Genomic DNA, 82,145 nt, shown 5'->3' with positions numbered 1-82,145 from the left:
CCCCCGCCCCCGCCCCACCGCGAACCGCTCGACGACCCCCGCCTCCGACCGCTTCCGCGACTTCATCGCGTCCGGCTGGGCCGAGCGGGAGGAGCCGCTGCCTGCTCCGCGCGAGCAGGCGTCCTTCGCCGCCTCCCGCCGCGAGCGCCTCTCCGCGCTGCACACCGGCGTGCGCATCGTCATCCCGGCGGGCCGCCTCAAGCAGCGCGCGAACGACACCGACTACCCGTTCCGTGCGCACTCGGCCTTCACCTGGCTCACCGGCTGGGGCTCCGACTCCGAGCCCGGCGCGGTGCTCGTCCTCGAGCCCGCCGGGTCCGGCCACAGCGCGACGCTCTACTTCCGCGAGCGCGCGGGCCGCGACTCCGACGAGTTCTACGCCAACCCCGAGATCGGCGAGTTCTGGATCGGGCCGCGTCCGTCGCTCGCGCAGGTCGCGAGCGATCTCGGCCTCGCCACCCGCGGGATCGCCGAGCTCGACGCGGTCCTCGACGCGCACGACGGCGTCCCCCTCGCCGTGCTCCGCGAGGCCGACCCGGCGGTGACCGGCCGTCTCGACGCGGTCGAGGCCGACGAGCGGGCGGACCGCGACGCGGCGCTCGAGCGCGACATCGCCGAGCTCCGCCTGGTCAAGGACGCCTACGAGATCGCCGAGCTGCGCGCCGCCGTCGACGCGACGGGCCGCGGCTTCGAGGACGTCCTCTCCGACCTGCCGCGCATCATCGCCCACGAGAAGGGCGAGCGCCTGATCGAGGGCGTCTTCAACGGACGCGCGCGCGCCGACGGCAACGCGGTCGGCTACGACACCATCGCCGCGGCGGGCCCCCACGCCTGCATCCTGCACTGGACGCGCAACGACGGGCCGGTGCGCCCCGGCCAGCTGGTGCTGCTGGACGCCGGCGTCGAGCAGGACAGCTACTACACCGCCGACATCACCCGCACCTTCCCGGTGGACGGCCGCTACACGGACGCCCAGCGCCGGGTGCACGAGACGGTGCGGGAGGCGGCCGACGCCGCGTTCGCGATCGTCCGCCCCGGCATCCGCTTCCGCGAGGTTCACGCCGCGGCGATGGCCGTCATCGCGCGGCGCACCGCCGAGTGGGGCCTGCTGCCGGTCAGCGCCGAGGAGGCGCTCGAGGCCGACAACCAGCAGCACCGCCGCTACATGGTCCACGGCACCAGCCACCACCTCGGACTCGACGTGCACGACTGCGCCCGCGCACGGCGCGAGATGTACCTCGACGGACTGGTCGAGGAGGGCATGGTCTTCACCATCGAGCCCGGCCTCTACTTCCAGCCCGACGACCTCACGGTCCCGGAGGAGCTGCGCGGCATCGGCGTCCGGATCGAGGACGACGTGCTCGTCACCTCCGACGGCGCCGAGAACCTCTCGGCCGGCATCCCGCGCTCGGCCGACGACATCGAGGCGTGGATGGCCCGACTGGCCCGCTGAGGCCGGTCGCCCGCGGGGAGCCCCGGCCGCTCAGGCGGCGACGGGCAGCGCGAACTCCCCGCGGGCGGCGGCGAGCGCCAGCCCGTCGAGCAGCGTCGCCAGCTGACCGGCGGGAGCGTCCGGGTCCTCGGGATGCCACTGCACACCCACGAGGGGGGCCGCGACGTGCTCGACGGCCTCGATCACGCCGTCCTCCGCCCGGGCGACGACTCGCAGCCCCGGAGCGAGCAGGTCGACCGCCTGGTGGTGCGCGCTCTGCACCGCGAGCGCCTCGGATCCGAAGAGCCCGCCGAGCACGGAGCCCGCCGCGAGCCCGACCTCGTGCCGGTGCATGCGCTGGTGAGCGGGAGCCGCCGCGTTGACGTGCTCCGCCTCCGGACCCAGGTCCTGCACCAGCGTGCCGCCGAGCGCGACGTTGACGATCTGCAGGCCGCGGCAGATGCCCAGCAGCGGGGTCCGGCGGGCCAGTGCCCGGTGCACCAGCGCGATCTGGGCGGCGTCGGCGCGCTCCGCGTGGGGACCCTCGGCAGGGTAGCCGCGGTCGGCGCCGTACTGCTCGGGAGCGATGTCCTCGCCGCCCGCGAGGACGAGGGCATCCGCCCCCGCCGTGCGCGCCAGCAGCTCCTCCGTGCCCAGCTCCTCGGCGGCGAAGCGCTCCGCCCGCCAGCCGCGCTCGTGCGCGAGGGCGAGGATGCGGCCGTTCAGGATCTGCACGTAGGCGTGGTACTCCTCGCGGCCCGGTCGCACGCGGGCGACCTCGACGATGGCGAGCGAGCGGGTCATGACTCCATCCTGGGCACGCCGCCGCCGCTGGTCGAACCGCCGTGTCACGCGGTGTCACACTCCGGCCGTACGATCACGGAGTGACCTCGCCGAGCCCGTCCCTCCCGGAGCGCGTGCAGCAGGCGCGCTCCGAGGTCTCCGTCCTCGCCGGGACCACTCCCGAGCGCCGGGTCCGACCGCTGCGCGAGGCCGTCGAGCACGTCGCCGCCGGCGGCTCCCCCGATCCCGGCGCCCTGCTCGACGCGGTCGACTCGCTGGTCGGGCTCGTGACCCGCGCCGAGGTGCAGCTGAGCGGCGTCGAGCGCTCCGTGCGGGACGACCTGGAGCGGGCCGCCACCCTCTCGGACCTGCGCACCTCGGCGCAGCTCGCCTCCGCCGCCGACGTGGCCGTCGCGTGCGCCGCGGCACGGTCGCTCCTCCTCGACGCCGACGACGCCCGGTCGGCCGGCGCCCGCCACGATCCGGCCGCGCTGCTGGTCCTGCTGCTCGACGCCGACTCCGCTCTGGACGCCGTCGTCTCCGGGTACCGCGAGCCGCGAGCCCAGGCCGAGCGCCAGCTCCTCCTGTTCGAGGCGGCGCGCACCGCGGCCCGGCTCGGTGCCGAGTCGGTGCTGCTCCTGGCCGCCGTGCACGGCGAGCGCATCACCGCGGCACCCCGGATCCTCGCGGAGGAGACACTCGGGCAGCTGGACACCGCGGTGCGCCGTGCGGCAGGCGATCCGGCCGGCGCTCTGGACGAGGCCCGCGCCGCCGCCGACCGCGCCCGCTCCGCGCTCGACGAGGCCCTGGTCGACCTCGACGGCGCACCCCCGTCGCTCCGCCCAGCAGCCGTCCCCGGAGGCCTGCCCGCGGCCTGAGCACGCAGGCACCCGGCACCGGCGCGCGTGCCATAGTGAGGGACATGGCCTCCTTCCTCGTCGTCCCCCAGTGGCAGGGCTCGGCGTCGACGCGCGCGATGCGCCTCGTCGACGGAGCCGAGGCGATCCGGGGCGATCTGCCCTCCTCCGCCACCACGACCCTCGACATCCCCGCCGAGGCGGGCGACGCCCAGGACACAGGCATCCGCCGCTACGCCTCGGTCGCCACCGTCGCCGAGCGGGTGCGCGAGGCCCTCTCGGGCCGCACCGATCCCGTGATCACGATCGGCGGCGACTGCGGCGTCGAGTTCGCGGCGATCGGGCACGCCGTACGCTCGGCACCGGGTCCGGTCGCGCTGGTCTGGCTCGACGCCCACCCGGACGCGCACTCTCCCGAGTCCTCCCCCAGCGGCGCCTTCTGCGGCATGGTCCTCTCGGCCGCGCTGGGCCGCGGCGTCGGCCTCCTGAGCGCGGGCGCCGAGGAGCGGGTGGCCGACGAGCGCGTCGTCCTCGCCGGTGTCCGCTCCGCCGACGACGGCGAGCTCGAGCCGCTGGTCGAGCGGGGGGCCGCGGTGCTGACCGCGGACGCCCTCGACCCGGAGTCGCTCGTCGCGGCGGTCGAGGCGACCGGTGCCGCCTCCGTCTACGTGCACCTCGACCTGGACGTGCTCGACCCCGCCGACCTCGCCGGGCTGTTCGACCCCGTGCCCTTCGGCGTGCCCGCCTCGCGCCTCGTCGCGAGCCTCGACGCCCTCCGGTCCCGCTTCCCGCTCGCGGGCGCCGGCGTCACCTCGTTCGCCCCGTCGTCGCCGACGGCGGCCGAGGACGACCTGCCCACGATCCTCCGCCTCCTCGGCGCTCTGTCCCGCGGGGCCTGAGAGAGCCCTGCCATCGGCGCGCAAGCCCGAGCGCGTGTCGGCGGCACCCGGCAAGATGGTCGGACGCGACCGAGCGGAGGAACGATGAGCGACGAGAGACCGCGCGTGCGCACCGAGCGGCGCGGGACCGTGCTCGCGATCGTGCTGGACCGGCCCGAGAAGCGCAACGCCGCCGATCTGCGGCTGCTCGCGGAGCTGGCGTCCGCGTACGGCGAGCTCGACCGCGACCCGGAGCTGCGCGCCGGCGTCGTCCTCGCCGAGGGCGGGCACTTCACGGCCGGGCTCGACCTCGCCGACATCGGGCCCCGCCTGGGCTCCGACGGCCTCGACTTCGTGCCCGAGGGCGGTCTCGACCCCTGGGGCCTGCGCACCCGCCCCGTGAGCAAGCCGGTGGTCATCGGCCTCCAGGGCACCTGCCTCACGCTCGGCGTCGAGCTCGCGCTCGCGAGCGACGTCGTCCTCGCCGAGCGGTCCACCCGCTTCGGCCAGATCGAGGTCGCCCGCGGCATCCTGCCCTTCGGCGGAGCGACGCTGCGCTTCCCCCGCGCCGTCGGCTGGGGCGACGCGATGCGCTGGATCCTCACCGGCGACCTCTTCGACGCCGAGGAGGCCCACCGCATCGGCCTCGTGCAGCAGGTCGTCCCCGACGGGACGGTCGCCGAGGCGGCCTGGGGTCTGGCCGCCCGGATCGCCGCGCAGGCGCCGCTCGCCGTGCAGGCCGCCCTGGCCAGTGCCCGGCTCGCGGTCGCCGCGTCCGACGCCGAGGCCGCGGCCGCGCTCCCCGGGGCGCTCGCGCGTCTCGCGGCGTCCGAGGACGCGCGCATCGGCACCGAGGCCTTCCTCCAGCGCACGACGGCGGAGTTCACCGGACGATGAGCGACGAGAGCACCACCGTCACGGCGCCCGGCGGCTCCTCCCTCGAGGCGCAGCAGGAGCGGGCCGCGCAGCAGCTCGAGATCCGGCTCCGCTACGGCGACCAGGTGTGGGAGCTGCGCGAGGTCGACCACTTCGCCGTCTTCTCCCGCCGCAGCACCGCACGGCGCGCCGGGCGCGTCCTCGTGGCCTCCGGCTTCCAGATCGCGATCTCGCGGCTGAGGCTGAGGCAGGTCCTCGTCGCGAGCCACCACGCCGCGGTCGACGCGGAGTCGACCACCGCGTTCCTCCGCCAGGTGATCGAGGCGGTCGAGAGCCACGGCGGCCGCTACGACGGCTGGCGGGCCGAGATCGTGCCGGCGCATTGAGCGCCGGACACCCACACACGACGGGGCTCGACGCCTCCGAGAACCCCAGGGAGACAGCATGAGCAGCACGACGGACGAGTTCGACGTCATCGTCATCGGAGCAGGGCCGGTGGGCGAGAACCTCGCGGACCGCGCGGTCCAGGGCGGCCTCACCGCGGCCGTCGTCGAGAGCGAGCTCGTCGGGGGCGAGTGCTCCTACTGGGCGTGCATGCCCTCGAAGGCGCTGCTGCGGCCGCCGATGGCGCTCCGCGCCGCCCGTGATCTCCCCGGCGCGGCGCAGGCGGTGAGCGGAGGAGTCGACGTGCCCGCGCTCCTGGCCCGCCGCGACTCCTTCACCAGCCACTTCGACGACCACGGCCAGGTGCAGTGGCTCGAGGGCGCCGGCATCGAGCTCGTCCGCGGGCACGGCCGCCTGAGCGGCGAGCGCGAGGTGACCGTGACCGGACCCGACGGCGAGGTGCGCGTGCTCCGCGCCCGCTCCGCCGTCGCCGTCGCGACCGGCACCACCGCCGTCGTCCCCGACATCCCGGGCCTGCGCGCGGCATCCCCCTGGACGAGCCGCGAGGCCACCTCGGCCGAGGAGGTGCCGCCGCGCCTCGTCGTCATCGGCGGCGGAGTCGTCGCGACCGAGATGGCGACCGCCTACGCCGGCATGGGCTCCTCCGTCACGCTCGTCGCCCGCAGCGGACTCCTCGCGCCGTTCGAGCCCTTCGCCGGCGAGCTCGTCGGCTCGGCGCTCCAGGAGCTCGGCGTCGACCTGCGCCTCGGCGACTCGCCCGTCTCGGTCGAGCGCCGGTCCGACGGCACCGTGGCGGTGACGCTCGAGGGCGGCGACGTCATCGAGGCCGACCAGGTGCTCGCCGCGACCGGCCGCGCCCCGCACACCCGCGACGTCGGCCTCGAGACGGTGGGCCTCGAGCCCGGCTCCTCGCTGACGGTCGACGACACGATGCTCGTGCTGGGCGGCGACGGTGCTCCCCTCGGCGGCGGGCGTCCGTGGCTCTACGGGGTCGGCGACGTGAACCACCGCGCACTGCTCACGCACCAGGGCAAGTACCAGGCCCGTGCGGCCGGCGACGTGATCGTCGCGCGCGCCACCGGTGCCGAGGTCCACGACGCCCCCTGGGGAGCGCACGTCGCGACCGCGGACCACGAGGCCGTGCCGCAGGTCGTCTTCACCGACCCCGAGGTCGCGTCGGTCGGCCTGACCGCCGCGGCCGCCGAGAAGGCCGGCTACCGCACCCGCGTCGTCGACTACGAGATCGGCTCGGTCGCCGGCGCCGCCCTCGCCGCCGACGGCTACACGGGCACCGCGCGGATGGTCGTGGACGAGGACCGGAAGGTCGTCCTCGGCGTCTCCTTCGTCGGCAAGGAGGTCGGAGAGCTGATCCACTCCGCGACGATCGCCGTCGTCGGCGAGGTGCCGCTCTCGCGCCTCTGGCACGCGGTCCCCTCCTATCCGACGATCAGCGAGGTCTGGCTGCGGCTGCTCGAGACCTACGGACGCGACAGCGCGTGAGCGCGCTCCGTCGAGCCGTCGCGACGGTGGCCCTGGATCCGGCGATCACCCGGCCGGGCTACCTCTTCGCGTGCGCGGTCGGCCTCGCCTGGGGCGCGCTGTGGAGCACGGGCCCGATCCGGCGCAGCCACGGCCTCGTCGTCTTCACCGGTCTGCCCTCCTGGGCGTTCGGCCGCGGGGGGTCCTGCGTCGGCACGAGCTACCTCACGGGCACCAACGTCTCCGACAGCGTCCTCGACCACGAGGCCGTGCACAAGGAGCAGTGGCGGCTCTACGGGATGTGGTTCCCGTTCGCGTACACGGTGGCGGGTCGCGATCCGCTGCGCAATCGATTCGAGATCGAAGCCGGTCTCGAGAAGGGCGGATATCTCCGTGGTCACTGACATGACGGGGCGCGTCGTCGTCCTCACCGGAGCGAGCTCCGGCATCGGCCGGGTCGCGGCCGGAGCGCTGGCGTCCGCCGGTGCCCACGTGGCCGTGGTCGGGCGGAACCCCGAGCGCACCCGCGCGGTCGCCGCCGACGTGGGAGGGGACGCGTTCCTGGCCGACTTCGACCGGCTCGACGACGTCCGCGCCCTGGCCGACGGCCTCCTCGAGCGCTACGAGCGGATCGACGTGCTGGCGAACAACGCGGGCGGGCTCGTCTCCCACCGCGCCGAGACGGTCGACGGCCACGAGCGGACGATCCAGAGCAACCATCTCGCGCCGTTCCTGCTCACGCGGCTCCTGCTCCCGCGGATGATCGAGACCTCGAGGGAGCGGGCCGGCGTCCGCGTCGTCTCCACTGCGAGCCTCGCGAACCGCTTCGGTCGCCTGAGGCTCGACGACCTCGACAACCGCCGGGGTCCGTGGCTCGGCGGCTGGCGGGCGTACGGCACGTCGAAGCTGGTGACGATCCTCTTCATCCGCGAGCTGGCGGAGCGGCTGCTGACGACGTCGGTCGACGCGTACTCGTTCCACCCGGGCGTCGTCTCGACGAGCTTCGGTGCCGACAGCACGATGATGAAGCTGATGACGAGCCTCTCGGTCGGCTCCTTCGGCATCTCCGCCGAGGCGGGTGCGGTGCCGCTGATCACCCTCGCCTCCGAGCCCGACGTCGGCGCCGCCAGCGGCACCTACTTCGACCAGCTGACGCCGCACGGCTCCCTGAACCCCCAGGCCCGCGACCGCGCTCTCGCCCACGACCTCTGGACCCTCTCCAGCCGCCTCGTGGGCGTCTCCCCCACCCTGTAGCCGCTGCCGCTCCCCGCCGCCGCCGACTCGGCGCGGGGCGGCGCGGAGCACCCGGCGCGCTCGCCGGGAGGATCTCGACACACCCTCTCCGAGGGCTGCCCGATCAGCAGGTCTGTGCGCGGTCGCCCGACTCGGTGTGTGCCCGCGAGCTTCTCGATCAGCCGCGAGATCGGTCGGGGTGGATCTCGATACTCCCTCTCCGAGGGCTGCTCGATCAGCATGTCCGGGCGCGATCGCCCGACTCGCCGGGCACCCGAGGACCGCTCGATCACGCGCGAAATCCGTCGGAGTGGATCTCGAGATGCCCTCTGCGAGATCCACTCGATCAGCATCGTCCTCCGCGGTCGCACCTCCAGCCCGCCGTCCCCCGCGGTCGCGCCCCCGGCGCGCCGCATCCTCTGCGGTCGCGCCCCTGGCGCGCCGTCCCCCTTGCGGTCGCGCCTCCGGCGCGCCGTCCCCCGCGGTCGCGCCTCCGGCGCGCCGACCCTCTACGAGCAGTGCCCGGAGCGTCGCAGGGCGTCGTTCTGCAAGGCGGAGGAGGAAGCGATACCGGCGGTATCGCGCCCGACGACAACACCGCAGAACGTCGCCCTGCGGCGCTCCGGGTCAGTTGGACTCTTGGCGGCCGAGGCGCCAGTACCCCATGAACGCCACCCGCTTCCGGTCGAGTCCGAGCTCGGTGACGAGGCAGCGGCGGATCAGCTTCACGGCGCCGGCTTCTCCGGCGATCCAGGCGTAGAGGCCGGGGTCGGTGCTCTCGTCGGGGACCTCCCAGAGCATCTCGTGGTCGACGTCGATGTCGCTGACGTCGACGCCGCGGTGGTGGGCGGTGAGGAAGCGGGTGGCCCAGGCGCGGACCGCGTCGCCGAGGGCCGCTCCGGGGGCTGCCGCGTCGGCGCGGACGATCCAGGTGACGTGGACGCCGGCGGGGTGGCGGAGCGGGAGGCGGTCGTGGGCGGTGGGGACCTCGAGGAACGCGGCTCCGGTGGCGTCGTCGTCGAGGCTCTCGAGGATCGCGGCGATGGCGGGGACGGCCGTCTCGTCGCCGGCGAGGAGGAGGGAGGTGGCGGCGCCGGGGTGGAACTCGACTCCGCCGCCGGGGAGGTCGGAGCGCGTGTCGGGCGCGATGATGACGATCTGGTCGCCGGCGCGGGCGCTCTCGACCCAGGCGGAGGCCGGTCCGGTGTCGCCGTGGGCGGCGAAGTCGATGTCGACCTCGGCGTCCTCGGGGCGGACGGCGCGGATGGTGTAGGTGCGGAGCGGGTTCCGGAGCTCGTCGGGGAGCTGTCGCCAGCGGCCGTACCAGTCGGGGTCGAGTCCGTCGGGTCCGTCGGGGTCCGAGACGGAGGCGAGGAAGGCGGGGGCGTCGGAGGCGGCGGTGGGGACGACGAGCTTGATGCGCTGGTCGGGGCCGGTGCAGCCGACGTGGTCGAGGCCGGTGCCGGTGAGGGTCACGCGGATGAAGTGCGGGGCGATCCGGGTCGCTGCGGCGACGGTCGCGAGGTACGGCCGGTAGGCCGGTCGGGCGGGGGCGGCGGTCGTCGGAGGCATCGCCTCAGTCTCGCACAGAAGGTAAGCCTTGCCTAACACTCAGCCGGGACGCCCGGCGGAGGGTCAGCGCGCGGCGTGCTCGGCGGAGGTGCGCAGGCGCGCCTCGACGTCGGCGGCGAGCTCGGCGACGACGGGGCCGGCCCCGCCGATCCAGGCGCAGAAGTCGTGGCGGCCGTCGGCCCACGGGTAGTCGCCGTCGACGACCGACATCTCGCCGACCCAGGCCCGGACCGCGCGGTCGAGTGCGACTCCGCGGGAGCATCGCTCACCGGTGCCGGGGGCGCCCGAGCGCTCGGAGCGGCCGAGCCAGGTGACGCAGACCCGTCCGGGGGCGGCGAGCGGCGGCAGTCCGCGCGCGTCGTCGACCTCGACGAAGACCTGGCCGCGGGCGTTCGCGGGGAGGGCGTCGAGGATGCTCTGGATCCACGGCACGACGGTCTCGTCGCCCGCGATCAGGAACTGCTTCACGTCGACCGGCGCGGAGCCGTCGCGGTCCTCGAACATGCACATCGTGTTCGAGTATAGGCAAGGCTTACCTCAGTGACCAGAGCCGGACCCTGACCATCCGCCGTGCGGCCGCGCCCGGACCCGTCACCACTGCAGCCTCCCCCGTCACCACTGCGGCGGGTGCCGCCTCTGCCAGCGCGCCCGCCGCTCGAGCTGCGCGCCGATCGCCAGCAGTGTCGCCTCGCCGCCGGGTCGCCCGATCAGCTGGACTCCCATCGGCAGGCCCTCCTCCGTGGTGCTCAGCGGAAGGGTGATCGCGGGGAGGCCGCTCACGTTCACGAAGGACGTGTACGGCGTGTAGAGGCACTGCTGCTCGAAATTGCGCTCGGGATCATCGAGGTCGTACCAGCCGACGGGACGCGGCGTCATCGCCAGCGACGGCGTCAGGACCGCGTCGACGCCGGAGAACGCCGCGATCACCGCGCGCTCGTAGCCCGAGAGCCAGGACGCCGCCTCGACGATCTCGCGGGCGGAGCGCCGGCGTCCCTCCTCCACCAGCCAGCGGGTCAGCGGCTCCAGCAGATCGAGGTCCGCGCCCTCGACGGGCAGGGTCGCCGCGCCGCTCTGCCACAGCGTCCGGAACGCGGCGGGGTACGGGGCGCTCGGGGGCAGCGACGCCTCCTCGAGCCCGTGGCCGAGGGCGGCCAGCGCGGCGATCCCCTCGTCCAGCGCGGCGCGCGCCTCCGGAGCGAGAGCGATCTCGTACTCCTCGTCCCAGGGCGAGTCCGTCAGCACGCCGATCTGGAAGCGCCCCTCTCCGCGCACCGCGGCGCCGAGGAACGAGCCGTCGCCGTCGCCGGGCGCGCCGAGCGACCAGCGCTGCGGGAGGCGGCCGTTCGTCCGCTCCAGCATGCCCTCGAGCAGGAGGCCCGCGTCGGCGACCGAGCGGGTGATCGGCCCGGCGACCGTCAGGCCGCCGACCCCGCCGATGCCGGAGAGCGCGGCGACGCGTCCGCGGGAGGGCTTCAGTCCTACCAGGCCGCAGGCCGCGGCGGGGATGCGGATGGACCCGCCGCCGTCCGAGGCGGGGGCGAACGGCAGCAGTCCCGCGGCGACGGCGACCGCTGCTCCTCCGCTGGATCCGCCGGCCCCGAGGCGGGTGTCCCAGGGCGTGACGGCGGGCGGGCTGATCCGAGTCTCGGTGTAGGAGGGCATCCCGAACTCGGGCGCCGCGGTCTTGCCGAGGCTGACCGCTCCCGCCGCGTCGAGCACCTCGACGATCTCGTCGGAGGCGGTGGGCACGTGGTGCTCGCGCAGCCGGGATCCGAATGCGGTCCGCACGCCCGCGCGCCGCCAGAGGTCCTTGTCGCCGCTCGGCAGGCCCCAGAGCGGAGCGGTGCCGGGCCCGGTGCCGAGCGATGATGCCCGCTCCCGCGCCCGATCGGCGGTCACCGTGGCGAAGGCGCCCAGCTCCCCGTTCCAGCGCTCGATCCGGGCGAGGTAGTGCTCGGCGAGCTCGAGAGGCGTGACCTCTCCGCGCTGCAGCCAGTCCCACTGCTCCTGGGCGCTGAGGTGGTGGAGTTCGAACATGGAACGACCCTATTCCGCCGCTCCGGGGAGCCGGCGGAACAGGGTCGTGGGGGTCAGGCCGCGCGGCGGCCGCTCTCGCTCGCCTCGTCGATGCCCTTCCGGGCGCCGTCGGGCACCACGGTGTCGCGGTCGATGCGGGCGCCGGTCGCGATCACGGCCGAGCGTCCGATGCGGGAGTAGCTCCCGATCCGCGCCCCCGGTCCGATGATCGCCTCGGGCCCGACGTGCACGTTCGCGCCGATGAAGGCGCTGTGCCCGATCATGGCGTCGCGGTCGACCCAGCTGCCCGCGCCGATCCAGGCGCGCTCGCCCACGGTCGCGCCGGGCTCCACGTAGGCGCCGGTCTCCACGTACGCGGTCGCCGAGACGCGCGATCCGGGAGCGACCATGCCGCGTCCGTTCGCGTGGCGGCGGTAGACGATCTCGTCGTCACTGCCGCGCGCCCCTCGACCCTTGTTCATCCCTGTTCCTGCCATCTGCCTCTGGCTCCTCCGAGCTGTCCGGTGGGCGGGGCGCCGAGCCCCGTCCCGTCATCGGTAGACAACAGCGGCGAGCGCCCGCGCATTCCCCGTTCGGGGGGCGCTGGCGCGGGGTGGAGGCGGGGCGGCGGGCGGAGCGGAGAGCGGGCGTCGGAGCGGACCCGCGCGGGCGTCCCCGGAGGATCACTCCACCGCGTCGGCGACCGCGGTCACGACCACACGGAACCGGTCCGGCGCCTCGCGGATCCGTCGCCGGAGGAGGACCCCGGCGAGCGCCGACGAGGCGGGTGCGGCGACCAGCTCGCACTCGACCCGGGCCCCCTCCTCGTCCGCCAGGACCCGCCACTGCTCGACGCCGAGCACGGGGAGCCGGCGCTCGAGCCCGCTCCCCCGCCGCTCGTAGGCGCCGTCGGCGGCGAGGACGTCCGCGAGGGCGGCGAGCACAGGGGCGGGGTCGGCGTGGAGGACGGAGGCGAGGGCGAGGATGCTGCGCACGGCGGCAGTCTCGCACGCCCCCGCGTCAGGAGCGGGCGTCGAGGACGCGCCGGAGCCAGTCGAACGACGCCTTGGGCACGCGGTCCCGGCTGCGCGTGTCGACGGCCACGAGCCCGTGCGGGCGGCTGTAGCCGTGCTGCCACTCGAACGCGTCGACCAGGGTCCAGAGCTGCACGGCCTCCACCGGCAGTCCGTCGTGGACGGCCTCGGCGAGAGCGGCCAGGTGCGCCCCGAGCCAGCGGATCCGCTCCGTGTCGACGATCGCACCCTCGCGATCGGGCTCGTCGGGGTAGCTCGCGCCGAGCGCGGTCACCACCAGCGGCGGCAGGGCGTCGCCGTAGCGCTCCACGAGGGACCGCAGCACCGAGACCACAGCCCAGGGTGCGACCGGCGAGCCGTCGCCCGTGCGGTCCAGCTCCGGCCAGGGCGCCGTGTGGAAGGGGAGCGCGGGAGGAGCGCCCACCCCGGTCGGCAGCGCCGGGTCGCGGCCCGACACGATCCGCAGCGGCGGCAGCGGCGCGACCGCGTAGAAGTCGAGCGGAGCCGAGATGCGCGCGAGGTCGATCGGATCCGCCTGCGCGAGGGCGCCGAGGAACGGCGGCAGCTCCTCCGGTCCGACCGGGTAGGACCCGGTCAGCACGGCGTCGGCCACCAGGCGGTTCCGCAGGATGTCCGCCAGGGAGGCGAAGGCGCGGTCCCGGTCGTCGTCGGAGGCGGGCTCGACCGGCGCGAGCGCGTCGACGAGGCCGATCCTCCCGGTCACCTCCGCCGCTCGCAGCGCCTCCAGCGCCACGCCGTGCCCGAGGAGCTGGTGGTGCAGCGCCGGCAGGGCGCTGAACAGCCGGCCGGCGCCCGGCGCCTGCCGCGCGAGCGCGTAGCCCTCGAGCATCACCGTCGACGGCTGGTCGAGGGTGATCCAGTCGGCGACCCGGTCGCCGAACCGCCCGCCGAGCTCGAAGGCGAGATCACCGAAGCGGAACGCGGTGTCGCGGTTCATCCAGCCGCCGCTGAGCGCCGACGGGGTGTCGCGGTGGTGCAGGGTCAGCGCGACCCGGATCCCCGTCTCGGCGAGCCCGTCGAGCAGGCGGTCGTAGAAGCCGAGCCCTCCGCGGTCGATCGGCCCGCGGCCGTCGGGCTGCAGCCGGGGCCACGAGACCGAGAGCCGGAGCTCGTCGACGCCGAGATCGACCAGCAGCGCGAGGTCCTCGCGCCAGCGCAGGAGGAAGTCCGTCGCGATCTCGGGAGTGGCCTCCTCGGCGATCGTCCCCCGTCGCAGCGCGAAGTCGTCCCACACCGACCGGCCCCGGCCGCCCGTCTCGAGGGAGCCCTCCGTCTGGAAGGCGCTCTGCGCCAGTCCGATGCGCAGGCCCGGCGGCAGGAGCCCGCCCAGCTCGCGCGGATCGTCGAAGCGCGCGGCCTCGACGCGCACCTCCCGCCGATCGCGCCCGCGGGCCTCGTCTTCGCGCATTCCACTGTCCTCCGGATCTGATCGACGGGTATATTCTCGCGGAAGCGCTCTCCCGGATCTCCCCGACTCCCCCGACCGGCTGAGACGCCTCCTCCGGATGGTGTACATCCGGGAACAGTGGTGCGGCGTGCTTGACAGCTCCCCCCTGCCCCCGTGCAATGGACGCATCGTGAAATCGGGCGTCGACGTGGCAGTACCGGGGGGTTCACCGGTCGTGCCGGTGCCCCGACTCCGCCGATCCCCGCGGCGCACGGCCGCCCTGCTGCTGGTGCTCCTCGCGGCCGTCGCCTCCGTCTCCGGGCTGGCCGCTCCGGCCGCGCAGGCCGCCGCTCTCGCGATCACCGCTCCCTCCTCCGGCGCGGTCCTCAGCACGGGAGCGACGACGGTCACCGGCACGGCGACGGCCGGGGACCAGGTGCAGATCGGGCTCCGCGGCGGCGGCGACCCCCTCTGCATCACCACCGCGGGCCCCGACGGCGGCTGGAGCTGCGCCGTCTCCCTCGACGACGGGCCAGCGACCCTGGTCGCGGTGGAGCTCCTCGCCGGCGGCGGGACCACCTCGGCCGCTGTCCCGATCGCCGTCCTCAGCGCCCCCGTCATCGAGTCGGTCGACGGCTCGGCGACCTCCGCGGGCTCGGTCCGCGGCACGGCCTACCCCGGCGCGAGCGTCGCCGCGGTCTCGAACGGCGGCGCCGCGTGCCTGGCCACCGCCGACTCCGGCGGCGCATGGTTCTGCCAGCTCGCCCCCACTCCGGCGCCGGGCAGCTACCGCGTCACCGCGACGCAGACCGCCTCCTTCGCCGGCAGCGCCGCCTCGCCGGCCAGCGCGCCGGTGACCCTCGTGGTCGACACCGCTGCTCCTGCCGCCCCCGCCCTCACCTCGCCGTCGAACGGCGCCGCCCTGCCGCTCAGCGGCGCGTCCTACTCCGGGACGGGCGTGGACGGCACTCGCGCCTACGTGTACGTGGACCGGGTCAACACCTGCGACGCGGCGGTCAGCGGAGGCGCCTGGAGCTGCACCGGCGGCACGATCACGGCGGGCGCGCATCGGGTCTCCGCCATCGCCGGCGACAGCGCCGGCAACTACAGCCCGCCGAGCCCCTGGATCGACGTGACCTTCGCGGCGGCGACGACCGCTCCCACCGGCACGCCCAGCGCGACGACGCCGGCCGCCCCCGGAGCCGCGCCCAGTGCGCCCGGGGCCGCCGCGTCTCCCGCTCCGAGCAGCGCGGCGCCGACCGCGTCCCCGTCGCCCGTCCGCCCCGGAGAGGCCGCGCCCGCGCCCGAGGACGAGCCGACCGCCGAGCCCACCGCAGCACCGGTCCCGGCTCCCGACCAGGACGGCGGTGACGTGCCGCCGCAGCCCGCCCCCGACGCCGGATCGGAGCCGGGCGGCTGGAGCGCGGCGACCGGGATGACCACCGCGCTGTCCGCCGGATCGCCCGTCGTCTCGATGGCCGACTGGATGCGCTCCCTCGCCCTCGCTCTGCTCTCGCTCGCCCTGGTCGTCGTGCCGGCCCGCCTCGCCGCGGCCGGGCGCGCGCCCCGCGCCGAGCGCAGCTGGCACCTCACGGGCCGCAACCGCGCCGCCGTCGAGTACGACGACAAGCCGGACACCGGTCCCGCCTCGCCGCGCCTGATGGTCGTCGGGATGATCGGCTGCGCAGCCGGCCTCGTCCTGCTCTCGGGACGCGTCGACGGCCAGCCCGCCTACCTGCGCCTGCTGATCGCCGTCATCGTGGCCGTCGCCGTGGTCAACGCGGTCGCCGCCGCCGTCCCCGCGCTGGTCGGCCGACGGATCGGCGTCAGCGGGATCGGCGTCGTCGCCGCTCCGCGCGCGCTGCTCCTGGTCGCGGCGGCCGCTCTCGTCTCGCGCTTCGCGGGACTGGACCCGGCGCTCCTCTTCGGCGTGGTGATCGGCCTCGTCCTCCCCGAGGGCGCGTCCGCCGTCGACCGCGCGAAGCTCTCCACCGTCCGCGTCGTCTCGCTGCTGGGTCTCGCCGGACTCGCCTGGGGCGCCTCCGCCGTGGTCCCGCCCGACGGCTCGTTCGGCTCCGTGCTCGCCGCGGAGGTGCTCAGCGCGACCACGCTGATCTCGGTCGGCTCGAGCGTGGTGCTGCTGTTCCCGGTCGGGCGCCCCGCCGGCCGCAGCATCCTGCGCTGGTCCCCGCTGCTCTGGCTCGGGCTCACGCTCCTCGCGACGACCGTGCTGTTCGTGCTGCTCACCCCGACCATCGCGTCCTGGTCGACCGACGGCGGAGCGGGTCCGGTGCTCTTCGCCGTCGTCGCCTTCAGCGCGGTGTGCACGTCGATCTGGGCCTGGCGGCGCTTCGTCGAGTCGGAGTAGCCGGCCTCGGCCGCCCGCTCAGCCGATCGAGACGGGCCGGTCGAGGTCGTCGCCCGGCAGCACGTCGGCCACGGCGCCGACGGTCAGCTCGCGCAGCGTCGCGATGCCGCCGTAGACGCCGAGGAACGCGGTGTCGGCCGCGTCGCGTCCCGTCGCGATCCGCACGAGGCTCGACCGAGGAGCGAGCGTCGTCGCGTCGACCGCCCGCCACTCCCCCTCGATCCAGGCCTCCGCGACCGCGTGGAAGTCCATCGGCTGCAGTCCCGGCGCGTACACGGCCGCCAGTCGAGCGGGCACGTCCAGCGCCCGGAGGAGGGCGACGACGAGGTGCGCGAAGTCGCGGCAGACGCCGCGGCGGGCGAGCAGCGTCCGCTCGGCCCCGTCCGTCGGAAGGCTCGAGCCGGGGACGTACGCCAGCCGCGTGCCGACCCAGGAGCTCACCGCGTGCAGGAGGTCCGCCCCGGACAGGCCGGCGAACTCGGCCCGGGCCGTCGCCCACAGCACGTCCGACTCGGCGTAGCGGCTCGGCCGCAGGTACCGCAGCCGGTCCACCTCGTCGCCCTCGAGCGGAGCGAGGCGTCCCAGGACGCGCGCGGAGTAGTCCACGACGAGGTGCCCGACCGGCGCGTCGAGCACGTGCAGCCGGGTGCCGTGCTGGTCGATCACCTCGCGAGCGGCGAGCGGGCGGCCGTCGACGGTGAGCGTCAGCGACTCCTCCGCCCCGTACGCGTCGGCCACCGCGATCGACAGGACGAGGGCGGCCGGAGCCGCGACGTCGAGGGTCAGGTGGGCCGAGACGTCGCGCTGCATGGGGCTCTTCTCCGGGGCGTGGCGGGTGGGGGTCAGGCGCCCTGCTCGCCCTTCGGCGGCGGGGTGGGGGCGGCGTCCGGCTCCTGCACGAGCTGCAGCCCGCCGGACGAGTTCGCCGAGACGGTCAGCAGGTCGATCCAGGTGCGGTTGATCGAGGGGACCCGTCCGCCGAAGTACTTGAAGTAGAGGGGCACGGAGGGGTCGAGCCAGATGCTCGAGCGGCCGTCACCGACCGCGGGGTCGTCCCGCCAGGAGAAGAAGAAGCTCTCGCGGCGGCGCAGCTTGTTGGCGATGACGATCTGGACGTGCGTGAGCGTGCGGTCGTCGAACTCGATCTCGACTCCCGAGGCTCCGTAGAGCAGCTTCCCCATGGGGGCCTCCCGGCCGCCCGTCGCCGGGCGGTGCATGACGGTGCCCGCGGGCACGAGAAGCGGGACCGTTCCGGCGCCCGCCGTGGACCGGGCGGCTCGCATCCGGACGCGGGCGCCCGGGCTCGGAACCGCCCGGTGACGACTCTAGGCGAGGCGGCGCGGGCGCGCGGGATCCTCGTCCGATTCCCGAACACCGGGCTCCTCCGGCCGGAAGGACGACCGGTCCGGAGGCGCGCCCGGCGCCCTGCCGGATCCGGGCGAGACGCGCCGGGGCACTGCCGCGCGCATGTCGGAGGTCGGACGTACGGTACCCGCATGATCGAATGCGCACTCTGCGGAACCGACGCCGTCGTCCTCGACCGCTCCGGCGGCCGCGACACCGAGGAGGAGCTCGTCGTGCTCTGCGCCGACTGCACCCCGGGCGAGATCACCCAGGCCCTCGAGGCCGGGCTGCTCGAGCCCGCTCGACGCAGCGCGCACGCCCGCGCCGCCTAGAGAGCGGCACGTCGGACGGAGTGCCCCCACTGGGACTCGAACCCAGACTGAGACGATTTTAAGTCGTCTGCCTCTGCCGATTGGGCTATGGGGGCGACCACCGGGAGGAGCGACCCTCCCGGCGGCGGTGTCAGGACTTGGCGGGCTCGCCGCCGACCGGGACCGGAGCACCGGCCTGGCCGGGGATCTGCGCCGGGGCCTGCGCGGCCGGAGCCTCGGCGGCAGGGGCCGCCGGACGCGGACGCGACGCGTAGGTCTCGAAGGAGCCGCGGGGGTACTCGCGGGCCTCGATCGAGGCGATGTCGCGGCCGAGCCAGAGGTTGTTCCACCAGCCCCAGACCACGCGGAACTTGCGCTCCCACGAGGGCATGGCGAGACCGTGGTAGCCGCGGTGCATCACCCAGGCGGGGAAGCCCTTCACGGCGATCTTGCCGGACTGGAACACGCCGATGCCGATGCCCAGGCCCGCGACCGCGCCGAGGTTCTTGTGCACGTAGTCGACCGGCTCCTCGCCGCGGAGCACCGCGGTGATGTTCTTGGCCATGAGCTTGCCCTGGCGGACGGCGTGCTGGGCGTTCGGCACGCAGAAGCCGCCGACGCCGCCGCCGGTGAGGTCGGGGACGGCCGTCGCGTCGCCGGCGCCCCAGGCGCCCTCGACGAGCACGTCGTCGTGGCCGACGCGGAGGTCGGCGCGCACGCGCAGGCGGCCGCGCTCCTCGATGGGCAGGTCGGAGTTCTTGATCGACGGGTTCGCCATGACGCCCGCGGTCCAGATGATGAGGTCCGACTCGAAGCTCTCGCCCGTCGACAGCTGGATGACGCCGTTCTCGGCCGACTTGAGCTGCGTGTCGAGGTGCACGGTGGCGCCGCGCTGGTCGAGGTTCTTCAGCACCCAGTGGCTCGTCTCGAGGGCGACCTCGGGCATGATCCGGCCCATCGCCTCGATGAGGTGGAACTGCGTCTCCTCGAAGTCGATCTCGGGGTAGCGCTTGAGCAGCGCGCTCGCGAAGGAGCGCAGCTCGGCGAAGACCTCGATGCCCGCGAACCCGCCGCCGACGACCGTGACGGTCAGCAGGCGCGAGCGCTCGGGGCCGGCGGGCAGCGACGCGGCCTTGTCGAAGTTCGTGAGCATGCGGTCGCGGATCGCGGTCGCCTCCTCGATCGTCTTCAGGCCGATCGCGTTGTCGGCGACGCCCGGGATCGGGAAGGTGCGCGAGACGGAGCCGGCGGTGACGACGATCTGGTCGTACTCGAACTCGTAGGGCTCGCCCACGGTCGGGGTGATCGTCGCGGTGCGGTTCGCGTGGTCGATCTTCGTCACCTTGGCGGCGAGGATCGCGGTCTTCGTGAGGTGGCGGCGGAGCGAGACGATCGCGTGGCGCGGCTCGATCGACCCCGCGGCGACCTCGGGGAGGAAGGGCAGGTACGCCATGTAGGGCAGCGGGTCGACGATCGTGACCTCTGCCTCGTGCGGGCGGAGCTGCTTCTCGAGCTTCCACGCGGTGTAGAAGCCGGCGTAGCCGCCTCCGACGATCAGGATTCTGGGCACGGTTGACTCTCCAAGAGGGATGGACAATGCGAACACCCTCACGCAATGCGAAGTGCCCGCTCTCGATGCGGTGGGCAGCACTGACCCCGACTGGGAATCAGCTTAGCGAAGAGCGCGCCGGTGGTGGCGCCTCCGTGGCTCCGGTAGGAGCGGCTACGCGTCGAGCGGCCTGCAGGCGCAGCGCTCGGGAGACCAGTCGGCGCGGGCCAGGGCCAGATCGCCGATCGGATTGACGCCGGGGCCCGCCGCGAGGGCGTGCGCGGCGAGGGCGTGGAGGCACTTCACCCGCGAGGGCATGCCCCCGGAGGAGATGCCCGCGATCTCGGGGACGGAGCCGACGCTCTCGCGGTCGGCCAGGAACGCCCGGTGCGCAGCGGCGTACGCCTCGCGCAGCTCCTCGTCCTCGGCGAGCATCGCGTTGTACTCGACCATGACCTGGGTGGCCTCGAGCTGCGAGATCGCGGCCGTCGCGGCGGGGTGGGTCAGGTAGTAGAAGGTGGGGAACGGCGTGCCGTCGGACAGGCGGGGGCTCGTGGAGACCACCGTCGGGTCGCCGCAGACGCAGCGGGCGCTGATCCCGACGACGTCCCGGGCGGGACGGCCCAGCTGGGCGGAGACGACCGCGATGTCGCGCTCGGACGGCGGATCGAAGGGGGGCGTGGTCACGGGGGCTCCAGAGGACGGACGGCCGGGAGGACGCTCCAGTGTACGCGGGGCCGGGCGGGACCGACGGGGTCGGGCGGGAGCTACGGAGTCGGTGTCAGCTCATCGGCGGTCGGCTCGCCGAGGCCCGAGACCGCGATCGAGGACAGCAGGGATCCGGCCCAGTCGCTCGGGGTCTCCTGCACCGTGTCGCTCGCGGGCTGCTGCGCCTGCTGGGCGAGCGTCACGTCGTCGAGCACGAGGTAGCTCACCTCGCCGGGTATCACGAAGTACAGCCGCTCGCGGGCCTGCGCGCGGATGAACGCCGGGTCGGACCAGCGGGTGCGCTGCTCGTCGAGGTTCTGCGCCTGGGTCTTGGCCGCGTCGACCGAGCGCTGCAGCTCGGCGATCTCGGCGCGCTGCTCGACGAAGTTCTTGATGCTCGGGGCGAGCACGACCACCGCGAGGATCATGATCCCCATCACCAGCAGCGTGAAGCCGGAGCCGCGGACGCCGGCGATCCACGCGGACGAGGGCGGGGCGGACGGGCCATGGGCGGGTGCCTCCTCGATCGCGGCGGGGGAAGTGGAGCGGCCCCGGCGCCCGCACCGAGGTGCTGGGCTCCGGGGCCGCTCCGGCGTGCCGAGACTACGCGGAGAAGCGCGGGAAGGCGGAGCGACCCGCGTAGGTCGCCGCACCTCCCAGGATCTCCTCGATGCGCAGCAGCTGGTTGTACTTCGCGACGCGGTCCGAGCGGGCCGGGGCGCCGGTCTTGATCTGGCCGCCGTCCACCGCGACCGCGAGGTCGGCGATGGTGGTGTCCTCGGTCTCGCCGGAGCGGTGCGAGAGGATCGCGGTCATGCCGTTGCGCTGGGCCAGGGCCACGGCGTCGAGCGTCTCGGTGAGCGTGCCGATCTGGTTCACCTTGACCAGGATCGAGTTGCCGGCCTTCTCGGCGATGCCGCGGGCGAGGCGCACCGGGTTGGTGACGTACAGGTCGTCTCCGACGAGCTGCACCTTGTCGCCGATGGCCGCGGTGAGGTGGGTCCAGCCGGCCCAGTCGTCCTCGTCCAGCGGGTCCTCGATCGAGACCAGCGGGTAGTTGGCGACGAGGTCGGCGTAGTAGGAGGAGAGCTCCTCGGCCGAGAGCTTCTTGCCCTCGAACGTGTAGGCGCCGTCCTCGTAGAACTCCGAGGAGGCGACGTCGAGCGCGAGCCCGATGTCCTTGCCGGGGGTGAAGCCGGCGGCCTCGACGGCCTTGAGGATGAAGTCGAGCGCCTCGCGGTTGGTGGGCAGGTCGGGGGCGAAGCCGCCCTCGTCGCCGAGGCCGGTGGCGAAGCCGGCCTTCTTCAGCTGCGCCTTGAGCGCGTGGTAGATCTCGACGCCCCAGCGCAGGCCCTCGGAGAAGGACTCGGCGCCCAGCGGGACGGCCATGAACTCCTGGATGTCGACGCCGGTGTCGGCGTGCGCGCCTCCGTTGATGATGTTCATCAGCGGCACGGGCAGGGTGTGCGCGTTCGGGCCGCCGACGTAGCGGAACAGGTCGAGGTCCGACGACTGCGCGGCGGCCTTGGCCACGGCGAGGCTGACGCCGAGGATCGCGTTCGCGCCCAGGCGGGACTTGTTCTCGGTGCCGTCGAGCTCGATCAGCTCGGCGTCGACGAGGCGCTGGTCGGTGGCGTCGAAGCCCTCGATGGCCGGGCCGATCTCGTCGATGACGGCGTCGACGGCCTTCTGCACGCCCTTGCCGAGGTAGCGGTCGGAGTCGCCGTCGCGGAGCTCGTACGCCTCGAACGCGCCCGTGGAGGCGCCGGACGGGACGGCCGCTCGCGAGGACGCGCCGTCCTCGAGCAGGACCTCGACCTCGACCGTGGGGTTGCCACGGGAGTCCAGAATTTCTCGGGCGACGACTGCCTCGATAAGGGCCACAACTATCTCCTCTTGACGGGTGGGCTCCCGGAGACGGGAGCGGTCGGGAAGGAGTCTACTGACCGCCTCCGAAGCGCAGGAGACCGCGGCCGGTCGTAGACTCCCAGGGCCCGATCGCCGGACGGCCCGGGCGCACCCGCCGACCCGGAGGTTCCCCGTGACCACGACCGCCGCCGACCACGTCGACCGTCTCACCGCCGTCGTCCCGGACTTCCCGAGCCCGGGCATCCTGTTCCGCGACCTCACGCCGGTCTTCGGCGACGGCGAGGCCCTGCGGGCGGTGGCCGACGCGCTGATCGAGCCCTACCGCGGCCGGATCGACGCGATCGCGGGCGTGGAGGCGCGCGGCTTCCTGCTCGCCGCAGCGGCCGCCTACTCGGCGGGTCTCGGCGTCGTCACCATCCGCAAGCCCGGCAAGCTCCCGCGGGCCGTGCTGCGCGAGCAGGCGACCCTCGAGTACGGCGAGACGATGCTGGAGGTGCACGAGGACGCGGCGCCCCGCGGCTCGCGGCTGCTGCTGGTCGACGACGTGCTGGCGACCGGGGGCACGCTCGACGCGAGCCGCCGCCTGATCGAGCGCGCAGGGTGGAGCCTCGAGGGGATCGCGGTGGTCATGGAGCTCGACGGGCTCGGCGGCCGCGAGGTGCTGGCCGGCCACCGCGTCGACGCGATCGTCACCGTCTGACCGGGCCCCGTCGCTCCGCTCCCCCTGCCCTCCCCTTCCCGCGAGACGCCACCCGGGTATGCGACCCACCGGGCGAGCCGCACTCGAGTGGCGTCCCGCGGAAGGGGGAAAGCGACGGGGTCAGGTGAGGGAGAGGGACATCCGGGAGAGGACGAAGGTCTCGAGCACCTGCACGAGCATGTAGAGCACGAGCGAGACGCCGGTCACGAGCACGACCGCCGACCAGACGTCCGCGAACCGGGCCTGGGCGGACCATGCGTTGATCGCCCCGCCGATGCCCGCACCGGTGGAGAGCCACTCCGCGAGCAGCGCGCCCGTGATCGCTCCGGGCACCGAGATGCGGATCGCGGCGAAGAGCGAGGGCAGCGAGCCGGGGATGGCCACCTTGCGGATCGCGGTGAGAGTGCTGCCGCCGTAGACCGCGACCACGTCGAGCATCTGCGGGGAGGCGTTGTTGAGGCCGAAGGCGATCGTCACCAGCGCGGGGAAGAGGACGACGATCCCGCCGATGACCGCGACCGAGGCGATCGAGCCGGTCCCGAAGACCAGGATGATCAGCGGTGCCATCGCGATCAGCGGCACCGAGCGCAGCAGCATCGCGAACGGCATCAGCGCGTGCTCGATGCCCTTCGACAGGCGGAACAGGATCGCGCCGAGGATCGCCACGACCAGGCCGGCCGCGAAGCCGATCAGCGCGTCGCCCATGGTCACGGCGAAGAGCCCGCCCAGCTCGGCGCGGTGCTCCGCGGCCTTCGCGTCGGTCACCAGGTGTTGCCAGACGTCCCACGGGCCCTTGACCACGTAGGGCGAGACCCCGCTGAAGAGGACCACGCCGATCCAGATCGCCAGCACGATCACGATCGTCGACAGGGCGACGAGCAGGCTCTTGCGCAGGCTCTTGAGGGTCGCGCCGAGGGCGGCCGTGCGCAGCTGGCGCCGCAGCTCGTCGACCGCGAGGATCGATGTGGCCGTGGACTGCTCCGTGCGGTCGGGAACGGTGGTCGTCATGGTCATGCCCGCTTTCCGGAGGACCAGGGCGCGATGAGGCGGCCGATCAGTCCGACGATGCCGTAGCCGAGGAGCGCGACGCCCGCGCAGAGGAGGAAGAGCGCCCAGACGCGGGGCGAGTTCAGGGAGACCTGCGCCGCGACCAGGATCGGGCCCACGCCCGTCTCGATCTTGCCGAAGTACTCGCCGAGGATCGCGCCGAGGAAGGCCGCGGGCACCGCGATCTGCAGCGCCGACAGGATGTTGGGCAGCGCCGCGATCAGACGGACCTTGCGCAGCTGGGTGAACCGCGAGCCCCCGTAGACCGTGACGACGTCGAGCGCCGCCTTGTCGGCCGCCTTCAGCCCGAGCAGGCTGCCGACGACCGTGGTGAAGAACACCGAGAGGCCGGCCAGGAAGATCGCCGTCGCGCTCGCCTTCCCGGGAGCGTCCGCACCGCCGAGGATCAGCAGCACGATCGCTCCGATGGCGACGATCGGCACGCAGTAGGTGATGACCGCGAGCTGCGAGACGACCCCCTCCAGCCAGGGCAGGACCAGCACGAGCGCCGAGAGCACGAGCGCGAGGAGGTTGCCCCAGAAGTAGCCGACGGCCGCCTCGCCGATCGTGACGGAGAAGTTGCGCCAGTAGAAGCCGGCGCCGTCCTCCATCGCGGTCTGCACGACCTGCACGGGAGTGGGGACGGGCGCGTAGGTCGCGGCGCCGGTGGGCGCGGTGACGAGCGCCACGATCCACCAGACGGCGACGATCGCGGCGACGCCGATCAGCCCGGTGAGCCACGGAGGCAGGGACAGGGCGCGGCGCGGGGCCGCGGGGAGCGTGGTGGCCACGGTGCCTCCTAGACGCGGTCGTCCGAGGCCGCGCCGCCGTCGCCGAACAGCAGCTCGGAGGCCTGGTCGACGTAGGCGTGGAACTCGGGGGTGCGCTGCATCTCGGGGGTGCGCGGGCGGGGGAGGTCGATGTCGATGATCTCCTTCACCCGTCCCGGGCGCGGGCTCATCACCGCGACGCGGTCCGAGAGGAAGATCGCCTCCGAGATGCCGTGCGTGACGAGGAGCGTCGTGGCGGGCTTCTCGGTCCAGATCCGCAGCAGCTCGAGGTTGAGCTTCTGCCGCGTCATGTCGTCGAGGGCGCCGAACGGCTCGTCGAGCAGCAGGACCTCGGGCTTGAGGATCAGGCACCGCGCGATCGACACGCGCTGGCGCATGCCGCCCGAGAGCTGGGCCGGCTTGGCCTTCTCGAAGCCGCGGAGGCCGACGAGGTCGATCAGCTCGTCGATGTAGGACTGGTCGACGCTCTTGCCCGCGATCTCGAACGGCAGGCGGATGTTCGCCATGACGCTGCGCCACGGCAGGAGCGCGTGGTCCTGGAAGGCGATGCCGAGCTTGTTGTCGCGGCGCAGCTCCTGGGGAGTGCGGCCGTCGACCCGGATGGAGCCGGACGTCGGCTCCTCCAGTCCCGCGAGGATGCGCAGGATGGTCGACTTGCCGCACCCCGACGGGCCGAGCAGGGCGAGGAAGCTGCCCTGGTCGGTGTGGAGGTCGGTGTCCTGCAGCGCCGCGACGCTGCGCGAGCCCATCCGGAACGTCTTCGACAGGCCGTGGATCTGGATGCCGGTGCCGCCGGCACCCTGGTCGCGCAGGGTGCCGGCGTCGGTCGTGTCGGTCACGAGTGGTGCCCTTCGTGAATCAGGATCAGGCCGCGTACTTCATCAGCTCGGGGTTCTCCTCGTAGACCTCGTCGAGGAGGGTCAGATCGAAGAGGTCCTCGGCCGTGACGTCGATCCCGGCGCCCGCGAGGGACGCGATGGTCTCGGACTGCAGCGTCTCGGAGATGGTGAAGAGGCCGTTCGAGACCGTCTCGTCCGAGACGACCAGTTCCTCGGCCTGGATGGTGGCGCCCTTCTTGGAGGACTCCTCGTTGAGGCCGAGGTCCTTGCCGTAGTTCTCGACGGCGAGCATCGCGCCCGCCTCCGGGTCGTTGACCGCGTCGGTCCAGCCCTTGATCTCGGCGACGAGGAACGCCTTCAGAGCGTCGCGCTTCTCGGCGATCGCCTGCTCCGACACCGAGAAGGTCTCGGCGACGAAGGGGAGGCCGTTGTCGGCGAAGGGCAGGTTGACGACCTCGTAGCCCTCGGCCGCGACCGTGATTGCCTCGTTCGTCAGGTAGGCGATGAAGCCGTCGACGGTGCCGTTGACGAGGACGGAGGGGTCGTACTCGACGGGGACGACCGTGAGGTCGGACTCGGAGAGGCCGTTCGCGGCGAGCAGCGCCTGGAACAGGGACGTGTTCGAGGCCTGGACGCCGATCTTCTTCCCGGCGAGGTCGGCCGGAGTGGCGATGTTGCCGGCGGTCTTGATCGAGAGGACCGTGAAGGGGTTCTTCTGGTAGGTCGCGCCGATGATCTTGAGCGGGGCCTCCTGCTGGGCGATCGCGGTGCCGATCGAGACGGCGTCGCTGAGCGCGACGTCCGCGCTGCCCGAGAGGAGCTCGGCCACGCCCGTCGAGGGGCCGGGGGTGAGCGTCACTCCTGCCAGGCCGGCCTCGGTGAAGTAGCCCTTCGAGTCGGCGAAGAACTCGCCCGCGAACTCCTCGTTCTTGATCCAGGAGAGCTGGACCTTGAGGGTGCCGAGGTCGCCGCCGTCCGCGGCGGACGCGCCGGAGGAGTCGGAGGCGCAGGAGGCGAGGACGGAGGCGCCGCCGATCGCGAGGCCGGCGACACCCGCCAGGCGGAGGAGGCTGCGGCGGTCGAAGGCCGGGAGGGAGCGGAGGGGCGACAGGGTCAAGGGGACTCCTCGGGTGGGGATCGTCAGGGCTGCTGCGGTGCGGTGCGCGGGGTCGCGACGGGGTGCCCGTGCAGGCGCGCCAAGCCGCGCCGATCGGGTGCCTCGACGCTATCCGGGGGAGATTTCTCGGGTGTGTCCGCAGATTTCGCGGGTATTAAGGCTCTCACGGATCCGACAAGGATCCGACCAGATCGGCATGATCCTCTGACGGATCGTCTGAGACCCTGTTCAGGCCTCACAGGACGGCCCCGGCCCCTCCCACGGGCGCGGCTCAGCGCAGGCAGCCGGCGTCGCTCACCCGGCGCCGCCGGCGCGGCTCAGCCGAGGTCCTTGAAGGAGAGGTCGGCGGCGGAGGCGGCATCGCGCGGAACGAGAGCGAAGCGGGTGAAGCCCGCGGCGGCCGCGCGGTCCAGCAGCGGGGTGAGGTTCTTCGCCCGGCGCTCGAGGCGCACGCGCGAGCCCCGGGCGATCAGCTCCTGCTTGAGCGCGAGCAGCAGCTCGGGCGCCGCGTCGCGCTCGTGGACGAGGACGACGGCGTCGGGGCGCTCGACGACGGCACCGCCGATCAGTTCGACGATCCGCTCGAAGCCGATCGAGAAGCCGCAGGCCGGCACGTCCTGACCGAGGAAGCGGCCGATCATCCCGTCGTACCGCCCGCCTCCGCCGACCGAGGAGCCCGAGGACGGGTGCGCGATCTCGAAGATCGTGCCGGTGTAGTAGCCCATGCCCCGCACGAGCGTCGGGTCGAAGCGGAGCGAGACGCCGGCGGGCAGCGAGCGCAGCGACCGGGCCAGCGTCTCGAGCGCGAGCACCGCCTCCGGGTCGATGCCCTCGGGCAGCACGTCGAGGATCGCGGACTGCTCGAGCGCCACTCCCCCGGCGGCGACCGCCTGCTCGATCCGCGCGAGGTAGCCCCCGAGGACCGCGGCCGCGTCCGGCCCGTCGGCCTCCAGCTCGGCGACGACTCCGGCGGCGCCGATCTTGTCGAGCTTGTCGATCGAGATCAGCGCCGGGCCGAAGCGCTCGGTGGCGAAGCCGCAGTGCTCGAGGATTCCGGTGAGGATGCGGCGGTCGTTGATGCGGATTGTGCAGTCCTCGAGGCCCAGGGCGTCGAGCGCCGCCGCGGTCGCCGTGATGAGCTCGACCTCGGCCAGCTGCCCGGGCTCGCCGATGATGTCGATGTCGCACTGCACGAACTGGCGGTACCGCCCCTTCTGCGGGCGCTCGGCGCGCCACACCGGCGCGATCTGCACCGAGCGGAAGACGGCCGGCAGCTCGGCGCGGTGCGAGGCGTAGAAGCGGGCGAGAGGCACCGTGAGGTCGAAGCGCAGGCCGAGGTCGGCGAGGGCGGACGCGTCGTCGACCGCCGCCAGGTCGTCGCGGGTGAGCCCGCGGCGCAGGACGCTGAAGGCGAGCTTCTCGTTGTCGCCGCCGAGCCCGGAGTGGAGGCGGTCGAAGTCCTCGACCACGGGCGTCTCGATCTCGTCGAACCCGTGGGAGGCGTACACGCGGCGGATGACGCCGAGCGCGTGCTCGCGCTTCGCCTTGTCGGCGGGGAGGAAGTCGCGCATGCCGCGGGGCGGGGTGATCGGGGAGGCCATGACGGCGATTCTCCCAGATCGGCCGGGGCGGGCCGGCGGACGCCTCAGTCCGCGCGCCGCTCCTGCTCCACCGCGCGGATCTCGTCCTGCAGGTCGCGCGTCGCCGTGCGGAGCGCGCGCTCGGCGTCGAGCCCCTGGGCGCGGGCGGAGGCGACGATGGCCAGCAGCAGCGGGCCGAGGTCCTCCTCCGACTCGATGGGCAGAGGGCCCTGGCCGGCGTCCACGACGCCCAGCGAGGTCGCCTTGCCGATCACCTTGTCGGCGAGCGCGAGGGCGGGCATGCCCTGCGGGATCCCGTCGAGCACGCTGGTGCGGTGCGGCTTCTCGGTGCGCTTGAGCTCGTCCCACACCGCGATGACGTCGTCGGCCGTCTCGGCCGTGGCGTCGCCGAAGACGTGCGGGTGGCGGCCGATCATCTTGGCGTTCATGTGCGCCGCGACGTCCTCGATGGTGAAGGGCTCGGCGCTCTCGGCCGCCAGGTCGGCGTGGAAGAGCACCTGGTAGAGGACGTCGCCGAGCTCCTCGATCAGGTCGGCCCGGTCCCCCGCCTCGATGGCGTCGACGAGCTCGTGCGACTCCTCGATCAGGTAGCGCACGAGCGACTCGTGGGTCTGCTCGGCGTCCCACGGGCAGCCGCCCGGGGCGCGGAGGACGTGGACGGTGCGGATGAGCTCGTCGAGCCGGGGATGCGCGGTCACCCCGCCATCCTCGCATCCGGTCCGGCCGCCGCCGCGGACATCCGGGCGGCGCGGGCGCCCGGGAGCCTCAGGCCCGCGCGAGACGCCGCCGCGCGACGAGGAGGCAGCCGCCGGCGACGAGCGGCACCGCGGCGAGGAGCCCGGGCGACGCCGCGACGGACACCGCGGTCGAGGCGCTGACCAGTGCACCCGCCAGGTTCCAGAGGACCACCGCGACTCCCGCGCCGTCCCCGATCGGGAGCGGCACCGGGCTGAGCAGCTGCGGCGGCAGCGGACCCCGGGTCGCGTCCATCGCCCGCGCGGCGACGGCGGCGACGGCGGTCGCGGCGGCCACCGGCACCGCCGCGCCCGGGAGCAGCAGCGAGGCGGCGAGGGCGCCGAGCACCGCGACTCCGACCGCGAGCACCAGCGGGAGGACGGCGTGCAGGAGGAGCAGCTCGAACGGGCCGGGGGCGAGGAGCGCCGGCTGTCCCGCGGTCGCGGCGGCGTGGCGGAAGCCGTCGCTCCAGACGCCGGCGCCGAGGTAGGCGAGCACGCCCGCCGCGGCGGCCGGGAGCGCGAGGATGGAGGACGGCACGACCGCGGCGAGCACGGCGGCGGCGCCGGCGGCGGCCAGCGCGACGACCGCGACCGCCGAGCGGCCGGGAGTGCGCAGCGCGCCGATCGCGTCGCGCACCGGCACCGCGAGGGCGAGCGGGGAGAGGCGGACCGCTCGGAGCCCCCGCCCGATCGCCGGAAGGGCGCGGTACCCGTCGAGCGACTCGGCGAGATCGCCCGTCGCTCCGAGCCGGGCGGTCGCCGACCACTGCCGGGCCTGGGCGAGGAGCCGAGGTCCGCGCGCGGCGTCGAGCAGGCGGGGCGCCGCGGCCAGGAGGACCGCGGCCGACGCGAGCAGCACGGTCGCGGCGCGCACCTCCTCCGCTCCGCTCACGGCCGAGGCGAGGAGGCCGCCCGGCGTGGGCGCACCGGGCACGAGGGCCCCGAGGACCGCGAGGGAGGCGAGGAGGCCCGCCGCGAGCGCGGGGAGGCGCGAGGGCAGGCACTGACCGGCGAGCCAGGCGACGGCGAGGAGGCCGGCGAACGCGGCGCCGCCGACGACGGCCGCGAGGAGCGGCGCGGAGGCGGCGACGGCGAGGAGCGACGCGACGGCGGAGCAGCACGCCACGAGACCGGCCGACGCCCGGACCACGGGTCGGCGGAGCACCGCCCAGCGGCGCAGATCGGTCGCGAGCAGCACGGCCGTGGTGTGCGGCTCGCCCACCGCGGGTCCGCGCACCCGGCCCAGGAGCACGGCGGCGGGCAGGGCGAGACCCGCGGCGAGGGCGACCAGCGGCTCCGGCGCGGCTCCCGCCTCGGCGGCGAGGAGCGCGAGGGCCCGGGCGACGGGGAGGACGACGACGAGGACGGTCATCGCGGCGAGGTAGCCCGCGTAGGCGCGCGGACTCGGCGGAGCCGCGGCGCGGTGCCGGTGCAGAGCCCGCACCTCGGCGACGCGGGCCCCCTCCGCGCGCGTCACGCCCGCTCCAGCTCGACGACCCGCGCGCCCAGGCCCTCGATCAGCACGGGGCTGTGGGTCGCGACGACGAGCGCCCGGGACGCGGCTGCGCGCCGCAGCACCTCCGCGACCAGCGGCACCCGCTCGACGTCGAGCCGCTGCTCCGGCTCGTCGAGCAGCAGCACCGCGGAGGGACGGGCCAGCACGAGCGCGAGGGAGAACAGCTGCGTCTGCCCGGAGGAGAGCTCGTGCGGGAAGCGGCGGGCGAGCGGAGCGAGCGCGAGCGCGTCGAGACCAGCTGCGGCCTCGCGGCGGGCGTCGGCGACCGGCGCCCCCCACGAGACGGCCACCATCGCGAGGTGCTCCTCGAGGGTCAGATCCCGCTCGAAGGGCGGGGTGCCGATCAGGGCGGCGACGGCGCGGCGGTGGGCGGCGGAGCGCTCCTCCGGGGCGCGCCCGGCCACCGCCACGACTCCCTCGCTCGGAGCGGTGAGGCCGGCGATCACCCGCAGGAGCGTGGTCTTGCCGGTGCCGTTGCGGCCCGTCACCGCGACGCCCTCCCCCGCCTCCACCTCGAGCGAGCACGGGGCGAGCAGCTCGACCCCCGAGGCGCGCACCGCGACCCCGCGGACGGCGACCAGCGGGCCGGCGAGCGGCTCCGGCTCACGGGGACGTCGGGCGGCGAGGAGCGGCATGCCCTCCATCCTGCCAGCGCGCCCTCCCGCAGCGGCGACGGCCGCCGGAGCGGAGCGGCGCTCCACCGGGGAGCGCCGCCCCGAGGACCTCAGACGGTGACCGGCTCCGGGAACAGCGAGTCCAGGAGCGACGCCACCCACTGGATGAGCGCCCGGTCGCCGAGCGGGACGCCGTCGAGCACGGGCATCGGCACGACGACCGCGTCGGCCTGCTGCAGGTACTTCGCGGTCGGGTACATCCGGCGCAGGCGCACCTGGATCGAGTCGGGCAGGTGAGCGGGAGCCACGCGGACGTTCGAGCCCATCGCGACCACGTCGCTGAGGCCCGCCTTCTGCGCGCGCATCCGCAGCCTCGACACCAGGATGAGGTTCTCGACCGCCTCGGGCAGCTCACCGTAGCGGTCGGTCAGCTCCTCGACCACGAGGTCGATGCTCCCCTCCTTCGCCGTCGGCGACGACGCGGCCGACAGCTTCTGGTACGCCTCCAGGCGCAGCCGCTCGCTGTCGACGTACTCCTCCGGGATGCGCGCGTCGACGGGCAGCTCGAGCCGCAGCTCCGTCTGCCCCTCGGCGACCTCGCCGCGGAAGGTGTCGACGGCCTCGCCGATCATCCGCAGGTAGAGGTCGAATCCCACGCCCTGGATGTGCCCGGACTGCTCGCCGCCGAGGAGGTTGCCCGCACCGCGGATCTCGAGGTCCTTCAGCGCGATCTGCATGCCGCCGCCGAGGTCCGAGTTGGCGGCCAGGGTCTGCAGCCGGTCGTGCGCGGTCTCGCTCAGCGGCTTCGTCTCGTCGTAGAGGAGGTAGGCGTAGGCGCGCTCGCGGCCGCGGCCGACCCGCCCGCGCAGCTGGTGCAGCTGCGAGAGACCGTACTTGTCGGCGCGGTCGACGATCAGCGTGTTGGCGTTCGGGATGTCGAGGCCGGTCTCGACGATCGTCGTCGACACCAGGACGTCGAACTTGCGCTCCCAGAAGTCGACGATGATCCGCTCGAGCTGCGACTCGCTGAGCTTGCCGTGCGCGACCGCGATCCGCGCCTCGGGCACCAGCTCGGCGAGCTGCGAGGCGACGCGGTTGATCGTCGAGACGCGGTTGTGCACGAAGAACACCTGGCCCTCGCGCAGGAGCTCCCGGCGGATCGCGGCCGACACCTGCTTCTCGGAGTAAGGGCCGACGAAGGTGAGGATCGGGTGGCGCTCCTCCGGCGGGGTCGCGAGGGTCGACATCTCGCGGATGCCGGTCACCGCCATCTCGAGCGTCCGCGGGATGGGCGTGGCGCTCATCGAGAGGATGTCGACGTTCTTCTTCAGCGCCTTGAGCTTGTCCTTGTGCTCGACGCCGAAGCGCTGCTCCTCGTCGATCACGAGCAGGCCGAGGTCCTTGAAGACGATGTTGTCGCTGAGGAGCCGGTGGGTCGCGATGACCATGTCGACGGTGCCGTCGGCCAGGCCCTCGATCGTCTCCTTCGACTCCTTCGCGCTCTGGAACCGGCTGAGCGCCCGCAGGTGGACGGGGAAGCCGGCGAAGCGCTCCTGGAACGTCTCGAGGTGCTGGCGGACGAGCAGCGTGGTCGGCACGAGCATCGCGACCTGCTTCCCGTCCTGGATCGCCTTGAACGCGGCGCGCACGGCGACCTCGGTCTTGCCGAAGCCGACGTCGCCCGAGAGCAGGCGGTCCATCGGGATCGGCCGCTCCATGTCGGCCTTGACCTCGTCGATGACGGTGAGCTGGTCGGGGGTCTCGGCGAACGGGAACGCCTCCTCCAGCTCGCGCTGCCAGGGGGTGTCCGGCGGGAACGCGTGCCCGCGGGAGGCCATCCGGGCGGAGTAGAGCTTCACGAGCTCGACCGCGATGTCGCGGACCGCGCGGCGGGCCTTGCTCTTGGCCTGCGCCCAGTCGCTCCCGCCCATCTTGCTCAGCGCCGGAGCCTCGCCGCCGACGTAGCGGGAGAGCAGGTCGAGCTGGTCCGTGGGGACGAGCAGCTTGTCGCCCGGGAAGCCGCGCTTGCTGGGGGCGTACTCGAGCACCAGGTACTCGCGGCGGGTCTTGATCGCGTTGCGGCCCCCGCTGGAGACCTCGCGCTGAGAGAGCTCCACGAACCGGCCGATGCCGTGGGTGGCGTGCACCACGAAGTCGCCGGGCGTGAGCTGCAGCGGGTCGACGACGTTCTTGCGGCGCGAGGCGAGCTTCTTCACCGCTCGGGAGTCGTAGCCGACGGTGCGGCCGTAGAACTCCGTGTCGGTGAGCAGGGCGAGCTTCGCCTCCTCCACCTCGAAGCCGTGATCGACGGAGGCCTGCACCACGTAGGCGAGGCCCGTCTCGAGCCCGGCGGGGAGGTCGGCGACGATGCGGGCGGCGACCTCGTGCTCGGCGAGGACCTGGTCGGTGCGCTCGACCGTGCCGGTGCCGGGCGCGGTCAGGACCACGGTCCAGCCGTCGGCCAGGCGCGCGCGGACGTGGGCGAGGGCGCCCTCGACGCTCGCTCCGAAGCCGGGGACCGGCTCGCCCTCGACCCGGACGGCGAGGATCTCGTCGATCCCGAGCTCCTCCGGCAGCACCTCGGCCTCGCCCGCGGCGGGGCCCTGGCGGAACGTGCTCATCGTCCACCACGGGTGGTCGGGAGCGTCGGCGCCCGGGGCGCTGAGCTTCACGGAGTCGCGGAGCGCGCCGAGCGAGATGAACTCGCCCGAGGCGAGGTCGATGGGGGCCTCGGCGCCGGCGGTCGCCGCGCTCCAGGCCGCCTGCAGGAACTCGCGGTTCGTCTCGGCGAGGCTGATCGCCCGCGTCGCCACGCGCTCGGGGGCGAGGACCGCGACGGCCGCACCCTCGGGGAGGTAGTGCGAGATCGGGACCAGCCGCTCCAGCAGCGCGGGGGCGAGCGACTCCATCCCCTCGACCGGGATGCCCTCGGCGATCTTGGCGAGCATCGCCGACAGGCTCGGGAACTCGTGCAGCATCTCGCGGGCCCGCTGCCGCACCGCGGGCACCAGCAGCAGCTCGCGGCTCGGCGGGAGGACCACCGAGTCGGCCTCGCCCGGGAGCGAGCGCTGATCGGCCACGGAGAAGCCGCGGATGGAGTCGACCTCGTCGCCGAAGAAGTCCACTCGGCTCGGATGCTCGGCCACCGCCGGGAAGACGTCGAGGATGCCGCCGCGCACGGCGAACTCGCCGCGGCGCGTGACCATGTCGACCCGGGCGTAGGCCAGGTCGACCAGCTCGGAGGAGATGCGGCCGAGGTCGTAACCGCGGGCGCCCTTCACGAGTCGGATCGGCTCGATGTCGGCGAGGTTGTCGGCGACCGGCTGCAGCGCCGCGCGCACGGAGGCGACCACTACGAGGGGCCGCTCGCCCGACCACTGCTTCATCCGCCGCAGCGCGTCCAGGCGCCGCCCCACGATCTCGGCGCTCGGGCTGAGGCGCTCGTGCGGCAGCGTCTCCCAGGCCGGGAACTCGACGACGTCCGCGTCCGGCAGCATGCAGCCGAGGGAGGCGCGCACGTTCTCGGAGTCGCGGCCCGTGGCCGTGACCACCAGCGCCGCCTGCGGGCGTCCCGCCTCCGCGCGCCTCTCGATCAGCCCCGCGAGCAGGGGGACCCGGAGGCCGTCGGCCACCGAGAAGTCGGCGTCCCGCACCGCGTACGCGAGAGCATCGTCGAACGTGGAGGCGCGCGACAGCGCCGAGATGATCTCGTTGAGGGGCACGGGTCCAGTTTACGGCCGCCCCGCGGGCCGACCGCCGAGGGAACCCCGAACCGTCGAGGGAGCCCGGGGCTGCGGTCTCCCTCGCCGTCCAGGGTTCCCTCGGTGGAGGGCGGGTCAGGCGCTGGTGTGGAACTTCAGCTGGGCGGCGGAGAGGCCGGAGTCGGCGATGAGCTCGACGGCGTCGGCGGCGTCCGAGACCAGGATCGGGAGCGCCTCGCGCTCCGGGCCGGCGAAGTCCTTCAGCACGAAGTCGGCGGCCTGCTGGCGGCCCGGCGGGCGGCCGATGCCGACCCGCACGCGCAGGAACTCGGCTCCTCCGGTCGCCGCGAGGATGTCGCGGATGCCGTTGTGCCCTCCGTGACCGCCGCCCTGCTTGAGGCGCAGGGTGTCGAAGGGGATGTCGAGCTCGTCGTGCACGACGATCAGGTGCGCCGGGTCGACCGAGTAGAAGTCGAGCAGCTGCGCCGTCGGCCCGCCGGAGAGGTTCATGAAGCTGTTGGGCTTGCCCAGCACGAGCTTCGGTCCGCCCGGGCGGAGGAAGCCCTCGGCGACCACGGCGTTGGCGCGGTTGTGCCGGCGGAACGAGCCGCCGATCCGCGTCGCGAGCTCGTCGAGCACCATCTGGCCGACGTTGTGCCGGTTGCGCGCGTACTGCGCGCCCGGGTTGCCCAGTCCGACGACCAGCCAGGTGTCACCCATGTCGTTCCTCTTCCTCGGGGGCGGCGGGGGGGGGTCCCCGCCGGACGCGGAACGGGCCCGCCGCGGCTGCGAGCGGGCCCGTTCCCGGGGTGGTGCGGACTACTCCGCGGTCTCGGCGACGACGTCGCCCGAGGCCGGGGTCTCGTCGTCCTCGCCCAGGTCCTGCTCGACCTCGGCGGTGACGTTGACGATGAGCACCTCGGCGTCGGTGACCAGCGTGGCGCCCTCGGGGAGCGTGACGTCGGCGGCGGTGATCTGCGTGCCGGCCTCGAGGCCCTCGACGGAGACGACGATGTTCTGCGGGATGCGCGTGGCGTCGACCTCGAGCGAGAGGGTGTTCGACTCGATCGAGACGAGGGTGCCGGGAGCGGCGTCGCCCTCGACGTGCACGGGGATGTCCACCTCGACCTTCTCGCCCTTGTTGATGACGACGAGGTCGATGTGCTCGATGATCTGGCGCACCGGGTCGCGCTGGATGTCCTTCACCAGCGTCGTCTGCGCGGCGCCCTCGATGTCGAGCTCGAGGATCGCGTTCGCCTTGCGCGTGAGCAGGAGCACCTGGTGGCCCGGGAGGGTGAGGTGCTGGGGCTCGGTGCCGTGGCCGTAGAGGACCGCGGGGATCTTGTCCTGCGCGCGGATCTTGCGGGCGGCGCCCTTGCCGAACGAGGTGCGGACCTCGACGACGACCTTGTTGGTCAGTTCAGCCATGATGTTCTCCTTGGGCGGCGCGCACGCCACCGGATCGGGTCGTGGCCTGCGGCCACGGACGGTTTGTCGACTCGAACGCATGTCAGCGTGAGGAGAAGTCCGTGGCGCCCCGTGGGGGCCTCGCCTGCTTCCACCGCGTCGATCACGGATGCACGTGCATCCCTCGCCGAAGTTCAGCTGCCGATCCTACCCGGCATCGCGGCCGCCCGCCAGCAGGCGGTCGCGCCGCCGGACTCGGAGCCGGACGTCCAGGCGGACCGCCTACCGTGCGGATATGACGAGCGACGACTTCGGCTCCTACGTCGAGAAGAACGGCTTCCACCGCGACACGAACTACATCCCGACGCGGATCACCGCCGACGGCCGCGACGGGTACCCGGTGGAGGCGGGGCGCTACCGCCTCGTCGTCTCCCGCGCCTGCCCGTGGGCGAACCGCGCCGTGATCGTGCGGCGCCTGCTCGGTCTCGAGGACGCCCTCTCGATGGGCATCTGCGGGCCGACGCACGACAAGCGCAGCTGGACCTTCGACCTCGATCCGGGCGGCGTCGACCCGGTGCTGGGCATCCCCCGCCTCCAGGACGCGTTCTTCGCCCGCTTCCCCGACTATCCGCGCGGGATCACCGTCCCGGCCCTCGTGGACATCCCGAGCGGCCAGGTCGTCACCAACGACTACCCGGTGATGACGCTCGACTTCTCCACCGAGTGGACCGCGTTCCACCGCGACGGCGCCCCCGACCTCTACCCCGAGGAGCACCGCGAGGAGATCGACGAGATCGCCGAGCTGGTCTTCCACGACGTGAACAACGGCGTCTACAAGTGCGGCTTCGCCGGGTCGCAGCGCTCCTACGACCGGGCCTACGACCGCCTCTGGGCGCGGCTGGACTGGCTGGAGGAGCGGCTGAGCACCCGCCGCTACCTGGTCGGCGACACCATCACCGAGGCGGACGTGCGGCTCTTCACGACGCTCGCCCGCTTCGACGCCGTCTACTACAGCCACTTCAAGGCCAACCGGAACCTGCTGTCGGCGATGCCCGCGCTCTGGGGCTACGCCCGGGATCTGTTCGCCACTCCGGGGTTCGGCGACACGATCGACTTCGCCCACATCAAGTCGCACTACTACGAGGTGCAGCGGGACATCAATCCGACCGGCGTCGTCCCCAAGGGCCCGGACCTCTCCGGCTGGCTCGTCCCCTCGCGCCGCGAGGAGCTCGGCGGCCGCCCGTTCGGCGACGGCACTCCCCCGCCGCCGCCGATCCCGTCGGAGCGCGTCCCCCTCGGCCACGGCGCCTGACCGGCTCCGGTCGCGGTCGTCGCGGCGCGCGCAAGACCGTGCGCGCGCCGCACGACCGATGTGCAGCCGGGAGACGGCTCGGACCCGGGCTCCCCGGAGCGACCCGGGGCTAGCCTGGGCTCGCCCCTGAACGCGAACGTCGAGGAGAACCGTGTCTGACAAGCCCACCGCCACAGCCAACATCGGAGTCGTCGGTCTGGCGGTGATGGGCTCGAACCTCGCCCGCAACCTCGCCAGCCGCGAGGGCAACACGGTCGCGGTGTTCAACCGCTCCTACGGCCGCACCGAGACCCTCATCACGGAGCACCCGGAGGCGGGCTTCGTAGCCTCCGAGACCATCGAGGACTTCGCCGCCTCGCTCGCCACCCCGCGCACCGCGATCATCATGGTCCAGGCCGGCCGCGGCACCGACGCCGTGATCGAGCAGCTGACGAAGGTCTTCGAGCCCGGCGACATCATCGTCGACGGCGGCAACGCGCTCTTCACCGACACCATCCGCCGCGAGAAGGCGGTCCGCGAGACCGGCATCCACTTCGTCGGCACCGGCATCTCCGGCGGCGAGGAGGGCGCGCTCAAGGGCCCGTCGATCATGCCCGGCGGCTCGGTCGAGTCCTACAGGACCCTCGGCCCGATCCTCTCGTCGATCGCCGCGGTCGCCGAGGGCGAGCCCTGCGTCACCCACATCGGCACCGACGGCGCCGGCCACTTCGTCAAGATGATCCACAACGGCATCGAGTACGCCGACATGCAGCTCATCGCCGAGGCGTACGACCTGCTCCGCACCGTCGGCGGACACGAGCCCGCCGCCATCGCCGAGGTCTTCGACGCCTGGAACAAGGGCGACCTCGAGTCGTACCTCATCGAGATCACCGCCGAGGTGCTCCGCCAGGTCGACGCCGACACCGGCAATCCCTTCATCGACGTCGTCCTCGACCAGGCCGGCTCGAAGGGCACCGGCGTCTGGACCGTGCAGAACGCGCTCGACCTCGGCGTCCCCGTCGGCGGCATCGCCGAGGCCGTCTTCGCCCGTGCCGTGTCCTCCCACCCCGAGCAGCGCGAGGCCGTGCAGGCCCGCGTCACCTCGCGCCCGACCCCGGTCGAGAAGTACGAGGGCTTCGAGGACGACGTGCGCGCCGCGCTCTACGCCTCCAAGGTCGTCGCCTACTCGCAGGGCTTCGACGCGATCATCGCCGGGGCCGAGAAGTACGGCTGGGAGATCGACAAGGGCGCGGTCGCCAAGATCTGGCGCGCGGGCTGCATCATCCGCGCCCAGTTCCTCAACCGCATCGTCGACGCCTACGACGAGAACGCCGGCATCACGACCCTCCTCGAGGACCCGTACTTCGCCGAGGCCGTCGCCAACGGCGAGGCCGCCTGGCGCCGCATCGTCTCGACCGCCGCGCTCTCGGGCGTGCCGATCCCCGGTTTCGGCGCCGCGCTGTCGTACTACGACTCGCTCGCCTCCAAGCGCCTCCCGGCCGCTCTCGTGCAGGGCCAGCGCGACTTCTTCGGAGCGCACACCTACAAGCGCGTCGACAGGGAGGGCACCTTCCACACGCTGTGGTCGGGTGACCGCACCGAGGTCGAGCAGGACCCCTCCACGCACTGACCCGCGTCGCACGGGAAGGCGCCCCCGCCCGCAGGATCCACGGATCCTCGGGCGGGGGCGCCTTCCTCGTCGCGGAGGGAGCTCCCCCGTCGTCAGCGGAGCCGGGCGGTGGCGTCCGGCTCCCCGAGCGGGCGCTCGACGCCCGGGCCGACTGACCCCTCAGGTCCGGAACGCCCGCGCGATCAGGAGCGCCGCCAGGAGCACCGCTGCGGCGGCCGCCGTGGCCGCCGGGAGGGCGAGCAGGAGCAGCAGCGAGACCGCGGCCGACGCGAGGGCCGGGCCGCTCGCCCCGGCAGCTCCGTGGTCGAGGCGCCGCACGATGGTCGCCACCAGCAGGGCGGCCACGGCGAAGGCGAGCAGCGCGTCGGCGTCGAGGATCACGACCGCGAGCACGGCGACCAGGCAGAGGACCAGCTGGGCCGCCGCGGGCACGCCGGTCCTGCGGTTCCTGGCGGCGAGCACCGCCGGCATCTCCCCTGCGTCGGCGAGACGCACGAGGGCGCGCGCATCCCTCCTCCCGAGGTCGAGGAGCGCGAGCAGGACCGCGATCACCGCGGCGGCCCCGACGAGCCCGGACGCGGGCGTGCCCCGGGTGACAGCGCTCAGGGGGGTCTCCGAGGACGCGAGGACCTCGGGACCGGCCGCCAGGAGCAGACCGGTGGCGAGCGCGGCGGCGGCCGCCGTGGCGATCCCGATGCGCAGCAGGGCGGGGCGGAGAGCCGTCACCGCGCCGGAGCGGGAGGTCGGCAGGAGGATCAGGAGCAGGGCCGCGGCGGTGCCGGCTCCCAGCGGCCCTCCGTCGCGCAACGGGTCGAGCGGCGCGGGGTCCGGAGGGGACACCAGCACGATCACGGCGGCGGCGGCCAGCAGGACGACGACCGCACCGACGAGGAGCAGGACCGGGCGAGCGGGGAGGCGCCCGCCGCGCAGACCGAAGAGCGCGACGGCCACGAGCAGCAGGACGGCCAGGGGCCGGGCCGCTCCCCCGAGGACCGACTGGGCCGCGGTCAGGGCCAGCGCGGCCGAGGCGAAGGCGCGCCCGACGATCCCGAGCCACTCGGAGGAGGGGCCGTCGTGGACGGTGCGCCCGGCGTCGGCGACGGCGCTCAGAGCCGCGGCGGCCGCCGCGACGGCGAGCCCGAGGAGCAGCCACCAGCCCGCCGCCTCGGCGGCCGGCGACCAGACCAGGAAGACCGCCGCCAGGGCGAGGGTCGCATCCGAACGCTGGGGCACGGCCTCACCCTAGGCGGTGGAGCCGGGGCGGGACCCGGGTGCGCCGTGCAGGGCGCACCCGGGGTGCGGGGTCCTACGCGTCGCCGTCGAACATCGACGTCACCGAGCCGTCGTCGAAGACCTCGTGGATGGCGCGGGCCAGCAGCGGAGCGATGGGCAGGATCGTCAGGCGGTCCCAGGTCTTCTCCGGCGGCAGCGGCAGAGTGTCGGTGACGACGACCGAGTCGATGAACTCGGAGCTCAGGAGCTCGACCGCCGGGTCCGAGAAGACGGCGTGGGTGGCCGCGACGACCACGCCGATCGCGCCCGCCTTCTTCAGCGCCTCGGCCGCCTTCGCGATGGTGCGCCCGGTGTCGATGAGGTCGTCGACGAGGAGGCAGACGCGGCCCTTCACCTCGCCGACGATCTCGTGGACGGAGACCTGGTTGGCGACCTTCGGGTCGCGGCGCTTGTGGATGATCGCCAGCGGGACGCCGAGCTTGTCGCTCCAGATGTCGGCGACGCGGACGCGGCCCATGTCGGGCGAGACGATGGTGAGGGTCGAGGGGTCGAGCTTCTCGCGGAAGTGCTCGAGCAGCACCGGCATCGCGAAGAGGTGGTCGACGGGGCCGTCGAAGAAGCCCTGGATCTGCGCCGCGTGCAGGTCGACCGACATGATCCGGTCGGCTCCCGCCGCCTTGAAGAGGTCCGCGACGAGGCGGGCCGAGATCGGCTCGCGGCCGCGGCCCTTCTTGTCCTGGCGCGCGTAGGGGTAGAACGGGGCGACCACGGTGATCCGCTTGGCGGAGGCGCGCTTGAGCGCGTCGACCATGATCAGCTGCTCCATCAGCCACTCGTTGATCGGGGACGTGTGCGACTGGAGGACGAACACGTCGCCTCCGCGGACCGACTCGCCGTAGCGGACGTAGAGCTCGCCGTTGGCGAAGGTGCGCCCCTCGGTCGTGACGAGCTCGGTCCCGAGCTCGGCGGCGACCGCCTCCGCCAGTGCCGGATGCGCCCTCCCCGAGACGAGGACCAGGCTCTTCTTGTTGCTGGCGGTGATGCCGGTCACTGTGCTCCGCTTCCTCCGGTGGGCGCCTGGTCGGATCCGGTGGGATCCGACGCCAGGGCCGCCTCGGCGGCGTCGGCCGCTGCGGTGCCCGGACGGTGGGTCTGCACCCACCCGGCCATGTTGCGCTGCGGAGCGACGGTGATCCCGAGGGCTCCGGCGGGGATGTCCTTGCGGATGACCGTGCCGGCGCCCGTGTACGCTCCGTCACCGATTCTAACGGGGGCGACGAAGACGTTGTGCGACCCCGCACGCACGTGCGAGCCCACCACGGAGGACGCCTTGCTCACCCCGTCGTAGTTGGCGAAGATCGAGCCGGCGCCGATGTTCGACTCCTCGCCGATGACCGCGTCGCCGACGTAGGAGAGGTGCGGGACCTTCGATCCCTCGCCGATCACGGCGTTCTTGGTCTCGACGTAGGTGCCGATCTTGCCGCGGGCGCCGAGCACGGTGCCGGGGCGGAGGAACGAGAACGGGCCGACCTGGGCGTTCGCGCCGATCACGGCGAGCGTCGCGTCGGAGCGCTTCACGACCGCGTCCTCGCCGACCTCGCAGGAGTCGAGCGTGGTGTCCGGGCCGATGACCGCGCCGGTGGCGATGACGGTCGGGCCCTTGATCTGCGTGCCCGGGAGGATCTCGACGTCCGGGGCGAGGACCGCGTCCACGTCGATCCAGGTGGTCGCCGGGTCCTGGATCGTGACGCCCTCGAGCTGCCAGCGGCGCACGATGCGCGCGTTGAGCTCGAGCGCCGCGTCGGCGAGCTGGGCGCGGTCGTTGATCCCGGCCACGAGCCAGCGGTCCTGCACGGGGACGGCCTCGATCGCGCGGCCGGCGGCCTTGAGCGCGGCGGCGGCGTCGGTGAGGTACTTCTCCCGCTGGGCGTTCTCGGTGCCGATCGCGCCGATGACCGAGCGGAGCGCGGCGGCGTCGAAGGCGTAGACGCCGGCGTTGATCTCGGTGAGGTCGAGCTCGTCGGGGCTGGCGTCCTTCTGCTCGACGATGGAGGCGAAGGCTCCGTCGCCGCCGCGGACGATCCGGCCGAAGCCGGTCGGGTCCTCGAGCACGCAGGAGAGCATGGTGAGCGCGTTCGCCGCGGCGAGGTGCTCGTCGAGCAGGCGGCGGAGGGTCGGCGCGTCCAGCAGCGGGACGTCGGCGCTCAGCACGACGACCGTGCCGGCGAAGGACGCCGGGAGCGCCGCGAGGCCCTGCTCGACCGCGCGGCCGGTGCCGGGCGTCTCGTCCTGGTCCACCACCAGTGCGGAGGGGGTGTGCTCGAGGACGGCCTCGGCGACCCGGTCGCGCTCGTGGCGCACCACGGTGACGACGTGCGCCGCGTCGAGCGAGGCGGCCGTGTCGAGCACGTGCCCGAGCAGCGGCCTCCCGGCGAGGCGGTGCAGGACCTTCGGGGTGCGGGACTTCATGCGGGTGCCCTGGCCTGCCGCCAGGATCACGACGGCGAGCGTGCTGTCTGCCATGTTCTTCGCGTTCTCCTCCGTGAGCGCACCGTCCTGGTGCCGCTCCGCCACCAGGATTCGAACCTGGACCGGACAGCTCCAAAGGCTGCCGTGCTGCCGTTACACCATGGCGGACCGCGCGATCGCGCGCCGTCCATCCTGCCACCCCCGCACCCCCGGCCCCGCCTCGGGCGCGGGCGGCCGTCGCTCGGGCGGACGACGGCCGCCCGGGAGGTCCCCGCCTCCCGGCCCCTCCGCCTCCCGACCCGTCCGCCTCCCGGCGTCCCCCGAGCCGCCCAGCCGCCACAATGGACGGGTGAGTGCGAATGACGAGGTCGACGGGATCGTCGACGCCTGGGTCCGGGAGCGGCCCGATCTCGACTTCACGCCGCTCCAGGTCTTCTCGCGGATGCGCCGGCTGGCCAAGCAGCTCGAGCGCGCGCGCGGCAGCGCCTTCGGCCGGTCCGAGCTCGAGACGTGGGAGTTCGACGTGCTCTCGGCCCTGCGGCGCGCGGGCGCGCCCTACCGGATGAGCCCCAAGCAGCTCCTCCAGGCGACCATGGTCACCAGCGGCACCATGACCAACCGCATCGACCGGCTGGTCGAGCGCGACCTGGTCGAGCGCCTCGACGACCCGAACGACGGGCGCGGCGTGCTGGTGCAGATGACGCCGTCGGGACTCGCCCGGGTCGACGCGGCGATCACCCGCCTGGTCGACGCGGAGCAGGAGCTGCTCGGCGCGCTCACCCACGCCCAGCAGGAGCGGCTGGCGCAGCTCCTCCGCAAGCTCTCCCTCGACTTCGGCTGAGCCGGTCGGTACGGGCCCGCGACGGCGGCCCGCCCAGGCGGTACGGGACAGCTGCCGGTGCCGCGGAGGAGAGCGGCGTCAGCCCTCGAGCTGCTCCGAGAGCTCCAGCCAGCGCAGCTCGAGCTCGGCCGTCTCGTCCTCGTAGGCGCGGAGCGAGGCGTTGAGCGCCAGGATGCCGTCGTAGTCGTCCTGGTCGTGCGTCGCCATCTTCTCGTGGACGGTCTTCGCCAGCTGCGTGAGCTTGTGCAGGCGCCGGTCGATCGCCGACACCTCCTTCTCGGCGGTGCGCCGCTCGGCCCCCGCGAGTCCGCTCGACGCCGGCGCGGCGGAGGAGGAGCCCGACGACGCCGCCGCGGGCGCACCCTTCTCGAGCGCGCGGCGCAGGTCGAGGTACTGCTCGACGCCGCCGGGCAGGTGGCGGAACGCGCCGTCCATCACGGCGTACTGCTGGTCGGTGACGCGCTCGAGCAGGTACCGGTCGTGCGAGACGACGAGGAGGGTGCCCGGCCAGGAGTCGAGCAGGTCCTCGATCGCGGCGAGCATGTCGGTGTCGAGGTCGTTGGTCGGCTCGTCGAGGATCAGCACGTTGGGCTCGCTGAGCAGGATGAGCAGGAGCTGGAGCCTCCGGCGCTGACCGCCCGAGAGGTCCTTCACGGGCGTCGAGAGCTGCGCGCTCGAGAAGCCGAGGCGCTCGAGCAGCTGGCCCGGAGTCATCTCCTTGCCGCCGATGGAGTAGCTGGTGCGCTGCTCCGCGATGATCTCGCGGACGGGCCGGTGCTGGACACCGGTCAGCTCGCGCAGCTGCTGGTCGAGGATCGCGACGCGCACGGTGGTGCCGCGCTTCACCCGGCCGCTCGTCGGCTCCACGCTGCCCGCGACCAGGCCGAGGAGGGTCGATTTGCCGGCGCCGTTCACGCCCAGGATGCCGGTGCGCTCGCCGGGCGCGATCCGCCACTCGATGCGGTTGAGGACGGTCCGCTCGCCGTAGCGGACGGTGACGTCGAGCAGGTCGACGACGTCCTTGCCCAGGCGCGAGACGGCGAGCTGCGAGAGCGAGACCGAGTCGCGCACCGGGGGCTCGTCCTCGATCAGCTGGTTCGCGGCGTCGATCCGGAACTTGGGCTTGGCCGTGCGGGCGGGGGCGCCGCGCCGGAGCCAGGCGAGCTCCTTCTTCATCAGGTTCTGGCGCTTGGCCTCCATGGTCGACGCCATCCGGTCGCGCTCGACACGCTGCAGGATGTACGCCGCGTACCCGCCCTCGAACGGCTCGACGAGGCGGTCGTGCACCTCCCAGGTGGCGGTGCAGATCTCGTCGAGGAACCACCGGTCGTGGGTGACGACCGCGAGCCCGCCCGACGACGCCGCCCAGCGGCGCTTGAGGTGCTCGGCGAGCCAGGCGATGCCCTCGACGTCGAGGTGGTTGGTGGGCTCGTCGAGGAAGACGACGTCCCAGTCGCCGACGAGCAGCTTCGCGAGGGCGACCCGGCGCCGCTGGCCGCCCGAGAGGGAGCCGACCACTCCGTCCCAGGGGACGTCGCGCAGCAGGCCCGCGATCACGTCTCGGGTGCGCGCGTCGCCCGCCCACTCGTGCTCCTGGAGCCCGCCGACGACGGCCTGGGCGACGGTGAGGTCCTCGTCGACCGTGTCGGCCTGGTCGAGCATCCCGAGCGTGACGCCGCGGCGGTGCGTGACGCGGCCGCTGTCCGGCTCGATGCGCTGCGCGAGCAGGCGCAGGAGGGTCGACTTGCCGTCGCCGTTGCGTCCGACGATCCCGATGCGGTCGCCCTCCTCGATCCCCAGGGAGACGTCGTCGAAGATCACGCGTGTGGGGTACTCGAGTCGCAGCGCCTCGGCGCCCAGCAGATGTGCCATAGGGATCCAGCCTAGGCGGTGCCGCCTGAGCGGTCCGCCGCGGGTCGATCACAGTGCGGCCGGGTCGCGGCCCCCGGACCTCAGCCCGCGGGTGCCGGCTCCGAGACGGACACCGAGCGGCGGTGCAGTCCCGTGGCGCCGTCGGGCGCGGGCGGGCGCTCGACCGTGGTCTGCACCGTGCCGTCCGCGTCGGTGGCGCGCACGGTCACGACGTGGTCGCCGACCGTCGCGTCCCATTCGAGGACCCACTGGATCCACGTGTCCGCGGTGACCTGCTCGGCGAGGCGCGCCTCCTGCCAGGCGCCGCCGTCGATCTGCACCTCCACCTTCGCGATCCCGGTGTGCGGCGCCCAGGCGACTCCCGCCACGGCGACCGTCCCCGCCTCGACGGGCTGGCCCTGGCGCGGCACATCGATCCGCGATTCGATCTTGATCGGACCGCGCTCGGTCCAGCCGCGCGTCGACCAGTAGGCCAGGTCCTCCGCGAAGGTCGTGACCTTCAGCTCGACGACCCACTTCGTCGCCGAGACGTAGCCGTAGAGGCCGGGGACGACCATCCGGACGGGGAAGCCGTGCTCGACCGGAAGCGGCTCGCCGTTCATCCCGACGGCGAGCAGGCTCGCGCGGTCCTCGTCCTGCAGCACGTCGAGCGGGCTGGAGGCGGTGAAGCCGTCGATGCTCCGCGAGAGCACCATGTCGGCGCCGGCGGTCGGCCGGGCCCGGGCCAGCAGCTCGCGGATCGGGTAGCCCAGCCAGAGGGCGGTGCCGATCAGGTCGCCGCCGACCTCGTTGGACACGCAGGACAGGGTGACCAGGTGCTCCTCGAGCGGCAGCGCGAGCAGCTCGTCCCAGGTGATCTCGATCTCCTCCTCCACCATGCCGGTGATCTTCAGCGACCAGTCGGCGGGCTCGACCGACGGCACCGAGAGCGCGGTGTCGATCCGGTAGAACGAGGAGTTGGGAGTGACGTAGGAGCTGATGCCGTCGATGTCGTCGAGCACGGCGCCGGCCGGGACGGGCGCGGCGGCCGAGGCGGGAGCCGGCAGGGACACGGCCTCGCGCACGGCGGTGACGGCGGCGGAGGCGGACGTGAGGAAGCGGGCGCCGATGCCGGCGGCGATCGCGGCGACTCCGGCGATCCCGACCAGGCGGAGGAACGACCGGCGGTCCGGGGAGTCGCTCTCGCGCTCCTCCTGCCAGCCGCGGAGGCGGACGGAGGCCGAGCGGAGCACCGCGGCACCGGCCACCATGCCCACGACGCTCGGCGCCGCGTCGATCCCGGACGCGCCCTCGCGGCTGACGGCGGCGAGCGCACCGGCGCCCGCGACGACGGCCAGCAGCAGCACGCCGAACGGCGGGCGGCGGTACTCGAGGACTCCCGCGCCGACGGCCAGCAGCGCGATCGCGAGGCCGATCGAGACCAGCAGCACGAGCTTGTCGCCGGTGCCGAAGAGCGCGATGACCGTGTCCTTCACGCCCGGGGGCACGATGTCGATGACGAAGCCGCCGACCGCGACCAGCGGACTGCCGCCCGATCCGGTGAAGACCGCGACGACCTCGGCGGCCGCGAGGGCGACGACGGCGGCCACGATCCCGGAGAGGATCGCGAAGAGGGTGGCTCGGCGGGACATGAGCGGCACTCTAAGCCACGAGGTCGGAACTTCTCTGCGGACCGTCTGTGGAGGGCGCCGGGCGCGAGGCTCGCGGGCCCCGCTCCGGAGGCACCGCCTCCGCGACTAGGTCGACAGCAGGCGAGCCCCGTGGACCGGGCCGGACACCCGCACGGCGCTCAGCCGCGCGGAGCTCAGCTCGCGCTGCAGGTCGGCCGCCGCATCGGCGTCCGGAGCGAGGAACGCGACGGTCGGGCCGGACCCCGAGACGAGGCCGCCGAGCGCCCCGCGGCCCTCGCCGAGCTCGAGGATGCGGGCGAGCCCGGGCTGCAGGTGCAGCGCCGGCGCCTGGAGGTCGTTGTGCATCGCGTCGGCGAGCATGGCGGCGTCGCCGGCGCGGAGGGCCTGCAGCACGTTGGGATCGATGGCGGGGGTCGCCGAGATCGGGCGGAAGTCGTGCAGGTGGCGCTCGCGGTGCCGGTCGAGCTCGCTGTAGACCTCGGGGGTCGACAGGCCCTCCTCCGAGAGGACCAGCACCCACTCGAAGCGGCCCTTGGCGAGCGCCGGGCTCAGCTCGTCGCCTCGGCCGACTCCGATCGCGGTGCCGCCGGTGAAGGAGAAGGGGACGTCGGCGCCGAGGCTCGCGGCGATGCCGAGCAGCTGCTCCCTCGTGCACGCCGTGCCCCAGAGCGCGTCGCAGGCGAGCAGGGTCGCGGCCGCGTCGGCCGAGCCGCCGCCCATGCCGCCGGCGATGGGGACGTTCTTCTCGATCTCGAGGTGCACGCCGCCGAGGTAGCCGGTCGCCCGGGCGAGCGCCCGAGCCGCCTTGATCGCGAGGTTGGAGCCGTCGACGGCCAGGCGGGAGGTGTCGATCGAGCCCGAGAAGGAGACCGAGAAGTCGGCCGCCTCCTCCGCGAACACGTCCTCGTAGAGGGAGAGCGACTGGAACGCGGTGGCCAGCTCGTGGTACCCGTCGTCGCGCACGGCGCCGACCTTGAGGAACACGTTGATCTTGCCTGGCGCCCGCGCGTGGACCCGGTTCGACGTCGCGCGGTGGGCCATGCATCCACGCTACAGGGTGGCGGAGGCGCCCTCGTCCGCACCCGGGGCGGGCTCCCCGTCGCCGTCCGCGTCGTCCCCGTCGGTCTCCGCCAGCGACCCGTCGGGCAACGCCGCGCCGCGCACGGGGACCCGCGCCGGATCGAGCTCGCGGCCCAGGCGGACGAAAGCGGCGACGTCCAGCTCCTCGCCGCGCGCGGTCTGCGGGACGCCGGCCCGCTCGAGCGCGACGATCGCCGCGGCGCTGTCGCCGAAGAGGGTCGCGAGCGACTGGCGGAGCATCTTCCTCCGCTGCGCGAACGCCGCGTCGACGACCGCGAAGACGGCGCGGCGCAGGGTCTCGTCGCCCGGCTCCTCGCCGCGGTCGAACGCGACGAGCACGCTGTCGACGTTCGGCACCGGCCAGAAGATCTGACGCGAGACCGCGCCGCCCGTCGTCCAGGAGCCGAACCACGCCGCCTTGACGCTCGGGCCGCCGTAGACCTTGGAGCCGGGACCGGCGGCGAGCCGGTGCCCGACCTCGGACTGCACCATCACCACTCCGGACCGGATGCTGGCGAAGTGCTCGAGGAAGTGCAGGAGGACCGGCACCGAGATGTTGTACGGGAGGTTGGCGACGAGCCGGACCGGATCCCCCGGCAGGTCGAGCACCTTCATCGCGTCGGCGTGCACGACCGCGAGATCGGCGCCCGGCGCCATCAGCTCGACGGTGCGCGGCAGCTGCTCGGCGAGGCGCCCGTCGATCTCGACGGCCACGACCTGCGCGCCCGCCTCGAGCAGGCCGAGGGTCAGCGATCCGAGGCCGGGGCCGATCTCGACGACGGTCTCCCCCGGGCGCACCCGAGCGAGCTTGACGATGCGGCGAACCGTGTTGGCGTCGTGCACGAAGTTCTGGCCGAGCTTCTTGGTCGGCGTGACGTCGAGGAGGCCCGCGAGGTCGCGGATCTCGGCCGGGCCCAGCAGGCGCGGGATCGCAGCGCCCGTCGGCTCGGCGGCGTGGCGGCCGCTCATGCGAGGGGTCCGACCGGCTCCGTCGGCTCGGAGCCGACCTCGCCGCCCCACTCGCCGTACACGGCCTCCGTGTTCGACGCGATCGTCGCGGCGAGGTGGCCGACGCCGGTCTCGAGGGTCGCGGCCATCGAGCGCAGGGTGTGCGGGAGGAGGTAGGGCGCGTTCGGGCGGCCGCGGAAGGGCGACGGAGTGAGGTACGGCGCGTCGGTCTCGACCAGGATGAGGTGCCGCGGAGTCGCGACGAGCGCCTCCCGCAGCAGCTCGGCGTTCTTGAACGTCACGGTGCCGGCGAAGGAGAGGTACCAGCCCTCGTCCGTGCACATCCGCGCCATCTCCGCGTCCCCGGAGAAGCAGTGGAAGACGGTGCGCTCGGGGGCGCCGACGCGGCGCAGGGTCTCGATGACCTCGCGGTGCGCGTCGCGGTCGTGGATCTGCAGCGCGAGGTCGTGCTCCTTCGCGATGCGGATGTGCTCCTCGAAGGAGCGGAACTGCGCGGCGCGGCCGCTCTCGCCGGTGCGGAAGAAGTCGAGCCCGGTCTCGCCGATGGCGCGCACCCGCGGCTGCTCCGCCAGCTCGGCGATCACGGCGAGGGCGGCGTCGAGCTCGCCGCGCTGCTCCAGCTCGGGCGCCTCGTTGGGGTGGATCGCGACGGCGGCCAGCATCCGCGGCTCACTCGCCGCCTGCTCGGCCGACCAGCGGCTCGTCTCGACGTCGGTGCCGACCTGGACGACGCCGCGGACCCCGACGGTGGAGGCCCGGTCGAGCTGCTCGCGGTGGTCGAGCGGCTCGAGGCCGTCGGCGATCTCGAGGTGCGTGTGGTTGTCGTAGACGGGGACGACGAGCGCCTCGGGCAGCGGCGGGTACGTCAGGTCGCGGCCGGACGAGGCCTCGCGGGAGCGGACGTGCTGGCTGTCGGTCATGCGCTCCAGGCTACCGGGAGGGCTCGCGGGGGTCGGAGTCCCGGGCGGACGAGGGCCGAGAGCGGCCGCCGAGGCGCCCTGAGCGGATCGGGTCAGCACCCGATCGGATCGGGACAGCCCGCCTCCCGCGCCGCCGGGAGGCTGGAGCCATGACAGACACCGAGCTCCTCGCCCCTTCCGCATCCGGCTCCCTCGCCGGACGCCACGCCCTCGTCACCGGATCCTCGAGCGGGATCGGCGCGGCCATCGCCCGCCGCCTCGCCGGGGCCGGCGCTCACGTCCTCGTGCACGGACGCGACCCCGAGCGGGTCGGGTCCGTCGTCCGCGGCATCCGCGCCGACGGGGGCACCGCCTCCGCGCTCGTCGCCGACCTCGCGGGCACGCCGGAGGAGACCCGCGCCGTCGCCGCCCGGGCGCTGACCCTCCTCGACGGGCGGATCGACGTCCTCGTCAACAACGCCGGAGTGTTCCCGGTGGGGCCGACCGCCGACCTCAGCGACGCCGACGTCGAGTCCCTCCTCACCACGAACATCCGCGTGCCGCACCAGCTCGTCGCGGCCATCGCCCCGGCCATGGCCGATCACGGGAGCGGAGTGGTCGTCAACATCACCTCGTGGATGGGACGGGTGGGAACGCCGGGGACCGCGCTCTACCCCGCGACCAAGGCGGCGCTGGAGCACCTCACGCGGGCGTGGGCGGCCGAGTACGGCCCGAGCGGCGTGCGCGTGGTCGCCGTCGCGCCCGGCGCGACTCTCACGCCCGGCAACGAGCACGCCGCGGCGATCCTGGAGCAGATGACCGCGTCCGCCCCCGCCGGCCGGCCCGGACGTCCGGACGAGATCGCCCTGGCCGTGCGCTGGCTCGTCTCGGACGAGGCCTCGTACGTCCACGGCACGACGCTCGACGTCGACGGAGGCATCGTCGGCGCCCGCGTCTGACGCCGCGGCACGCGCCGCTCGGAGTCCCCGCGACAGCGCCCGCCGCTCAGTGGATCTGGACGAGCGGCCCGGGGTGGAGCGCGGCGTCGGCCGCGGGGGTCGTCTCGTAGGCGCGGCGGTAGTCGCGCCCGAAGTGCGACGCGCTCGCGTAGCCGACCGCGGCCGCGGCCTGCGCGGCGGTGTCGCCCCGGACCAGGAGCAGCCTCCTGGCCTCCCCGAGGCGGAGCCGCCGCAGGTAGCCCAGCGGCGACATCCCGGTCAGCTCGCGGAAGCGGCGGGTGAGTGTGGGCACGCTGGTGCCCGCCTCCGCGGCGAGCGCGCCGAGGGTCCATCCGCGCGACAGCGACGCGCTCATCGCCTCGACCGCGCGGGAGACGGCCTCCGAGCGGACGGTGCTGGACGCGGCCAGCAGCCGGGGCGCCTGGTCCGTCTGCAGCAGCCGCAGCACGAGCTCGCGCGTGATCGCGTGGGCGAGCACCGGGATGTCGGCGGGGGCGTCGAGCAGACGGAAGAGTCGGCGCAGCGAGTCGGCCATCTCCTCCGTGACCGTGCCGATCCGCGGGGCGGGAGCCCGCGGGGCCGTCCGGGGGGCGAGCGCCGCGATCTCGGCCACCACGAGCGGGTCGAGACGCCAGTTGGCCGACAGGAAGTCGCCGCGGTCGCCGGTCTCCACGACGGCCGCGACCACCGGCAGATCGACGGGGGTGATCAGGAAGCGGCCGGCGCCCCACCGCTCGTCGGAGTCGCCGACCACCGAGCGCTTCCGGCCGGCCAGCACCAGGCTGAGGGTCGGCGGGAACCGGGTGTAGACGAGCTCGGTCGGAGCGGTCACCCGGTGCAGGCGCAGGGCGAGCGCGGCGGCGCGCTCGGGGTGCCCGACGTGGCGCCGGGTGAGCTCGGCCGCCTGCTCGAGAGCGTCGAGCACCTCGCGCGTCATCAGCGCCCCGCCGTCCACGGAGCGGAGGGCCGCTCGCACCCGGCCCCCCGCGTTCGGATCACGGCCGTCGGGCACTCCCCTGCGGATCCTCCGCCGGCGAGTCCGCACCGCTCGGCTGCTCGGTCCACGGGTCGAGGCGCGGCCGTCAGGACGCGGGAGCCTCGATGCGCGGGAAGAGCGCGGCGAGCGTGCCGACGGTGGTGCCGACGGGGAGGACTCCCCACCGGCCCGCCTCGCGGATCGGCTGCGCGGTGAGGGCGCCCAGCGACTCCGTCACGCCGAGCGCCTCCCAGAGGGACCCCGTCGCGCGCGGCACGACCGGCGAGAGCAGCACGGCCAGGGCGCGGAGCCCCTCCGTCGCGGTGTAGAGCACCGTGCCGAGGCGCTCGCGCTCCTCGCGCTTGGCGAGTGCCCACGGCTCCTGCTCGGTGATGTAGCCGTTGAGCTCCTCGACGATGCTCCACACGGCGGTGATCGCGTCGTGGATCGCGAGCGCGTCGATCGACCGGTCGGCCGACGCGGCGGCCTCGGCGACGATGCGCTGCACGCGCTCCTCCGCCTCGGTCGGCTCCCCCGGCGCGGGCACGACGCCGTCGTAGTAGCGGTGCAGCATCGCGACGACCCGCGAGGCGAGGTTGCCGAAGCCGTTCGCGAGCTCGGACTGGTAGCGCGCAGACAGGTCCTCCCACGAGAACGAGCCGTCCTGGCCGAAGGTGATGGCCCGGAGGAAGTAGTAGCGGAAGGCGTCGGAGCCGAAGGTGTCGGTGATCTGCTCGGGCGCGATGCCGGTGAGCTTCGACTTCGACATCTTCTCGCCGCCGACCAGCAGCCAGCCGTGGCCGAACACCTGCCGGGGGACCTCGAGGCCCGCGGCCATGAGCATGGCGGGCCAGATCACCGCGTGGAAGCGCAGGATGTCCTTGCCGACGATGTGGGTCGCGGGCCAGCGGCGCTCGAACTCCGCCTCGTCCTGACCGTAGCCGACCGCGGTGATGTAGTTGAGCAGCGCGTCGAACCAGACGTAGACCACGTGCGAGTCGTCCCACGGGACCTTCACGCCCCAGTCGAAGCTGGAGCGGGAGATCGACAGGTCGGCCAGGCCCTGGCGGACGAAGCTCACGACCTCGTTGCGCGCCGACTCGGGCTGGACGAAGTCGGGACGCTCCTCGTAGAGCGCGAGCAGCCGCTCGGTGTACTCGCTCATCTTGAAGAAGTAGTTCTTCTCCTTCAGCAGCTCGACCGGCTTCGAGTGGATCTTGCAGACGTACTGGCCGGCGTAGTCGCCGGTGCCCTCCTCGAGGTCGGACAGCTGCTTGTACTCCTCGCAGCCCACGCAGTAGTAGCCCTCGTACTCGCCGGTGTAGATCGCGTCCTCGTCGTACAGCTTCTGCAGGAACTTCTGGACGTTGACCTCGTGCCGCGCGTCCGTGGTGCGGATGAAGTCGTCGTTGGCGATGTCGATGGTCTCGAGCAGCGGCTGCCAGGCGGTCCTCACGAGGCGGTCGGCCCACTCCTGGGGGGTCGTGCCGTTGGCGGTGGCGGTGCGGAGGATCTTCTGGCCGTGCTCGTCGGTGCCGGTCAGCAGCCAGGTGTCGTCGCCCGCCTGGCGGTGCCAGCGGGTGAGCACGTCGGCGGCGACCTCGGTGTACGCGTGCCCGATGTGCGGGACGTCGTTCACGTAGAAGATCGGGGTCGTGAGGTAGAAGGAGGCGCCGTCGGACATGGCGACCATCCTATTCACCGCGCGGCACCGCTCCCGGCGTGTGACGGACGCTGTGGACGACCGGCCGCGATCGCCGCCGGGGAGGGAGCCTCAGCCGCGGCGGGAGGCGAGCGCCGCCTCGTAGAGGGCGCGGCGGGAGAGCCCGGTGATCTCGGCGACCTCGGCCGACGCCTCCTTGAGCCGCGATCCGGCCTCGACGCGGGCCAGCACGTCGGCCAGCGCGTCCTCGAGCGACGCCTCCCGCGCGGGGGCTCCCTCGACGACCAGGCAGATCTCGCCGCGCAGGCCGTCGGCGGCCCACTCGGCCAGCTCGGCCGCCGTGCCGCGCCGGACCTCCTCGAACATCTTGGTGAGCTCGCGGCAGACGACGACGCGCCGCTCCGGGCCCATCGCCTCGACTAGGTCGGCGAGCGCGTCGCCGATCCGGTGCGGGGACTCGAAGAAGACCATGGTGCGCCGCTCGTCGACGAGCGCCCGGAAGGTCGAGACCCGCTCGCCGTGCCGGCGGGGCAGGAACCCCTCGAAGCTGAAGCGGTCCGTCGGGAGCCCGGACACGGCGAGCGCCATGAGCACCGCCGAGGGACCGGGCAGCGCGGTGACCGCGACTCCCGCCGCCACCGCCGCCTCGACCAGGTGGTAGCCCGGGTCCGAGACCGTGGGCATGCCAGCATCGCTCAGCACGAGCAGGTCCTCCTCGCGGGCCAGCTCCACCAGCTCGGCGGCGCGCTCGCGCTCGTTGTGGTCGTGCAGGGCGTAGAGGGCGGGCCGGTTCTCGACGCCCAGGGCGCGCATCAGCTGGATGGTCACGCGCGTGTCCTCGGCGGCGACGTGGCGGGCGGAGCCCAGCGCCTCCACGAGCCGGCGGGAGGCGTCGCCGAGGTTTCCGATGGGAGTGCCGGCGAGGATGATCATGCCGCCAGTCTCCCAGGCCGGGTCCGGGGCCTCCCGCCGCGGATCGCCGCCGTCCCGGGAGGAGGCGCCCCGTTAGCATGGCCGGGTGACGGACCGACCGCAGCGCGACTTCGACGACCTGCTCCTGGACGCGGCGGGATCGGCGCGCTCGGTCCCGGTGGAGCCCGCCGAGGCGTCCGCACCGCGCGAGCGCACCCCGCTCCCGGACGTGCCGCGCGGCTCCCGGTTCGACGACCTGCACACCCGGCTCGTCGCCTCCCCCGCGCGCCGCCGGCTGTACGAGCTCGGACTGCCGCTGCTGGTGGTCGCCCTGGCCGCGGTGCTGCGGCTGTGGAACCTCGGCCACCCGCGCTCGCTCGTGTTCGACGAGACCTTCTACGTGAAGGACGCCTGGACCCTCTGGAACCTCGGGTTCGAGGGCGCCTGGCCCGAGAACCCGGACCCCGGCTTCGCGGCCGGCGACGTGGACACCTTCACGGGGGCGCCGTCCTTCGTGGTGCATCCGCCGCTGGGCAAGTGGATCATCGGGCTCGGGATGGGCGTGTTCGGCGCGGACGACAGCGTCGGCTGGCGCGTCGCGACCGCCGTCGTGGGGATCCTCGCCGTCGCGCTGGTGATCGTGATCGGCCGCCTCCTGTTCCGCTCCACCCTCCTCTCCTCCTTCGCGGGGCTGATGCTCGCGCTCGACGGCCACGCGATCGTGATGTCGCGGGTGTCGCTCCTGGACGGGATCCTGATGTTCGTCGCGCTCTGCGGGGTCGCGGCGGTGCTGTTGGACCGGCGCTGGGCCGACCTGCAGCTGGCGCGGAAGGTGGCGGCGGGAGCGCTGCCGAGCTGGGGGCCGGTCCTGTGGTGGCGGCCCTGGCTGCTCGCGGCCGGCGTGCTCTTCGGCCTGGCCGCGGGCGTGAAGTGGACGGGCGTCTACTTCCTCGCGGCGTACGGCGTGTACGCGGTGGTCGTCGACGCGCTGATGCGGCGCCGCGCGGGCGTGCCGTTCTGGGGCAGCGGCGCGATCCTCAAGCAGGGTCCGGTCACCTTCCTCCTGGTCGTGCCGATCGCCCTGATCGCCTACCTCGTCACCTGGACGGGCTGGCTGCGCACCTCCGGCGGATGGGCCCGGCAGTGGGCGTCGGAGGCCCCCGGCAACGCCTGGACCGGGGCTCTGGCGTGGGTGCCGGACTGGGCGCAGAGCCTCTGGCACTACCACGTGCAGATGTACGACTACTCGATCAACCTGCGGGCCTCGCACCCCTACGAGGCGAACCCGCTCACCTGGCTGCTCATGCTCCGACCGACCAGCATGTACTTCGTCGACCAGGCGACGGGCGTCGACGGCTGCACCGCAGCACGCTGCGACGAGGCGATCACCTCGGTCGCCAATCCGCTCATCTGGTACGCCGGGGTCCTGGCGCTGGTGTACCTCCTCTACCGGCTCGCGCGGTACCGGGAGTGGCGCGCCGGCTTCGTGCTGATGGGGATCGTCGCGGGCTACCTGCCGTGGCTCCTCTACCTCGACCGCACGGTGTTCCAGTTCTACTGCGTCGTCTTCGAGCCCTACATGATGCTGGCGCTGGCGCTGACGGCCGGGATCGTGATCGGGAGTCCGGGCGACGAGCGGAGGCGGCGCACCCGGGGCGTCCTCGTGGTGCTCGTCTTCGCAGTGGCGGCGGCCGCGCTGACGGCCTACTTCCTGCCGCTCTGGATCGGCGCGCAGACGTCCTTCACCTTCTGGCAGGCCCACATGTGGCTGCCCTCGTGGGTATGATCCGGCGGCTGGGCCCGGGAGTCGCGGCCTGCGCCGTCGCGGCGGTGATCGCGGCCCTGCTGCACGCGACGGTGCCGGCAGTGCCGATGCTGACCGCGGCGGTCGCGCTCGGGATCCTCGTGGCGCAGCTGCCCGCGGCGCGCCCCCTGCTGAGCGGGGCGCTGGCGCCGGGCCTGAAGTTCTCGTCCCGCTCGCTGATGCGCGCCGGCATCGTCCTGCTCGGGCTGAAGCTCTCTCTGATCGACATCGCTGCGCTGGGCTGGGGCGCGATCCTGGTCGTCGTCGGGATCGTCCTGGCCACCTTCGGCCTGACCTGGGCGCTGGGCCGGGCGCTCCGGCTGCCCGGGCAGGAGCCGCTGCTGCTCGCGGCGGGCTTCTCGATCTGCGGGGCCTCGGCGATCGGCGCGATGGCCGGAGCGACCCGGGCGAAGGAGCAGGAGCAGGCGACGCCGGTCGCGCTGGTGACGCTCTGCGGCACGCTCGCGATCGCAGTGCTCCCCGCCCTGCAGCAGCCGCTCGGGCTCTCCGACGTGCAGTTCGGGCACTGGGTCGGCGCCTCGGTCCACGACGTGGGCCAGGTCGTGGCGACGGCCCAGGTGGCCGGAGCGTCGGCGCTGGCCGTGGCGGTCGTGGTGAAGCTCACCCGAGTGGTCATGCTGGCGCCGATGGTCGCGGTGGCGGCGGCGGTCACGAGGCGCCGAGGCGGGACCGGCGGGACGCGCCCGGCGATCGTGCCGCTGTTCGTGGTCGGGTTCCTCGCCGCGGTGCTGCTGCGCACGCTCCTCCCCCTGCCGGAGGGACTGCTCGCCGCCGCCGACACCGCGCAGACCTGGCTCCTCGCCGCGGCCCTCTTCGCGCTCGGCAGCGCCGTCCGGGTGCGCGCGCTCGTGACGACGGGGTGGCGTGCTCTCCTCGTCGCCCTGGTGTCGTGGGCGGCGATCGCGGCGATGGGACTGGCCGCGGTGCAGCTGGCGCTCTGATCGGCGCTCCGATCCGCTCGACCGCTCTGTCGCGCACGGTCGCTCTGCACTGCGGGACCGCTCTGTTACGCGATGCGTCGCTCCGGCGCGGCGGTGTCGGCGGCTCCCGCTAGCGTCGATCGCATGGCAGATCGTGAGTACGGCTTCAAGACGCGTGCGATCCACGCGGGCAACATCCCCGACGCGGTGACGGGCGCCCGCGCTCTGCCGATCTACCAGACCAGCGCCTTCGTCTTCGACGACACCTCCGACGCCGCGGCCCGCTTCGCGCTGCAGAAGTACGGCAACGTCTACTCGCGCCTGTCGAACCCCACGGTCGCCTCCTTCGAGGAGCGCGTCGCGAGCCTCGAGGGCGGCCTCGGCGCCGTCGCCACGGCCTCCGGGCTCTCGGCGCAGTTCATCACCTTCGCGGCGCTCGTCGGCGCGGGCGACCACGTGGTGTCCTCCGCCAACCTCTACGGCGGATCGATCACCCAGCTCGACGTCACGCTCCGCCGTTTCGGAGTGGACACCACCTTCGTCCGCTCGAGCGACCCGGCCGACTACGCGGCGGCGATCACCGAGAAGACCAAGGTGCTCTACGCCGAGACGATCGCGAACCCCTCCGGCGAGATCGCCGACATCGAGGGCCTCGCCGCGGTCGCGCACGCCGCCGGCATCCCGCTGATCATCGACTCCACGGTCGCCACGCCCTACCTCGTCCGCCCGATCGAGTGGGGCGCCGACATCGTCATCCACTCGGCCACCAAGTTCCTCGGCGGACACGGCACCACGCTCGGCGGCGTCGTCGTCGAGTCGGGGCGCTTCCACTACTCCCCCGAGAAGTTCCCGCTGCTGCACGACCCGGTGGCCTCCTACGGGGACCTGTCGTGGGACGGCAACTTCGGGGAGTACGGCTTCCTCACGCGCCTGCGCGCGGAGCAGCTGCGCGACATCGGGCCGGTCCTCGCTCCGCACTCCGCGTTCCTGCTCGCCCAGGGCGTCGAGACGCTGCCGTACCGGATCCAGGCGCACGTCGACAACGCGCGCCGCGTCGCCGAATGGCTCGACGCCGACCCCCGGATCGAGGCCGTCTACTGGGCCGGGCTCCCCGCGCACCCGCACCACGACCGCGCGCAGAAGTACCTGCCGAAGGGACCGGGCTCGGTCTTCAGCTTCGTGGTCAAGGGCGGCCGCGCCGTCGGCCAGACCTTCATCGAATCGGTCGACCTCGCCAGCCACCTCGCCAACATCGGCGACGCGAAGACGCTGGTGATCCACCCCGCCTCGACCACCCACGCCCAGCTCACCGAGGACCAGCTCCTCCATGCGGGCGTCCTCCCCGGACTCGTCCGCCTCTCCGTCGGCATCGAGGACGCGGACGACATCATCTACGATCTCGACCAGGCGCTCGCCCGCGCGGTCGAGGAGCACGGCACCCCCGACGCTCCGACCGCGCTCCCCGAGGACACGACCACCACCCTGCACACCCCGGCCGTGGAGGTCTGAGCATGAGCACCACCGACACCGCCGACACGGTCGTCCAGCTGTCCAACGGGCTGAGCTGCTCGGTCCCGGCGAACTCGCCGCTGGCGAAGATGCTGCGCTCGCAGCGCACCTGGGTGGGCCCCGACGCCCGCAGGCGACTCGACATCCTCCGCCGCGCGAAGACCGTGGCGATCGTCGGCGCCTCGCCGAACCCGGCCCGCTCCTCCTACTTCGTCGCCACCTACCTGCAGCAGTCGAGCGACTACGAGCTCTACTTCGTGAACCCGAACGCCACCGAGATCCTGGGGCAGCCGGTCTACCGCAGTCTCGCCGAGCTCCCGGTCGTGCCCGACATCGTCGACGTGTTCCGCAAGGCGAGCGACATCCCCGCCGTGATCGACGACGTCCTCGCCGTCGGCGCGCCCACGGTCTGGGTGCAGCTGGGGATCTGGAACCAGGAGGCGGCCGAGTACGGCGAGTCGAAGGGCCTGACCGTCGTGATGGACCGCTGCATCAAGGTCGAGCACGCCCGCTTCCACGGCGGCCTGCACCTGCTCGGCTTCGACACCGGCCAGATCTCGGCGCGCAAGACGCTGCGCTGACCCGCCGCAGACCCTCGTCGACGCCGGATCTCCGTGGCTCTTCGTCGCGGGCGCGGCTCGGGCGGCGCACTCCGCCGGCCCCGGCGTAGTCTCGGTGGATGAGCGCCTACGTCTCCGTCCTCGACCTGTTCAGCGTGGGGATCGGCCCGTCCAGCTCGCACACCGTCGGACCGATGCGCGCCGCCCTCGCCCTCGCCGAGCGGATCCGCGCCGCCGGGCTCCTCGGCCGCGTGAGCCGGGTGGGATGCACCCTCTACGGCTCGCTCGGCTCCACCGGGATCGGCCACGGCACCCCCGACGCGGTGGTCGCCGGTCTCGCCGGCCTGGACCCCGAGACGTGCGACCCGGCGCTGGTGCGCGGGGCCTGGCAGCGCCTCGACGCGGAGGGGACGATCCTGCTGGCCGGCGAGCAGCGCCTCGCGATGACGCGCGACGACGTCGTCTTCGAGCCGCGCACGAGGCTGCCGGAGCACCCGAACGCCCTCACCTTCAGCGTCTGGGTCGGCGACGACGCGCTGCCGGTGTGGGAGGAGACCTACTACTCGATCGGCGGCGGCTTCATCCGGCGCGCGGGCGAGCGCGCCGAGCTGGCTGCGCTGGCCCCGCACCCCTACCCCTTCGTCTCCGGGCTCGACCTGCTGGCGACCTGCGACCGGACCCGCTCCGGCATCGCCGAGATCGCCGCCGCGAACGAGCGCGCTCTGCACCCCGGGGTCGACATCGACGCCCGCCTCGACGCGATCTGGGACGCCATGGCCGCCTGCGTCGAGCACGGCCTGGCGACCGACGGCGTGCTGCCGGGCGGCCTGGGCGTCCGCCGCCGCGCCTCGGTGCTGCGCGAGCGCCTCGAGGCCTTCGCGGAGGACCCTCTCGACCGCGCCCGCGCGACCTCGGTGGAGTGGCTCCACGCCTTCGCCCTCGCGGTGAACGAGGAGAACGCCGCGGGCGGGCGCGTCGTGACGGCTCCGACGAACGGAGCGGCGGGCATCATCCCCGCCGTCGGGCACTACTACCTCCGCTTCGTCCCGGGCGCCGACCGCGCGGGGCTGCGCCGCTTCCTCCTCACCGCCACCGCGATCGGCTCGCTCTGCAAGACGAACGCCTCGATCTCCGGTGCGGAGGCCGGCTGCCAGGGCGAGGTCGGCTCGGCCTGCGCGATGGCCGCCGGAGCGCTCTGCGCGGTGCTCGGCGGCACTCCGCGCCAGGTCGAGAACGCGGCCGAGATCGCGATGGAGCACCACCTCGGACTGACCTGCGACCCGGTCGACGGCCTCGTGCAGATCCCGTGCATCGAGCGGAACGCGATCGCCTCCTCCACCGCCGTGAGCGCAGCCCGCCTCGCCCTGCACGGCGACGGCGACCACCGCGTCTCGCTCGACGCGGTCATCGAGACGATGCGCCAGACCGGCATCGACATGTCGTCGAAGTACAAGGAGACGAGCGAGGGCGGCCTCGCGGTCAACGTCATCGAGTGCTGAGCGCCCGTGGCGTCCGTGACCGTGCGTGACGCACGGGGGCGCACATGTCGGCGGTCGCGCCTAGCGTGGGGCGGGTGAGCACCTCCTCCGTCCCGTACCTCGCCCGGCCGATCGTCTCGACCCAGTGGCTCGCCGACCAGCTCGGCCGCGAGCACCTCGTCGTCGTCGACGCCAGCGTGCTGCTCGTGCCCGGCTTCGACGGGCGGCCCGGCTACCTCAGCGGCGACGAGCAGTACCTCCTCGAGGGGCATGTCCCCGGCGCCGTGTTCGGCGACCTGCTCGAGCAGCTGTCGGATCCGGCGGCTCCCCTGCCCTTCACCCGGCTCGACCCGGAGCGCTTCGCCGCCGCGACCGCCGCGCTCGGCATCGACGACGACTCGGTGGTCGTCGTGTACGACTCCGCGGTCGGCCAGTGGGCCTCGCGCCTGTGGTGGCTGCTGCGCTCGGCCGGGCACGACGCCGTCGCGGTGCTCGACGGCGGGCTCCCGGCCTGGCGGCGGGAGGAGCGCCCGATCGAGACGGGGCATGTCGAGCCCGCCGTGAGCGGTGGCATCAGCGTGCGCGAGGAGCGGCCGCTCTGGATCGACAAGGCCGGCGTCGAGAGCGTCGTGCGCGGCGAGGCTCCCGGGGCGCTGGTCTGCGCGGTCCCGCCGAAGGAGTTCACCGGGGAGGAGGGGCGCCGACCCCGCCTCGGACACCTGCCGGGCTCGCGGAGCGTCCCCGCCGGGAGGCTCGTCGACCGCGCCGACAACACGCTCCTGCCGCCGGAGCGGCTGCGGTCGCTGTTCGGAGACGCTCTCCAGGCCGAGCGGATCGTCCTCTACTGCGGGGGCGGGATCGCCGCGACGGCCGATGCACTCGCACTGGCGGTGCTCGGAGTCCACACGGCGGTCGTCTACGACGGCTCGCTCAACGAGTGGGCCGCCGACCCCGCGGCGCCACTGGTGGTCACGGCCGCGTGAGCAGCTCCTCCGGGAGGCGGGTCGTCGGAAGGGCGCAGACGAAGGCCTCGCAGGAGTAGGCGGTCGGCAGCCCCTCCCGCGAGATCCGCCCCTCGAACAGCTCGAAGCCCGCGTCCGCCCAGTCCCGGGCGCCCTCGTCGGACACGCCGACCAGCACGCCGATCCCGGCGGACCGCGCGCCCTGCACCGCCTCCGCCGCGCCGGGGCCCACGACGACCAGCTGCCGCACCGGGCGAGCCAGCCGCGAAGCGAGCCCGAGCACGGCGCCGAAGCCCATCGGCTGCCGGACCGCGCCCGGAGCGATCGAGGCGACGACCGCCTCGGCCGCCTCCCGGTAGCGCTGCGATCCGGTGAGCAGGTACAGCTCGTGCGCCGCGTCCGCCGTCGCCGACAGGCCGGAGGGGTAGGCGCCCTCGGAGGGATCGGCCGCGAGCAGGAGTCCCCGCGCGGTCAGCGCCGGGTCCCCTCCCCCGGGCAGCGCGAACGGCAGCGGGCCGTCGGCCGCGTCGAGCGCGCCGTCGATCACGGTGCGCGCCGCGACCGCGTAGCGCGGGCGGCCCTCCGCCAGGGCGAGCTCGAGGAGCCCGCCGGCCAGCATCCCGAGGTCCTCCAGCGCCGGGCGGGCCGCGGAGACGGCACCGTCGAGGGAGGCGCGCACCGCGACGCGGCCGTCGACGAGGTGCCGCTGCAGCACCGCGTCCGCCGCGCGCCGGGCGGCGTCGATCCACTCCTCCCGTCCGAGCACGCGTCCGGCGCGGGCGAGCGCGCGGATCGCCAGGCCGTTCCAGCCGGTGACGACCTTCTCGTCGAGAGCGGGAGGCGCGAGGCGGGACCGGTCCTCGGCGAGGTAGTAGCCGCCCTCCGAGCGCTGACCGTCGACGATGCTCTCCGAGTCCTGCGCCGACGCGAAGCCGCCGCCCGGCCTCTCGAGAGTGGTCAGGAGGAACGCGGCGACGCCCTCCGCGATCCCGGTCAGATCCTCCACCCGGGCGCCGTCGTGCCCGAGCAGGACGGCAGCGACGTCGAGCAGCTGCGCGTTGTCGTACAGCATCCGCTCGTAGTGCGGATCGCTCCAGTCGGCCTGCGTCGCGTAGCGGAAGAAGCCCCCGTCGCGGTCGCGGAGAGGGGACGCGGCCAGCGCGAGCAGCGTGCGCTCGGCGAGCGCCGCTCCCGAGGGCCGCGAGGCCAGGAACCCGAGCACAGGGGCGACCGGGAACTTCGGGGCGCCGCCGAAGCCGCCGTGCACCCGGTCCTCCTCGTCCGCGAGTGCGCGGACGGCGCCGTCGAGCTCGGCGTCGCCGGGCAGTGCGGCATCGGCGGGCAGCGCCGCGGTCGCCTCGCGCAGGGCCGCGGCGAGGCCGCCCGCCGTCGCCTGCACCTCGTCGCGCCGCAGCCGCCACGCCTCCGAGACCGCGTCGAGGACGTCGGAGAAGGCGGGCACGCCGCCGACGGCGCGCGGCGGGAAGTAGGTGCCGGCGAAGAAGGTCTCGCCGGCGGGGGTGGCGAAGGCCGTCAGCGGCCAGCCGAGCTGCCGGGTGAACGCGCTCGCGGCCGTCAGGTAGGCCGTGTCGACGTCCGGGTGCTCCTCGCGGTCGACCTTCACCGCGACGAAGTCCGCGTTCAGCCGCGCGGCGAGCACCGGATCCGAGAACGACTCCCGCGCCATCACGTGGCACCAGTGGCAGGTGGAGTAGCCGATGGACACCATCACCGGGACGTCGCGGCGCACCGCCTCGGCGAACGCCTCCTCGCCCCAGGGGAACCAGTCGACCGGATTATCCGCGTGCGAGCGGAGGTAGGGGCTGACACTGGAGCGCAGACGATCGGCCATGCGCTCCACGCTAGACGCGGGCGGAGCCTGCGGTGAGGGGGTTGCCGCGGGTCGGAGGGTCAGGAGGTCCGCGGAGCGCCGACGTCCGCGGGTCTCCCCCGCCGTAGGGCCACCCGACCGCTCAGCGCTCGAAGAACCAGCCCGACGGCCGCTCCGTGCCGCGCACGACCGTGCCGCTTCCGCCGCTCCCGCCGCGACGGCCCACCGCCAGGTAGGCGAGGCTGCCGATGAACGGCGCGATCACGATGAACGCCACCCAGGAGACCTTCGCGACCTTCGAGAGCCTCGGGTTCGACAGCACGCCCCGGATCGCGAAGAGCAGCAGCACGATGTTCAGCACGACCAGCAGGGACTGCGGATTCATCGGGGTGCTCCACGGGATCGTGCGCCGCGGTCGACCGGCGCCGGAGCGCCCGACCGGGCAGGGTGGCCCGCGATGATTCACGAGACAGGGCATTGTCGCACGCGGCGTAGGATGGAGGGCTCATGTCAGACGTGCTCAGCATCCGCTACCCGCCCGAACTCCCCGTGTCGGCGCGGCGCGAGGACATCGCCGCCGCGATCCGCGACCACCAGGTGGTCATCGTCGCCGGCGCGACCGGATCGGGCAAGACGACCCAGCTGCCGAAGATCTGCCTGGAGCTCGGCCGCGAGAGCATCGCGCACACGCAGCCCCGGCGCATCGCCGCGCGCACCATCGCCGAGCGCATCGCGGAGGAGCTCGACGACGAGGTCGGCGGGCTGGTCGGCTACCAGGTCCGGTTCACCGACAAGGCGTCCGCCTCGACGCGGATCAAGCTGATGACCGACGGCATCCTGCTCAACGAGATGAACCACGACCGGATGCTCAGCCGGTACGACACGATCATCATCGACGAGGCGCACGAGCGCAGCCTCAACATCGACTTCCTCCTGGGCTACCTGCACCGCCTGCTGCCGCAGCGCCCCGACCTGAAGGTGATCATCACCTCGGCGACGATCGACCCGCAGAGCTTCGCGGCCCACTTCGCCGACGCCGCCGGCGAGCCCGCGCCGATCATCGAGGTCTCCGGGCGCACCTACCCGGTCGAGATCCGCTACCGTCCGCTGGTCGCCGAGGAGCCGGAGGAGGACGACGACACCGACGTCCCCGACGCGACGAGCGGCAGCCGCGACCTGATGACCGGCATCGCCGACGCCCTGGCCGAGCTGGCGCGCGAGGATCCGGGCGACGTCCTGGTGTTCCTCTCGGGCGAGAACGAGATCCGCGACGCCGAGGACGCCATCCGGGGCCGGAACCTGCCGGGCACCGAGGTGCTCCCCCTCTACGGGCGCCTGTCGGCGGCCGATCAGCACCGCGTCTTCGAGAAGGGGCGCACCCCCGGCGTCCGCCGCCGCGTCGTGCTCGCGACCAACGTGGCGGAGACGAGCCTCACCGTCCCCGGGATCCGCTACGTGATCGACGGCGGCACGGCCCGCATCTCGCGCTACAGCGCGCGCTCGAAGGTGCAGCGGCTGCCGATCGAGGCGGTGTCGCAGGCCTCCGCGAACCAGCGCTCCGGCCGCTCGGGCCGCACCAGCGCGGGCATCGCGATCCGCCTCTACTCCGAGGAGGACTACCTCCGCCGCCCCGAGTACACCGATCCCGAGATCCTCCGCACGGGCCTGGCCGCGGTCATCCTGCAGATGATCTCGCTCGGACTGGGCGACATCGCCTCGTTCCCGTTCCTCACTCCGCCCGACTCCCGCGGCATCAAGGACGGCCTCGACCTGCTCACGGAGCTCGGCGCCCTCCGCGTCCCCGGCTCCCCCTCCGCCGCCTCCGCCGCGCCGCGAGACGCCGCTCCGGTGCGCGGCACGCCGCCGAACGCGCACTCGAGCGGCGTCCCGCGCAAGGGGGCGGAGGCCGCGCCGCAGCTCACGCGCATCGGGCGCGACCTCGCGCGGCTCCCCATCGATCCGCGCTTCGGCCGGATGGTGATCGAGTCGCGCCGCCACGGCGTCAGCCGCGAGGTGATGGCGATCGTCGCGGGCCTCACGATCCAGGACGTCCGCGAGCGCCCTCTCGAGCGCCGCGCGCAGGCCGACCAGCAGCACGCGCGCTTCGTCGATCCCACCAGCGACTTCCTCACCCTGCTGAACCTCTGGAACTACGTGGAGGAGAAGCAGGAGGAGCTCTCCTCGAGCGCCTTCCGGCGCCTGTGCAAGGCCGAGTACCTCAACTACCTGCGCGTGCGCGAGTGGCAGGACGTGTTCCGCCAGCTGCGCCAGCTCGCGCGCCCCCTCAAGCTCGAGCTGGGCGAGCCGAAGGTCGACCCCGACGGGATCCACCGGAGCCTCCTGGCCGGCCTGCTCTCGCACCTGGGCATCAAGGACACCACCTCGCAGCAGGCGCAGCGCGCGGCGAAGAGCCGCGAGCGCCAGAACGTGCAGTACATCGGCGCCCGCAACGCGAAGTTCTCGATCTTCCCCGGCAGCGCCCTGGCCAAGAAGCTCCCCGACGCGGTGATGAGCGCCGAGCTGGTCGAGACCAGCCGCCTCTTCGCCCGCTCGAACGCCGCGATCGATCCGGCCTGGGCCGAGGCGATCGCGGGCGACCTCGTCAAGCGGCAGTTCAGCGAGCCGCACTGGGAGAAGTCGCAGGGCGCGGCCGTCGCCTACGAGAAGGTCACGCTCTACGGCGTGCCGATCATCGCCCGCCGCCGCGTCCAGTTCTCGCGGATCGACGCCTCGTACGCACGCGAGCTGTTCATCCGGCACGCCCTCGTCGAGGGCGAGTGGGAGTCGCGCCACGCCTTCGACCGCAAGAACCGGGCCCTGCGGGCCGAGCTCGAGCGGCTGGAGGAGCGCACGCGCCGCCGCGACCTGCTCGTCGACGACGAGGCCGTGTTCGACTTCTACGACCGCCGGCTCCCCCGCGACATCACCTCGGTGCGCTCGTTCGACTCCTGGTGGCGGACGACCCAGCACGACGAGCCCGATCTGCTGACGATGACGCAGGAGACGCTCCTCCCCGAGGACGCGGAGCAGATCGACGAGACCGCGTTCCCCACGCAGTGGCGCCAGGCCGACCAGCGCTTCCGCCTCTCGTACCGGTTCGAGCCGGGGACGGAGGAGGACGGAGTGACGGTGCACGTGCCGCTCGCGCTCCTGCCCCGCGTGACGCCCCTCGGCTTCGACTGGCTGGTGCCGGGACTCCGGGCCGAGCTGGTCACCGCGATGATCAAGGCGCTGCCCAAGCACCTGCGCCGGAACGTGGTGCCCGCGAACGACTGGGCGCGCAAGCTCACCGCGTCCCTGCCGCACGACGTGCCGAACCCGCCGACGGAGTCGTTCGCGGCGACCCTGGCCGGAGCGATCCGCCGCGAGGCCGGCGTGGTGGTGCAGCCCGAGGACTTCGACCTCGAGCGCATCCCCTCGCACCTGCGGGTCACCTTCGCCGTCGCCGACGAGCGGGGGCGCACGGTCGCCGCCGGCAAGGAGCTCGCCCCGCTGGCCGAGCGCCTGCGCGGTCGGGTCCGCGACGAGGTCGCCCGCGTGGTCGAGGCCCGGGTCCCCGACGCGCTCGAGCGCCGGGGCCTGAAGACCTGGGACATGCCGGAGCTGCCCCGCGTCACCGACACCCGGCAGGGCGGGAACACCATCCGCGCCTACCCCGCCCTGATCGACGACGGCGACTCGGTCTCGATCCGCCTGCTCGCCACGGCCGAGGACCAGGCGCGCGAGCACCCGCGCGGCGTGCGCCGCCTCCTCCTGCTCGCGACGCCGAGCCCCGTCGCCTACGTGCAGCAGCACCTCACCTCGAACGAGAAGCTCGTGCTCGCGCAGAGCCCGTACCAGAACACGACCGCGCTCTTCACCGACTGCCTGCTCGCCTGCGTCGACGCGGTCCTCTGGCGGATGAAGCCCGACGGGATGCTCTTCCTCCGCGCCGAGTTCGACGCCGTGCGCGACCGGGTCTCGGCGAGCGTCATGGACGCGATGTTCGAGACCGTGAAGACGGTCACGACGATCCTCACCACCGCCCGGGGCGTCGAGAAGGCGCTCAAGGCCTCGACGAGCATGGCGCTCCTGCCCGCCCTCACGGATGCGCGGGAGCAGCTCTCGGGCCTGGTCTACCCGGGCTTCGTCTCGGCGACCGGAGTGGAGCGGCTGCGGCACCTCCCGCGCTACCTCGGCGGGATCACCGAGCGCTTCGCAAAGATCGCCGAGAACGTCGGGCGCGACCGCGTCTGGCTGAACGAGGTGCAGGCGGCCCAGGAGCTCTACCGCTCGGCAGGCGGCGTCGTGCCGCTGCCCGCGCACGCCCCGGAGCGGATCGCGCGCGCCCGCTGGATGATCGAGGAGCTGCGGGTGAGCTTCTTCGCGCAGTCGCTCGGCACCGCCGAGAGCGTGTCGCTGCAGCGGATCCGCAAGGTGCTGGCCGGCTGACGCGCCCCTCCGCCGAGGGAACCGCGACCCGTCGAGGGACCCTCGGGCAGCGGTCTCCCTCGACGAACCGCAGTCCCCTCCGGAGCGCTAGTGTCGTCCGGTGGGCAGCTACACCGATCTCCTGAAGACCCCCGGGGTGGGGCGCATCATCCTCGCGCAGCTGACCGCGCGCTTCCCGTTCGGGATGCTCTCGCTGGCGTTCCTCCTGCACGTGGAGCGGGTGCACCACTCCTACGCCGCCGCCGGCCTGGTGCTCGGCTCGATGTCGATCGGGCAGGCCATCGCCGGGCCGCTGACCAGCCGCCTGATGGGGCGGCTCGGGATGCGCCGCGTGCTGACGATCACCCTCGTGGTCTGCGCGGGCGCGATCATCGCGATGGCCGTGCTCCCGCTCGAGGTGTGGCAGTTCGTCGTGATCGGGTTCGTCGCCGGCCTGAGCATGCCGCCGGTGCAGCCGGCCGTGCGGACCATCTACCCCAAGATGGTCACCAGCTCGCAGCTGACCCCGCTCTTCTCGCTCGACGCCTCCGCGCAGGAGATCATCTGGGTGCTCGGCCCGGTGCTGGCGACGCTCGTGTCGATCCAGGTGTCGACGGTCGCGGGCATCCTGACCGCCGCCGCGTTCCTGATCGGCGGCGGGATCTGGTTCATCGCCTCGCCCGAGGTGGGCCGCGTCCGCATCCCGCGCTCGAAGCGCCGCCTCGGCGTGGTGCTCACGAAGCCCCCGGTGCTGCTGGCCACGGTCGTCGGCTTCCTCCTGATCGGCGCCTGCTCGGCGGTCGAGGCGGGCGTCGTCGCGGTGTTCGGCGAGGGCGGAGTCGAGTCGGGCGTCGTGCTCGCCGTGTTCGCGGCGGGCTCCCTGGTCGGCGGCCTCGCCCTCGGCCACATCCCGATCAGCCGGTGGGCGACCGCGCGGCGGATGCTGATCGTCACGGTCGGCATGGGTCTGGCGGCGGTCTCGACCGACTTCTGGTGGCTGTGCGTCACGCTGTTCCTCGCCGGCATCGGCATCGCCCCCGCTCTCGCGGCTCTGTTCGCGATCACCGCCTCGAGCGTGCGCTTCTCGGACACGGCGGAGGCCTACGGCTGGGTCGGCACCGGTCAGCTGATCGGCGCGGCGCTGGGCTCCGCGATCGCCGGCGTGCAGATCGACCAGGCCGGGCCGACCGCCGCCATCGTCGTCGCCGCTGCCTTCGCCCTGGTCGGCTTCCTGGTGCCCCTGCTCGGCCGCCGGTACCACCCGGATCTCCGCGGGCGCGACGCCAGCCCGCTGCCCGACACCGAGCCGGTCACGCTGCCCTCCTAGGCCGCCACCCCGGTTGTCCGGCGCCTGTCGGACACCCTAGGGTGAAGGCCCACGACGACGAGGGGACGGCATGGGACTGCGGGAGGACGCGGAGGAGCTGGTGCGCGAGCACCGGCGCGCCGCCGCCCGGACCGACCTCCTCGACCCCTGGTCCGATCCGGAGACCCCGGAGTGGTGCACGGAGCTCGCCGCCGCGCTCTGGCAGGGGTCCTTCCGCCCGAGTCCCGTCTACTTCCGCCGCGAGGAGTCCTCGCACGCCTGGCGCGGCCCGCACTCGACCCGCCTGCACCACCTCGGCTACGGGTGGCAGCTCACCGCGCACCGCGAGCAGCACGGGGTCGTCGCCTCCGAGACGGCGGTGGTCCTCGAGACGGGCTCCCTCTGGCGCGGACTCGGCATCGGCCGGCGCCCCGTGCGCGCGCTCCGCGGCCGGCTCGGCGTCGAGGGCCTGCAGGCGGGCCACGACGTGCACTTCGCCGCGCGCGGCATCGACGAGCGCAGCGACGCGGAGCGCGCCGAGCGGCGCCTCCTCTTCGGGGTGGCCGGTCTCGCGGCGCTGATCGAGGACGACGTGCACGTGGGACCGCACGGCGAGCTCGACTGGAGCGTCTGAGGCGCGTGCCAGCATGGGAGGCATGAGCGTCCCCCTGATCCCCCTCAACGACGGCCGCGCGATCCCCCAGCTCGGGCTCGGCGTCTACAAGATCGGCGACGAGGAGGCGGCCCGCACGGTCGCCGTCGCCCTGGAGGCCGGCTACCGGCACGTCGACACCGCCACCCTCTACGGCAACGAGCGCGGAGTCGGCGAGGGCATCCGCGCGAGCGGCCTCCCCCGCGAGCAGGTCTTCGTGACGACCAAGGTCTGGAACGACGACCACGGCTTCGACGAGACGCTCGCCGCCTTCGACCGGAGCCTCGAGCTGCTCGGCACCGACTACGTCGACCTCTACCTCGTGCACTGGCCGATCCCCTCGCGCGACCGCTACGTCGACACCTACCGCGCCCTCGAGCGCCTGCAGAGCGAGGGGCGGGCCCGCTCGATCGGCGTCTCGAACTTCGCCGAGGAGCACGTGCAGCGCCTGCTCGACGAGACGGGAGTGGTGCCGGCGATCAACCAGGTCGAGCTGCACCCGCGGCTGCCCCAGGAGGAGCTGCGCGCCTTCGACGCCGCCCACGGGATCGTCACCGAGGCGTGGTCGCCGCTGGCCCGCGGGCGCCTCCTCGACGAGCCGGCCCTGGCCCGCGTCGCCGCGAAGCACGGCGTCTCGCCGGCGCAGGCGGTGCTGCGCTGGCACGTGCAGCTCGGCGTCGTCGTGATCCCGAAGTCGGTGACGCCGGAGCGGATCCGCGAGAACCTGGACGTCTTCGGCTTCGCCCTCGACGACGAGGACCTCGCCGCGATCGCCGGGCTCGCGACCGGTGAGCGCACCGGGCGCGACCCGCGCTTCGACTGAGGCTCCGGCGATGACGGCGGGCAGGGTCCTGCTCCTGCACGGCCTGGGCGGTTCGGGCCGCACCTGGTGGCGGCTGAGCCGCGAGCTGACCGCGGCGGGCTGGAGCGTCTCCGCTCCCGACCTGCGCGGACACGGCGACGGGCCGCGCGGCGGCTCCTCCCGCCACGACGCCTACGCCGACGACGCCCTCGCGCGGGGACCGTTCGACCTCGTCGTCGGGCACTCGCTCGGCGGAGCGGTCGCGGTGCGCGCCGCCGCCCGCGACTCCGGCTGGGCGGGGCGCCTGGCGCTGCTGGACCCGGTGCTCCGGCTCGCCCCGGAGCAGCGGGCCGCCGTCCGCGCGGGCGAGCTCGCCGGTCTCGCGGTCTCGGCCGAGGAGCTCGCTGTCGCGCAGCCGCTCTGGGACGAGCGGGACCGGGCCGAGAAGCTCGCCGCGGTGCGGGCCGCCGATCCGGCCGCGGTCGCCGCGACGATCGACGACAACGACCCGTGGGACCTGCTGGCGGACCTGCCGGGCCTCCGCCCGCCGGTCCTCGTGCTGGCCGGCGACCCGCAGGTCGAGACGCTGCTCCCTCCCTCCCTCGCCGCCCTGGTGCTGCGCGCGAATCCGCGCATCCGGTACGCGGTCGTGGCGGGCGCAGGTCACAGCCCCCACCGCGACCGTCCGGAGGAGACGCTCGCGATGCTCCGCGAGTGGGCCGAGAGCCCGGCGACGGCCTGACCGACCCGCCGGCCCGGTCCGTGTTTCGTCCGGATGAAATCTGGCAGGGGGGACTGGGCCGCACCGTTTCCTGTGAATACCCTCGCAGAGGACGCGATCCCCTCCCAGTCTTCGGGAGGTGCGCGTCGGGGCCGCCGACGCGGTGGCCCGTTCTCGAGGAGAGGGAGCCCCAGTGGCGCGAACCACCACGAACACCCCGAGCGGCCGCCGACGCCGCTCGCTGATCGGCTCGAGCGCGATGATCGGAGCGGGCGCCCTCGTCGCCGGCTTCGCCTTCGCGCCGACGGCGAGCGCCGTCGAGCCGGTCGACTTCGCCGACACCGTCACGGTCGACGGCATCATGACCCACCTGGAGGCGCTTCAGGCGATCGCGGACGCCAACGGCGGCACCCGCGCGATCGGCACTCCGGGCTACGAGCTGAGCGGCGCGTACGTCGAGAAGGTCCTCGCGGACGCCGGCTACACGACGCAGCGCCAGGACTTCACCACCGCGACGCAGACGATCGACGCGTTCACGCTGACCACCGGCACCGGCGCCGTCGGCACGCCGATGGAGTTCACTCCGTCGACGCCCGAGGGCGGCGTGACCGGCGAGCTCATCGCCCCCGTCGATCCGCTCGGCTGCACCACGGACGCCTGGACCGGCCTCGACGCCACCGGGAAGGTCGCGCTCGTCAGCCGCGGCTCCTGCAGCTTCCTCGAGAAGTCGGTCGCCGCCGGTGCCGCCGGCGCCGCCGCGATCATCATCTACGACAACGCGCCGAGCGACGCCCTCAACGGGACGTTCGGCGGACAGGACGCGGCCGCCGTCCCCGGCGTCGGCGTCACGCAGGCCGAGGGGCAGGCGCTGCTGGCGTCGCTCCCCGCGAGCGTCTCGGTCCTCATCGACCAGACGACGACCGAGGTGGAGACCTTCAACATCGTCACGGAGACGCCGGGCGGCGACCACGACAACGTGGTCATGCTCGGCGCGCACCTCGACAGCGTGCCCGCCGGCCCCGGCATCAACGACAACGGCTCCGGATCCGCGACGCTGCTCGAGACGGCCGTGCAGCTGGCCGCCGCGGGCGACACGACCAACGCGGTCCGCTTCGCCTGGTGGGGCGCCGAGGAGGTGGGCCTGGTCGGCTCCTACACCTACGTCGACTCCCTGACGGAGGAGGACGCCTCGAAGATCGCGACCTACATGAACTTCGACATGGTCGCCTCGCCGAACTACGTGATCTCCGTCTACGACGCGGACCAGTCCACCTACGAGGCCCCCGTGGACGTGCCCGCCGGCTCGATCGCGACCGAGAAGGCGTTCACCGACTACTTCGACTCGATCGACCAGCCCTGGATCGACACCGCGTTCGACGGCCGCAGCGACTACGACGGCTTCATCTCGGTCGGCATCCCGTCCTCGGGCGTCTTCACCGGCGCTGACGACGTCAAGACGGAGGAGGAGGTCGCGCTGTTCGGCGGCACCGCCGGCATCACGCACGACCCGAACTACCACTCCGCCGCCGACGACATCGACAACATCAACCAGGAGGCGCTCGGCATCACGTCGAAGGCCATCGCCTTCGTGACCGCCTAGTTCGCCGCGGACACCTCCGCGATCGACGCCGAGAAGGACCCGACCACGCCGACTCCGACGCCGGAGCCCACCGTGGCCCCGACCGCCGAGCCGACCGTCGCTCCGACCGCGCAGCCGACCGTCGCCCCGACGACCGCGCCCACCACCGCTCCCACTCCGAGCAGCACGCCGACCGCCGTGGCGCCGCACCCCGGCGGCCGCCCGCCCCTGGCCTCGACGGGCGCCGACATCGGCCTGCCGCTGGGCCTCGGCGGACTGCTGATCGCCGGCGGCGTCGGCGGGCTCCTGCTCGCCGCGCTGCGCCGCCGGAGCGCCGAGCGCGGCTAGCCGCCACCGCCCCGGAGCCGTCCGGCCGTCGCTCCGCGACGACCGGGCGGCTCCGTCGTTCCGCCCTGAGGGGACCCCGGACCGTCGAGCTGCGGCGGGTCCCTTCGACGGTCGGGGGCTCCCTCACGTCCGACAGGGCTTCCGGCGGCCGGGGGACACGGTGTTCACTGGGCGCATGCGAGCCATCTGGAAGGGCGCGATCACCTTCGGCCTGGTCAACGTGCCGGTGAAGATCTACAGCGCGACCGAGGACCACGACATCCCGCTGCACCAGGTCCACGACAAGGACGGCGGACGGATCCGGTATCAGCGCAAGTGCGAGATCTGCGGCGAGGTCGTCACCTTCGACCACATCGACAAGGCCTACGACGACGGCGAGCGCACCGTGGTCCTGTCCAAGGACGAGCTCAAGGCGCTGCCGGAGGAGCGCGACCGCGAGATCGACGTCGTGCAGTTCGTGCCCAGCGAGCAGGTCGACCCGATCATGTTCGACCGCGCCTACATCCTGGAGCCCGACTCCTCCTCCCCCAAGGCCTACGTCCTGCTGCGCCGCACCCTCGAGCAGACGGACCGCACCGCGATCGTCGAGTTCGCGCTGCGGCAGAAGACCCGCCTCGCCGCGCTGCGCGTGCGCGGCAAGCTGCTGATGCTGCAGACGCTGCTCTGGGCCGACGAGGTGCGGGAGGTCGAGTTCCCGTCGCTGGAGGGCACCACTCGGATCGCGGCGCGCGAGCTCGAGATGTCGGCGCACCTGGTCGACTCCTACTCCGAGGACTTCGACGCCGCGAAGTTCCACGACGCGTACCAGGAGGAGCTGCGCACGCTGATCGACGCCAAGATCGAGCAGGGCGACGCCCTCGACACCGCCGCGACCTTCGGCGAGGCGCCGGAGGAGGAGGGCGGCGGCGGCGAGGTGCTCGACCTGATGGAGGCGCTCAAGCGCTCGGTCGAGCGCAGCCGCGGGGCGAAGGGCGCGCCGGCGGAGGAGGCTCCCGCCGAGAAGAAGGCCGCGACGAAGCCCGCCCCGAAGAAGGCGGCGAAGGCTCCGGCGACGACCGCCGCGAAGAAGAAGCCCGCGGCGAAGAAGGCCGACCCGGAGAAGGGCGCCGACGCGCCTGCGAAGAAGCGGATCCCGAAGAAGACCGCGGCGGCGGAGAAGGCGGCGTCCTAGCCCCGCCGGATGCGGAGGGTCGGGGTCGGACGGAGCCTCAGGCCCGCTCGGCCGCCCGGTCGGGCTCGTCGGCCGCGTCCAGCTCGTCCACGTCGTCGAGGTCGACCGCGACCGAGCTGACCAGCGCGAGCAGCGCCTCCGCGTAGGCGTTCTCGGCCGCCGCGTCCTCGAAGGTCCGCGCCCGGCCGCCGAGCTCGACCTCGACGGCGAACCGCGTCTCCGGCTCGGCGAGGCGACGGAGGGAGCGGAAGGTCCCGCGGAGGAGCTCGCGCAGCTGGTCCTCCCGCGGCAGCCAGAGCGAGTCCTCCAGGGAGACGGAGTCGAGCGCCCATTCCGTGGTGCCGTTGAAGCCGAGGACGGTCCCGCTCGGGTACTCGTGCGCCTCGATGGTCATGTCGCTGACGGTGAAGACGTCGCCGTCGAAGCCCTCCCGCTCGATGCGGAAGCGGTCACCGGTGCGGGGCGTCCAGCGCACGCCCGCCGTGCGCAGGGCACGGGCCAGCTCGAAGGAGATCATCCGACGAGTGTGGCCCGCGAAGCCGCGAACGCGCCGCGAGCGGCACCCGCGCGCCCCGATGTCGGTGGATGAGTTTACGTTCATGAAACGTCCGGTTCACAGGCCGGGCACCCGCACTGCATAGCGTGACCATGCGTGCCCCTTCCGGGGGTGCGCCGGCCGCGCCGCGCGGCGACGACGCTGCGACCGCTCTTCCGAGCGGCGATCGAGAGGACCACCATGCCCGACTCTCCCACCCCGCCCGACCGCCGCCGGAGGCGCGGGCTCGGCCTGGCGGCCCTGACCGGACTGGCCCTGGCGGCCGCTCCGCTGGTCGCGACCTCCGCCGCGGCCGCGCCCTCGGGCGACGAGCTCGTCATCAGCGAGGTCTTCGCCCGCGGAGGCTCCGCCGGCGCCGCGTTCAGCAACCGCTACGTGGAGCTCTACAACCCCACCGCCGCCGAGATCGCCCTCGGCGGCCTCTCGATCCAGTACCGCTCGGCGACCGGCACCGCGAACCCCACCACGACCGTGCCGCTCACCGGCTCGGTGCCCGCGGGCGGCCACTTCCTGCTCGCCGGCGCCAGCAACGGCACCAACGGCGCGGCCCTGCCGACGCCCGACCAGAGCGCGAACGGCCTCAACATGGCCGCCGCGGGCGGCACCCTCTTCCTCGTCGACGGGACCTCGGCGCTCGTGGCGCCGCCCACCGGCGCCGCCGCCCAGCCGGACGCGGTGATCGACCTCGTCGGCTACGGCACCTCGAACACCTTCGAGTCGTCCGTCGCCACGGTGCCCTCCCTCACCCAGACGATCGCCCGCGCGGACACCGCCACCGGCGACACCGACGTCAACTCGGCCGACTTCGCGCTCGGCGCACCGACCCCGCAGGCCGCGGGCGGAGGATCCGAGCCCGAGCCCACGACGCCGCCGACGACGACCCCGCCGACCACTCCCCCGACCACCCCGCCGGCCGAGATCCCGGCCGTCTCCATCGCGGAGATCCAGGGCACCGGCGACGCGTCGCCGCTCGTCGGCAGCACCGTCACCACCTCCGGCGTCGTCACCGCGCGCTACCCGTCCGGCGGCTACAACGGCTACGTCATCCAGACCCCCGGCACCGGCGGCGAGAGCTCGCGCACGGCCTCCGACGCCGTCTTCGTCTTCTCCTCCGCCTCCGTCGGGTCGGTCGCGATCGGCGACCACCTGCGCATCACCGGCGAGGTGAGCGAGTACAACGGCCTGACCGAGCTCACCCCGACCTCGGCCGCGACCGTCGTGAAGCTCGACGACGCCGCCGCAGCGCCGGTCCCGGCCGCTGTCGCGCTCCCCCGCACCGCCGCCGAGCGCGAGGTGCTCGAGAGCATGCTGATCGCTCCGCAGGGCGCCTACACGGTCACCGACACCTTCGACCTGAACAGCTTCGGCTCGGTCGGCCTCGCCGCCGGCACGTCCCCGCTGCTCACGCCGACCGAGGTCGCCCGCCCCGGCTCGCCGGAGCTCGCGGCCGTCGTCGCCGACAACGCCGCCCGCGCGATCACCCTCGACGACGGCGCCTCGATCAACTTCCTCGGCGCCGCCGCGAACAAGGCGATCCCGCTGCCCTACCTCACCACCACCGCGCCGATCCGCGTGGGTGCTCCGGCGACCTTCACCCGCCCCGTCGTCCTCGACTACCGCAACGGCGGCTGGGCCTTCCAGCCCACCACGCAGCTGACCGTCGAGAACGCCGGCGACGTGCAGCCCGCGACCTTCGCGAACACCCGGACCGCGAAGCCCGAGGCCGTCGGCGGCGACCTCTCGATCGCGTCCTTCAACGTGCTCAACTACTTCTCCACCACTGGCGACTCGATCACCGGCTGCACCTTCTACACCGACCGCGACGGCGACCCCGTCACGGTCAACAGCGGCTGCGACGCCCGCGGAGCGGCGAACGCCGACGACCTCGAGCGCCAGCAGGCCAAGATCGTGACCGCGATCAACACCCTCGGCGCGGGCGTCGTCTCGCTCGAGGAGATCGAGAACTCGGCCAAGTTCGGCAAGCCGCGCGACGAGGCCCTCGCCACCCTGACCGCCGCGCTGAACACGGCGGCCGGCTCCGAGGTCTGGGCCTACGTCCCCTCCCCCGCAGCGCTCCCCGCGCTCGCGGACGAGGACGTCATCCGCACCGCCTTCATCTACAAGAAGGCCGTCATCGAGCCGGTCGGCGAGTCCGTCGTGCTCAACGACACGGTGAACTTCTCGAACGCCCGCAAGCCCCTCGCCCAGGAGTTCCGCCTCCTCGGCGACAGCGCCAGCGAGTTCGTCGCGATCGTGAACCACTTCAAGTCGAAGGGCTCCGGATCCGGCGCCGACGCCGACCAGGGCGACGGCCAGGGCGCCTCGAACGCCTCGCGCGTGAAGCAGGCGACCGCCCTCGTCGCCTTCGCCGACCGCCTCCGCACCGAGAAGGCCACCGAGCTCGTCTACCTGCTGGGCGACTTCAACGCCTACTCGAAGGAGGACCCGGTGAAGGTGATCACCGACGCCGGCTACATCGACCAGGGTGCGAAGGACGGCAAGTACTCGTACTCGTTCGACGGCGCGGTCGGCTCGCTGGACCACGTCTTCGCCTCGCCCGCGGCCGACAGGACGGTCACCGGGGTCGACACCTGGAACATCAACAGCGGCGAGTCCGTGGCACTGGAGTACAGCCGCTACGACTACAACGCGACGATCTTCTACGACACCTCGGCGTACCGCTCCAGCGACCACGACCCGGTCGTCGTCGGCCTCGACCTGCCCGAGACCCGGACGGACCCGGAGCCCGAGCCCGTCACGGTCATCGACGTCGCGACCACCGCCTCCACCAAGCGCCTCGCCGTCGTGCGGACGCTGACGGTGTCGGCGGTGAACAACGGCGACGAGACGGTCTCGATCGAGATCACGACGGCGTACGGCAGCAAGACGAAGAAGACGGTCAAGCCCGGCCAGTCGTTCACGGTGAAGACCGTGACCGTCTTCACGCCCATCAAGGCCGGCACGGCGACCATCGAGGTCACCGCGCCCGACGGCACCGAGCGCGTCTACAAGCAGGCGTACCGCGGCGCCTGATCCCGCGCGACCCCTGATCTCGGCGAGCTCCGGCTCCTAGAGTTCGGGGATGCCCGAGGGAGACAGTGTGCACCGTCTCGCCGCCCGCCTCAGGCGGGCGGCGGACGGCCGCACCGTCCTCGAGGGCGAGCTGCGCTCCGGGGACGCGGCCGGCGACTCCCTCGCCGGGCTGAGGATCCTCGAGCACGACACCCACGGCAAGCACCTCCTCACCCGCTTCTCCGGCGGAACGACCCTGCACACCCACCTGCGGATGCAGGGCTCCTGGACCGTGACCGCTCCACGCCGAGCGGTCCCCCGCTCGGTGCAGAAGGACGTCCGTGTCCGCCTCCGCCTCGACGACGGCTCGACCGTGTGGGGCATCGACCTCCCGGTCGTCGAGCTCCTCGCCACCCGCGACGAGCCGCGCGCCGTCGGGCACCTCGGGCCCGACCCGCTCCGCGCGGACTGGGACGCCGACGAGGCCGTCCGGCGCCTCTCCCGCCTCCCGGACCGGCCCGTCGTCGCCGCACTCCTCGACCAGCGCTGCCTCGCGGGTCTCGGCAACCTCTGGGCCAACGAGGTCTGCTTCCTCCGCGGGGTCTGGCCCTGGCGGCCGATCGGCTCCCTCGACGTCCGCGCCCTCGTGGCGACCGCGGCGAGAGGCCTCCGCGCCTCCGTCACGATCCCGGGGATGTTCCAGACCACCACCGGTGACACCCGCCGCGGCGAGCGGCACTGGGTCGCGGGGCGCGCCGGGCGCCCGTGCCTGCGCTGCGGCACGACGGTGCTCGTCCGCGACGAGGTCCGCGACGACCCCGAGCAGCGCCGCACCTGGTGGTGCCCGCACTGCCAGCCGGAGCAGGCGGCCGCCCCCTGAGCCCGCGTACCGCCGCCTGAAGCCCGCGTACCGCTGCCGACGGCCCGTGCGTAGGCTGGCCGCATGACGAACGAGTGGGGAACTCCGGATCCGTCCGCCCGGCGAGACCGGTCCGCGGAGGTCGTCCCGGCGGCCGCCTCCGGCGAGGAGGTGGAGACCGCCCGCGTCGAGGACGCCGAGCGCGCGCTCGCTGTGCGCGAGGTCAAGCGGCGCCGCGACTTCCTGGGATCGCTCGGCGGATGGGCGAGCGTCTCGGCGATCACGACCGCCGTCTGGGTCGGCACAGGGGCCGACGGCTACTTCTGGCCGATCTGGCCGATGATCGGGATCGGGATCGGCGTCGTCGGCCAGGCCGCGTCGATCTGGGGTCCCGCCCGCAAGGAGATCACCGAGGCGGATATCGCCGCCGAGATGCAGCGCCGGGAGAAGCGCGGCCGCTGATCAGTCCAGCCGGCCGACCGAGGTGACGCGGACGACGGCCGCACCCTGCTCGTCCGACTCGGCGAGGTCGACGGTCGCCGAGATCCCCCAGTCGTGGTCGCCGGCCGGATCGTCGAGGATCTGCCGCACGAGCCACTGCGTCGGCTCCTCCGTGACGAGCAGCATCTTCGGCCCCCGGGCGTCGGGCCCGATGCCGATGCTGTCGTGCTCGTCGTAGTAGTCGTCCAGCGCGGCGCCCCACGCGTCGGCGTCGAAGCCGGCGGCGGCGTCGAGCTCGCCGAGCGCCTCGTGGTCGTCGAGGGCGGCGAGGGTCACCCGGCGGAACATCTCGTTGCGCACCAGCACGCGGAAGGCGCGGTGGTTCGCGGTGAGGCGGCGCGGAGCGGGCGGCACGATCGCCTGGTCCGCCGCGTGGAGCGCCGGATTGACCAGCTCCTCCCACTCGTCGACCAGCGAGGAGTCGACCTGGCGCACGAGCTCGCCCAGCCACTCGATCAGGTCGTGCAGCTCCTCGTTCTTCAGCTCGTCGGGGATGGTCTGCCGGGCCGCGCGGAACGCGTCGGACAGGTAGCGCAGCACCAGTCCCTCCGAGCGGGAGAGCTTGTAGAACGCGGTGTACTCGCCGAAGGACATCGCCCGCTCGTACATGTCGCGCACGACCGACTTCGGCGAGAGCTCGAAGTCCTTCACCCACGGCTGCGCGGCGGTGTAGGTCTCGAAGGTCGCCTCGAGGAGCTCCTCGAGCGGCTTGGGGTGCGTGACGGACTCGAGCAGCTCCATCCGCTCCTCGTACTCGATCCCCTCGGCCTTCATCGCGGCGACGGCCTCGCCGCGGGCCTGGAACTGCTGGGCCCCCAGGATCGGGCGCGGGTCGTCGAGGGTCGCCTCGAGCACCGAGATCACGTCGAGCGCGAAGCTCGGCGACTCCGGGTCGAGAACGTCGAACACGGCAAGCGCGAACGGCGAGAGCGGCTGGTTGAGCGCGAAGTTCGGCTGCAGGTCGACGGTCAGGCGGATACGGGTCACGCCGTCGGCTCCGACGCTCTGCTCGACCACGCCCGCCTCCCGCAGCGTCCGGTAGATGCCGAGCGCCCGGCGGGCGAGCTGCAGCTGCCGCTTCCACGGCTCGTGGTTGTCGAAGATCAGGGCGTGCACGTTCGCGTAAGCGTCGCCGCCGCGGGCGATCACGTTCAGCAGCATCGCCGACGTGATCGTCATGTGCGAGGTCAGCGTCTCGGGCTCGGCGTCGACGAGCTTGCGGAAGCTCGGCTCGCCCCAGCTGACGAAGCCCTGCGGCGCGCGCTTGGCGACCCACTTCCTCCGCTTCTTCGGGTCGTCGCCCATCTTGTCGAGAGCCTTCCGGTTCTCGGACTCGTGCTCGGGGGCCTGCACGACCACGGTCCCGGCGGTGTCGTACCCCGCGCGACCGGCGCGGCCGGCGATCTGGTGGAACTCGCGGGCCGAGAGCTGGCGGGTCCGGGTGCCGTCGTACTTGGTCAGCGCGGTGAGCAGCACGGTGCGGATCGGGACGTTGATGCCGACGCCGAGGGTGTCCGTGCCGCAGATCACGCGCAGCATGCCCTGCTGGGCGAGCTGCTCGACCAGGCGGCGGTACTTCGGCAGCATGCCCGCGTGGTGCACGCCGATCCCCAGCCGGAGCAGCCGGGAGAGGGTCTTGCCGAACGCGGTGGTGAAGCGGAAGCCGCCGATCACCTCGGCGATTCGGTCGCGGTGCTCGCGGGTGGCGATGTTCGCGCTGGTGAGCGCCTGCGCACGCTCGAGAGCGGCCGCCTGCGAGAAGTGCACGACGTAGACCGGCGACTGGTTCGTCGAGAGCAGCTCCTCGATGGAGTCGTGGATCGGCGCGATCTCGTAGAAGTAGTGCAGCGGCACCGGGCGCTCCACGCCGGTGACCCGGGCGGTCTCCCGGCCCGTGCGGCGGCTGAGGTCGGCGGCGAGCGCCGTCACGTCGCCGAGGGTGGCCGACATCAGCACGAACTGCACGTGCGGGAGGGTGAGCAGCGGCACCTGCCACGCCCAGCCGCGCGCCGGGTCCGCGTAGAAGTGGAACTCGTCCATCACGACCTGGTCGACCGGGGTGTCCTCGCCGTGCCGGAGCGCGAGGTTCGCGAGGATCTCGGCCGTGCAGCAGATGATCGGCGCGTCGGCGTTCACCGAGGAGTCGCCGGTGACCATCCCGACGTTGGAGGCGCCGAAGACGTCGACCAGCGCGAAGAACTTCTCGGAGACGAGCGCCTTGATCGGCGCCGTGTAGAAGCTGCGGCGCCCGGAGGCGAGCGCCGCGGCGTGCGCGCCGATCGCGACGAGCGACTTGCCGGTGCCGGTGGGCGTCGAGAGGATCAGGTTGGAGCCGGAGGCGATCTCGAGCATGGACTCGTCCTGCGCCGGGTAGAGCGGGAGGCCGCGCGACTCCGCCCACTCGGTGAAGGCCAGGTAGACCGCGTCGTCGTCGACGCGCCCGTCCGCGTCGGGCGTCGGCATGCGGTCGAGCAGCGTCGAGGTCATCCCCCCATCCTCCCAGCCCGCGGCCCGTCGCTCGGGTGC

General features: G+C 73.6%; 71 protein-coding genes and 2 tRNA genes. 32 read left to right on the top strand and 41 right to left on the bottom strand.

The window, feature by feature from the left end; all coding sequences use genetic code 11:
• Positions 1–1,453 (top strand): aminopeptidase P family protein (locus tag C5C54_RS09465; protein ID WP_104288229.1); only part of this gene is annotated, 1,453 nt, incomplete at its 5' end.
• A 30-nt stretch (positions 1,454–1,483) separates the two neighbouring features.
• Here C5C54_RS09465 and C5C54_RS09460 read toward each other — a convergent pair.
• Positions 1,484–2,236: a gamma-glutamyl-gamma-aminobutyrate hydrolase family protein gene (locus tag C5C54_RS09460; protein WP_104248220.1), complete on the bottom strand. Its 753-nt coding sequence runs from the start codon at positions 2,234–2,236 to the stop codon at positions 1,484–1,486.
• 80 nt (positions 2,237–2,316) lie between these two features.
• Between C5C54_RS09460 and C5C54_RS09455 the strand changes: the two genes are divergently transcribed.
• The 7 genes from C5C54_RS09455 (at position 2,317) to C5C54_RS09425 (ending at position 7,964) form a co-directional block, all read left to right on the top strand.
• On the top strand, positions 2,317–3,093 hold the full coding sequence (locus C5C54_RS09455; protein WP_104239623.1) for a hypothetical protein: 777 nt from the start codon (positions 2,317–2,319) through the stop codon (positions 3,091–3,093).
• A 44-nt stretch (positions 3,094–3,137) separates the two neighbouring features.
• Positions 3,138–3,971, top strand: coding sequence for an arginase family protein (locus C5C54_RS09450; protein WP_104288228.1), 834 nt, complete (start codon positions 3,138–3,140; stop codon positions 3,969–3,971).
• Between the two features lie 84 nt (positions 3,972–4,055).
• On the top strand, positions 4,056–4,847 hold the full coding sequence (locus C5C54_RS09445) for a crotonase/enoyl-CoA hydratase family protein (RefSeq protein ID WP_104288227.1): 792 nt from the start codon (positions 4,056–4,058) through the stop codon (positions 4,845–4,847).
• Complete coding sequence (locus tag C5C54_RS09440; protein WP_104256200.1) at positions 4,844–5,212, top strand: ribonuclease E inhibitor RraB; 369 nt, start codon at positions 4,844–4,846, stop codon at positions 5,210–5,212. The genes C5C54_RS09445 and C5C54_RS09440 overlap by 4 nt, the downstream gene beginning before the upstream one ends.
• Before the next feature lie 58 nt (positions 5,213–5,270).
• Positions 5,271–6,731, top strand: coding sequence for an NAD(P)/FAD-dependent oxidoreductase (locus tag C5C54_RS09435; RefSeq protein ID WP_104288226.1), 1,461 nt, complete (start codon positions 5,271–5,273; stop codon positions 6,729–6,731).
• On the top strand, positions 6,728–7,114 hold the full coding sequence (locus tag C5C54_RS09430) for a Fe-S oxidoreductase (protein ID WP_104288225.1): 387 nt from the start codon (positions 6,728–6,730) through the stop codon (positions 7,112–7,114). Before C5C54_RS09435 ends, C5C54_RS09430 begins: the two co-directional genes overlap by 4 nt.
• Positions 7,104–7,964: an SDR family NAD(P)-dependent oxidoreductase gene (locus tag C5C54_RS09425; RefSeq protein WP_258063284.1), complete on the top strand. Its 861-nt coding sequence runs from the start codon at positions 7,104–7,106 to the stop codon at positions 7,962–7,964. Before C5C54_RS09430 ends, C5C54_RS09425 begins: the two co-directional genes overlap by 11 nt.
• 606 nt (positions 7,965–8,570) lie before the next feature.
• Here the strand turns inward: C5C54_RS09425 and C5C54_RS09420 are convergent.
• The 6 genes from C5C54_RS09420 to C5C54_RS09395 form a co-directional block, all read right to left on the bottom strand.
• A complete protein-coding gene (locus tag C5C54_RS09420; protein ID WP_104256203.1) occupies positions 8,571–9,515 on the bottom strand; it encodes a siderophore-interacting protein in 945 nt (314 codons plus the stop codon).
• Positions 9,516–9,578: 63 nt separating this feature from the next.
• On the bottom strand, positions 9,579–10,025 hold the full coding sequence (locus tag C5C54_RS09415) for an SIP domain-containing protein (protein WP_104227425.1): 447 nt from the start codon (positions 10,023–10,025) through the stop codon (positions 9,579–9,581).
• Between the two features lie 102 nt (positions 10,026–10,127).
• Positions 10,128–11,552 carry an amidase gene (locus C5C54_RS09410; RefSeq protein ID WP_104288223.1) on the bottom strand — a complete coding sequence of 475 codons (1,425 nt, stop codon included), beginning with the start codon at positions 11,550–11,552 and terminating at the stop codon, positions 10,128–10,130.
• Positions 11,553–11,605: 53 nt separating this feature from the next.
• Positions 11,606–12,013 (bottom strand): transferase, encoded by a 408-nt coding sequence (locus C5C54_RS09405; protein WP_104334124.1) that lies wholly within the window; start codon positions 12,011–12,013, stop codon positions 11,606–11,608.
• A 201-nt stretch (positions 12,014–12,214) separates the two neighbouring features.
• Positions 12,215–12,526, bottom strand: coding sequence for a hypothetical protein (locus tag C5C54_RS09400; protein ID WP_104283850.1), 312 nt, complete (start codon positions 12,524–12,526; stop codon positions 12,215–12,217).
• A gap of 25 nt (positions 12,527–12,551) precedes the next feature.
• Positions 12,552–13,994, bottom strand: coding sequence for a glycoside hydrolase family 1 protein (locus C5C54_RS09395; protein WP_181127869.1), 1,443 nt, complete (start codon positions 13,992–13,994; stop codon positions 12,552–12,554).
• A 220-nt stretch (positions 13,995–14,214) separates the two neighbouring features.
• On the opposite strand from C5C54_RS09395, the gene C5C54_RS09390 reads away from it, so the two are divergent.
• Positions 14,215–16,341, top strand: a complete 2,127-nt coding sequence (locus tag C5C54_RS09390) for a hypothetical protein (RefSeq protein ID WP_181074630.1) — start codon at positions 14,215–14,217, stop codon at positions 16,339–16,341.
• Positions 16,342–16,359: 18 nt separating this feature from the next.
• Here C5C54_RS09390 and C5C54_RS09385 read toward each other — a convergent pair whose 3' ends face one another.
• Together C5C54_RS09385 and C5C54_RS09380 are read right to left on the bottom strand one after the other, a co-directional pair.
• Entirely contained in the window at positions 16,360–17,151 is a 792-nt protein-coding gene (locus tag C5C54_RS09385) for a transglutaminase family protein (RefSeq protein WP_104227429.1), read from the bottom strand.
• Positions 17,152–17,183: 32 nt separating this feature from the next.
• Positions 17,184–17,522, bottom strand: coding sequence for an ATP-dependent DNA ligase (locus C5C54_RS09380; protein ID WP_068211888.1), 339 nt, complete (start codon positions 17,520–17,522; stop codon positions 17,184–17,186).
• Positions 17,523–17,837: 315 nt separating this feature from the next.
• Between C5C54_RS09380 and C5C54_RS09375 the strand changes: the two genes are divergently transcribed.
• Positions 17,838–18,017, top strand: coding sequence for a hypothetical protein (locus tag C5C54_RS09375; RefSeq protein WP_104225020.1), 180 nt, complete (start codon positions 17,838–17,840; stop codon positions 18,015–18,017).
• Between the two features lie 21 nt (positions 18,018–18,038).
• Here C5C54_RS09375 and C5C54_RS09370 read toward each other — a convergent pair.
• The 5 genes from C5C54_RS09370 to eno form a co-directional block, all read right to left on the bottom strand.
• A tRNA-Leu gene (locus C5C54_RS09370) sits at positions 18,039–18,112 on the bottom strand.
• 35 nt (positions 18,113–18,147) lie between these two features.
• The gene (locus tag C5C54_RS09365; RefSeq protein WP_104288220.1) at positions 18,148–19,566 is read right to left on the bottom strand and encodes an NAD(P)/FAD-dependent oxidoreductase; all 1,419 of its coding nucleotides are present in this window, start codon (positions 19,564–19,566) and stop codon (positions 18,148–18,150) included.
• Between the two features lie 153 nt (positions 19,567–19,719).
• On the bottom strand, positions 19,720–20,232 hold the full coding sequence (locus C5C54_RS09360; protein ID WP_104227430.1) for a DUF501 domain-containing protein: 513 nt from the start codon (positions 20,230–20,232) through the stop codon (positions 19,720–19,722).
• Positions 20,233–20,312: 80 nt separating this feature from the next.
• Complete coding sequence (locus C5C54_RS09355) at positions 20,313–20,690, bottom strand: septum formation initiator family protein (RefSeq protein ID WP_146078815.1); 378 nt, start codon at positions 20,688–20,690, stop codon at positions 20,313–20,315.
• A 166-nt stretch (positions 20,691–20,856) separates the two neighbouring features.
• A complete protein-coding gene (gene eno / locus C5C54_RS09350; protein WP_104222361.1) occupies positions 20,857–22,137 on the bottom strand; it encodes a phosphopyruvate hydratase in 1,281 nt (426 codons plus the stop codon).
• Between the two features lie 157 nt (positions 22,138–22,294).
• On the opposite strand from eno, the gene C5C54_RS09345 reads away from it, so the two are divergent.
• On the top strand, positions 22,295–22,822 hold the full coding sequence (locus tag C5C54_RS09345) for an adenine phosphoribosyltransferase (RefSeq protein ID WP_104222360.1): 528 nt from the start codon (positions 22,295–22,297) through the stop codon (positions 22,820–22,822).
• A gap of 120 nt (positions 22,823–22,942) precedes the next feature.
• On the opposite strand, the gene C5C54_RS09340 is transcribed toward C5C54_RS09345, so the two are convergent.
• From C5C54_RS09340 to C5C54_RS09290, 11 genes are all read right to left on the bottom strand, one after another.
• Positions 22,943–23,836, bottom strand: a complete 894-nt coding sequence (locus C5C54_RS09340) for an ABC transporter permease (protein ID WP_104222359.1) — start codon at positions 23,834–23,836, stop codon at positions 22,943–22,945.
• Positions 23,833–24,660, bottom strand: a complete 828-nt coding sequence (locus tag C5C54_RS09335) for an ABC transporter permease (RefSeq protein ID WP_244229606.1) — start codon at positions 24,658–24,660, stop codon at positions 23,833–23,835. The genes C5C54_RS09340 and C5C54_RS09335 overlap by 4 nt, the downstream gene beginning before the upstream one ends.
• Positions 24,661–24,668: 8 nt before the next feature.
• Positions 24,669–25,409, bottom strand: coding sequence for an ABC transporter ATP-binding protein (locus C5C54_RS09330; protein ID WP_104288235.1), 741 nt, complete (start codon positions 25,407–25,409; stop codon positions 24,669–24,671).
• Between the two features lie 115 nt (positions 25,410–25,524).
• Positions 25,525–26,616, bottom strand: coding sequence for an ABC transporter substrate-binding protein (locus C5C54_RS09325; RefSeq protein ID WP_258059873.1), 1,092 nt, complete (start codon positions 26,614–26,616; stop codon positions 25,525–25,527).
• Between the two features lie 317 nt (positions 26,617–26,933).
• Positions 26,934–28,217 (bottom strand): histidine--tRNA ligase, encoded by a 1,284-nt coding sequence (hisS, locus tag C5C54_RS09320; protein WP_104288218.1) that lies wholly within the window; start codon positions 28,215–28,217, stop codon positions 26,934–26,936.
• A 44-nt stretch (positions 28,218–28,261) separates the two neighbouring features.
• The gene (locus C5C54_RS09315; RefSeq protein WP_104222356.1) at positions 28,262–28,915 is read right to left on the bottom strand and encodes a MazG family protein; all 654 of its coding nucleotides are present in this window, start codon (positions 28,913–28,915) and stop codon (positions 28,262–28,264) included.
• A 67-nt stretch (positions 28,916–28,982) separates the two neighbouring features.
• Complete coding sequence (locus tag C5C54_RS09310) at positions 28,983–30,431, bottom strand: hypothetical protein (RefSeq protein ID WP_104288217.1); 1,449 nt, start codon at positions 30,429–30,431, stop codon at positions 28,983–28,985.
• Positions 30,428–31,105: an ATP-binding cassette domain-containing protein gene (locus C5C54_RS09305; RefSeq protein ID WP_104248106.1), complete on the bottom strand. Its 678-nt coding sequence runs from the start codon at positions 31,103–31,105 to the stop codon at positions 30,428–30,430. Before C5C54_RS09305 ends, C5C54_RS09310 begins: the two co-directional genes overlap by 4 nt.
• An 89-nt stretch (positions 31,106–31,194) precedes the next feature.
• Entirely contained in the window at positions 31,195–34,806 is a 3,612-nt protein-coding gene (mfd, locus tag C5C54_RS09300) for a transcription-repair coupling factor (protein ID WP_104248107.1), read from the bottom strand.
• 114 nt (positions 34,807–34,920) lie between these two features.
• A complete protein-coding gene (gene pth, locus C5C54_RS09295; RefSeq protein ID WP_104233681.1) occupies positions 34,921–35,505 on the bottom strand; it encodes an aminoacyl-tRNA hydrolase in 585 nt (194 codons plus the stop codon).
• Between the two features lie 99 nt (positions 35,506–35,604).
• Complete coding sequence (locus C5C54_RS09290; RefSeq protein WP_104238997.1) at positions 35,605–36,213, bottom strand: 50S ribosomal protein L25/general stress protein Ctc; 609 nt, start codon at positions 36,211–36,213, stop codon at positions 35,605–35,607.
• A 274-nt stretch (positions 36,214–36,487) separates the two neighbouring features.
• On the opposite strand from C5C54_RS09290, the gene C5C54_RS09285 reads away from it, so the two are divergent.
• Together C5C54_RS09285 and gndA are read left to right on the top strand one after the other, a co-directional pair.
• Positions 36,488–37,504 (top strand): glutathione S-transferase family protein, encoded by a 1,017-nt coding sequence (locus tag C5C54_RS09285; RefSeq protein WP_104276392.1) that lies wholly within the window; start codon positions 36,488–36,490, stop codon positions 37,502–37,504.
• Positions 37,505–37,655: 151 nt separating this feature from the next.
• Positions 37,656–39,113, top strand: coding sequence for an NADP-dependent phosphogluconate dehydrogenase (gene gndA / locus C5C54_RS09280; RefSeq protein ID WP_104226928.1), 1,458 nt, complete (start codon positions 37,656–37,658; stop codon positions 39,111–39,113).
• Between the two features lie 159 nt (positions 39,114–39,272).
• Here the strand turns inward: gndA and C5C54_RS09275 are convergent, their stop codons facing one another.
• From C5C54_RS09275 to C5C54_RS09260, 4 genes are all read right to left on the bottom strand, one after another.
• Positions 39,273–40,346, bottom strand: coding sequence for a hypothetical protein (locus C5C54_RS09275; RefSeq protein ID WP_104288216.1), 1,074 nt, complete (start codon positions 40,344–40,346; stop codon positions 39,273–39,275).
• A 73-nt stretch (positions 40,347–40,419) separates the two neighbouring features.
• Positions 40,420–41,397 carry a ribose-phosphate diphosphokinase gene (locus C5C54_RS09270; protein ID WP_104222342.1) on the bottom strand — a complete coding sequence of 326 codons (978 nt, stop codon included), beginning with the start codon at positions 41,395–41,397 and terminating at the stop codon, positions 40,420–40,422.
• Positions 41,394–42,869: a bifunctional UDP-N-acetylglucosamine diphosphorylase/glucosamine-1-phosphate N-acetyltransferase GlmU gene (glmU, locus tag C5C54_RS09265; RefSeq protein ID WP_104288234.1), complete on the bottom strand. Its 1,476-nt coding sequence runs from the start codon at positions 42,867–42,869 to the stop codon at positions 41,394–41,396. Before glmU ends, C5C54_RS09270 begins: the two co-directional genes overlap by 4 nt.
• A gap of 42 nt (positions 42,870–42,911) precedes the next feature.
• A tRNA-Gln gene (locus tag C5C54_RS09260) sits at positions 42,912–42,983 on the bottom strand.
• 181 nt (positions 42,984–43,164) lie between these two features.
• Between C5C54_RS09260 and C5C54_RS09255 the strand changes: the two genes are divergently transcribed.
• On the top strand, positions 43,165–43,656 hold the full coding sequence (locus C5C54_RS09255) for a MarR family winged helix-turn-helix transcriptional regulator (protein ID WP_104222340.1): 492 nt from the start codon (positions 43,165–43,167) through the stop codon (positions 43,654–43,656).
• Between the two features lie 78 nt (positions 43,657–43,734).
• Here the strand turns inward: C5C54_RS09255 and C5C54_RS09250 are convergent, their stop codons facing one another.
• The 5 genes from C5C54_RS09250 to C5C54_RS09230 form a co-directional block, all read right to left on the bottom strand.
• Positions 43,735–45,528, bottom strand: coding sequence for an ABC-F family ATP-binding cassette domain-containing protein (locus tag C5C54_RS09250; protein WP_104288214.1), 1,794 nt, complete (start codon positions 45,526–45,528; stop codon positions 43,735–43,737).
• An 80-nt stretch (positions 45,529–45,608) separates the two neighbouring features.
• Positions 45,609–47,159 carry a molybdopterin-dependent oxidoreductase gene (locus C5C54_RS09245; RefSeq protein ID WP_104288213.1) on the bottom strand — a complete coding sequence of 517 codons (1,551 nt, stop codon included), beginning with the start codon at positions 47,157–47,159 and terminating at the stop codon, positions 45,609–45,611.
• Between the two features lie 105 nt (positions 47,160–47,264).
• Positions 47,265–48,200, bottom strand: a complete 936-nt coding sequence (locus tag C5C54_RS09240) for a 4-(cytidine 5'-diphospho)-2-C-methyl-D-erythritol kinase (RefSeq protein ID WP_104288212.1) — start codon at positions 48,198–48,200, stop codon at positions 47,265–47,267.
• Positions 48,201–48,209: 9 nt separating this feature from the next.
• Complete coding sequence (gene rsmA / locus C5C54_RS09235) at positions 48,210–49,208, bottom strand: 16S rRNA (adenine(1518)-N(6)/adenine(1519)-N(6))-dimethyltransferase RsmA (RefSeq protein ID WP_181069148.1); 999 nt, start codon at positions 49,206–49,208, stop codon at positions 48,210–48,212.
• On the bottom strand, positions 49,205–50,128 hold the full coding sequence (locus C5C54_RS09230; protein WP_104288211.1) for a TatD family hydrolase: 924 nt from the start codon (positions 50,126–50,128) through the stop codon (positions 49,205–49,207). The genes rsmA and C5C54_RS09230 overlap by 4 nt, the downstream gene beginning before the upstream one ends.
• Before the next feature lie 149 nt (positions 50,129–50,277).
• On the opposite strand from C5C54_RS09230, the gene C5C54_RS09225 reads away from it, so the two are divergent.
• Positions 50,278–51,066 carry an SDR family NAD(P)-dependent oxidoreductase gene (locus C5C54_RS09225; RefSeq protein WP_104288210.1) on the top strand — a complete coding sequence of 263 codons (789 nt, stop codon included), beginning with the start codon at positions 50,278–50,280 and terminating at the stop codon, positions 51,064–51,066.
• Between the two features lie 46 nt (positions 51,067–51,112).
• Here C5C54_RS09225 and C5C54_RS09220 read toward each other — a convergent pair whose 3' ends face one another.
• From C5C54_RS09220 to rsmI, 3 genes are all read right to left on the bottom strand, one after another.
• The gene (locus C5C54_RS09220; protein WP_258063283.1) at positions 51,113–52,078 is read right to left on the bottom strand and encodes an AraC family transcriptional regulator; all 966 of its coding nucleotides are present in this window, start codon (positions 52,076–52,078) and stop codon (positions 51,113–51,115) included.
• A 70-nt stretch (positions 52,079–52,148) separates the two neighbouring features.
• A complete protein-coding gene (gene metG, locus C5C54_RS09215; RefSeq protein WP_104288209.1) occupies positions 52,149–53,726 on the bottom strand; it encodes a methionine--tRNA ligase in 1,578 nt (525 codons plus the stop codon).
• A gap of 90 nt (positions 53,727–53,816) precedes the next feature.
• Positions 53,817–54,638, bottom strand: coding sequence for a 16S rRNA (cytidine(1402)-2'-O)-methyltransferase (gene rsmI / locus C5C54_RS09210; RefSeq protein WP_104226923.1), 822 nt, complete (start codon positions 54,636–54,638; stop codon positions 53,817–53,819).
• Positions 54,639–54,723: 85 nt separating this feature from the next.
• Here rsmI and C5C54_RS09205 point away from each other — a divergent pair, with 85 nt between their 5' ends.
• The 6 genes from C5C54_RS09205 to C5C54_RS09180 all read left to right on the top strand — a co-directional run bounded on the left by C5C54_RS09205 (position 54,724) and on the right by C5C54_RS09180 (position 61,892).
• Complete coding sequence (locus tag C5C54_RS09205; RefSeq protein ID WP_258063282.1) at positions 54,724–56,403, top strand: dolichyl-phosphate-mannose--protein mannosyltransferase; 1,680 nt, start codon at positions 54,724–54,726, stop codon at positions 56,401–56,403.
• A complete protein-coding gene (locus C5C54_RS09200) occupies positions 56,400–57,383 on the top strand; it encodes a YeiH family protein (protein WP_104226922.1) in 984 nt (327 codons plus the stop codon). The genes C5C54_RS09205 and C5C54_RS09200 overlap by 4 nt, the downstream gene beginning before the upstream one ends.
• A 123-nt stretch (positions 57,384–57,506) precedes the next feature.
• Complete coding sequence (locus C5C54_RS09195) at positions 57,507–58,871, top strand: O-acetylhomoserine aminocarboxypropyltransferase/cysteine synthase family protein (RefSeq protein WP_104260321.1); 1,365 nt, start codon at positions 57,507–57,509, stop codon at positions 58,869–58,871.
• A 2-nt stretch (positions 58,872–58,873) separates the two neighbouring features.
• Positions 58,874–59,452, top strand: a complete 579-nt coding sequence (locus tag C5C54_RS09190) for a CoA-binding protein (protein ID WP_104237688.1) — start codon at positions 58,874–58,876, stop codon at positions 59,450–59,452.
• A 98-nt stretch (positions 59,453–59,550) separates the two neighbouring features.
• A complete protein-coding gene (locus C5C54_RS09185) occupies positions 59,551–60,930 on the top strand; it encodes an L-serine ammonia-lyase (protein WP_104288208.1) in 1,380 nt (459 codons plus the stop codon).
• A 74-nt stretch (positions 60,931–61,004) separates the two neighbouring features.
• Complete coding sequence (locus C5C54_RS09180; protein WP_181069150.1) at positions 61,005–61,892, top strand: sulfurtransferase; 888 nt, start codon at positions 61,005–61,007, stop codon at positions 61,890–61,892.
• Here C5C54_RS09180 and C5C54_RS09175 read toward each other — a convergent pair.
• Together C5C54_RS09175 and C5C54_RS09170 are read right to left on the bottom strand one after the other, a co-directional pair.
• Positions 61,879–63,723 carry a thioredoxin domain-containing protein gene (locus C5C54_RS09175; protein WP_104288206.1) on the bottom strand — a complete coding sequence of 615 codons (1,845 nt, stop codon included), beginning with the start codon at positions 63,721–63,723 and terminating at the stop codon, positions 61,879–61,881. The genes C5C54_RS09180 and C5C54_RS09175 overlap by 14 nt on opposite strands.
• 121 nt (positions 63,724–63,844) lie before the next feature.
• On the bottom strand, positions 63,845–64,087 hold the full coding sequence (locus tag C5C54_RS09170) for a PLDc N-terminal domain-containing protein (RefSeq protein ID WP_159939582.1): 243 nt from the start codon (positions 64,085–64,087) through the stop codon (positions 63,845–63,847).
• Positions 64,088–64,209: 122 nt separating this feature from the next.
• Here C5C54_RS09170 and hrpA point away from each other — a divergent pair, with 122 nt between their 5' ends.
• From hrpA to C5C54_RS09130, 8 genes are all read left to right on the top strand, one after another.
• A complete protein-coding gene (hrpA, locus tag C5C54_RS09165) occupies positions 64,210–68,133 on the top strand; it encodes an ATP-dependent RNA helicase HrpA (RefSeq protein ID WP_104288205.1) in 3,924 nt (1,307 codons plus the stop codon).
• A gap of 100 nt (positions 68,134–68,233) precedes the next feature.
• A complete protein-coding gene (locus tag C5C54_RS09160; protein ID WP_104222308.1) occupies positions 68,234–69,439 on the top strand; it encodes an MFS transporter in 1,206 nt (401 codons plus the stop codon).
• 70 nt (positions 69,440–69,509) lie between these two features.
• Positions 69,510–70,052, top strand: coding sequence for a hypothetical protein (locus C5C54_RS09155; RefSeq protein WP_104233702.1), 543 nt, complete (start codon positions 69,510–69,512; stop codon positions 70,050–70,052).
• Between the two features lie 22 nt (positions 70,053–70,074).
• Positions 70,075–70,893, top strand: a complete 819-nt coding sequence (locus C5C54_RS09150) for an aldo/keto reductase (RefSeq protein ID WP_104222368.1) — start codon at positions 70,075–70,077, stop codon at positions 70,891–70,893.
• Positions 70,894–70,903: 10 nt separating this feature from the next.
• A complete protein-coding gene (locus C5C54_RS09145; protein WP_104267539.1) occupies positions 70,904–71,614 on the top strand; it encodes an alpha/beta fold hydrolase in 711 nt (236 codons plus the stop codon).
• Positions 71,615–71,786: 172 nt separating this feature from the next.
• Positions 71,787–73,193 (top strand): M28 family peptidase, encoded by a 1,407-nt coding sequence (locus C5C54_RS09140; RefSeq protein WP_104288204.1) that lies wholly within the window; start codon positions 71,787–71,789, stop codon positions 73,191–73,193.
• A 72-nt stretch (positions 73,194–73,265) separates the two neighbouring features.
• Entirely contained in the window at positions 73,266–73,520 is a 255-nt protein-coding gene (locus C5C54_RS17940) for a hypothetical protein (RefSeq protein WP_104288203.1), read from the top strand.
• 175 nt (positions 73,521–73,695) lie between these two features.
• On the top strand, positions 73,696–74,691 hold the full coding sequence (locus C5C54_RS09130) for a Ku protein (protein ID WP_104288202.1): 996 nt from the start codon (positions 73,696–73,698) through the stop codon (positions 74,689–74,691).
• Between the two features lie 37 nt (positions 74,692–74,728).
• Here C5C54_RS09130 and C5C54_RS09125 read toward each other — a convergent pair whose 3' ends face one another.
• A complete protein-coding gene (locus tag C5C54_RS09125; protein WP_244229602.1) occupies positions 74,729–75,208 on the bottom strand; it encodes a pilus assembly protein CpaE in 480 nt (159 codons plus the stop codon).
• Positions 75,209–75,427: 219 nt separating this feature from the next.
• Between C5C54_RS09125 and C5C54_RS09120 the strand changes: the two genes are divergently transcribed.
• The 3 genes from C5C54_RS09120 to C5C54_RS09110 all read left to right on the top strand — a co-directional run bounded on the left by C5C54_RS09120 (position 75,428) and on the right by C5C54_RS09110 (position 79,580).
• On the top strand, positions 75,428–78,280 hold the full coding sequence (locus C5C54_RS09120; RefSeq protein WP_104288201.1) for an ExeM/NucH family extracellular endonuclease: 2,853 nt from the start codon (positions 75,428–75,430) through the stop codon (positions 78,278–78,280).
• Positions 78,281–78,329: 49 nt separating this feature from the next.
• Positions 78,330–79,139, top strand: a complete 810-nt coding sequence (locus tag C5C54_RS09115; protein WP_104288200.1) for a DNA-formamidopyrimidine glycosylase family protein — start codon at positions 78,330–78,332, stop codon at positions 79,137–79,139.
• Positions 79,140–79,202: 63 nt separating this feature from the next.
• Positions 79,203–79,580, top strand: coding sequence for a 2TM domain-containing protein (locus tag C5C54_RS09110; protein ID WP_104272851.1), 378 nt, complete (start codon positions 79,203–79,205; stop codon positions 79,578–79,580).
• On the opposite strand, the gene C5C54_RS09105 is transcribed toward C5C54_RS09110, so the two are convergent.
• Entirely contained in the window at positions 79,581–82,106 is a 2,526-nt protein-coding gene (locus C5C54_RS09105; protein WP_104247346.1) for an RNA helicase, read from the bottom strand. It abuts the gene before it with no gap.
• Positions 82,107–82,145: the final 39 nt, after the last annotated feature.

Origin of the sequence: Rathayibacter sp. AY1F2, assembly GCF_002930885.1 — a bacterium.
Classification (GTDB): domain Bacteria; phylum Actinomycetota; class Actinomycetes; order Actinomycetales; family Microbacteriaceae; genus Rathayibacter.
This window is presented reverse-complemented; position numbering and strand designations above follow the sequence as displayed.

Excerpts from the sequence above, each read along its gene's own strand:
- hrpA (WP_104288205.1), top strand. The coding sequence starts at position 64,210 with ATGTCAGACGTGCTCAGCATCCGCTACCCGCCCGAACTCCCCGTGTCG.
- C5C54_RS09120 (WP_104288201.1), top strand. The coding sequence starts at position 75,428 with ATGCCCGACTCTCCCACCCCGCCCGACCGCCGCCGGAGGCGCGGGCTC.
- C5C54_RS09170 (WP_159939582.1), bottom strand. The coding sequence starts at position 64,087 with ATGAATCCGCAGTCCCTGCTGGTCGTGCTGAACATCGTGCTGCTGCTC.
- C5C54_RS09190 (WP_104237688.1), top strand. The coding sequence starts at position 58,874 with ATGAGCACCACCGACACCGCCGACACGGTCGTCCAGCTGTCCAACGGG.
- C5C54_RS09395 (WP_181127869.1), bottom strand. The coding sequence starts at position 13,994 with ATGCGCGAAGACGAGGCCCGCGGGCGCGATCGGCGGGAGGTGCGCGTC.
- C5C54_RS09375 (WP_104225020.1), top strand. The coding sequence starts at position 17,838 with ATGATCGAATGCGCACTCTGCGGAACCGACGCCGTCGTCCTCGACCGC.
- C5C54_RS09225 (WP_104288210.1), top strand. The coding sequence starts at position 50,278 with ATGACAGACACCGAGCTCCTCGCCCCTTCCGCATCCGGCTCCCTCGCC.
- rsmI (WP_104226923.1), bottom strand. The coding sequence starts at position 54,638 with ATGATCATCCTCGCCGGCACTCCCATCGGAAACCTCGGCGACGCCTCC.
- C5C54_RS09440 (WP_104256200.1), top strand. The coding sequence starts at position 4,844 with ATGAGCGACGAGAGCACCACCGTCACGGCGCCCGGCGGCTCCTCCCTC.
- glmU (WP_104288234.1), bottom strand. The coding sequence starts at position 42,869 with ATGGCAGACAGCACGCTCGCCGTCGTGATCCTGGCGGCAGGCCAGGGC.
- C5C54_RS09145 (WP_104267539.1), top strand. The coding sequence starts at position 70,904 with ATGACGGCGGGCAGGGTCCTGCTCCTGCACGGCCTGGGCGGTTCGGGC.
- metG (WP_104288209.1), bottom strand. The coding sequence starts at position 53,726 with ATGTCCGACGGCGCCTCCTTCTACCTCACGACCCCGATCTTCTACGTG.
- C5C54_RS09355 (WP_146078815.1), bottom strand. The coding sequence starts at position 20,690 with ATGGGGATCATGATCCTCGCGGTGGTCGTGCTCGCCCCGAGCATCAAG.
- C5C54_RS09285 (WP_104276392.1), top strand. The coding sequence starts at position 36,488 with ATGACGAGCGACGACTTCGGCTCCTACGTCGAGAAGAACGGCTTCCAC.
- rsmA (WP_181069148.1), bottom strand. The coding sequence starts at position 49,208 with ATGAGCGGCCGCCACGCCGCCGAGCCGACGGGCGCTGCGATCCCGCGC.
- C5C54_RS09250 (WP_104288214.1), bottom strand. The coding sequence starts at position 45,528 with ATGGCACATCTGCTGGGCGCCGAGGCGCTGCGACTCGAGTACCCCACA.
- C5C54_RS09410 (WP_104288223.1), bottom strand. The coding sequence starts at position 11,552 with ATGTTCGAACTCCACCACCTCAGCGCCCAGGAGCAGTGGGACTGGCTG.
- pth (WP_104233681.1), bottom strand. The coding sequence starts at position 35,505 with ATGGGTGACACCTGGCTGGTCGTCGGACTGGGCAACCCGGGCGCGCAG.
- C5C54_RS09435 (WP_104288226.1), top strand. The coding sequence starts at position 5,271 with ATGAGCAGCACGACGGACGAGTTCGACGTCATCGTCATCGGAGCAGGG.
- C5C54_RS09415 (WP_104227425.1), bottom strand. The coding sequence starts at position 10,025 with ATGTGCATGTTCGAGGACCGCGACGGCTCCGCGCCGGTCGACGTGAAG.
- C5C54_RS09240 (WP_104288212.1), bottom strand. The coding sequence starts at position 48,200 with ATGGCCCACCGCGCGACGTCGAACCGGGTCCACGCGCGGGCGCCAGGC.
- C5C54_RS09330 (WP_104288235.1), bottom strand. The coding sequence starts at position 25,409 with ATGGGCTCGCGCAGCGTCGCGGCGCTGCAGGACACCGACCTCCACACC.
- C5C54_RS09175 (WP_104288206.1), bottom strand. The coding sequence starts at position 63,723 with ATGGCCGATCGTCTGCGCTCCAGTGTCAGCCCCTACCTCCGCTCGCAC.
- C5C54_RS09340 (WP_104222359.1), bottom strand. The coding sequence starts at position 23,836 with ATGACCATGACGACCACCGTTCCCGACCGCACGGAGCAGTCCACGGCC.
- C5C54_RS09200 (WP_104226922.1), top strand. The coding sequence starts at position 56,400 with ATGATCCGGCGGCTGGGCCCGGGAGTCGCGGCCTGCGCCGTCGCGGCG.
- C5C54_RS09290 (WP_104238997.1), bottom strand. The coding sequence starts at position 36,213 with ATGGCTGAACTGACCAACAAGGTCGTCGTCGAGGTCCGCACCTCGTTC.
- C5C54_RS09245 (WP_104288213.1), bottom strand. The coding sequence starts at position 47,159 with ATGTCCCGCCGAGCCACCCTCTTCGCGATCCTCTCCGGGATCGTGGCC.
- C5C54_RS09445 (WP_104288227.1), top strand. The coding sequence starts at position 4,056 with ATGAGCGACGAGAGACCGCGCGTGCGCACCGAGCGGCGCGGGACCGTG.
- C5C54_RS09405 (WP_104334124.1), bottom strand. The coding sequence starts at position 12,013 with ATGAACAAGGGTCGAGGGGCGCGCGGCAGTGACGACGAGATCGTCTAC.
- C5C54_RS09155 (WP_104233702.1), top strand. The coding sequence starts at position 69,510 with ATGGGACTGCGGGAGGACGCGGAGGAGCTGGTGCGCGAGCACCGGCGC.
- C5C54_RS09150 (WP_104222368.1), top strand. The coding sequence starts at position 70,075 with ATGAGCGTCCCCCTGATCCCCCTCAACGACGGCCGCGCGATCCCCCAG.
- C5C54_RS09110 (WP_104272851.1), top strand. The coding sequence starts at position 79,203 with ATGACGAACGAGTGGGGAACTCCGGATCCGTCCGCCCGGCGAGACCGG.
- C5C54_RS09125 (WP_244229602.1), bottom strand. The coding sequence starts at position 75,208 with ATGATCTCCTTCGAGCTGGCCCGTGCCCTGCGCACGGCGGGCGTGCGC.
- hisS (WP_104288218.1), bottom strand. The coding sequence starts at position 28,217 with ATGGCCTCCCCGATCACCCCGCCCCGCGGCATGCGCGACTTCCTCCCC.
- C5C54_RS09305 (WP_104248106.1), bottom strand. The coding sequence starts at position 31,105 with ATGCCGCTCCTCGCCGCCCGACGTCCCCGTGAGCCGGAGCCGCTCGCC.
- C5C54_RS09420 (WP_104256203.1), bottom strand. The coding sequence starts at position 9,515 with ATGCCTCCGACGACCGCCGCCCCCGCCCGACCGGCCTACCGGCCGTAC.
- C5C54_RS09385 (WP_104227429.1), bottom strand. The coding sequence starts at position 17,151 with ATGCAGCGCGACGTCTCGGCCCACCTGACCCTCGACGTCGCGGCTCCG.
- C5C54_RS09230 (WP_104288211.1), bottom strand. The coding sequence starts at position 50,128 with ATGACCGACAGCCAGCACGTCCGCTCCCGCGAGGCCTCGTCCGGCCGC.
- C5C54_RS09380 (WP_068211888.1), bottom strand. The coding sequence starts at position 17,522 with ATGGGGAAGCTGCTCTACGGAGCCTCGGGAGTCGAGATCGAGTTCGAC.
- C5C54_RS09460 (WP_104248220.1), bottom strand. The coding sequence starts at position 2,236 with ATGACCCGCTCGCTCGCCATCGTCGAGGTCGCCCGCGTGCGACCGGGC.
- C5C54_RS09185 (WP_104288208.1), top strand. The coding sequence starts at position 59,551 with ATGAGCGCCTACGTCTCCGTCCTCGACCTGTTCAGCGTGGGGATCGGC.
- C5C54_RS09195 (WP_104260321.1), top strand. The coding sequence starts at position 57,507 with ATGGCAGATCGTGAGTACGGCTTCAAGACGCGTGCGATCCACGCGGGC.
- C5C54_RS09115 (WP_104288200.1), top strand. The coding sequence starts at position 78,330 with ATGCCCGAGGGAGACAGTGTGCACCGTCTCGCCGCCCGCCTCAGGCGG.
- C5C54_RS09450 (WP_104288228.1), top strand. The coding sequence starts at position 3,138 with ATGGCCTCCTTCCTCGTCGTCCCCCAGTGGCAGGGCTCGGCGTCGACG.
- C5C54_RS09105 (WP_104247346.1), bottom strand. The coding sequence starts at position 82,106 with ATGACCTCGACGCTGCTCGACCGCATGCCGACGCCCGACGCGGACGGG.
- C5C54_RS09130 (WP_104288202.1), top strand. The coding sequence starts at position 73,696 with ATGCGAGCCATCTGGAAGGGCGCGATCACCTTCGGCCTGGTCAACGTG.